At 62.2% G+C, this 115,343-nt stretch carries 104 protein-coding genes (2 of these 104 only partly in view); 29 read left to right on the top strand and 75 right to left on the bottom strand.

Annotation, left to right across the window (positions count from 1 at the left end):
* The 8 genes from VGD45_RS18790 to VGD45_RS18825 all read right to left on the bottom strand — a co-directional run.
* On the bottom strand, positions 1–129 hold the 5' portion of the coding sequence (locus VGD45_RS18790) for a deoxyguanosinetriphosphate triphosphohydrolase (RefSeq protein ID WP_331156877.1). It extends 1,035 nt beyond the left edge of the window; 129 of the gene's 1,164 nt are visible here — the first part of the coding sequence; the start codon lies at positions 127–129; the stop codon falls past the left edge of the window.
* Positions 126–1,229 (bottom strand): 3-dehydroquinate synthase, encoded by a 1,104-nt coding sequence (gene aroB, locus VGD45_RS18795; protein ID WP_331156878.1) that lies wholly within the window; start codon positions 1,227–1,229, stop codon positions 126–128. The genes VGD45_RS18790 and aroB overlap by 4 nt, the downstream gene beginning before the upstream one ends.
* Complete coding sequence (aroK, locus tag VGD45_RS18800; protein ID WP_331156879.1) at positions 1,226–1,774, bottom strand: shikimate kinase AroK; 549 nt, start codon at positions 1,772–1,774, stop codon at positions 1,226–1,228. Before aroK ends, aroB begins: the two co-directional genes overlap by 4 nt.
* 170 nt (positions 1,775–1,944) lie before the next feature.
* The gene (gene pilQ, locus VGD45_RS18805; protein ID WP_331156880.1) at positions 1,945–4,164 is read right to left on the bottom strand and encodes a type IV pilus secretin PilQ; all 2,220 of its coding nucleotides are present in this window, start codon (positions 4,162–4,164) and stop codon (positions 1,945–1,947) included.
* Positions 4,165–4,184: 20 nt separating this feature from the next.
* A complete protein-coding gene (locus tag VGD45_RS18810; RefSeq protein WP_331156881.1) occupies positions 4,185–4,706 on the bottom strand; it encodes a pilus assembly protein PilP in 522 nt (173 codons plus the stop codon).
* A gap of 37 nt (positions 4,707–4,743) precedes the next feature.
* A complete protein-coding gene (locus tag VGD45_RS18815) occupies positions 4,744–5,418 on the bottom strand; it encodes a type 4a pilus biogenesis protein PilO (protein ID WP_331156882.1) in 675 nt (224 codons plus the stop codon).
* Positions 5,415–6,053, bottom strand: coding sequence for a PilN domain-containing protein (locus tag VGD45_RS18820; RefSeq protein WP_331156883.1), 639 nt, complete (start codon positions 6,051–6,053; stop codon positions 5,415–5,417). The genes VGD45_RS18815 and VGD45_RS18820 overlap by 4 nt, the downstream gene beginning before the upstream one ends.
* Position 6,054: 1 nt before the next feature.
* The gene (locus tag VGD45_RS18825) at positions 6,055–7,116 is read right to left on the bottom strand and encodes a pilus assembly protein PilM (RefSeq protein ID WP_331156884.1); all 1,062 of its coding nucleotides are present in this window, start codon (positions 7,114–7,116) and stop codon (positions 6,055–6,057) included.
* A gap of 412 nt (positions 7,117–7,528) precedes the next feature.
* Between VGD45_RS18825 and VGD45_RS18830 the strand changes: the two genes are divergently transcribed.
* Positions 7,529–10,006: a penicillin-binding protein 1A gene (locus VGD45_RS18830; protein WP_331156885.1), complete on the top strand. Its 2,478-nt coding sequence runs from the start codon at positions 7,529–7,531 to the stop codon at positions 10,004–10,006.
* Positions 10,007–10,038: 32 nt separating this feature from the next.
* Positions 10,039–10,659: a hypothetical protein gene (locus VGD45_RS18835; RefSeq protein WP_331156886.1), complete on the top strand. Its 621-nt coding sequence runs from the start codon at positions 10,039–10,041 to the stop codon at positions 10,657–10,659.
* 40 nt (positions 10,660–10,699) lie between these two features.
* On the opposite strand, the gene VGD45_RS18840 is transcribed toward VGD45_RS18835, so the two are convergent.
* From VGD45_RS18840 to VGD45_RS18870, 7 genes are all read right to left on the bottom strand, one after another.
* A complete protein-coding gene (locus VGD45_RS18840) occupies positions 10,700–11,995 on the bottom strand; it encodes a citrate synthase (protein WP_331156887.1) in 1,296 nt (431 codons plus the stop codon).
* Positions 11,996–12,367: 372 nt separating this feature from the next.
* Complete coding sequence (locus tag VGD45_RS18845; protein WP_331156888.1) at positions 12,368–13,858, bottom strand: M48 family metalloprotease; 1,491 nt, start codon at positions 13,856–13,858, stop codon at positions 12,368–12,370.
* A gap of 218 nt (positions 13,859–14,076) precedes the next feature.
* Positions 14,077–14,277 (bottom strand): 50S ribosomal protein L31, encoded by a 201-nt coding sequence (rpmE, locus tag VGD45_RS18850; protein ID WP_129641557.1) that lies wholly within the window; start codon positions 14,275–14,277, stop codon positions 14,077–14,079.
* Positions 14,278–14,731: 454 nt separating this feature from the next.
* Positions 14,732–15,907: a radical SAM family heme chaperone HemW gene (gene hemW, locus VGD45_RS18855; protein ID WP_331156889.1), complete on the bottom strand. Its 1,176-nt coding sequence runs from the start codon at positions 15,905–15,907 to the stop codon at positions 14,732–14,734.
* Positions 15,908–15,917: 10 nt separating this feature from the next.
* Positions 15,918–16,526: an RdgB/HAM1 family non-canonical purine NTP pyrophosphatase gene (gene rdgB / locus VGD45_RS18860; protein ID WP_349263307.1), complete on the bottom strand. Its 609-nt coding sequence runs from the start codon at positions 16,524–16,526 to the stop codon at positions 15,918–15,920.
* Positions 16,523–17,248 carry a ribonuclease PH gene (gene rph, locus VGD45_RS18865; protein ID WP_331156891.1) on the bottom strand — a complete coding sequence of 242 codons (726 nt, stop codon included), beginning with the start codon at positions 17,246–17,248 and terminating at the stop codon, positions 16,523–16,525. Before rph ends, rdgB begins: the two co-directional genes overlap by 4 nt.
* Before the next feature lie 135 nt (positions 17,249–17,383).
* Positions 17,384–18,127, bottom strand: coding sequence for a PP2C family protein-serine/threonine phosphatase (locus tag VGD45_RS18870; protein WP_331156892.1), 744 nt, complete (start codon positions 18,125–18,127; stop codon positions 17,384–17,386).
* Positions 18,128–18,266: 139 nt separating this feature from the next.
* Between VGD45_RS18870 and VGD45_RS18875 the strand changes: the two genes are divergently transcribed.
* From VGD45_RS18875 to VGD45_RS18890, 4 genes are all read left to right on the top strand, one after another.
* Positions 18,267–19,121: a YicC/YloC family endoribonuclease gene (locus VGD45_RS18875; protein ID WP_331156893.1), complete on the top strand. Its 855-nt coding sequence runs from the start codon at positions 18,267–18,269 to the stop codon at positions 19,119–19,121.
* 11 nt (positions 19,122–19,132) lie between these two features.
* Positions 19,133–19,747, top strand: a complete 615-nt coding sequence (gene gmk / locus VGD45_RS18880) for a guanylate kinase (RefSeq protein ID WP_349263308.1) — start codon at positions 19,133–19,135, stop codon at positions 19,745–19,747.
* A 109-nt stretch (positions 19,748–19,856) separates the two neighbouring features.
* Entirely contained in the window at positions 19,857–20,603 is a 747-nt protein-coding gene (locus VGD45_RS18885) for an SIMPL domain-containing protein (protein ID WP_331156895.1), read from the top strand.
* A 27-nt stretch (positions 20,604–20,630) separates the two neighbouring features.
* Positions 20,631–21,785: a hypothetical protein gene (locus VGD45_RS18890; RefSeq protein ID WP_331156896.1), complete on the top strand. Its 1,155-nt coding sequence runs from the start codon at positions 20,631–20,633 to the stop codon at positions 21,783–21,785.
* Here the strand turns inward: VGD45_RS18890 and VGD45_RS18895 are convergent.
* The 6 genes from VGD45_RS18895 to VGD45_RS18920 form a co-directional block, all read right to left on the bottom strand.
* Complete coding sequence (locus VGD45_RS18895) at positions 21,782–22,069, bottom strand: NfeD family protein (protein ID WP_331156897.1); 288 nt, start codon at positions 22,067–22,069, stop codon at positions 21,782–21,784. The two genes, VGD45_RS18890 and VGD45_RS18895, sit on opposite strands and share 4 nt — an antisense overlap.
* Before the next feature lie 127 nt (positions 22,070–22,196).
* Entirely contained in the window at positions 22,197–24,122 is a 1,926-nt protein-coding gene (mnmG, locus tag VGD45_RS18900; RefSeq protein ID WP_331156898.1) for a tRNA uridine-5-carboxymethylaminomethyl(34) synthesis enzyme MnmG, read from the bottom strand.
* A gap of 50 nt (positions 24,123–24,172) precedes the next feature.
* Positions 24,173–25,537, bottom strand: a complete 1,365-nt coding sequence (locus VGD45_RS18905) for a DUF3999 family protein (RefSeq protein WP_331156899.1) — start codon at positions 25,535–25,537, stop codon at positions 24,173–24,175.
* Positions 25,538–25,569: 32 nt separating this feature from the next.
* Positions 25,570–28,341: a DUF2339 domain-containing protein gene (locus tag VGD45_RS18910; RefSeq protein WP_331156900.1), complete on the bottom strand. Its 2,772-nt coding sequence runs from the start codon at positions 28,339–28,341 to the stop codon at positions 25,570–25,572.
* A gap of 75 nt (positions 28,342–28,416) precedes the next feature.
* A complete protein-coding gene (locus VGD45_RS18915) occupies positions 28,417–29,496 on the bottom strand; it encodes a hypothetical protein (protein ID WP_331156901.1) in 1,080 nt (359 codons plus the stop codon).
* Positions 29,497–29,517: 21 nt separating this feature from the next.
* Positions 29,518–29,682 (bottom strand): hypothetical protein, encoded by a 165-nt coding sequence (locus tag VGD45_RS18920; RefSeq protein WP_331156902.1) that lies wholly within the window; start codon positions 29,680–29,682, stop codon positions 29,518–29,520.
* A 176-nt stretch (positions 29,683–29,858) separates the two neighbouring features.
* Between VGD45_RS18920 and VGD45_RS18925 the strand changes: the two genes are divergently transcribed.
* Positions 29,859–31,886: a S9 family peptidase gene (locus tag VGD45_RS18925; RefSeq protein ID WP_331156903.1), complete on the top strand. Its 2,028-nt coding sequence runs from the start codon at positions 29,859–29,861 to the stop codon at positions 31,884–31,886.
* On the opposite strand, the gene VGD45_RS18930 is transcribed toward VGD45_RS18925, so the two are convergent.
* Positions 31,873–32,769 (bottom strand): hypothetical protein, encoded by an 897-nt coding sequence (locus VGD45_RS18930; protein WP_331156904.1) that lies wholly within the window; start codon positions 32,767–32,769, stop codon positions 31,873–31,875. The genes VGD45_RS18925 and VGD45_RS18930 overlap by 14 nt on opposite strands.
* The gene (locus VGD45_RS18935; RefSeq protein ID WP_331156905.1) at positions 32,766–34,157 is read right to left on the bottom strand and encodes a hypothetical protein; all 1,392 of its coding nucleotides are present in this window, start codon (positions 34,155–34,157) and stop codon (positions 32,766–32,768) included. The genes VGD45_RS18930 and VGD45_RS18935 overlap by 4 nt, the downstream gene beginning before the upstream one ends.
* Before the next feature lie 85 nt (positions 34,158–34,242).
* Here VGD45_RS18935 and VGD45_RS18940 point away from each other — a divergent pair, with 85 nt between their 5' ends.
* The gene (locus VGD45_RS18940; RefSeq protein ID WP_331156906.1) at positions 34,243–36,360 is read left to right on the top strand and encodes an ATP-dependent helicase; all 2,118 of its coding nucleotides are present in this window, start codon (positions 34,243–34,245) and stop codon (positions 36,358–36,360) included.
* Between the two features lie 34 nt (positions 36,361–36,394).
* The gene (locus tag VGD45_RS18945; protein WP_331156907.1) at positions 36,395–38,395 is read left to right on the top strand and encodes a C1 family peptidase; all 2,001 of its coding nucleotides are present in this window, start codon (positions 36,395–36,397) and stop codon (positions 38,393–38,395) included.
* On the opposite strand, the gene VGD45_RS18950 is transcribed toward VGD45_RS18945, so the two are convergent.
* The 15 genes from VGD45_RS18950 to VGD45_RS19020 all read right to left on the bottom strand — a co-directional run bounded on the left by VGD45_RS18950 (position 38,325) and on the right by VGD45_RS19020 (position 51,296).
* Entirely contained in the window at positions 38,325–38,873 is a 549-nt protein-coding gene (locus tag VGD45_RS18950) for a DUF192 domain-containing protein (RefSeq protein ID WP_331156908.1), read from the bottom strand. The two genes, VGD45_RS18945 and VGD45_RS18950, sit on opposite strands and share 71 nt — an antisense overlap.
* A gap of 22 nt (positions 38,874–38,895) precedes the next feature.
* Entirely contained in the window at positions 38,896–39,789 is an 894-nt protein-coding gene (locus VGD45_RS18955) for a type II secretion system F family protein (RefSeq protein WP_331156909.1), read from the bottom strand.
* A gap of 12 nt (positions 39,790–39,801) precedes the next feature.
* Positions 39,802–40,650, bottom strand: coding sequence for a type II secretion system F family protein (locus VGD45_RS18960; RefSeq protein WP_331156910.1), 849 nt, complete (start codon positions 40,648–40,650; stop codon positions 39,802–39,804).
* Positions 40,651–40,655: 5 nt separating this feature from the next.
* Entirely contained in the window at positions 40,656–41,960 is a 1,305-nt protein-coding gene (locus VGD45_RS18965) for a CpaF family protein (protein WP_331156911.1), read from the bottom strand.
* Between the two features lie 20 nt (positions 41,961–41,980).
* On the bottom strand, positions 41,981–42,529 hold the full coding sequence (locus VGD45_RS18970) for a hypothetical protein (protein WP_331156912.1): 549 nt from the start codon (positions 42,527–42,529) through the stop codon (positions 41,981–41,983).
* Positions 42,526–42,729 (bottom strand): hypothetical protein, encoded by a 204-nt coding sequence (locus VGD45_RS18975; protein WP_331156913.1) that lies wholly within the window; start codon positions 42,727–42,729, stop codon positions 42,526–42,528. Before VGD45_RS18975 ends, VGD45_RS18970 begins: the two co-directional genes overlap by 4 nt.
* A 93-nt stretch (positions 42,730–42,822) precedes the next feature.
* Positions 42,823–43,992, bottom strand: a complete 1,170-nt coding sequence (locus VGD45_RS18980; RefSeq protein WP_331156914.1) for a hypothetical protein — start codon at positions 43,990–43,992, stop codon at positions 42,823–42,825.
* 12 nt (positions 43,993–44,004) lie between these two features.
* Positions 44,005–46,248, bottom strand: coding sequence for a TadE/TadG family type IV pilus assembly protein (locus tag VGD45_RS18985; RefSeq protein ID WP_331156915.1), 2,244 nt, complete (start codon positions 46,246–46,248; stop codon positions 44,005–44,007).
* Positions 46,249–46,279: 31 nt separating this feature from the next.
* On the bottom strand, positions 46,280–47,335 hold the full coding sequence (locus VGD45_RS18990; RefSeq protein WP_331156916.1) for a type II and III secretion system protein family protein: 1,056 nt from the start codon (positions 47,333–47,335) through the stop codon (positions 46,280–46,282).
* Positions 47,336–47,338: 3 nt separating this feature from the next.
* Complete coding sequence (gene cpaB, locus VGD45_RS18995; protein WP_331156917.1) at positions 47,339–48,136, bottom strand: Flp pilus assembly protein CpaB; 798 nt, start codon at positions 48,134–48,136, stop codon at positions 47,339–47,341.
* A 40-nt stretch (positions 48,137–48,176) separates the two neighbouring features.
* Positions 48,177–48,305 (bottom strand): hypothetical protein, encoded by a 129-nt coding sequence (locus VGD45_RS19000; protein ID WP_331156918.1) that lies wholly within the window; start codon positions 48,303–48,305, stop codon positions 48,177–48,179.
* The gene (locus VGD45_RS19005; protein WP_331156919.1) at positions 48,302–48,859 is read right to left on the bottom strand and encodes a hypothetical protein; all 558 of its coding nucleotides are present in this window, start codon (positions 48,857–48,859) and stop codon (positions 48,302–48,304) included. Before VGD45_RS19005 ends, VGD45_RS19000 begins: the two co-directional genes overlap by 4 nt.
* Before the next feature lie 139 nt (positions 48,860–48,998).
* Positions 48,999–49,799, bottom strand: a complete 801-nt coding sequence (locus VGD45_RS19010; protein WP_331156920.1) for a hypothetical protein — start codon at positions 49,797–49,799, stop codon at positions 48,999–49,001.
* A 2-nt stretch (positions 49,800–49,801) separates the two neighbouring features.
* Positions 49,802–51,016, bottom strand: coding sequence for a pilus assembly protein TadG-related protein (locus VGD45_RS19015; RefSeq protein ID WP_331156921.1), 1,215 nt, complete (start codon positions 51,014–51,016; stop codon positions 49,802–49,804).
* Entirely contained in the window at positions 51,003–51,296 is a 294-nt protein-coding gene (locus VGD45_RS19020) for a hypothetical protein (RefSeq protein WP_331156922.1), read from the bottom strand. The genes VGD45_RS19015 and VGD45_RS19020 overlap by 14 nt, the downstream gene beginning before the upstream one ends.
* Before the next feature lie 151 nt (positions 51,297–51,447).
* On the opposite strand from VGD45_RS19020, the gene VGD45_RS19025 reads away from it, so the two are divergent.
* Positions 51,448–52,737, top strand: coding sequence for a metal-dependent hydrolase family protein (locus tag VGD45_RS19025; RefSeq protein ID WP_331156923.1), 1,290 nt, complete (start codon positions 51,448–51,450; stop codon positions 52,735–52,737).
* A gap of 36 nt (positions 52,738–52,773) precedes the next feature.
* Here VGD45_RS19025 and VGD45_RS19030 read toward each other — a convergent pair whose 3' ends face one another.
* Together VGD45_RS19030 and ada are read right to left on the bottom strand one after the other, a co-directional pair.
* Positions 52,774–53,622: a dienelactone hydrolase family protein gene (locus VGD45_RS19030; protein WP_331156924.1), complete on the bottom strand. Its 849-nt coding sequence runs from the start codon at positions 53,620–53,622 to the stop codon at positions 52,774–52,776.
* Between the two features lie 124 nt (positions 53,623–53,746).
* Positions 53,747–54,823 (bottom strand): bifunctional DNA-binding transcriptional regulator/O6-methylguanine-DNA methyltransferase Ada, encoded by a 1,077-nt coding sequence (gene ada / locus VGD45_RS19035; RefSeq protein ID WP_331156925.1) that lies wholly within the window; start codon positions 54,821–54,823, stop codon positions 53,747–53,749.
* A 231-nt stretch (positions 54,824–55,054) separates the two neighbouring features.
* On the opposite strand from ada, the gene VGD45_RS19040 reads away from it, so the two are divergent.
* A complete protein-coding gene (locus VGD45_RS19040) occupies positions 55,055–55,954 on the top strand; it encodes a c-type cytochrome (protein WP_331156926.1) in 900 nt (299 codons plus the stop codon).
* A 2-nt stretch (positions 55,955–55,956) separates the two neighbouring features.
* On the opposite strand, the gene VGD45_RS19045 is transcribed toward VGD45_RS19040, so the two are convergent.
* The 8 genes from VGD45_RS19045 to rpmH form a co-directional block, all read right to left on the bottom strand.
* On the bottom strand, positions 55,957–57,045 hold the full coding sequence (locus VGD45_RS19045) for a hypothetical protein (RefSeq protein WP_331156927.1): 1,089 nt from the start codon (positions 57,043–57,045) through the stop codon (positions 55,957–55,959).
* Positions 57,046–57,099: 54 nt separating this feature from the next.
* Positions 57,100–57,534: an eCIS core domain-containing protein gene (locus tag VGD45_RS19050; protein WP_331156928.1), complete on the bottom strand. Its 435-nt coding sequence runs from the start codon at positions 57,532–57,534 to the stop codon at positions 57,100–57,102.
* Positions 57,535–57,687: 153 nt separating this feature from the next.
* Positions 57,688–58,692: a hypothetical protein gene (locus VGD45_RS19055; RefSeq protein WP_331156929.1), complete on the bottom strand. Its 1,005-nt coding sequence runs from the start codon at positions 58,690–58,692 to the stop codon at positions 57,688–57,690.
* Between the two features lie 58 nt (positions 58,693–58,750).
* Positions 58,751–60,112 carry a tRNA uridine-5-carboxymethylaminomethyl(34) synthesis GTPase MnmE gene (gene mnmE / locus VGD45_RS19060; protein ID WP_331156930.1) on the bottom strand — a complete coding sequence of 454 codons (1,362 nt, stop codon included), beginning with the start codon at positions 60,110–60,112 and terminating at the stop codon, positions 58,751–58,753.
* A gap of 4 nt (positions 60,113–60,116) precedes the next feature.
* Complete coding sequence (gene yidC, locus VGD45_RS19065) at positions 60,117–61,808, bottom strand: membrane protein insertase YidC (protein WP_331156931.1); 1,692 nt, start codon at positions 61,806–61,808, stop codon at positions 60,117–60,119.
* Positions 61,801–62,052: a membrane protein insertion efficiency factor YidD gene (yidD, locus tag VGD45_RS19070; protein WP_331156932.1), complete on the bottom strand. Its 252-nt coding sequence runs from the start codon at positions 62,050–62,052 to the stop codon at positions 61,801–61,803. The genes yidC and yidD overlap by 8 nt, the downstream gene beginning before the upstream one ends.
* Positions 62,037–62,402, bottom strand: a complete 366-nt coding sequence (gene rnpA / locus VGD45_RS34390; protein ID WP_331156933.1) for a ribonuclease P protein component — start codon at positions 62,400–62,402, stop codon at positions 62,037–62,039. The genes yidD and rnpA overlap by 16 nt, the downstream gene beginning before the upstream one ends.
* Positions 62,403–62,445: 43 nt before the next feature.
* On the bottom strand, positions 62,446–62,580 hold the full coding sequence (gene rpmH, locus VGD45_RS19080; protein ID WP_116811218.1) for a 50S ribosomal protein L34: 135 nt from the start codon (positions 62,578–62,580) through the stop codon (positions 62,446–62,448).
* Positions 62,581–62,818: 238 nt separating this feature from the next.
* Here rpmH and dnaA point away from each other — a divergent pair, with 238 nt between their 5' ends.
* The 4 genes from dnaA to gyrB all read left to right on the top strand — a co-directional run bounded on the left by dnaA (position 62,819) and on the right by gyrB (position 69,045).
* Positions 62,819–64,201: a chromosomal replication initiator protein DnaA gene (dnaA, locus tag VGD45_RS19085; RefSeq protein WP_349263304.1), complete on the top strand. Its 1,383-nt coding sequence runs from the start codon at positions 62,819–62,821 to the stop codon at positions 64,199–64,201.
* 219 nt (positions 64,202–64,420) lie between these two features.
* Complete coding sequence (gene dnaN, locus VGD45_RS19090) at positions 64,421–65,518, top strand: DNA polymerase III subunit beta (RefSeq protein ID WP_331156935.1); 1,098 nt, start codon at positions 64,421–64,423, stop codon at positions 65,516–65,518.
* A gap of 19 nt (positions 65,519–65,537) precedes the next feature.
* The gene (gene recF / locus VGD45_RS19095) at positions 65,538–66,602 is read left to right on the top strand and encodes a DNA replication/repair protein RecF (RefSeq protein ID WP_331156936.1); all 1,065 of its coding nucleotides are present in this window, start codon (positions 65,538–65,540) and stop codon (positions 66,600–66,602) included.
* A gap of 28 nt (positions 66,603–66,630) precedes the next feature.
* Entirely contained in the window at positions 66,631–69,045 is a 2,415-nt protein-coding gene (gene gyrB / locus VGD45_RS19100) for a DNA topoisomerase (ATP-hydrolyzing) subunit B (RefSeq protein WP_331156937.1), read from the top strand.
* A 60-nt stretch (positions 69,046–69,105) separates the two neighbouring features.
* Here gyrB and VGD45_RS19105 read toward each other — a convergent pair whose 3' ends face one another.
* The 3 genes from VGD45_RS19105 to glyQ are packed head-to-tail and all read right to left on the bottom strand — an operon-like array spanning position 69,106 to position 72,897.
* Positions 69,106–69,870: a lysophospholipid acyltransferase family protein gene (locus VGD45_RS19105; protein WP_331156938.1), complete on the bottom strand. Its 765-nt coding sequence runs from the start codon at positions 69,868–69,870 to the stop codon at positions 69,106–69,108.
* 14 nt (positions 69,871–69,884) lie between these two features.
* A complete protein-coding gene (gene glyS, locus VGD45_RS19110; RefSeq protein WP_331156939.1) occupies positions 69,885–71,966 on the bottom strand; it encodes a glycine--tRNA ligase subunit beta in 2,082 nt (693 codons plus the stop codon).
* 4 nt (positions 71,967–71,970) lie between these two features.
* The gene (gene glyQ, locus VGD45_RS19115; RefSeq protein WP_331156940.1) at positions 71,971–72,897 is read right to left on the bottom strand and encodes a glycine--tRNA ligase subunit alpha; all 927 of its coding nucleotides are present in this window, start codon (positions 72,895–72,897) and stop codon (positions 71,971–71,973) included.
* A gap of 359 nt (positions 72,898–73,256) precedes the next feature.
* Between glyQ and glnA the strand changes: the two genes are divergently transcribed.
* The 5 genes from glnA (at position 73,257) to VGD45_RS19140 (ending at position 78,714) form a co-directional block, all read left to right on the top strand.
* On the top strand, positions 73,257–74,669 hold the full coding sequence (gene glnA, locus VGD45_RS19120) for a glutamate--ammonia ligase (RefSeq protein WP_331156941.1): 1,413 nt from the start codon (positions 73,257–73,259) through the stop codon (positions 74,667–74,669).
* A gap of 178 nt (positions 74,670–74,847) precedes the next feature.
* Positions 74,848–75,594 (top strand): DUF4124 domain-containing protein, encoded by a 747-nt coding sequence (locus VGD45_RS19125; RefSeq protein ID WP_331156942.1) that lies wholly within the window; start codon positions 74,848–74,850, stop codon positions 75,592–75,594.
* 119 nt (positions 75,595–75,713) lie between these two features.
* Positions 75,714–76,820 (top strand): nitrogen regulation protein NR(II), encoded by a 1,107-nt coding sequence (glnL, locus tag VGD45_RS19130; RefSeq protein WP_331156943.1) that lies wholly within the window; start codon positions 75,714–75,716, stop codon positions 76,818–76,820.
* On the top strand, positions 76,807–78,204 hold the full coding sequence (ntrC, locus tag VGD45_RS19135; RefSeq protein ID WP_331156944.1) for a nitrogen regulation protein NR(I): 1,398 nt from the start codon (positions 76,807–76,809) through the stop codon (positions 78,202–78,204). The genes glnL and ntrC overlap by 14 nt, the downstream gene beginning before the upstream one ends.
* 48 nt (positions 78,205–78,252) lie before the next feature.
* Entirely contained in the window at positions 78,253–78,714 is a 462-nt protein-coding gene (locus VGD45_RS19140; RefSeq protein WP_331156945.1) for a tRNA (cytidine(34)-2'-O)-methyltransferase, read from the top strand.
* Between the two features lie 21 nt (positions 78,715–78,735).
* Here VGD45_RS19140 and gpsA read toward each other — a convergent pair whose 3' ends face one another.
* The 4 genes from gpsA to VGD45_RS19160 are packed head-to-tail and all read right to left on the bottom strand — an operon-like array spanning position 78,736 to position 81,024.
* Positions 78,736–79,767 (bottom strand): NAD(P)H-dependent glycerol-3-phosphate dehydrogenase, encoded by a 1,032-nt coding sequence (gene gpsA, locus VGD45_RS19145; protein WP_331156946.1) that lies wholly within the window; start codon positions 79,765–79,767, stop codon positions 78,736–78,738.
* 7 nt (positions 79,768–79,774) lie between these two features.
* Positions 79,775–80,272: a protein-export chaperone SecB gene (gene secB / locus VGD45_RS19150; RefSeq protein ID WP_331156947.1), complete on the bottom strand. Its 498-nt coding sequence runs from the start codon at positions 80,270–80,272 to the stop codon at positions 79,775–79,777.
* A gap of 21 nt (positions 80,273–80,293) precedes the next feature.
* Positions 80,294–80,578 (bottom strand): glutaredoxin 3, encoded by a 285-nt coding sequence (grxC, locus tag VGD45_RS19155; RefSeq protein WP_331156948.1) that lies wholly within the window; start codon positions 80,576–80,578, stop codon positions 80,294–80,296.
* Positions 80,575–81,024, bottom strand: coding sequence for a rhodanese-like domain-containing protein (locus tag VGD45_RS19160; protein WP_331156949.1), 450 nt, complete (start codon positions 81,022–81,024; stop codon positions 80,575–80,577). Before VGD45_RS19160 ends, grxC begins: the two co-directional genes overlap by 4 nt.
* A gap of 90 nt (positions 81,025–81,114) precedes the next feature.
* On the opposite strand from VGD45_RS19160, the gene VGD45_RS19165 reads away from it, so the two are divergent.
* The 4 genes from VGD45_RS19165 to VGD45_RS19180 all read left to right on the top strand — a co-directional run bounded on the left by VGD45_RS19165 (position 81,115) and on the right by VGD45_RS19180 (position 87,238).
* Entirely contained in the window at positions 81,115–82,278 is a 1,164-nt protein-coding gene (locus tag VGD45_RS19165) for a murein hydrolase activator EnvC family protein (protein ID WP_331156950.1), read from the top strand.
* 139 nt (positions 82,279–82,417) lie between these two features.
* Complete coding sequence (locus VGD45_RS19170; RefSeq protein ID WP_331156951.1) at positions 82,418–84,682, top strand: bifunctional diguanylate cyclase/phosphodiesterase; 2,265 nt, start codon at positions 82,418–82,420, stop codon at positions 84,680–84,682.
* A gap of 243 nt (positions 84,683–84,925) precedes the next feature.
* Positions 84,926–86,200, top strand: a complete 1,275-nt coding sequence (locus tag VGD45_RS19175; protein ID WP_331156952.1) for a S41 family peptidase — start codon at positions 84,926–84,928, stop codon at positions 86,198–86,200.
* Between the two features lie 6 nt (positions 86,201–86,206).
* Positions 86,207–87,238 (top strand): GGDEF domain-containing protein, encoded by a 1,032-nt coding sequence (locus tag VGD45_RS19180; RefSeq protein ID WP_331156953.1) that lies wholly within the window; start codon positions 86,207–86,209, stop codon positions 87,236–87,238.
* 2 nt (positions 87,239–87,240) lie between these two features.
* Here VGD45_RS19180 and VGD45_RS19185 read toward each other — a convergent pair whose 3' ends face one another.
* The gene (locus tag VGD45_RS19185; protein WP_331156954.1) at positions 87,241–87,639 is read right to left on the bottom strand and encodes an MAPEG family protein; all 399 of its coding nucleotides are present in this window, start codon (positions 87,637–87,639) and stop codon (positions 87,241–87,243) included.
* 175 nt (positions 87,640–87,814) lie between these two features.
* Between VGD45_RS19185 and VGD45_RS19190 the strand changes: the two genes are divergently transcribed.
* Positions 87,815–88,189, top strand: a complete 375-nt coding sequence (locus VGD45_RS19190; RefSeq protein WP_331156955.1) for a phage holin family protein — start codon at positions 87,815–87,817, stop codon at positions 88,187–88,189.
* Between the two features lie 54 nt (positions 88,190–88,243).
* On the opposite strand, the gene VGD45_RS19195 is transcribed toward VGD45_RS19190, so the two are convergent.
* The 7 genes from VGD45_RS19195 to dtd form a co-directional block, all read right to left on the bottom strand.
* On the bottom strand, positions 88,244–90,202 hold the full coding sequence (locus VGD45_RS19195; RefSeq protein ID WP_331156956.1) for an OPT family oligopeptide transporter: 1,959 nt from the start codon (positions 90,200–90,202) through the stop codon (positions 88,244–88,246).
* A 4-nt stretch (positions 90,203–90,206) separates the two neighbouring features.
* On the bottom strand, positions 90,207–92,024 hold the full coding sequence (locus VGD45_RS19200; protein WP_331156957.1) for a M2 family metallopeptidase: 1,818 nt from the start codon (positions 92,022–92,024) through the stop codon (positions 90,207–90,209).
* 20 nt (positions 92,025–92,044) lie between these two features.
* A complete protein-coding gene (locus VGD45_RS19205) occupies positions 92,045–93,523 on the bottom strand; it encodes a peptide MFS transporter (RefSeq protein ID WP_331156958.1) in 1,479 nt (492 codons plus the stop codon).
* 211 nt (positions 93,524–93,734) lie between these two features.
* Entirely contained in the window at positions 93,735–94,496 is a 762-nt protein-coding gene (gene tatC / locus VGD45_RS19210) for a twin-arginine translocase subunit TatC (protein WP_331156959.1), read from the bottom strand.
* Positions 94,497–94,504: 8 nt separating this feature from the next.
* Positions 94,505–94,945, bottom strand: coding sequence for a Sec-independent protein translocase protein TatB (gene tatB, locus VGD45_RS19215; RefSeq protein ID WP_331156960.1), 441 nt, complete (start codon positions 94,943–94,945; stop codon positions 94,505–94,507).
* A gap of 21 nt (positions 94,946–94,966) precedes the next feature.
* Entirely contained in the window at positions 94,967–95,203 is a 237-nt protein-coding gene (gene tatA / locus VGD45_RS19220) for a twin-arginine translocase TatA/TatE family subunit (RefSeq protein WP_331156961.1), read from the bottom strand.
* 120 nt (positions 95,204–95,323) lie between these two features.
* On the bottom strand, positions 95,324–95,773 hold the full coding sequence (gene dtd, locus VGD45_RS19225) for a D-aminoacyl-tRNA deacylase (RefSeq protein ID WP_331156962.1): 450 nt from the start codon (positions 95,771–95,773) through the stop codon (positions 95,324–95,326).
* 299 nt (positions 95,774–96,072) lie between these two features.
* On the opposite strand from dtd, the gene VGD45_RS19230 reads away from it, so the two are divergent.
* Positions 96,073–96,888 carry a UDP-2,3-diacylglucosamine diphosphatase gene (locus VGD45_RS19230; RefSeq protein ID WP_331156963.1) on the top strand — a complete coding sequence of 272 codons (816 nt, stop codon included), beginning with the start codon at positions 96,073–96,075 and terminating at the stop codon, positions 96,886–96,888.
* Positions 96,885–97,922, top strand: coding sequence for a glycosyltransferase family 1 protein (locus VGD45_RS19235; RefSeq protein ID WP_331156964.1), 1,038 nt, complete (start codon positions 96,885–96,887; stop codon positions 97,920–97,922). The genes VGD45_RS19230 and VGD45_RS19235 overlap by 4 nt, the downstream gene beginning before the upstream one ends.
* Here VGD45_RS19235 and VGD45_RS19240 read toward each other — a convergent pair.
* Positions 97,919–98,272 carry a tetratricopeptide repeat protein gene (locus VGD45_RS19240; protein WP_331156965.1) on the bottom strand — a complete coding sequence of 118 codons (354 nt, stop codon included), beginning with the start codon at positions 98,270–98,272 and terminating at the stop codon, positions 97,919–97,921. The two genes, VGD45_RS19235 and VGD45_RS19240, sit on opposite strands and share 4 nt — an antisense overlap.
* Positions 98,273–98,524: 252 nt before the next feature.
* Positions 98,525–100,837 carry a penicillin-binding protein 1B gene (mrcB, locus tag VGD45_RS19245; protein WP_331156966.1) on the bottom strand — a complete coding sequence of 771 codons (2,313 nt, stop codon included), beginning with the start codon at positions 100,835–100,837 and terminating at the stop codon, positions 98,525–98,527.
* Between the two features lie 169 nt (positions 100,838–101,006).
* Here mrcB and VGD45_RS19250 point away from each other — a divergent pair, with 169 nt between their 5' ends.
* The gene (locus tag VGD45_RS19250; RefSeq protein ID WP_331156967.1) at positions 101,007–102,668 is read left to right on the top strand and encodes a cation:proton antiporter; all 1,662 of its coding nucleotides are present in this window, start codon (positions 101,007–101,009) and stop codon (positions 102,666–102,668) included.
* A gap of 3 nt (positions 102,669–102,671) precedes the next feature.
* Here VGD45_RS19250 and VGD45_RS19255 read toward each other — a convergent pair whose 3' ends face one another.
* From VGD45_RS19255 to uvrD, 3 genes are read right to left on the bottom strand one after another with little or no spacing between them, the layout of a single operon-like run.
* A complete protein-coding gene (locus VGD45_RS19255) occupies positions 102,672–104,120 on the bottom strand; it encodes a TrkH family potassium uptake protein (RefSeq protein WP_331156968.1) in 1,449 nt (482 codons plus the stop codon).
* A 10-nt stretch (positions 104,121–104,130) separates the two neighbouring features.
* Positions 104,131–105,519 carry a Trk system potassium transporter TrkA gene (gene trkA, locus VGD45_RS19260; protein WP_331156969.1) on the bottom strand — a complete coding sequence of 463 codons (1,389 nt, stop codon included), beginning with the start codon at positions 105,517–105,519 and terminating at the stop codon, positions 104,131–104,133.
* Positions 105,516–107,687 (bottom strand): DNA helicase II, encoded by a 2,172-nt coding sequence (uvrD, locus tag VGD45_RS19265; protein WP_349263309.1) that lies wholly within the window; start codon positions 107,685–107,687, stop codon positions 105,516–105,518. The genes trkA and uvrD overlap by 4 nt, the downstream gene beginning before the upstream one ends.
* Positions 107,688–107,912: 225 nt before the next feature.
* Here uvrD and VGD45_RS19270 point away from each other — a divergent pair, with 225 nt between their 5' ends.
* Positions 107,913–108,677, top strand: a complete 765-nt coding sequence (locus tag VGD45_RS19270; RefSeq protein ID WP_331156971.1) for a hypothetical protein — start codon at positions 107,913–107,915, stop codon at positions 108,675–108,677.
* Between the two features lie 11 nt (positions 108,678–108,688).
* Here VGD45_RS19270 and VGD45_RS19275 read toward each other — a convergent pair whose 3' ends face one another.
* The 7 genes from VGD45_RS19275 to VGD45_RS19305 form a co-directional block, all read right to left on the bottom strand.
* On the bottom strand, positions 108,689–109,909 hold the full coding sequence (locus VGD45_RS19275; protein ID WP_331156972.1) for a VanZ family protein: 1,221 nt from the start codon (positions 109,907–109,909) through the stop codon (positions 108,689–108,691).
* A 16-nt stretch (positions 109,910–109,925) separates the two neighbouring features.
* Positions 109,926–110,831, bottom strand: a complete 906-nt coding sequence (gene cyoE / locus VGD45_RS19280) for a heme o synthase (protein WP_331156973.1) — start codon at positions 110,829–110,831, stop codon at positions 109,926–109,928.
* Positions 110,832–110,899: 68 nt separating this feature from the next.
* Complete coding sequence (locus tag VGD45_RS19285) at positions 110,900–111,913, bottom strand: COX15/CtaA family protein (RefSeq protein ID WP_331156974.1); 1,014 nt, start codon at positions 111,911–111,913, stop codon at positions 110,900–110,902.
* Positions 111,914–112,078: 165 nt separating this feature from the next.
* Positions 112,079–112,456 (bottom strand): cytochrome C oxidase subunit IV family protein, encoded by a 378-nt coding sequence (locus VGD45_RS19290; protein WP_331156975.1) that lies wholly within the window; start codon positions 112,454–112,456, stop codon positions 112,079–112,081.
* A gap of 41 nt (positions 112,457–112,497) precedes the next feature.
* Positions 112,498–113,172, bottom strand: coding sequence for a heme-copper oxidase subunit III family protein (locus VGD45_RS19295; protein WP_331156976.1), 675 nt, complete (start codon positions 113,170–113,172; stop codon positions 112,498–112,500).
* Between the two features lie 14 nt (positions 113,173–113,186).
* Complete coding sequence (locus tag VGD45_RS19300) at positions 113,187–113,885, bottom strand: cytochrome c oxidase subunit 3 (protein ID WP_331156977.1); 699 nt, start codon at positions 113,883–113,885, stop codon at positions 113,187–113,189.
* Positions 113,882–115,343, bottom strand: the 3' portion of a protein-coding gene (locus VGD45_RS19305) for a cbb3-type cytochrome c oxidase subunit I (RefSeq protein WP_331156978.1). It continues 308 nt past the right edge of the window; the window shows 1,462 of its 1,770 coding nt (coding positions 309–1,770); the start codon falls outside the window, past its right edge; the stop codon is at positions 113,882–113,884. Before VGD45_RS19305 ends, VGD45_RS19300 begins: the two co-directional genes overlap by 4 nt.

Below are 115,343 nucleotides of genomic sequence, written 5' to 3' on the forward strand. Positions count from 1 at the left end.
ATGAACGATGCGATCTCGATCCCGCTGATACTCACTGCGATAACGCGGCGCATCCTCCGGATGCTGACGGCCCTTCGAGCGTGTGTCGCAGGAGGCGTACGGCGCGAGCGGCGAGATGACGGCGCTCATGCGGCAGCGTCGAAATGCGTCCGCATGGTGGCGGCGAACGCTTCGCCAGAATAGTCGCTGACGACGTCCGCCTTGCCGAGGCTGCGTAACAGCACCAGCCGCAACTTGCCGTCGAGCACTTTCTTGTCCAATCCCATCAGCTCGCGCGCACGTTCCGCGCCAATGCGTGGCGGCTCGACTGGGAGGTTGAATCGCCGAAGCAGGTTCACGGCGCGGTCTTTATCGGCGCTCGGCAACCAGCCGAGCCGCTCCGACAGATCCGCGGCCATCACCATACCGGCAGCAACCGCTTCACCATGCAACCACGTGCCGTAACCCGAGGCAGTTTCGATCGCGTGCCCGAACGTATGACCCAGATTGAGAATGGCGCGCAGACCCTGCTCGCGCTCGTCAGTGCCAACGACTTCGGCTTTGATCTCACAGGAGCGCCGGACCGCATGTATCACCGCGGTGTCGACGCGACCTGACAACGCTTCGACGTTTTCTTCCAACCAGGTAAAGAAAGCCGGGTCATAGATCAAACCGTACTTCACGATCTCCGCGATGCCGGCGCGATACTCACGCTCCGGCAACGTATGCAGCGTGGCGGTGTCGGCGATCACGCAGCGGGGCTGATGAAAGGCGCCGATCATGTTTTTGGCGCGCGGATGATTGACCGCAGTCTTGCCGCCGACCGACGAATCGACCTGCGCAAGCAAGGTCGTCGGCACTTGAATGTAATCGATGCCACGTTGATAGCAGGCCGCGGCGAACCCAGCCATGTCGCCGATGACGCCGCCGCCGAGCGCGATGACGGCCGCGTCTCGATTCATGCGCTCGCTCACCAGCGCATCGATGATCCGCGACATCGTGTCTAGCGTCTTGTATTGCTCGCCGTCCGGCAGCACCACCGAAGCAGTGCGATGCTGCTTCAAAGCGGTTTCCAGCGGCCGCAGATATAACGGCGCGATAGTCTCGTTGGTGACGATGAGCAGATTGCGCGCGGCGACGTGCTCCGCGAGCAGCGCGTCGTCCTCCAGCAGATGCGGCCCGATCAGAATGGGATAACTGCGTTCGCCCAGCGGGATATCGACGCGTTGATGAGGTTGATGGTGGCTCATGATGAGGACAGCTCCTGCAGTCGCTGCACGACTTCGTCCGCGACAGCGCGCACCTGCCGGCCGTCCGTGCACACCACGACGGCCGCGATGGACTCGTACAGGGGCGCGCGAAACGACATCAGCTCGCGCAGCTTGCGCTCGGGATCTTCGGTGTAAAGCAAAGGCCGCTGACGTCCGTGGCGGGTGCGCTCCAGCTGCTGCTCGACACCGGTCTGCAGATAAACCACCCGGCCGCGGCTGGCCAGGTGCTCACGATTCTGCGGTGACAGCACGGCGCCGCCGCCGGTCGCGATGATGACATCCTGCATCTGGGTGAGCGCGTCGATCACCTCGCGCTCGCGCTCGCGAAAGCCGGCCTCGCCTTCTTTCTCGAAGATATACGGAATGTCGACGCCGGTGCGGTGCTCGATTTCGGCGTCGCTGTCGTAGAACTGCAAATGCAGCAGGCGCGCCAGTTGTTTGCCCACGGCGGTCTTGCCCGAGCCCATGGGCCCGATCAGGAAGACGTTAGTGCCGCGTGCCGGCGAAGTCGGTTCGGAGGTCATGCGACGACGGACTATAAACGAAAGCGGCCGCCCGAAGGCGGCCGCGGCCGTTACGAGAACCGCCCCGGGTACAGGGATGTACCCCGCCGCCTTAGGCGGCGGCGAGCGGGCAAAAGTCGCGCCTTTTGCCCTGCTCGCACGAGGGTCGTGGCAGGATGCCCGATCCCGAGTTAATAAAGACTGGAGCCTTCACGCAGGATGCGCGGCGTCACGAAGATCAGCAGCTCATCCTTGAAGTCCGAGGTCGTGGTCTGCTTGAACAGGCGGCCCACCACCGGGATGTCGCCCAGGTAGGGCACCTTGTTCTCGGCGTCGCGACGCTCGGTTTCCAGGATGCCGCCGAGCACGACGGTCTGGCCGTCGTTCACGAGCACCTGGGTCACGATCTCGCGCGTGTCGATCGAGGGCACGAAGCCGCCGGTGGCGCTGGCGACCAGCTGACCGACGCTGTCCTTGGACACGGTGAGGTCGAGGATCACGCGGTTGTCCGGAGTGATCTGCGGGGTCACCTTCAGGCTCAGCACGGCCTTCTTGAACTGCGTGGTCGTAGCGCCGCTGGACGAAGATTCCTGGTAGGGAATTTCCACGCCCTGCTCGATGGTGGCTTCACGCTGGTTGGCGGTGATCAGGCGGGGCGAGGAGATGATCTCGCCACGGCCTTCGGCCTGCGCCGCGGACAGCTCGAGGTCGACCAGGTAGTCGGAGTCGAGCAGCGCCAGCGCCAGTCGGCCGGCCGGGTTGGCCGCCGGCAGGTTCACCAGGTAACGATCGTTCGCGTCCTCGGGCAGGCCGAATCCGCCCAGCTGGCCCTCGTCGCCGGTGGTCGGCGTACCGATCGCATTACCGTCGCCGTCGTCCACCGTCGGGTTCGGACTGATGCTGATCTGGTCTTCAGTATTCAGCGCGCGGCCGAGCAGACCCAGGCCGTCGCTGCCGCCCTGACTGAAGGCGACGTTGGCGCCGAAGCGCACGCCGAGGTCGCGGCTGTAATCGTCGCTGACGATCACGATGCGCGCTTCGATCATCACCTGCTTGACCGGAATATCCAGCGTCGAGACCAGGCGGCGAATGTCCGCGAGGCGCTCGGACGTATCCTGCAGCAGCAGGGTGTTGGTGCGTTCGTCGATCGCGACGCTGCCGCGCTCGGAGACGAGCGAGCCGGCGCCGGACTTGATGAGCGTCGCCAGGTCGGCGGCCTTGGCATAGTTCACCTGCAGGTACTCGGTGCGCAGGGGCGCGAGTTCCTGGGCTTCTTTACGCGCGCTCAGCAGTTCCTTCTCGCGAGCGGCGATTTCGCTGGCCGGCGCGATGAAGATCACGTTGCCTTCCTGACGCGAGTCGAGACCCTTGGTGCGCATCACCACGTCGAGCGCCTGATCCCAGGGAACGCTCTGCAGGCGCAGGGTCACGTTGCCGGACACGGAGTCGCTGATGACCATGTTCTGGCCGCTGGTGTCGGCCAGCAGCTGCAACACGGCCCGGGTCTCGATGTCCTGGAAGTTCAGGGTCAAACGCTCGCCGACGTATTCCTTCTTGTCGCGCAGCTCGGGCGGCAGCTTCACCACCGGCTTCACTTCGATGGTGTAGACGTTGTCGGACTGATAAGCGAGCTGCTCGTAGTCGCCGGAAGCGGCGATCACCAGGCGGGCGCCGTCACCGACGCGGACCGCGTCGACAGTGCTCACCGGCGTGGCGAAGTCGACCACGTCCAGACGCTGCAGCAGATTTTCGGGGATGGCGGTTTTGGCGAAGTTCACCACGATCTTGCCGCCTTCCTGGCGCAGGTCCGCCGGCACCTTGGAGTCGGTCAGCTCGACGATGATGCGAGCCGAGCCGTCGCCGCCGCGGCGGAAGTCGATGTTGTTGACGCTGCGGACGCCGGACACGTTCGCGGCCGCTGCCGGACGCTGGGTGGCGGCGGCCAAGCCGCTCGGCGCGGCGCTCGACTGCAGCGAGCGGCCCGTGCCGGGGGAGGACAGGGACACGATGATGGTGTTGCCCTGAACCCGGGTTTCGTAAGGAACCAGTGCGTCGACGTTCAGCACGACGCGGGTGCGGCCGTTCGCTTCAGCGACGTTGACCGTGTCGAGCACGCCCTGTTTCACATCGACGCGACGCGAAGTCATCGCTACCGACGTCGCGGGCAGGTCGAGCGCGATGCGCGCGGGATTGTCGACCGTGAAGGTCAGCGGCGTCGGGGCGGTTTCCGCCAGGCGCAGCGTCAGCTCCACCTTGTCGCCCGCCGTGGCCTGCGCCTGGATGCTTTCCAGTCGGTTGGTGGATTGCGCCCACGCAACCTGGCCACCGAGCCCGGCCCAGGCGGCCAGCGTCAGGAGTAGGCCTAAAGCACGACTGGAGCGTGCGGGCGTGGCTGAGCTTGAGAACAACATTCTGTGTTTCTCCCTGAGAATCATTCGTTCAGCGCCAGCGCCGCTGGCCGCTCGATGTACCCGCCGAGACCGTCCGGGACGATCTCGATGATGGAAATACGCGTGGGCGTGATGCTGACGACGCGGCCGTCGTTCTGTCCCATGAAGCTACCCGGCAGCACACGATGAACCAGTCCGTCCTTACCCTGTACCAAGCCAAAATTACGACCCTGCAGCTGCAAGGTGCCGACCATCTGCATGGTGTCGAGCGGAAACTGTTCGAGGAACTCGCGCGTGCGCTTGGTATCCGGGCGCACCGAGCTCGCCACGTCGTTGCGCGCGGGCGCGCTCGGCACGAACGGCGAGCGCATGCTCGACGCGTTGTATATGAAGCTTTCGTAAGCCTTGATCTGCGGCAGCGGCTCGATGCGCTCGCCGGGACGGCTCTTGATTTCGGCGACCTGCGCCTGCAGCTTGTCCATGTCGCTCGAGCAGCCGCTCAGCCACAACAGGGCGAGCGAGGCGGTCGCGAGGGTTCGAAGTTGAGTGCTGTGTACCGTCATAAATGACTGCCTTTGACGTTATCCAGTGCTGGCCCGATCACTTCGCGTTCGGCGGCTTGCGCGGGGTCTTGCCCTTGCCTTTGCCGGCCTGTTGCGGTTGCTGGGCTGCCTGTTCCTCGGCGTCGAGATAACGATAGGTCTTGGCGGTGACGCTCAACTGCAACTGATCGTTGCCACTCTCCTTCGATACCGGCTGGATGTCCACGTCATGCAAGGTCACGATGCGAGGCAGGGCGGCAATGCCGCTGACGAATGCGCCGATCGAGTGATAGCTGCCGGTGAGTTTCATCTTGATCGGCAATTCGGCGTAAAAGTCCTTGTTGATCTGCGCCTCGGGCTGGAACAGCTTCTGATCCAGGCCGGCGCCCGATCCCTGCTGCGAAATGTCGGTGAGCAGGTTCGGCACCTCGGTCTTGTTGGGCAACTTGCGCAACATGGCGCCGAACGACTGCTCCATTTCGGCCAGCTGGGCTTTGTAGGCATCCAGATTCGCGGCCTTGCGGGCTTTCTGTTCGAGCGTTTGCAGCAGCTGGATTTCCTGATTGCGCGCCGAGTCGAGCTCGGGCTTCTTCGGCTTCCACGCCAGGAAATACGACATAAAACCGGCGGCGAACACGAAGATCAGCGCAATCGCGCCGAGCCGGAACGCCAGCGGCCAGCGGCTCGGATCGTTCGGATCCAGGTCGCGCAGTTGTTCGACGAACGTGCTCACCGGGCACCTCCCGTTTTGCCGCCCGCCTTGCCGGCTTTACCGGCCTTGCCGGCTGGCTTGCTGGGCGACTGCTCCTCGGGCGCGGCGGCCGCCAGCTGCGGATTCTCCTGGTTCGCGCTCAGCGTGAACTGCGAGCCCGCGTCGGTGTTGCCCTTGGTCTCGAGAATCTGCAGCGCAGGGTCGGTCAACCATTCGGAGCTGTCGATGTTGCGCATATAAGAAGCCACGCGCGTGCTCGACTGCGCGAAGCCCTTCAGCTCGATTCTACGGTTGGTCTGTTTCACTGACGTGAGATAGATGCCATCGGGCGTGGTGCGCACCAGCTGGTCGAACACGTGCACGATTTCCGGCCGGCTCAGCTCGAGCTGTTCGATCACGGTGATGCGTTCCTGCAAACGTTTCTTCTGCTCTTCCAAGTCCAGGATCTCGGCGATCTGCTTGTCGAGCTCGGAAATCTCCTGGTTCAGATACGAGTTGCGCGCCTGCTGCTCGTCGATGGCCGACTGCATCTGCCAGTTGACCGCGAAATACACCACGGCGGCCAGGATGAGCGCGGCTACCGCGCCAACGCCGAACTCCTGACGCTTGCGCTTGCGTTCCGCTTCCCGCCAGGGAAGTAGGTTGATTCTTGGCATGTCAGTCGAAGCTCCGTAAAGCGAGGCCGCACGCTGTCAATAATGCGGTCGCATCCTTCTTTACCGCCTGGGCCTTGGCCTTCTGACTTACCTTCATCTGACCGAGTGGATCGCCACGTTGAGATTCGATGCCGACGCGACTTTGGATCATTTCCGCCGCGCCGGGGATGTTGGCGCACCCTCCGCAGATCAAGATCTGTTCAGGCTGCTCGCGGCCGGCGCCCGAAGCGAGGAAGAACTGCAGCGATCGGCTCACCTGCTGGCACATGTCGTCGATGAAGGGCCCGAGCACTTCGGTTTCGTAGTTGCCGGGCAGGCCACCTTCTTTCTTGGCGCGCCCGGCTTCTTCCATGCTGAGGCCGTAGGTGCGCATCACTTCTTCTGTCAACTGCTGCCCGCCGAACGCGAAGTCGCGGGTGTAAATGACCTTGAGATCGCGCAGCACGCTGAACGTGGTGGAGCTCGCGCCGAAGTCGACCACGGCGATCACTCGCCCGAGGCCGCCGTCCGGCATCTGGTGAGTCAGCAACCGGCACGCATTCTCGAGTGCAAACGCTTCGACATCGACGATGCGCGCGGTGAGGCCGGCCGCGGCGCACGCAGCGAGGCGCTGTTCGACGTTCTCGGAGCGAGTCGCGACCAGCAGCACGTCGAGCATGTCGGGATCCTTCTCGGAAGGTCCGATCACTTCGAAATCGAAACTGACTTCTTCCATGGGGAAGGGGATGTACTGGTCGGCCTGCAGCTCGACCTGACCTTCCAGCTCGTTCTCACCCAGGGTGCGCGGCATCTGAATGACTTTGGTGATCGCGGCGTCGCCGCTGATCGCCACCGCCGCTTCCTTGGCGCGCGCGCCTGAACGCTTTACAGCGCGCTTGATGGCTTCACCGACGGCGTTGGCGTCGACGATGGCCTTTTCGTTGATGGAGTTGGGCGGCGTCGCTTCCGCTGCATAGGATTCCACGCGGTATTGACCGCCGCTCATGCTCAGTTCGATGAGCTTGACCGACGAGGTAGTGATGTCCAGGCCCAGGAGAGGTCTGGATTTTGCGGTTAACAGCACGCTGGTTCCCTTTCTTGATCAGACACTTAGGTGACGATCGTAGAGCGGACGCGAAACACGGGCGGCAACTATATAAGTCGTGACTTAAGTTGAATGTGAGGAGCCTCACGAAATACCATCGCGGTATTCCCGCAGCAAAAGTGCTTTTTTTACAGTATTAAGCGCGCTTCATCGCGTTCATGCGCTTCGAGCCAAAGCAGATCAGCGTCTTATGGCTCGAGCTCGGGCGAACCCCGAATCCTGGGAGGAGCCCACAGACGAACCCAGAGCCAGGCACTACAGTCTCATCCCCTGTGCCGACCGTACCGCGACGCTCCACATCGTCGTCCGGGATTATGTATAACGGCTAATATTGCCTAGCGCTTTTTGATATAGCAACTGGCAAAGCAAGGACTTAGGATTTTTTATTGCCATGCGACGTTACCTCAAATCTCCCCTCCGGCTGATCCTCGCGGGACTGCTGGGCGTGACCGGCGCAGGGGTGCTCGGACTGCTCGGGGCGTATCAATATCTCCGGCCCAGCCTGCCCGATGTCAGCACCATCAAGGACATCCGGCTGCAGGTGCCGCTGCGGGTGTTCAGTCGCGACGGGCGCTTGATCGCGCAGTTCGGCGAGCAGCGGCGTATTCCGCTGTCGTTCGAGGACATCCCCGGCCAGATGATCAACGCCGTGCTCGCGGCCGAAGACGATCGTTTCTTCCAGCACGGCGGCGTCGACTATCCCGGCCTGCTCCGCGCCGTGGTCCGACACCTGTTGTCGGGTAACAAGGCGGAAGGCGGCAGCACCATCACCATGCAGCTGGCGCGCGGCGTGTTCCTCAGCCCGGAGAAGAGCTATCGGCGCAAGATGGTGGAAATCTTCACCACGCTGCGCATCGAGCAGGAGCTCACCAAGCAGGAAATTCTGGCGCTCTACCTGAACAAGAGTTTTCTGGGTCAGCGCGCTTACGGCATCGGAGCCGCGGCCGAAGTTTATTTCGGTAAGACGGTCGAGCAGCTTTCGTTGCCCGAGATCGCGTTGATCGCCGGCACGTTCCGGCTGCCTTCGCGTGACAATCCCGTGGCAAATGCCGAGCTGGCGCGGCAGCGACGCGCGTATGTCTTGCGCCGTATGCGCGAGAAAGAGTTCATCACTCAGCAAGAATACGACGCTGCGTTGAATTCGCCGGTGGAATCGAAGCTGCACGGTCCGGCGGTCGAAGTGGAAGCGCCCTATATCGCCGAGATGGTGCGAGCCGATTTGTTCAATCGTCTCGGCCCGGAGGCTTACACCGCCGGCTACGAAGTTATAACGACGGTCGACAGCCGCTTGCAGCACGCCGCGGTCAAAGCGCTGCGGGGCGCGTTGCTGGATTACGATCAACGGCATGGCTATCGCGGCCCCGCGGGGCGCGCGACGTTGCCGTCGGGCGCGCGGGAAAAAGAGTGGTCGCAAGCGCTCGAAGAATATGCAGTGCGCGGCGGCCTGGAGCCGGCCGTCGTCATCGCGACCGAAGACAAAAGCGCCGTCGCCTATTCACGCAACGCCGGCCGTATCAACCTGGGTTGGAACGGCATCAGCTGGGCGCGCAATCCATTACCGGACGGCAGCGTCGGCCCGCAGCTGCAACGCGCGGGCGATGTGCTCGCGGTCGGCGACATCATCTATATCGCCCAGGAAGTTTCGGGTAACTGGCGCATGGTGCAGGTGCCGGAAGCGCAGGGCGCGTTCGTCGCGCTCGATCCGCAGGACGGCGGCATCGCCGCGCTCACCGGCGGCTTCGATTATTTCGCCAGTAACTACAATCGCGCCGTGCAGGCCAAGCGCCAGCCGGGCTCGTCGTTCAAACCGTTCTTGTACTCAGCGGCGCTCGATCAAGGCTTCACGCCGGCGAGCATCGTGAACGATGCACCGCTGGTGATCGAAGACGCCATGCTCGAAGGCAGCTGGCGTCCGCAAAACAACACTCGCGAGTTCCGCGGTCCGATGCGACTGCGCGAAGCGCTGGTGCGTTCTCGTAACCTGGTGTCGATTCGTGTGATGAACTCGCTCGGCCCGGCGTACGCGACGCAATTCATCGAACGTTTCGGTTTTCCAGAGAACAGCCTGCCGCGCAATCTTTCACTGGCGCTGGGCACGGCGCAGGTGTCGCCGCTGGAAATGGCGAGCGCGTATGCCGTGTTTGCTAACGGCGGCTTCCGCGTCGAGCCTTATTTCATTCAGCGCATCGTCGCCGCGGACGGCAAGGTCGAATACGAAGCGCAGCCGAAATTCGCCTGCGTCGACTGCGTGCAGCCGAACACCGAAACCGAAGGCGGCGCGACCAATCTGCTCGACGCGCCGATCAGCGCCAATGTCACCGACGAAACGCGCTGGGGCGGCCGCACCTATCTGCAAGAAAAGGCGCTGGCGCCCCAAGTGATCTCGCCGCAGAACAATTACTTGATGACCGACATGATGATGGACGTGGTGAAGCGCGGCACCGCCGTGCGCGCCCTGCAGTTGAAGCGCAGCGACCTGGCCGGCAAGACCGGCACGACCAACGATCGGCGCGACGCCTGGTTCTGCGGTTACAACAGCGCGCTGGTCGGCACGGCCTGGGTGGGCTTCGACCAGGAGCGTTCGCTGGGTCCGGGCGAAGAAGGCAGCCGCACGGCGCTGCCGATGTGGATCTACTTCATGTCCGAAGCGTTGAAAGGAGTACCGGAACAGCGTCGCACGCCGCCGCCCGGACTGGTTTCCATGCGCATCTCGGCGGATTCCGGCCTCGCGGCGCGTCCCGGCGATCCGGACGCGATTTTCGAGACGTTCATGGCGGGTCATCTGCCGCCGCAGGCCGAGGTCGACACGGCCCTGCCCACCGGCGACAGCGACGAAGAGAACAAGGAAAGCGACGACTCGCTGTTCTGAGGCGTCGGGCTGTTCTGAGTACGGGAACGAAGATGAGCAAACGAAGCAACCCACGTGCCGAGCAGCTACGCATGGCCCTGGCGCAGGAAGCCGCACGTATCATGTCCGAACAGGGCATCGACGATTACGGCCTCGCCAAGCGCAAGGCGGCCGAGCGGCTCGGCGCGACCGACATCGCGGTGCTGCCCAAGAACACCGAGATCGAAGCGGCGCTGGAAGCGCATCACCGCCTGTTCGACGGTCACAAACATTCCACGGCGCTGAGCGCGTTACGTCGCACGGCGCTGCAGGCGATGCGGCTGCTGGATAATTTTCAGCCGCGCCTGGTCGGCCCCGTGCTGAGCGGCACGGCCTCGGCGCACTCCGAAGTGAATCTGCACCTGTTCGCGGACAGTCCGGAGCGGGTGACGCTGCATCTGATGGACAAGAATATTCCGCATCACCTGGCCGAGCGGCGGCTGCGGTACGAGCCCAATCGCCTGGTCTCGTATCCGGTGGTGCAGTTCGTCGCGGGAGATCGTGAGATCGACGCCGTCGTGTTTCCTATCGACGGCATTCGTCAGTCGCCGGCCAGTCCGGTGGACGGCAGGCCGATGCGTCGCGCGGATGCGGCGGAATTGGAATCTTTGTTAGAGGCAGCAGACAACGACTGATGCGCCGTTGTCTGCTCTCGTTATCTGCTCTGGGCAGCTTTTAACGCTTCTCGATCTCGACGTACTCGCGCTTCGCCGGACCCGTGTACAGCTGACGCGGACGGCTGATCTTCATCGCCGGGTCGGCGATCATTTCCTGCCAGTGAGCCACCCAGCCCACCGTGCGGGCGATCGCGAACATCACCGTGAACATCGACTGCGGAATGCCGATCGCGCTGTAAATGATGCCGGAATAGAAATCCACGTTCGGATACAGCTTGCGCTCGACGAAGTACTCGTCCTTGAGCGCGATCTCTTCGAGCTTCAGCGCCAGCTCGAACAGCGGATTGTCGGACTTGCCGAGCTTCGCCAGCACCTTGTGGCACATGGCGCGGATGATGGTCGCGCGCGGATCGAAGTTCTTGTAGACGCGGTGGCCGAAGCCCATCAGACGGAAGTTGTCGTTCTTGTCCTTGGCCTTGGCGAGGTACTTCGGCACGTTCTCGACGGTGCCGATCTGCTCCAGCATCGCCAGCACCGCTTCGTTGGCGCCGCCGTGAGCCGGGCCCCACAGGGCCGAGATGCCCGAAGAAATCGCCGCGTACGGATTCGTGCCCGTGCTGCCGGCGAGGCGGACCGTGGACGTGCTCGCGTTCTGCTCGTGATCCGCATGCAGAATGAACAGCAGATCCAACGCCTGCGCCTGCACCGGATCGACGTTGTACTGCTCGCACGGCACCGAGAAAAACATGTGCAGCAGGTTCGAGCAGTAATCGAGATCGTTGCGCGGGTACATGAACGGCTGACCGAGCGCGTGCTTGTAAGCGGCGGCCGCGATCGTCGGAATCTTCGCGATGATGCGATGGGCGAAAATCTCGCGATGGCGCGGGTTATGGATGTCCATCGAGTCGTGATAGAACGCCGCCATCGAGGCCACCACGCCCGACAGCATCGCCATCGGATGCGCGTTGTACTGGAAGCCGTTGAAGAATCGCAGCAGCGATTCGTTGATCATGGTGTGGTACTGGATGGCATGCGTGAATTCGGCCTGCTGCTCGGTGGTCGGCAGCTCGCCGTTGATCAGCAGGTACGCCACTTCGAGAAAGTTGCTCTTCTCGGCCAGCTGCTCGATCGGGATGCCACGGTGCAGGAGCACGCCCTCGTCACCGTCGATGAAAGTAATTTTACTTTCGCAGGACGCCGTGGCCATGAAGCCCGGGTCGAAAGTAAACATGCCGTGGTCCTTGGCGAGGCTGGCGATGTTGAGCACATCGGGCCCGAGCGTGCCGCTCTTCACTTCGGCGAGAGATTTCTTGCCGGTCGAGAGATTGGTCAGTTCAAACTTCTTCTCGGTCATGACGATAACCTGGGAGCTAATTCCGCAGACAGATGCCACAGGGGAGCCTGACCGGGCGCTTCGGTGAGGGAGCATCTGGCCAAGCCGTGGAAACGACCGTGCCCGTCCGTAGGCGACGCTCGTAGCGGCTTTTTGCAAGCGCAAAAATCGGAGGCGCAGACTTACACGTCGTCGCCAGCGAATCAAGCATGGTAGCCGATCGCGGACATTAGTTACGTGCATCGCTAATGCAGCGACGCTATAGCCAAATCTGCAATCCGAGCCGTGCCTGCAAAAGTCCGCCGCTGTCTATTAGGCGGACTTATCTTCCGTTCGGCGAGATTAATTTCTCGACTCTTCGGCGAGACTAACGTCTCGACGCGATCGCGACCGTCATTCGACGACTTTGATCAACTGGCCGGGCTGCGGCTCCTTGTTCGGGTACAGGTCGTTGAGCAGGCGCAGCTGCTGCTCGGCGTATTCCGGCAAAGGTGAATTTTTCGCAAGGTCCGCGATGCGCGTGGTTTCGGTGGCCCGGATCGTCTTGATCTTGTACGGCTCGGCCAGCGCGAACTCGTTCTGCTTCAAGCGGCGGAAGGTTTTGACCGTCGACATGAACAGCGCATCGGACTTGGGCGTGCCGGTGGACCCCTTGCTGGCGCCGGCAAAAATGTAAGCGAGATTGTTGTGATAGATGACGACGTAGCGCGTCGGCATCATTCCAAACGGCGTGTTCGCCGAGCGCACCACCGCGGTGTAGCCCTGCAGACCGTTGACCTCGATGGGCTCGGATTGGCTGGCGCTGGAGCGAGCCAGCAGACGTGACAGGAATTCGCGCGGACCGGTGTTCGGCGGCGGCGCCTGTGTCTGCATCTGCAGGACGCTGTCCTTCTGCGGTGAAACCGCGATGAGGCGATCCGCCTGGTTCTCCACGTTCCAACCGCTCGGGAACACGACCGTCAAACCCAGATCGGCATGATAGAAGCGATTGCCTTTGAGCACGCCTTGCGAGCGGCTCGGGCCCATCGGCAGGCCTTCGATGACCTTCAGATATTTTTCCCGGCCGGGATCCAGATTGTCGGTCGGACCGCCCTTGAGCTTGTCCGCCGCCTTGACGACTTCGGTGAGACGCTGATCGTTGTCCGGGTGAGTGGCGAACACGCCGTGATACACGCGCGGTTCGCGCTTCTCCTCGCGAGCCCGGGCGATCTCGAACATTTCCTGGTTCTTCAGCAGCCGGACCACGTCGATCATGCTCTCGGAGGAGTAGCCGGTTTTGGTCAGGTATTCGGCGCCCAGGCGATCGGCCTCGAGCTCCTGATCGCGTCCGTAGCCGCTGACCAGCGCCGCGCCGGCGTAGTTGGCGAGCCCGGCCAGATCGGCGCTGCCCGTGAAAATGCCGACTGCGGCCGCGCCGATGTTCGACAGCGTGGATTTGCTCTGCTGCCGCACCGGATGGCGCGCGGTGACGTGGCCGATCTCGTGCCCCAGCACGGCGGCCAGCTCGGCCTCCGAGTTGAGGTAATTCATGATGCCGCGGGTGATGTAGACGTAACCGCCGCCAGTGGTGAAGGCGTTGATGTCCTCGCTGTCGAGGACCATGAAGTGGTACTCGAGCTCGGGCCGATGGCTGGCCTTGGCGGCGCGCTGGCCGACTTCGTTCACATATGCCTGCAGCTGCTGGTCCTCATAGGGACCGCCGAACTGCTGCACGATCATCGGGTGAACTTCCTTGGATTTTTTGACCTCGCCCGCCTCGCTCTGGAACACGAGGTCCGGACTTCCGGTCACGGGATTGGAAGCGCACCCGCCGAGGATTGCGGCCGAGCCGCCGGCGGTGAGGGCCATTAACAATGCGGCGCGAAGGGTCTTGTTCAGCGGCATGGCGGCGTCCGTCTCGGCAACGGCAGGGACGCCATTGCACTCTATAGCTCTATGTCGATGCAAATCGCCGCGAGTTCCCTCGCGGATTCCCCCAGGCCATCATTCAGATAAATGACAAAGGGGCGCCCCGGCAAACCGGAGCGCCCCTTTCGTGTAGAGCCCTGCTGCTGAACCCGTGCTTAACGCCGGGCCGTTCAGCCGGCCAGAAGCCGCTCGCCTTAGCGGGCGTACTTCTTGCGGAACTTGTCCACGCGACCGCCGGTATCGACGATCTTCTGCTTGCCCGTGTAGAACGGATGGCAGTTGGAGCAGACTTCGATCTGCAGGTCATGACCCAGCGTGGAGCGGGTAACAAAGGAGTTACCGCAGCTGCAGACCACGTTGATCTCTTTGTACTCGGGATGGATGCCGTCTTTCATGGGACTGTATCTATGGGCGGGCCGGGCGGAAAAAAGGGGCGCAGTGTAGCGGCCGATCACCGCCCTCGCAAGAAAAAAACTTTCGCGGATCGGGGGCTCAATGGATTCGTAGGTACTTGACTGCGGTTATCCACAAAGCCTGTGGATAAGTGTGTGGATGACTGGCCGTCATGGCAAGCCCGAAGCTTGCAGAAATATGACGCTGTCAAATTGCTCAATTTTTCACCAGGCCATTTCTACCTGCGCTATCAATGAGTTACGAGCCGGTCCTGATATATCGCATGTAATTTTGTCATCAACGTGGGAACGAACCAACAGCGCTTCAGGTGTGTGCATAACCCCGGCGGCGAGCGGCCTAAGGATTCGGTTTTCAAAGAAAATTTTGTGTGACAGATCACGCTGCCGGCACACCCCGAACAGAGTGTTTCGGCGTCTCGCCACGGTCGGATTCAGCCTACGCCGGGGTCGGTTCCGGGTCGGGCAGAAACATCTCCTGCAGGTCGTTCAGGAAACGTTGGCCCGTCGGCGTCGCTCGCCAGCGATGAGGCGCGTGGAGTTCGAACAATCCTTTGCGCTGAGCTTCCGCGACGATCCGGCTCAACGTCGAAAACGGCAAACCGGTGCGTGACTCGAACTGCTGCTCGTCGAAGCCATCGATGAGCCGCAGGCTGTTCAGCATGAACTCGAAGGGCATATCCACAGCTGGCACGACCCGCCGTTCGCTCATGCGCTGATCTGCGGCGCGGGACATGTACTCGCGAGGCTGCTTGTAGCGAGTCGTGCGCACGATGACCTCGCCTTCGTCGAGCCGGGTCAACTTGCCGTGAGCGCCAGCGCCGATGCCGATGTAGTCGCCGAACTGCCAGTAGTTGAGATTGTGGCGGCTGCGGCGGCCGGACCTCGCGTAAGCCGACACTTCGTACTGCTCGTAGCCGCGCGCCGCGAGCAGCTCCTGACTCTCGATCTGCATCTGCCAGCAATCGTCGGGATCGGGGAGCGGCGGAGGGCGGTGATAGAACACCGTCCCTGGCTCCAGAGTGAGCTGGTATTGCGAGATGTGGGTCGGCTGCAGGGCGAGGGCAGCCCCCACGTCTCGCAACGCCTGTGCGACGTTCTGCGCGGGCAGGCCGTACATCAGGTCGAGATTGAAATTGTCGATGCCCGCTTGCCGCAGTTCCTCAACCGCGCGCTCGATGTCACGAGCGCCGTGAATGCGCCCAAGCAGACGCAGCTGCTCTTCGTTGAACGTTTGCGCGCCGAGCGACACGCGATTCACGCCCGCGTCGCGGTAACCCGAGAAGCGGCCGTGTTCGATGGTGCCGGGGTTCGCTTCCAGCGTGATTTCGATTTCGGAGTCGAAGGGAATTTGCTGGCGGACGGCTTCGAGCAAACGGCCGATCTGCTCGGGGCCGAACAGGCTGGGCGTGCCGCCGCCGAAAAAAATCGAGGTGAGCGCGCGGCCCTGCACCGCCGGCACGTCGTTCTGTAAATCCTCCAGCAACGCATCGATGTACTGCGCCTGCGGAATCAGCTCGGGCGCGGCGTGCGAGTTGAAATCGCAGTACGGACACTTGCGCACGCACCAGGGCATGTGCACGTACAACGAGAGCGGTGGCAGAACCAGGGACACGATGGGCTCGCTACGATCCGAGCGGGTAAATCTCGCGCAACTGTGCGACCAGGCCCCGCAGCGCTTTGCCGCGATGGCTCAGTAGATTCTTCTCGGCGGCAGGCAGCTCCGCAATGGTTACCGCGCGATCGGCCAATTCGAAAATGGGGTCGTAGCCGAAGCCACCCGTGCCGCGACGTTCGGTGGTGATGCGACCTTCCCAACTCGCCTGACAGATGAGCGGCGAAGGATCGTGCGACGAGCGCATGAACGCCAGCGCGCATTGATAGCGAGCCGTCCGTTGCGCAGGCGATTTGCCGTCGAGGGCAGCGAGCAGCTTGAGCAGGTTGTCCTCGTCGCTCGCGTCCTCGCCGGCGTAGCGCGCCGAATAAATGCCGGGAGCGCCGTCGAGCGCGTCTACTTCCAGTCCCGAATCGTCGGCGATGGCAGGCAAGCCCGAGGCCGCGGCCGCGTGCCGCGCCTTCAAAATCGCGTTCTCGACGAAGCTCAGGCCAGTCTCCTCGACGCTCACCGTCGTGAACTGCGACTGCGGCAGAACTTCGAACCCGGGCGGCGGCAGCAGCTCGCGCAGCTCCTTCAATTTGCCGGCATTGCCGGTGGCGATCACCAGACGCATCAGTCCGCGCTCAGTGCTTCGAGCTGACGTGCGAGCAGCTGGCCGCAGCCGTTCGCCGCGAGATTCAACAGCTCGTCGAGCTCGTTGCGCCGGAAAGCGTGACCCTCGGCCGTGCCTTGCACTTCGATGAAGCCGCCGCCGTTGTTCATCACGATGTTCATATCGGTCTCGGCCTCGGAATCTTCGGCATAGTCGAGATCCAGCACGGGCACGCCCGACCAGATGCCCACGGAGACTGCGGCCACTTGGCCGTGCACTGGGCTGTCACGTAGCGCGCCTTTGCGTACGAGCGAATTCACTGCGTCCACCATGGCGACATAGCCGCCCGTAATGGAGGCGGTTCGCGTGCCGCCATCGGCCTGCAGGACGTCGCAATCGACCGTGATCGTGCGCTCGCCCAATGCTTTGAGATCGATCACGGCGCGCAGGGCCCGGCCGATGAGCCGCTGGATTTCCAGCGTGCGGCCGCCTTGCTTGCCCGTCGCAGCTTCACGCTTGTTACGCGTGTGAGTGGCGCGTGGGAGCATGCCGTACTCGGCAGTAACCCATCCCTTGCCTTGATTACGCAGGAACGACGGGACCGTCTCTTCAACGCTCGCGGTACAAAGCACGCGCGTCTCGCCGAACTCGATCAGCACGGAGCCTTCGGCGTGGCGCGTAAAACGGCGTGTAATGCGGATCGGCCGCAGCTCGTCGGGAGCGCGGCCACTGGGTCTGGATTTCATGGCAGTACCTACGTTGATACGTCTGCAGCGTATCTCAAGCAGCCGTCCCTGGAGCCTCGGCCCGCCGATACATCCGTGTACCGGCGTTCGCGCGGTTCGAGGCGACGTTAAGTCGCCTCGAAAAGGCATCCGCGCTCACCCCAGGTACCGCATGACGGCGGCGGTAGAATTATCGCTGAAAGGCGACGACGCCTGCACCGCGCGCCGGCCCAGGGCTTCCAGCCAGGCCCGCAGCTGCTGCGTGTCGTCGCGGAAAAACGCGGCGATGTCCATGTCCCGCAAATTGGCCCAGATGCCGTCGGTACACAACAGGATCACGTCGCCCGCCTGCAACGCGTGGCGGCCGCTGATGGTCATCTCCGGAATGGCCGGATCTCCGCCCAGGCAGCACTCGACGAAATTGCGCATGGGGTGATTGGGCAATTCTTCCTCGGTGATCTTGCCCTCGCGCAACAGCAGCTCGACATGGCTGTGATCGCGCGTCCGCGCAAGCATCTTGCCGTGGCGGATGTGATAGATGCGGCTGTCGCCGACGTGCGCCCAATAAGCCGCGCCTTCCTGCACCAGGCACACGGCGATGGTCGCGCGCGGCCGCGCGTCGATGCTCTGACCGTTGCCGAGGCGCGCCACATCGTCATGCGCGCGGCTCAACGCCATATGCAGGAAGCCGATGGGATCGAACATCGGCAAGGGCGTTTGCTGGAAGGAATCGAGCAGGCTTTTCAGCGCCGTGTCCGCGGCGCGGCTGCCATCGGAATGGCCGCCCATGCCATCGATGACCACGAGCAGCGCCGCCTTGTCGGTGGCTGCCACGGTCACACGGTCCTGGTTGTCCTCACGATCACCGATCAGACTTAAATCTGCATGCTCGATCCGCAAGCGCGGGCTCCGGCCGGACGGCTCTTCAGCTGATACACTTGCCCCTTTCAAGGCGACGCTTTATAGCACCGCGTCACTCAGCGTGTAAGACAGCGTTTGCCTTAATCTTCTTCTACGGCACGAAATAATGATCCGCAGCATGACAGGTTTCGCCCGGCGCGAGCGCCAGGGCCCATGGGGTACGCTGGTGTGCGAGGTGCGCACCGTGAACCATCGCTACCTCGAAACCTCGCTGCGCCTGCCGGACGAGCTGAAGGCGCTGGACAACGACGTGCGCCAGGCGATTGCGGCCGCACTGCGCCGGGGCAAGGTAGACGCCAACCTGTACTTGAAGTCCGCGGCCGGCACGCAGCGCTCGCTGGAGCTGGACCCGCAGCTGCTCGAAGAATTGATTGCGCGCGTCGATCAGGTGCGCGGCCAGTTGAAGTATCCCGCACCTGTCAGCCCCGTCGACCTGCTGCGCTGGCCCGGTGTTGTGCGCGAGGCGGAAGTGGACGTGAAGCCCGTGCTGGCCGCCGCGCTGGAGCTCGTGCAGGAAGCGCTGAACGAGTTGAACGAGACTCGCCTGCGCGAAGGGCAACGCATTCGTGAACTGTTGCTGACGCGCTGTACAACGATGCGCACGCAAGTTCAAGCCGTGCGCGCGCGCCTGCCTGAAGTCTCGCGACGCATGCGCGATCGCATCGTCGAGCGCATCGCGCAGCTCGGCGCGACACCGGATCCGGAGCGTCTCGAACAGGAACTGGTGCTGTACGCTCACAAGATGGACGTGGACGAAGAGTTGGACCGGCTCGGCGCGCACCTTGAAGAAGTCACCTCGGTGTTGAGCTCCGCCGAGCCTGCCGGACGCCGGCTCGACTTTCTGATGCAGGAGCTGAACCGCGAAGCCAACACACTGTCGTCGAAGTCGCAGGACAGCGAGACCACTCGCGCCGCGGTGGACATGAAAGTCGCGATCGAGCAGATGCGCGAGCAAGTACAGAACGTGGAATGAGCGAAGCGTCGGTGCAAAGAGGCAAGTTGTTCGTAATCGCCGCGCCGTCGGGCGCGGGCAAGACGACGCTGGTGCGTGCGTTGATGACGCGCGTTGCGTCGCTGCGCTTCTCGATCTCTTATACGACACGCAAGCCGCGGCCCAATGAGCAGCACGGGCGCGATTACTTCTTCGTCGATCACGCCGAGTTCGAGCGCATGGCTGCGGCCGGCGAGTTTCTCGAGCACGCGCGCGTGTTCGACAATTATTACGGCACGTCGAAACCGCAGGTGGAAGGCATGCTTCGCAGCGGCGACAACGTGCTGCTCGAAATCGATTGGCAGGGCGCGCAGCAGATCCGCCGCGCGATGCCGGAATGTCAGTCGATCTTCATTCTGCCGCCGTCGCGTGAAGCCCTCGAACAGCGTCTGCGCGGCCGGCAAACCGACAATGACGAAGTCATCGCGCGTCGACTGCGCGACTCCATCGCCGACATGTCACATTGGAACGAGTTCGACTTCGTCGTGGTCAACGACGAGTTCGAGCGCGCCACCGGCGACCTCGAAACCATCGTCGCCGGGCTTGGCGACGCGCTCAGACGCGACCGCCCCGAGCTACAAACGTTGATCCGTCGCCTGTTGGGTTGAGCTCCCAATATTTTTTTTCGGCGCCCTCCAGTGCTGAACTTGCCATCGTCGCCACGGACAAAGCTTCTGACCTGCCGCGGATGAGCGGCTCGTAATCAAGGACATTCATATGCGATTCAGAACTCTTCAGCTCAGCACTGTCGCCGCCACCACCGCGCTGTGCGCGTTCCTGGTGTCCGCCGGCGCTTCCGGCGCGGAAGCCGAGCGTCCCCGCACAATCAGCGTCTCCGGGCAAGGTGAGATTCAGGCCGAGCCGGATCGCGCGTTGGTGACCCTGGGCGTGGAAGCGCGTAAGCCGAAGATGGAAGACGCGCGCGCCGAAGTCTCCAAGACCGTCGACGCCGTGCTGAAGCTGACGCGCGATTTGAAGATCGATCAAAAATACGTGCGCACCACGCGCGTGAACATTCAGCCCGAGTACAACTGGGACAACAACGCTCGTGAACGCAACCTGATCGGCTACTACGTCTCTCGCCAGATCGAAATCGAACTGCGCGATCTCGACAAGCTCGGCCAGCTGATGGAGAAGTCGTTCGATCTCGGCGTGAACCAGGTCGGCGATCCGCGCCTGGATTCCAGCAAGCGTCGTGACCTGGAGCGCGAAGCTCTGGCGAAGGCTGTGGCTGACGCCAAGCTGAATGCCGAAGCCGTGGCCAAGGCCGCCGGCGCCCGCCTGGGCCCGCCGCGCACGATTTCCGCCAGCTCGGGCTTCGTGCCGCCTCCGATGCCGATGATGAAGACGCAGATGATGCGCGCCGAAGCGGCGTCCGACGCCGCGGGCTCGTATCAAAGCGGCCAGATGGGATTCAACGGCACGGTCCAGGTCGAGTACGATTTGATTCCGAACACGCCGTAATCGAGCCCGTCTCGGAGGGCTATTCACATGAATCGCCGCTCTCACGGAACGAAACGCAGCGCTGCCTTAGCGGCAGCGCTGCTTCTAATTCAAGGCGCCAGTCAGGCCATCGAAGCGCCGAAACAGACCCCACCACCTGAGCCTCCGGCTGAAGCTCCCGCCGTCACCGTCGCGCCCACCGATGAAACCCAGTTCCAGCAGGTGTTGCAGCGGGTGACGATGTTCCGAACCATGAAGGGCCTGAACGTCAGCGATCAGGTCATCGATCAGCTTTCACGCGGCGAGGCCGATCAGGCCGTCGCGGCATTGAGTACTCTCGCGGCTCAAGGGAATCGGCAAGCAGACATAGCGCTCGTGCGCATTCAACACTGGTGCAACAGTGTGTCCTCGTCGCGTGCGCCCGATTGGAAATCGCAGCTTCCTGAAGTCGGCAAACAATTCCCGCCCGACCGCGCGCCTCGCATTGCTGGTGTGTTGAAGGCCGAGGCGGAGTTCAAACCGCGCGCCATGGCCGGCTGCGGCAAAGCGCGATTCGACTTCGGCGCGATCGAAGCGCGGCTGCGCGCCGCCGCGGATGCCGGCGATCCTGCAAGCGCCACTGAATTAGCGCCCTTCCTTCGCGATGCCGCCAAGCGCGAAGCGCTGATCCAGCAGGCAATCAGTAAAAATTACGCGCCTGCGATGCATGCCGCCGCCAGCAATCTGCTCGTCGCGGTTCAACGCGGGCAGACCACCGAGAACGTCAGCAAGATTCGCGAGTATCTCAAGACCGCGGGCCGTTACATCCCCAAAGCCAAGGTCGATCTGGCGAACTGCATGTCCCTGGGTTGCGATGGCCATCCGGCCGATACGCGTACGGCTTCAGTGTTCGGCCTGGACGCCGCGCGCGACGGTGAGCCGACGGCGTTCTTGTCCATGATGCGCATGCCCTGGGGCCGGCAGATACCGCGCGCCCAGCTGCTGGCGTGGCAGTACTTCGGCAATCGGCTCAACGAAGCCGGCTGCATGGGCGATCAGTACATCGTCACGGCGCTGGGCTTCTCCCAAAGCATTCCGGCGCTGGTGAAGAGCGCGCCCCCGCAGATGCAGGACGCGGCGATCGAACAGGCCGACGCCTTATGGAAAGAGAACGCCGAGCGCGCGAAGAAAGAACTTGGATGCCCGGCTGCCGCCGGTAATTAAGCAGCGACGCGATCGACCAGCAGCACGGTGCCGTCGACGCCAGTGACGCGGGCCTTCGCGCCCGGCGGTAGATTGGGCCCACGAATCGGCCAGTCACGATTGCCGAGGCGGATGCGGCCCGCACCGTTCTGCAATCCCTGCTCCAGCACCACCACCTGGCCAATGTGACTGTGGCCCGAGCGATGGCTGGCGAGCGGACTGTTCAACTCACGCTGTCTCTGGACGTACTGCCGCCAGAAGTACAGAGCGAACACCGTGCTGGCAAAAAGAGCGAACCAGATCATGGACGTAAAAAAAGGGTGAAGTGGGACATCTCGGGCATCGACCGCCCGCGCGCAGACTTTACGGAAGGGTCGGGCCGGCCGCCACGCGCGTTCGGCAAGTTGTGAAACAACTTCGAATTCCGGCGAATCAGCCGGCGCGCTGTGAGGGAATGCCTTGGCGCCGCTTGAGATGGACCAGCAAAAGTGAAATAGCCGCCGGAGTAACTCCCGGCACGCGCGCGGCGCGGCCGACCGTGTCAGGCCGGGCTTCCTGCAGGCGCTGCCGCACTTCCATCGACAGACCGCGCACCTGCGCATAGTCGATGTTCTCGGGCAGCCGCGTGTCTTCGTGGCGCCGCTGCCGCTCGATCTCGTCCTGCTGGCGATCGATGTAGCCGGTGTACTTGGCCTGCACTTCGACCTGCAACTGAACCTGCTCGGCCAGCCGTTCATCGACGTCGGCGGCATTCATCCAGTCGGCCTTACCGACCTGCTCGATGGACGCGAGCGCCGCGTACGAAACTTCGGGCCGACGCAACAGATCGAAGCCGTGCGCTTCACGCGCCAACGTCGTGCCCAGCAATTCGATCGAGCGTTCTTCGGACAGGTGATGCGGACGAACGATCGCGCGATCCAAGCGCTCGACTTCTGCATCGATGGCCTCACGCTTCGCGTTGAAGAATGCCCAACGCTCGTCGTTGACCAGCCCGAGCTCGCGGCCCTTGGTCGTGAGACGCAGATCGGCATTGTCTTCCCGCAGCAGCAATCGATATTCGGCGCGGCTGGTGAACATGCGATAGGGCTCGCTCGTCCCGCGAGTGATCAAATCGTCGACCAGCACACCGATGTAAGCTTCGTCGCGACGAGGCGTCCACGCCTCACGCTCCTGAGTCAGCAACGCGGCGTTCAATCCGGCGAGCAAACCTTGGGCCGCGGCTTCTTCATAACCAGTGGTGCCGTTGATCTGTCCGGCGAAGAACAGACCGCCAATGAACTTCGTTTCCAGGCTGTAACGCAGGTCGCGGGGATCGAAGTAGTCGTACTCGATCGCATATCCGGGCCGCGTGATGTGCGCGTTCTCGAACCCTTTGATCGAGCGCACCAGGTCCAACTGCACGTCGAAGGGCAGGCTGGTGGAAATGCCGTTGGGATAGATCTCGTGCGTCGTGAGCCCCTCGGGCTCGATGAAAATCTGATGCGAGGTCTTGTCGGCGAAGCGGTGGATCTTGTCTTCGACTGAAGGGCAATAACGCGGGCCCACGCCTTCGATAACGCCCGTGTACATGGGCGAACGATCGCAGCCAGCGCGAATGATCTCGTGCGTGCGCTCGTTCGTCGCGGTGATATAGCAATTCACCTGGCGCGGATGATCGCTCCGACGGCCCAGATAGGAGAACACCGGCGCAGGTTCATCGCCCGGCTGCTCGAGCAGCCCTTCATAGTTGATGGTGCGGCCGTCGATTCGCGGCGGCGTGCCTGTCTTCAAGCGACCGACTCGGAAAGGCAGCGCGCGCAATCGCTCAGCCAAACGATTCGACGGCGGATCGCCAGCGCGCCCACCCTGATAATTGGTGAGACCCACGTGAATCTTGCCGGCGAGGAAGGTGCCGACGGTGAGCACGACCGCGCGAGCGCGAAACTCGATACCGGTCTGGGTGATGACCCCGTGCACGCGATCCTGCTCGACGACCAGATCGGCCACTTCCTGCTGGAACAGCGTCAGGTTCGGCTGATTCTCCAGCGTGGCGCGGATCGCCTGTTTGTAGAGCACGCGATCGGCCTGCGCCCGGGTGGCTCGCACCGCGGGGCCCTTGCTGGCGTTCAGAGTACGGAACTGAATGCCGCCGCGGTCGGCGGCCTGCGCCATCGCGCCGCCCAGGGCATCGATTTCCTTGACCAGGTGGCCTTTGCCGATGCCGCCGATGGCGGGATTGCAGCTCATTTGGCCCAGGGTTTCGATGCTCTGGGTGAGCAACAGCGTGCGCACGCCCATCCGGGCCGAGGCCAGGGCGGCCTCGGTGCCGGCGTGACCGCCGCCCACCACGATGACATCGAAATCTTGCGGAAAACGCATGGGAGTAGGGCCCAAAAGGGCCGCCATTCTAGTGGAACCGGCGGCTTAGTTCATGGCTGCCGAACGCGTTTCAAGAGCGACAGGGCCATGCCCACCAAAAGCGCCACCCCGACCACCAGCACTACCCATAAAACCACTACTTTGACGGGCGTCTCCTTGGGCAGGGGCTTGAGTGCGGCGGGACCGCCCAGATCGACGACCGGTCCGGTATAGCCATGTTCGATCATGCGCTCCCGGTCGGCGGCGCTCACGTCGGCGAGCAACCCATCGCACACCGTCGGCTTCGCCACCTCGGCGCGGCGGCTGCCGAATGCCAGGGTGAACGGGCCCTCCCCTTGGGCCAGGAAGCGCACCCTGGCCGGGCGATAGCCCAACTCCAGGCTGCTGTCCCGATAAACCTGCGCGTCCTTCAGAATCTGCACGCGCCAATAGCGGTCATGAACCGCCTGGAATCGCGCCGGCGGACTTTCCCGGCGCACAGTGTCCGAGACGATGACATAACTTTCGCCCGTCCATCGGGTCTGCCACGGCGATTGTTCGTCGGGACGGCTCTGCAGGACCACGCTTGCCGTGCTGTTTGTTTGCTGGAGGCGCACGCGAGCGAAGGTCACGGGCGCGACGTGCTCGGCATCGAACATCAACGCCTCTGTTTGCTCGGAAGAGGTCACACGGGTCGCAGTGAACCACAGTGGCTCGGATTCACGGGTCTCCGACACTTCCTCGGCCAGGACGGAATTGACGATCAACGGCGGGCCGCTATCGACGCGCTGCACGCGCAGATACTCATATTCACGCAACGGCAGGTTGATGCGTTCACGGCGCAACTCGCGGCCGCCCTGCTGCGCGAGTAACAACGTGCTCTCCGGCACGACGGTCTGCCATCGATCCAGATCGTCGCTGGCCTCGATACGCACCTTCACTTCGGAGACGCCGTCCGGGCTGCTCCAATCGAAACGAATGGCCCGCAACGGGTGAGTGTCACGCGCGTCGATGATATGAATCAATCCGCTCACCACTTGAGGCTGGGGCGGTGAGGACTCCTCGACATCCACTCGGGTGCCCGACGGCGTTTGTACATTCACGCGCGAGCTCTCGGTGTAAACCTGGTCGCGACCCCGCAGTATGAAGACTGACAATGACTGCTCGGTCACTTGCGTTTCGGTGGTCTGCGGAACCGAACAGATGGCATGCGGCACCGGCGCGCCATCGGCGTTGAACACTCGCAGATCGCCGAGGTCCTGGCGTGTGACCTCGCGATACACAATATCGGGCAACTCTGTTTCGATCAGAGGCTGAGTGTAACCCGCTTGCACGGACATGCCTTTGACGTAGTCGTTCTTGGTCGGCCCCGCGGCGCTGACGCTGCCGGCAAGCAGGCAGCCCAAGGAAACAAACAGCGACAAGCGCACAGCCATAGGCGATTCCAGATTCCTGTTGCTCGATCTCATCAGTCCGCCACCTGCTCGCTGATTTTTTTCGGTGGCAATGGCGCGAGGTAACCCGTCACCAGCAGCAACGCGCCGACTGTGAGGAACGAGGTGATCCGCGCGAGCGTGCCGATGTTGGACAGGTCGACGAGCAGCAGTTTCGCGACCACGACGATCATCAGCGCCATGCCGACGACCCATACATATCGCCAGCGCTGCCGCGCGGCCAGGGTCATCGCAGTGAAGCCCAGCACAGCCCAGAAGATGGAGAGCGACGCTTGCACGAGCGTCGAGTTCGACAGACCGTGCAGCGTGATCGGCGCGCTGAAATTGTGATGCAGCGTGCGAATGAGCGCGGCGTTCAGCCAGATGAACACCATGCCGGCCACCGCTGCAATCAGCGCACGAGGATCGAATTGCCAGGCGGTGGCGCGCTGCTGTTCGTTCAGTGCGCTCCACCACATCGCGAGCGCCGCGAAACACAGCGCGACGCTGATATCGAGCGGATTCAACAAGGGCAGGTAGGGCAGCCAGGTCGAGTCGCCCGTGCTGGTCAGATTGATGTAAACTACCCACAGACCCACCGCGAGGCCCAATGGAATCGCCGCGTACAATCGATACGCATTCTCGCGCGCTGCCAAGGGCCAACGCGGACTCAGTTGCTGACGGCCGAGCCATGCGACCGCAAGCGCCGGCACAACACCCCACGGCAACTGCGCCCACACACCGGTGGTGCGCTCACCGACCTTGAAGCTGAGTTCCCACGCCGCGATCAACGTGAGCACCCAGCTCGCACCGATGTGAAACCAGTCGAGCCCCTGCATAGCTCGCGACTCGCCCAGGCGCAGCAACCAGAAATGAGCGATGAACAGCAACAGCCAACCGAGCGCGCCCCATTGCCCGAACGGATGCGCAAAGTTGATCGCGGCGGTCAACGCGAAGAAGGCCGACACTGCCGGCAAGTAAGTCGCGACGATCAGTGGCAGTCGCCATTCACGCTTCAAGCTCAATACCGCGAGCAAGGCGGCAGTGAGCGCCACGAAACTAAGCGACGCGCCATACGCGGCCGTTGGAAGGAATCGATCGATCTCGCGCAGGCCGCCCACCATCCACCAGAGGACGCCCCACAGCGTGAATACGACGTCCGCGCCAGTTTCATATTGGGCCCGCAGCGCCTGGTTACGAAACAACCAGTAGCCAGTGCAAATGCCGGAAATGCTGAGCATGAGCGTGCCGAGATAGGCGCTGTTCAAAATGGGCAGGTCGCTCTGATGACCGTACAGGCCCATCAAACATCCGATGCCCGCGCCGATCTGCAGCAGCGCGCCGAACGCGCGAGCGAGCTTTCGTTGCTGCCTCACGCCGAGCCACAACAGACCTGCGCCTTCGACCGCCCACATCGCCGCGGTGGTGCGGGTGTCGAACGCCAGCGGAATCGCGAGGCTGCCGAAGATCACGCCTAACGCAGCGAAGGCTTCCACCAGCAATCGGAAGTTCTCGCGGCCGGTTCGATACAGCACCGCGCCGAGCGCCAGATAGAAAGCGCCCAACGCCAACGCGCTCCATGCCATCGCGTATTCGATGCGCGCGACCATCGTCGCGTGCAAGGTGAACGCGACGACGGGCAGACCGAACACCAGCGATCCCGAGAGATATCCCTTCAAGTCGGGCGGCTGGCGGACGCAATTGAGAATGGAGACGGCGACATACAAGAGGAAGAACAGAATCAGAAACGCGTCTGCCGCGAACAGGTCGGCGCTTTCATAGCTGGTGGCCCGCCACAATCCCGTGATGGTGAAAGTGAATAGGAAGCCCAGCACATTCAGCACTCGCCAGGTGCGGAACCAGGCCACTGCGAACACGCCGAGGTTGAGCACGGCGTAGTAAGTGAACAGCGCGACGTAGTTGCCGCTGCCGGTCGACACCATGATGGGTGCAAGGAAGCCGCCCGCCGTACCGATGACGGCGAGGGACAGTGCGTTCTGTCCCACTGCGAGGATGGCCGCGGCCAGCGCGACGATGACGAGCAAGCCAAAGGCGAGCCCGTTCGGCAGCAGATCGAATCGAGTCGCGGCGTACACCGTTAGATACAGTCCGGCAATACCGCCGCCTTGCAGGAGTTGCGCATAGACCGCGCGTTTCTCCCTCAAGCGCCAGCCGACGATGAGCAGGCCGAATGCGCCCAGAGCGATAGCGACGAAGCGCAGCTCGATGGGAAACATACTGTTATCGGCGGCGTATTTGGCGAGGAACGTCGCGCCGAAGAACAGGATCACGATACCGATGCGCGCCAGCGGATTGCCGCGCTTGAGCCAGCTCGTGAACTCGCCGATGAGACGGTCGATCGCTGTCGGCTCAGCCGGCCGTGAAGTTCGCGGCGGCAGTGAAGCAGCGGCGATACGCGCCCGCGTCTCTGCCGCTATGGCTGCAGCACGATCTTCTCTCGACGGTTGCGGTGCGGGTTGTGCAACTGTCGGCTGCGGTGTTGGCGCTGCCGGCGCGGGTTCTGAAATCGTGGGCTGTGGCGGTGGCGCTGTTGCAGGTGGCGGCGTTTGAGCCTTGCGCTCGCCCAGGTCGTGCGAGAGCTGCAACCTATGCAATTGCTCGTGCAACGATTGAACACGGCCGCGCAGGTGAAACACCTGAGCGAACAAAAAGCCGAACAGGGCTCCGAGCAGGAACCCTTCGCCGTCCTGGCCCATCGAGCCGCCCATCACGGCGAACAGCAAAGTGAGACCGATCGTCAGTCCCTTGGACGATGCTTGGAACGAGGTTTGTTTTCCGGGCTCCATGCGCGCACCGATTGAGTGCCGGGCCACGTCCCGGCGCGCGCATCTTGATGGAGAGGCGCTGGAAGCGCAAACCAGCTATTTAACAATCGCGCGCTGCTGGCCTTTGAGGAGGGCCAAGGCCGCCTGTTCCATTTGGCGGGGCGACATGGAAGTGCGGGGCACTCGTTTCTCGACGATACCGGCTTTCCACGCCTCGAACACGACCGGATTGATATAAGACTTGCGGCACACGGCCGGCGTGTTGCCTAGCGCTTCGGCAACTTTGCGGGCAGTGGCCACGACGCAGCCATTGAACGCACGTTGACTCATCGGCTCCTTGCGCGCCTGGCACGAAAGGAAGGCAATGGCGCGCACCGTCCCGCCCCAGGTGCGGAAGTCCTTGGCGGTGAAATCGTTGGCGCCGCCCATGGCTTCGCGGAGGTATTCGTTCACCATGCCCGAATCCACTGGCTGATGCTGACCATCGTCGTCCACATATTGAAAGAGCGCTTGTCCTGGCAACTGTTGGATGTGCCGGATGAGGCGCGCCAGCCTGCGATCGTCCAGCACCACATCGTGCTGCCGACCGCTCTTGCCGCGAAAGTTGAACGACGCGCGACCGTCTCGCAGGAACTTCACATGTTTGTTTCGCAGCGTCGTCAGCCCATACGAGCGATTCGTGCGCGCATATTCCTCGTTGCCGACGCGAATCAAAGTTTCGGCGAGCAATGTGACGATGACCGCGAGCACCTTGTTCTTGGGCAAGCCTGGCAGCGCCAAGTCCTGCTTCAGCCGTCGACGCAGCTTCGGCAACTGCCGGCCGAACTCGATCATCTTGGAGAACTTGCCGTTGTCACGGGTGATCCGCCACTCGGGGTGGTAACGGTATTGCTTGCGACGACGCGCATCGCGACCTGTGGCCTGCAGGTGGCCACGTTCCTTGGTGCATATCCAGACTTCGGTATACGCCGGCGGAATGGCCAGCTTGCGAATGCGTGCGAGGACGCGTTCTTCGGTGATGCGCTTGTGATCCGGCCCGAGATAGTAGAAACCTTTGCCGCGCTTGTGACGCTCGATACCCGGCTCGGCGTCGGAAACATAGATCAGGCCGTTCTCGCGTGCGTGCAGGTGAGCCTGCACCACTGACTCGGGCAGGTCTGGCGGCAGTTCACGCATCGCCTGAGTTGCCCATGGACATCACGACGGGTGGTTGGCCCGCCCCCGTTGCAGCAGCCCCCAGCCGATCATCGCCACGCCGATCAACAGCAGCAGATGGACCGCGAACACGGCCATCTTGATGCCCAGCCAGAGCACGGCCCAGGCCACCACCAATCCGATTCCCAACCACACCAATGGTTTCATGACGCTCGCCTCTCGCGCCGATGCGCGGCTGCCGTGTGGAAACGTTCCATCCGAGCCTTGGTTCCGAACGCCTTCCGGACGCCATCATTTGATAGTCGATTTGACGCGGCATGGGAGCTGCGACACTCTGCTGTCCCCCGCTTTCCGACAACTCTTGCTCACGGAGCGATGTGCCAATGTTGAAGGCCACTCTGTTCCTCGCCCTGGCGACCTGCCAGTTTGTGCCCTCCCTGGCGGCCGCGGCTGCCGAGCGCCGATTGCTCTCTGCCGAGGACATCAACGCCGTGCGCGACGTGAGCGACCCGCAGCTGTCGCCGGACGGGCAGTGGGTCGCCTATGTGGTTCGCACCGCCGACCCGGTGAAGGACAAGAGCAATAGTCACATCTGGATGTCGAGCTGGGACGGCAAGCAGAGCGTGCAGCTCACCTACTCCGAAGACAGCGAGCACTCGCCACGCTGGAGCCCGGATGGCAAGTATCTCGGTTTCCTTACGGCGCGCGGCGAAGAAGAGCCGCCCGAACAGGTGTGGTTATTGGATCGCCAGGGCGGCGAAGCCAAGCCGTTGACGGGTTTCAATGGCGAGGTTGTCGACTTTAGCTGGTCGCCCGACGGCAAGAAGCTCGCGTTGATCGTGAGCGATGAAGATCCGCGCAAACAAAGCGGCGCGGACAAGGACAAGACCCCGCCGCCAATCGTTATCGATCGCTACTACTTCAAGGAAGACGGCAGCGGCTATCTGGGCACGCAGCGGCGGCATTTGTATGTATTCGATATGGCCACTCGCAAGGCGGAGAATCTCACGCCGGACCCTTTCGATGAAAGCATGCCGAGCTGGTCGCCCGACGGCAACCGCATCGCGTTCTATAGCAATCGCAGCAACGATCCGGATCGCAACAACGAGTTCGGTGTATACACCATCGAACCGCGCGCGGGCGTCACGCCACAGCTGATCACCAAGTTCCAAGGCGATGCCGGCGATTCGTCCTGGATGAGCCCGCCGACGTGGCGACCCGACGGCCGCGAGCTCGCGTTCGTGACGGCGGGCGATCCCAAGCTCATTTATTACTCCGTCCACAATCTCGCCATCGTGTCCGCGAGCGGCGGCGCTGCACGCATCGTCACGAAGAGTCTGGACCGCAATGTAATCGAGCCCCAATGGTCGGCCGATGGCGCGTCGATTTATTTCCTGCTGGAAGACGATCGCAATCAAGTGCTGGCGCGGATGAACGTTCGCAACGACAAGATCGAGCGCGTCCTCGATGGGCGACGCGAGTCGGCGGATTACGATCTGGGGAGCAAGGGTCGGATCGCCCTGCTCGATAGCACGGTCGATACACCGGACGCTGTTTACGCTCTCGAGGGCAAGCAGCTGCGTGCGCTGTCACATCACAATGACGAGTGGCTTGCGAGCGTGAATCTGGGCACGACCGAAGAAATTTCGTTTCCGTCCAAGGACGGCACTCGCATCGGCGGCTTCGTCGTTAAACCCCCGGGCTACGTCGCGGGCCGACGTTATCCGACGTTGCTTTGGATTCACGGCGGGCCAGTGTCACAGTACGCGAACTCATTCTCTTTGACGTGGCAGATCTTCGCTTCGCAGGGTTATGTGATCGTAGCTGCGAATCCACGTGGCAGCTCGGGGCGCGGTGAGGCATTCACGACCGCCATCTACAAGGACTGGGGCGGGAAGGATTCGGAAGACGTGCTCGCCGCGGTCGATCACGTCGTCCAGCAAGGCATCGCCGATCCGAATCGCCTTGGCGTAGGCGGCTGGAGCTACGGCGGCATTCTCACCAATGTCGTGATCGCCAAGGACACGCGCTTCAAATCCGCCACCAGCGGCGCGTCGATTTCCAACGTGCTGGCGGGTTACGGCACGGATATGTATATCCGCGAGTACGAGATGGAGCTGGGCTTGCCGTGGAAGGATCTCGACACCTACCTGCACAACTCATACGCGTTCCTGCACGCCGATCGCATCAAGACGCCGACGCTGTTCCTGTGCGGCGAACAGGACTTCAACGTGCCGCTGCTGAACTCGGAGCAGATGTATCAAGCCCTGCGCAGCCTGGGCGTGCCGACACAGCTGATCATCTATCCTGGGGAACATCACGGCATTCGCAAGCCGTCGTATCTGAAGGATCGAATGCAGCGATACCTCGACTGGCACGGCAAGTATCTGCACACGCCTATTTCTTCTTAGTGGGCGCGCGGCGCTTACTCGTCGATCGGGGCTGCGGCGACTCGGTGTCGCCGCGGCGGCGCAGACTTTCGATCAACGCATCGCCACGCGTCGTGCGCACGATTTGATCGCCTTGCACGTCGTCGCGAATGCCCGCTGCCGCAGCGGCGGGCTGTCGAATCAGATACGCACCTCGCGGAGTAAATTTCGAAGATGATGGCTCGACCGGGTCGTACGCCTTGTACCACCAGCGCGCCGCCTGCCAGATCGCCTCGGGACAACTCGATGCCGACGGCAATCCCGGACTGAGATCGATGCCCGCCAGACCGTGCGCTCGTTCCAGCAGCGTCGCGGACGGAATGCCGTGCCCCTGCATCAGCGGATTGCCGCTACCACCCACGGCCCAGCAATAGCCGAGCCACGCGACCACCTGCGCCAGCAGATCGACGATGTTACGTTCCTGACCGATGCGCGCGACGTGATCTTTGATGGTCGCGTGATCGTCGGTGAATTGCAGGATCGCGATGTTTGGATAGAACGTCGGATTCCCGTAGCGAGACTCCGCATCAAGCGCCACAGCTTCCAAGCCGTTGCGCTCCACTCGCGCGCTGCTATCGCTGATGGCATCGACGCGGGCCGTCATCATCATCTTGCCGTCGATCAGCAAACCGCAGGTGGACCAGAAGCTCGGCAGCAAATCCTGCCGCAGCTCCGACTGCGCCACGCGCATTCGGAAGTCGACGATGGAAGTGCCTCCGAGCAACAGGACACCGTCGCGGTAACCGGTCGATTCCAGCCACGTGAAATTGGACAGTTCGCCATCGGCCGCGGCCTCGGCGGGAGTCTCGGTCAGCAAAGGATTGCCGATGGCAACATCGGAGCGACGCAGTCCGGAAAGATTCATGTGCTGATCCCTAAGAAATATTCCTTACGGAAACTGGCGCGAGCGACATCGAGATCGTCCAGCCGCCAATGCGAGACGGTGCAGAACACGCGCTGCCCGCGCCGATAGAACTCCAGTAACACCGTGCCCTCGGCGGAGGAGCGCAACGCCTCGTCGGTGTGCATGGAAGCACCATTGAACGCATGGCGAGCCGGCAGACTCGTTTTCTCCGGCGCCGGCGACCAGGCGCCCAACAGTGACAATAGGCGACCGCCGGCAACCATGGCCAGAGGCGAGCTGATCATTTCAGTGACCCGGCGCTCCACATTGCCGGGCCGGGACGACCACGCGACGCGGCTGAAATGCAAATCTCCCGTGAGCACGGTCGTGCTGCGAGCCGAGCGACCGAGTAGATCCATCAGGGCGGTATAGTCGTCTTCGTAGTCCGCAAGACGATAGTCCGCGAAAGCGCCCGTGCGCTTGCTGGCGTTCTCGAACAGAGGTTGTCCCACGACCAAAACGCCGAGGCCGTGAGGTTCTGCCGCCCAAGCTCGCACTTGTTTCCACTGTGCGTCTGAAAACAAACGCCCACAGCATTCAGCGCGGTTCACTCTGGAATCGAGCACCAGAAAATCCAGGGGCGGCACGCTGAATCGCTGAGCAGTTCCGGTGTCGCCTTGGAATGTCCGTCCAAGCTCGCGGGCCATGGCCAACCAAGCTTCACGCTTGGCGCGTTTGCGTGTGTCCCAGGCGACAGCGCTGGGATTTGGCGCGTTATTCCAAAGCTCGTGGTCGTCCGTGCAAAACACGTTCGCTCCGGTCGGAAAGATAGCAGCCAGGCCTTGGTCGGCGAACCACGTTCGGGCGTACGTGGCCGAATGCAGACGCTCCAGCTCCGGCACGCCATGAGACTTGATCGCGAATTCGTACCACGGCGCATCCAGATACACCTGATCGCCCGCCCAAACGCGCAAGTGGGGCCGCAATCCATTTCGATCCAGCTGCGACAAGAGCGACGACGCAAGGCGCGAGCGCTTGTTTCCGGTGAAGTAACACGACGACAGCAACACTCGCAGCGGCGTGGTCTCATCGCCAAGCTGTTCAGGCAGAGTCACGAAGCTCGCATGCGCCCGTTCCTCGCCATTGAGATCGGCGCAGGCTTGATACGCGCGATCTGGTGTGAGGTTGGGCTTATCGATGAACTGATATTGCAATGGCATGACACCGGCGGGTTGCCACTGCGCGCCTGCACCGGATGGAAACCGCTGCCAGTCTTTCGCCCGCACCGGGATATCGATGCCGTTAACTCGCAACGAAATCGAATTCAGCAGGGCTTCATCGAGATCTCGCGCGCACAGCCAGAGCCGGGCGCTGCGCTGAGTGACCAGATGCGGCACGAGATGAAGCATGGCGCGAAATTCTGCCGGTCGGCGCATGACAGCCGCAAGCAAACGCCTCTGTCGTTATATACAGTTTTGCGCCATCATAGCCGCGATGAGTATCGCCGCCAGTACCGCCCTCGAATCCCCGTCCGTCCCGGCCTTCGGAGAAGGACTCAATGCCGCTCAACGACGCGCGGCTCTCTATGGGGCGCGCTCTGCGGACGGCTTTACCGCAGGCCCATTGCTGATCATCGCCGGCGCCGGCACAGGTAAAACCAACACGCTCGCTCACCGAGTCGCACACTTGTTGCTGGAAGGCGTACCGCCTGAGCGCATCCTGCTGCTGACCTTTACACGCCGTGCGGCTCAGGAAATGCTTCGTCGGGCGGAACGCATCGCCACTCAAGCGCTGAGCAGCTCGCCCAAGGCCGGTGCGATCCACCTCAACGCCGCGCGCCTGCTCTGGTCCGGCACATATCACTCCATCGGCAATCGGCTGATTCGCGAGTACGCGCACGTCGTCGGGCTGGAGCCGTCGTTTTCGGTGCTGGATCGTGGCGATGCCGCCGATCTGCTGGACGTCGTACGCCAGGAGCTGGGGTTCTCCAAGAAAGAGAAGCGCTTTCCGCGCAAGGACACCTGTCTGGCGATTTATTCGCACAAGGTCAACAGCCGGGCGCCGCTGGGGCAGACCCTGCAAGACGTTTTCCCCTGGTGCGCCGAGTGGGGCGACGATCTCGGCAAGCTGTTTCGCCGCTACGTGGAGATCAAACACTCGCAACAGCTGCTCGACTACGACGATCTGCTGCTCTACTGGCACCTGCTCGTCCAGGAACGGCAGCTCGCTCAAGACATCGGCGCGCGCTTTTCGCACGTGTTGATCGACGAGTATCAGGACACGAACACCCTGCAAGCAGAAATCGTGATGGCCATGAAGCCGCATGGCGCGGGCGTATGCGTGGTCGGCGACGATGCGCAGGCCATTTACTCGTTTCGTGCCGCGACCATCGAGAACATCCTGGAATTCCCGGGGCGTTTCTCGCCGGCCGCGGAAGTCATCAAACTGGAGCACAACTATCGCTCGGTGCAGCCGATTCTCGACGCCGCCAATGTGTTGATGAGCGACAGCCCGCGCCAGTATCAAAAGGAGTTGCGCTCAGGCCGCGCAGCGTCGAAGCGTCCCGCTTATGTGTCCGTACAGGACGATAAGGCTCAATCGCTGTACATCGTGGAACAGATCCTGGCCGCGCGAGAGCAAGGCGTGCCGCTGCGTCGGCAAGCGGTGTTGATGCGCAATTCACATCACGGCGACGTGCTCGAGCTGGAGCTGATCCGACGCAATATTCCCTATACCAAATACGGCGGCCTGAAATTCCTCGAAGCCGCGCACGTCAAGGACGTGCTGGCGCTGCTGCGCTGGGCGGACAATCCGAAGCACCGAATTGCCGGGTTCCGCGTGTTGCAGTTGTTGACGGGCGTCGGCCCCGCAGTCGCGGAACGTTGCTTGAAGGTTTTCGAAGCGAGCGGCTTTGCCTGGCCGACGCTCGCCTCGTATCGCATGCCGGCGGCGGCCGAGAAGGATTGGGCCGGATTGGTGGAGCTGGTGAACGACCTCTCGCAGGCGCGCGAGTGGATCGGCCAGCTCAGCCGCTTGCGCAAATGGTATGAGCCGCAGCTCGAGCGCATTTACGATGCGGCTCGCGTGCGCATGGGTGACATCGAGCAACTGGAACGGCTCGCAGGCCAATATGCATCGCGCGAGCAGTTCATCACCGAGTTGACGCTGGATCCGCCGCAGGTTAGCGGCGATCTGGCCGGCGATCCGGCACGGGACGAGGACTATCTGATCCTGTCCACCATTCATTCGGCGAAGGGCCAGGAATGGGACTCGGTGTATGTATTGAATGTGGCCGACGGCAACTTCCCGAATGAGCATGCCACCGGCAAGCCCGAACTGATCGAGGAAGAACGGCGTCTGCTGTACGTGGCGATGACGCGAGCAAAACAAGACCTGCATCTGGTCGCGCCGCTGAAATACTACATCACTCAGCAAAGCCGCACTGGGGACGCGCATGTCTACGGCGCTCGCAGCCGGTTCATGACCGATCGACTCATGCAATGTTTCGAACAAAAAGCCTGGCCGGCCACGCCCAATGTTCCCTCCAGTCCCGCCTCTGAGACCAAAGTACGAATTGACGCAGCAGCAGCCCTGCGCGCAATGTGGGACTGAACCCGTTTCATAACAAATCGCACGGACCCAACCCATGGCGAAGCGCAAGACCCGCGCCGCGACGGCGACTCGCGGTCGTAAACGTGTGTTCGACGTTCGGCGTGACACGTTGGACTTTCGGGACAAGATGTATGTCCCTACGTTGATCGAGGTGCCGACCGAGCGGGAGTTGCAGCGCTATCGCGAGCATCGCATTCCGATTCTCAATCAGGGCTATGAAGGCGCGTGCACGGGTTACGGGCTCGCTACGGTGGTCAATTACTTACTCACCACTCGCAAAGTGGTGAGCGATTGCAACCCCGTGAGCCCACGCATGTTGTACGAGCTGGCCAAGCGCTACGACGAATGGCCGGGCGAAGGCTATTCAGGTTCGAGCGCGCGCGGCGCGATGAAGGGCTGGCACAAACACGGTGTGTGCTCGGAAGAGCTTTGGCCGTCGGTGCCCAGCAAAAGTAACAAGGGGCAGCTGATTACTGGCCTGAATGACGCGCGCACCGGCGATGCCCTGCGCCGTCCACTCGGCGCTTACTACCGTGTGAATCACAAAGATCTGGTCGCCATGCACACGGCCATCGCCGAAGTGGGCGTCCTGTTCGCCACGTCCAACGTGCATCAGGGCTGGAGCCAGCCGGGCGACGATGGTTTGATCGAGCACTCGGAGACGCTGCTCGGCGCGCATGCGTTCGCCATCGTCGGTTACGACAGGCGCGGGCTCTGGATCCAGAACTCCTGGGGCGAGGAGTGGGGCTACGAAGGATTCGCTTGCATCAGTTATGACGACTGGCTGCAGAACGCCACCGACGTGTGGGTCGCCCGCCTGGGGGCGCCCATCGAGCTGAAGAAGAGCAGTTCGACCGCCGTGGCGCACTCTGCGTCAGCGGGGCAGTCGGCCGCGTATTCCTATCCAGATTTGCGACCTCACATCATCAGCCTCGGCAATGAAGGAGAGTTCAAGGCCGGCGGCAACTACGGCACCTCGGCCGAGGAAGTGGCCGAGCTGTTCAGGAATGAACTGCCCAAGGCCATCGAGAGCTCGGGCTACAAACACATTCTTCTATATGCGCACGGCGGCTTGGTCAGCGAGACCTCGGCCGTGCAGCGGCTTGCGGACTATCGGCCCGCCATGTTGTCGGCCGGCATCTATCCCCTCACTTTCATCTGGCACAGCGATTACTGGACCACGGTCAAAAACATTTTGAACGACGCGTTCCAGCGCCGGCGGCCGGAAGGTCCGCTCGACGCCGCCAAGGATTTCATGCTCGACCGGCTCGACGACGCGCTGGAGCCGCTGGCGCGAGTGCTGTCGGGCAAGGCAGCCTGGGATGAAATGAAGGAAAATGCACTCGCGGCCACCCAGAACACAAAGGGTGGAGCGCGCGCCGTCGTCGGTCATCTGAAACGGCTGCTGGACAAATTACCGAAGCAGCAGGCGCCGAAGATTCACGTCGTGGGTCACAGTGCCGGCAGCATTTTCCACGCGCCATTGATCACTGCGCTCAATGAGGCGGGTATCGACGTGGAGACCTGCACACTATGGGCGCCCGCATGCACGACCGAGCTGTTCAAGCAACACTATGTTCCGGCGATCAAAAGGAAGCGCATCAAGCAATTCTCGCTGTTTGCGCTGTCGGACAAAGCGGAGCAGGACGACCACTGCGCCAACGTCTATCACAAGTCGTTGCTCTATCTGGTGTCGCACTCGTTCGAGGATCAACCGCGAATTCCGCTGTTCCGCGAGGGTGTGCCCATCCTCGGCATGGAGAAGTTCCTGCGCAAGGATGCGGAGCTGATGGCGTTGTTCAAGAACGGCAATGCCGATCTGGTGATTTCGCCGAACAACAAGCCGCTCAATGCCATAGATGCGTCGACAGCGTTACACCACGGCGATTTCGACAACGATGGCGCAACCGTGCGCGCGACCCTGCGCCGGATGCTCGGTGACGGCGCTCCGAAGAGCGGCGCCCTCAATTTCCAACGCTCGGCCTCGTCTCTGCGTGAGCGTCGAGTGCGCGCAGATAAGGCGGCGGGCTTCTGAGAATTCTCGCACGGGCGCTGCATTGAGGTTGGATCGAGCCGGTGCAGCGCCGGTCGACGGGTAGTCGCAACGAGAACTGAATGGGCGAGCGCTGGCAAGCTTTGGGGCGCTCGCCTGCGTTGGTGGTGAGTGCCTCGACCATCAGATAGGTCCCCACTGTGAGTCTAGTGGCCGCGATCTTGCCGCCGGCGAGCTCCAGCACTCGTCTCGTGCCGCGCGGGGCAATCACCACTCGCCATGGCGGCACTTGTTCTACTAACTCCAGAACGCGCATCTGTCGGTTCAGAAACACCACGTCGATATTGAAGCGCATTCCTATCGTGTGAATGCTTCCTCCAGGGACAAGCAATAGCCCTTCTTCCTCGGGAATGTCCGCGCGATTGAGCAGGCCAAGGCAACGTGAGCGAAACGAACAAGCCATGTACACGTGACGTGCGATGCACCGCCCATCGGCGGTGTGTAACTCCAGGGTCTTCATGAGGCATCCTTGCACTCTCGAGTTAGAACAAGCTGAGCACTCCCGCTTCCAGCAGCTGGATCACGATCGGAAAGCCGATGATGATGAAGGTGGTGGGAAACAGCAGCGCGATCAGCGGAAACAACATTTTGACGGGAGCCTGATTGGCCAGCTTCTCGGCGCGCAGAAATCTTTCCTGTCGTCGCTGTCGTGCCTGATCAGCCAGCACTTCGCCCAACGAGCCACCGGTCTGCTCGGCTTGCGCGACCGCCGCCACGAAGTTTGTCACTGCGGGGAGCGACACTCGCGCTGCCAGGCGATCCATCGCCGTTCGCCTCGCAAGGCCGGCGCGCGATTCACGCAGATATCGCGAGAATTCTTGTTGCACGGGGCCGTTGCGTAGCGAAGTGACTGCTTGTTCGAGCGCGGCCGTGAAGTTCAGGCCGGCTTTCATTGCGAGCACCAGCACGTCTAGAAAGAAAGGGAATTCTTTTTCGAAACGGGTCTGACGTTGCTTGGTGACTTCCCGAACCCTTAGATCTGGATATAGGAAGGACAGCGGGGCGACGGCTGCTGCGATCGATATGTGCAGCGGGTCTCGCAATTCGAACAGCAGGATCGCGGTGACGGCGATCGCTATGCCGAGCACCGCTACGACACGTCGGATGATCAGGAATTCCGCCGGGCTGATCATGTATGCGGCGCCGGCGGCGTCTAGTTGCGCTTGCAAGAGTTCGCGGCGTTCCGACGTTAGCGACGACTCCACGGTAGCGCTGTACCAGCGCATGGCAGGGCGCACCGCTCGGAGAAACCACGGCAGGTGGTCGCGCCAATCTTCATCGCGGCTCGGCGACGCCTGCGTGCTGGTGCGCAGAGCGAGCGGCAGCAGCAGGATCAGGCAGGTGCTCAAACACGCCAACATCATTGCTATGTACATGCTCATCATCGGCTACACGTCGATGCGAACGATCTTGCGGATCAACCAGGCCGCCAGCGCCATCATTCCTGCGACGATGGCCAGCACGACCCAGCCATACCACTGCGTGAACAGCAAACTCATGCGCTCTGGCTGCTGCTGATACAGAACCAAGCCAATGAAGATGGGCAGCAGTCCCACGACCCAGCCTTGCGCGCGGCCCATCGACGTCAGGGCATCGATCTTTCCTTCGACATGCGCTTTTTCCTGCAACGTTCGCGCGAGCGATTCGAGTGTATCGGCTAAATTGCCACCGACTCGACGAGAAACATTCATGGCCGTGTTCATCAGGTCTAGCTCAGGCGCACCGACACGTCGACGCAGGTCATGGAGCGATTCCGCCAGCGGTCTGCCGATTCGCTGCTCGGCCAGCACGATGCTGAATTCCTGGCACAGTGGCGCCGGCTGACGTGATGCCATGAGTTCCAAGCCCCGCATGAGCGTGCAGCCTGCACGTAAGGCCGAGCTCAGCGCGAGCAGTGCGTCTGGCAGTTGGTACACGAACTGTTTGCGCCGCTTGTCTGCGATGCGTTTGGCGAGCAGCCAGGGGGCAGCGAGACTCGCGGCTGTTGCGCCGGCCAGCGCGACGGGACCTGCCGCGGCGTAAGCTAAAGAGCCTGCGACCATCGTCAGCGCGATGCTCCAGAGAAACATCGAGCGCGGATTCGTCAGCACGAAGCTCTGCTTGAGACTGGCGCCGACGGCTGTGATGACTGAGCGGCGGTAGCTCTGAATTGCGCGTGCGCCGATTGCGGCCAGCATCGCAGCGGCAAACGCCGTACATGCGATGGGCGCGAGTATGGTTTGTGAAAGCTGATCCATACGCGTCAACTCGTGCGCTCCGGCGCATCGGAGAAGATGGCTCGATCCAAGTGCACACCTGCTTCGTCCAATGCTTCGTAGAAGGCCGGTGGCTGACCGCATCCGTGGTAGCTGCCAATGACGATGCCGCGCGCTCCGACGCCCTTCTGTCGGAAGTTGAACAATGGCTGCGTGAGGATCACGTCGGCCTCCAGCCCCTCGATGGCGACGATGGCGGTCACCCGGCGACGGCCATCGCTGAACCGGGACAACTGCACAATGATGTCGACCGCCGACGCGATCTGCTCGCGGATTGCCCGCACTGGCAGCTCCATGCCGGCCATCAGCACCATCACTTCGAGTCGCGATAGCAGGTCGCGCGGTGAGTTCGCATGTGCTGAAGTGAGCGAGCCGTCGTGCCCGGTGTTCATCGCTTGCAGCATGTCGAGCGCTTCGCCACCGCGGCACTCGCCGACGATGATCCTATCCGGTCGCATGCGAAGCGCGTTGCGGACCAGATCGCGAATGGTGACTTCGCCTCGACCTTCCACATTGGGCGGCCGAGCTTCGAGTGACAGCACGTGCGGCTGCGCGAGCCGCAACTCGGCGGCGTCTTCGATGGTGACGATGCGCTCGCTGCTGGAGATGTATTCCGAGAGCGCGTTGAGAAATGTGGTCTTGCCGGTCCCCGTGCCGCCGGACACGATGATGTTCTTGCGATATTGCACGCACACTTTCAGGAACTCAGCCATCGATTCCGTCAGCGCCCCGATGTCCACGAGCCGCGCCATTGAATAGCGCTGACCGCCGAAGCGTCGGATGGTCAGCACGGGGCCGATCAACGACAGCGGCGGGATGATCGCGTTCACTCGCGATCCATCGGGCAATCGGCCATCCACCATGGGCACGCCTTCGTCGATGCGACGACCGATCGGCGCGACGATGCGTTCGATCACGCGCATCAGCGAGTCGGCACTGATGAATTTCGCGGCGACGGGAGCAAGCAAGCCATCTCGCTCGACGTAGATCTGATTGGGTCCGTTAACCATCACTTCGCTGACGGTGTCGTCGCTGAGGTACGGCTCGATCGGGCCGTAGCCCATGATCTCCGCCGTCACTTCCTTCACGAAGGAGGCAGCGTCGATGCTGTCGGGAAGTCGCACCGCGCCCGAGGCCAGAATCGTTTCGATGGCCTGCTTCGCCTCGGCTCGAAGATCCACGCTTCCTAGGTTGTTGAGCGCGGTTCGCCGAAACAAATCCAGCTCACGCAGTACCAGCGGCTGCAGTTGTTCCTTCAGCGCTGCCGACAGTTCGGCGTGCGAGGTGCTCATCGTAGGGTCCTTCGCGGTGTTCAATCGAGATAGCGGACATTCGTCCATGAGCGGCGGATCTGCTCCGACAGGTGCGGCAGCCTGTCTTTCAGAGTGACTACCTGCATGACGACAATCGGACGGCCCTCGCGATGACCGCAGAAGAGCAGCACGTCGCTGGGTGTCCCATCTGGTGCGACGTCGAGAGTTGCTTCGAAGCCCGTCAGGTCGCCGTAGCTGCGTGGCCTGATTTCTTTGGGTGGGTTGGTGCGATAGTTCATCGCCACCTGATAAAGCACGCCGCGCGCGGCATCTTCGAGCTGGTGCTGGCGCAGCTTGAGCTCCTTCATCACCGTCCAGCTCATATACGCCGGCGGGTACGTCAGCGCCGGTGTCTCGGCGATGAACGTGTTTACGCCCGCGAAATCACCCAAGTGCGTTTCCCACTCCGGGTCTTGCTCGGTCCAGATTTCCAGGTTCAGTTCGGGCAGGCGATGGATGATCATGGGGCGGCCTGTTCTTGCGCCGGCGGCGGCGATGGTCGAGGTGAGGGCGCAGAGGCATGCGATCAGTAATGTCGTGCTCTTCATGGGGCGCCTCCGTTCGTTTGGGTCGCTATGAGGCCGATCAGGAAGGTGGTCGTGATTGCGATCACGCCGCTCCAGTGATGCGTACGTCGGAATGCGTCACGCCAGTTGAGTCGCGCCAGCATCAGCCACATGACTAGCCAGATGAGGGCGTATGAGAGAACGAGACGGCCAAGGAGATTGCCGAGGAGATAGGCGCTCATGCGATTGGCCTCGTCGCATGAGGCGTGTTTTCGAGTGTTCGTTTCATTGGCGTCCTTGCCTCTGTGGTCCTGCTTAGCTCGCGCGTCGCCCGGTTACGGCGGCGGCGAGCGGTTGAGTGCTTCTTCCAGCGGTGTGTAGATCACTCGTAGCTGCTGCTCGGTGATGGTTGTGTAGTCGGCCAGGAGTTGGCGAACCTGGTGCGCTGGTTCCTTCAGGCCGATGTGCCATTCGATCGGTACACCGCCCGCTTTCGCCGCCGCCCGCACCTGGCGCTTCGCCTCGTTCAGCACTGGACCGTCCCAGCCTCTGAGGCCCCATTCCTTCGGGTGCCTCTTCAGACGTCGGAACAGCTTGGCGTACAAGAGCACTTTGCGATCGCTGTCGTAGCCGTCGAAGTTGATGCAGTGGACGGTGTATTTGCGATTCGCTGGCGCGCCGCTGATGAATTGCTCGTAGATTGTTTCTTCTTGATCTGGTGGCCAGCCTTCGATTGCGTACGTCGCGTCGTTCACTAAGCCAAACTCATCCAGCACGTCACGGACCCTTATGCCGGCTTCTATGTCGGCTGGGTTGTTGGCGTCGGGCATGTGAGGGGTTGTTTGGATCAGGATGCCGTTGGCGAAGGGCTCGTGGTGGATGTCGGGTGGGAGGCACTTGGATAGGTGGGGGAAGGGGAGGTAGTAGAGCCATTGGCCGGCGTAGGACGCGAGATTCCGTGGCTTGATGGCTGCCTGATAACCCGCAAGAGAGACTCCGCCGAGATTGCACTGCCATATCTCAACGATAGTGTTCAGTAACCTGACTATCGACGCGCGCGAATGAAGTATCGCAACCTCGTTGCTTGGCAATTTCAATCCGACGTTTGCGGCCGTCTCCGGATCGGCAGCCGCCCCTCGCACGCTGAGGGCGATACCGCCCTCTGCAGGTGAGAGTATGGATGGCGAGTCTTGCCCCGGTGTGCAGTACGTTAATGAAAAACCAATGCGACTTAGAGAATTGGTCCCTACTCGACCGTCCGATAAGGTTTCCAGGTAGTCGTCTGGTGTACCTCGTGAGAGAACATGTGCCTCGATGATTTCACCAAGCGTGTGAAGATCGGCTGGTATCGCATCGGCGCGAGCGGCACCAATAGCGGTGAGGTTCAGAAACGAACTACTTACTGCACGAAGTGCAATGAGAAGTCGGCGAGTTTCGTTTTGGTACGTCGCGAGCGTATCGGGACGACGGTATAAAGAGCTACCCCAAATCGTAATTTGATCCATCTTACGTCACCGCTATCTGTTAATGATGTCTGCGGGCGGCGTATAGATAACTTGGATTCTTGCCCTATCGGCGGAGTTACCTATCCCATCATCCAAAATCGCCGCGATTCGTAACGCCATCTCTTCATCAACAACGCGCCATTCGATTGCGGTTCGTGTCGTCCTGGTTGCGCGGAGCTGACGAAGTGCTTCGTCGACCAATTTGTCCGTGAGCGCTTGTTTTAGCGGTTCCCACCGACACTTATCTCCGAGCGGACATTCCTGCGTCCAATGTTTCGCGTCGAGGAGAACATCGCGGTTCGCGTCGTAGCCGTCGAAGTTGACGCCGTTGACATTGTACTCAACGCCGCGAGGTGCGCCGGTGATGCGTTCCTGGTAGCGGAAGGCATCGTTGTCAGGGCGGGTGATGGAGGACCAGGCGCCGGGGCCGCCGTCGGTGGCGCCGATGGCGAAGTTGCTGGGGCTGCGCGGAACATAGTACGGGACGCGGACGGTGCAGGTGGCGTTGTGCGCCCACACTCGATCGTCGCCGACGAAGTAACTCGCATCGTCCGCGACGGTGAGATTGAAAACCTGCAGCGCCGCATCGACGCGCCGGTTCGCGAGCACGAGCGTGTCGCCGGCAGCCGTGGCGATCGGCGCGCCGACGGCGATGTCACGGACGGGGGTCCAGCCACGACCCTGCACCCAGAACGGGTGCTCCTCCGTAACAGCAAGCCGCGACCCTTCCGTCTCGACAACGTGATGCGAAGAGACGCGACGCTCGAAAACCCGAGTAACAGCTCGCGAGCTATCGAGATAAGTGCGATCGCTCCGCGCATCGACCCACTCGCCCGGCTCGAGGGACTGAATAGAAACAGGCCGTCCGCCAGCCCACACCGGAGTGTCAGCAGCGAAACTCGCGCAGCCGAGCTCATGTCGGGTCGCATCCGCAGCAGCATCAAGATTGGCGCGACCGAAGCGAGCGAGCTTCGTCGCGAGCTTGAGCATGAACGCCGGGCTGACATAGCTGCCCAGCACGCGACCGCGATCGAAGGCATCGCATTCGACCAGTTGACTGAGGTCGTGACCCAGCGCTGCGCCGATGGTGCGCGCGGTGCCGGCCGGATCTTCCATGAAGGCCATCGCCAGCTCGTACACACCGCGAGCCGTCTCAATGGGATCGGTGATCGCAGCGACGAGATCGCCGATCTGCTGCTGCAGGCCTTCCCAGAAACCGCGAACGAACTCGTAAGCGTCAGCCGCAAGACTGCGTAGCTCGTTCCAAACGCGACCTAGAGTGCTGCGATCCTCCACAGCGACCGGCGGATCGGCGGCCGTTGCAGAGCAAAGCGGAGTGTCAGCACCCAGGCCGGTGCTATCGCCACCTTCGCTATCGTCTTCACCGCCGCCTTCATCGTCAGAATCTTCCTCCGCGCCATCTGAAGGTTCCGCGGACCCAAAACCGAAGAACCCTTCGCCGAGATGGCCGCCGCCTTCCGAGCCAGGGGAGCTTTGCGCGTCGCCGGTTTCTTGTTCGTTGTTGTGACTTTCGCCGCCGCCGCTGTTCGATCCAGCATCAACGGGAACTCGCGCAACTTGAGGGAGATCGGAGCGTGAGACCAGCAGCTCACTGAACCGAAGCGGGCTCTGCATCCGCACCGTTGCCGTCGACGTGATCGGCAACCGATTCCGACGCAGCAGCTGCTGATGAAACGAATCGCTCTCGCCGGGCGGCGTCAACAATCGAGAGAGCAGGCCGCTGACGAGCGGAACCTTCAGCTCGTATCCATACGTGATTTCGACGCGAAACAAATTCGCGTCCTGAATGTTGAGTCCGCCGCTGGATCCTGCCCGCGTATCGCGAGCGTGCAGCCGATCGTTCGGCAGCTCGCGAACGCCATCGACCTCGACGGCGAAATCATCGAAGGCTTCACGCGTGGGATTGAGGATGCGAATCCGCGCATCGGTGAGCAGCTCGCCTTCGATACGCGCAACAGCTTCTGCAACGCCGGACAGCGAACTGTCCGGCGAACGAAGCGGCGCCAGGCCCTGCGCGAGCCCACGTCGAATTGCCTGCGGAGTCGCATTGGAAACGGCGCCGGCGCGCGCAGCCTGCAAGGCCGCGTGATTCAGTGTCGCCTTCGCCTGATAAACGAAGCCGAATTGAATCGCCGCCAGAATCACGACGATCAGCAGCGGCAATGCAATCGTCGCTTCGACGATTGCAGCACCCCACTGCCGCCGCGCGCGGCCTGTCGCTCCAGTCACATCCATGTGACGCTCGCTTCTTTGCGCTAATCAGTCATTAGTCTTTGAGCCGTGGCTTCAACGCTGCACCCGACTCGCGCTCGAGCCGGTCGAAGCGCTGCACGCCTTCAGTGACGGCATTCGAATCGATGATCTGCGGAGTCACCAACACCACGAGCTCTGTCTCGCCGCGCCGAAACTGTCGCGACTTGAACAGCTCTCCAAGAATGGGAATGGCGCCGAGGCCAGGAATCTTTGCCACCGTCTTCGCATCGTCCGCGCTGAACAAGCCGGCGACGACCATCGGCTCGCCGGACTGCACGTTCATTTCTGTATTTGTTTTGCGAGTCGCGAAGCCGGGAATGCCCAGCACGGTGTTGGCCTTGTCGACGCTGCTGACCTCGACGCCCACCTTGGTGCGGATGAGGCCCGCATCGTTGGCCTGCGGCTCGACGTTCAACAGGATGCCGAATTGCTTGAACACGACGTTGAGCGCGCCATCCTGGTTTTGCACGGGAATGGGCACTTCGCCGCCCACGACGAAATCCGCTCGACCTCCGTTGATACAAGTCAGCGTAGGCTCGGCCAGCAAACGCGCGTCGCCGCGATTCATCAGCAGATGGATCACGGAATCGAGAGTACTAGTCATATCCAAGCCGCCCGGGGTGCTGAGCGATGGACCCGCAGCGACATCCGCCCAATCGACGCCGATATCGCGCAGCGCCGATTTGCGAACCTCGATCAGCTTTGCCTTGATGAGAATCGTGGACTCAGCTTCCAGAGAAGGCGCCGGCGTCGCGATCGGATCGACGATGCCCAGCACTTGCACGAGATACGCGACACTCGATCCATCGCGAGACCAGATGCGCAAATCGGTCGTGCCCGCTTTTCTGCCGAGCACTAGAATCTCCTGCGTGTCGTCGAGCACCTTGATGTCGATGGTGGCCCCATCACCCGCGGAAACACGCTTCACACCTGGCGTGCGAATCACCAAGCTCTGACCTTCCGGTACCGAGAGCACGGCGACCGGCGATTGACTGACCGTTTGAGGATCCGCGTTGTTGAGCATCACCGCGGTGAACAGCCAGGTGGCAGCGTGGACCATTACGCTCATGGCTCACACCCCGCCAAGAATGACTTGAACGCGCGTCCGCGACCGCGCTGGCGCAAGGGGTGCTTCACCTCTCAGCAGACTGCTCTTGGTGACGCGCTCGATTTGAGCAAGTGTCTGGTCGCTGGGCTGGCGAAGCGCCACCGTGATTCTTCCCGCTTCCTGAGCGAGCGTGATCTTGGCGGCGTCGCTCGGCGAAACAGCGACAGTGATGTTTCGAAACGGAGCGGACTGCAACCGCTCCGGCAGCGAGTTTGCGTTGGCTTCAGTGCGCAGGCCCGTTGCAATGACTGGCACCGCAAACAGCAGCGGCACAGTCACACTCTCATTCGCCGCCGCCGTGGTGAACAGCAGATCGATGCGATCGCCAGGTGCGAGCATTCCAGAGATCGAGGCTTCTTCATCGACCGGGAATGTCAGCGCGCGCATGCCGTCAGTCAGCTGAGCCGAGAATCCAGCCGCCACTCCTTGAGCGAGATGCGAGTAGAGAATGGTCTCGCCGCTTCTGACGCCACGTGACAAGACCCGGCCCGCCATATCCGCCCACTGCTCTGAGCGCACGGCGTCAGCATGCAAGAAGGTCTGAGGCACCTCGCGTAACGCGACGGTTTGATTGGACAGCACTGAGCCCGCAGCGAGGTCTGCTTTCGCGACGACGACATTCACGAGTCGGTACTGGCGATGGAGCTGCTCGCGCTCGGCTCGCATTTCGTTGTCGATATAGCCTTTGGCGAAGTAGGCCGCGCCGCCGCCAGCCGCGAGCGCGCCGCCGATCATGAGGGTCGTGATCCAGATGCCTTTCATTGCTCGTTCCTTGAGCGACTCAGCAATCAGAAGGGTGCGATCAGAAGGGAATCATCAGCGCCCACGTGAATTCGTCGTGATGCTCGGCGAGCAGTTCAAGCAGTGCCCGCGAGCCTCGCCACAACACCATCAGCCCAGCCAGGATCGCGACGTACTCGGCAGAGCTCATGATTTCTTCCACGTGATGACGATGGCAGTGTTCGAAGGGCGGGCCGCGTCGGGAATGATGACCAGCAGCGCTTGCTCGGCCTCACGCTGCGCTTCCAAGACAAAGCCACGATGAGTCTCTTGTGTGGGCCGCGTCTCGATCATCGTCCAGCCGTCGCGGATCAAGAGCTGCGAGAAGGCCTGCGCTTCGACCAGTGGACTTCGATCGCTCGATAAGCCGATGTGCTCAGACGCCATGCCCGCATCGTCGTACTGCTGCAGATTTGCGATGCGTGTGGTGGGTGGGTGCGGAAAGTTGGTGCTCAGATGAAGCGGAGCAGAATCCAGCGCGGGGCTGACGAGAATCGTGCCTTCGCTGCCAGCACTGACGGCGCGCGCATGCACAGTGATGAGATGGTCGCGCGATGTCACCGTAAGCACTTGCCAGGGAGACCTCGTGTGCCGCCGCGCTTCGTGACTGCTCGAGGTCTTCAACGAGGATTCGTAGTGACTCAGGACTGCGTCAGGTGACAGTCGCGACTCGAAAGCCTTCAGCTTCATTGGGAGCCCGTTCATCCGCATGCTCCGAGCTATCCACTGCGCAGTACCTTGAGGAGGTGCGGCCAGGTCGGGCAATGCAAGGCGCCCAGCCTGGGCGGGACATGCCATCGCAATGACCAGGAGCGCAACGATTCGAAGCGACGCCGTACACATGTCACTCACCTTCCCGCTCGACGACGTACGCGGAGGGCAGAGCGTTGGATCGCGGTCGCAATTCGGGATCCCAACCGTATTGGCCTTCGCCATACAGCGGCCCGCCTTTGCTCAAGGCCTGCATGCCGATGGGGCGCCCGGGTTGCTCGAGCGTTTCGATGAGCTCGTTGGCGGTGATGCGATCGACTCGGCGGCCAAAGTCGCTTTCGTCGCGAGGCGACCATGCATCGCTGAGCAAAGCGCCGGTCGCACGTTGAATGATCGGCCCACGATCATCGCCGGCGAGGAGCGGCTCGATGTTTGCTGAAACGGTCGCGCTCGCGAATGAGCGGCGGTTCAAGCCAAGGTCGTCCATTTGCAGCGCCGTCGCGGCCGCGCCGACTGGGCCGGTGCCATGCGCCAACCCAGGCATCAAAACATAGCCAGGTTCGACAGGTGACGCACCGTCACTCAGGTGTGACGAGATCGCACTCGTCGATGGCAACAGAAGCTGCCGACGGTGTTGCCAGAACGGGTTCTGCGACACACCCTCGGTGCGCAGCGACTCAATGGGCACTATCCCAGCGTGTGGATCGCCAAAGGAACGATCGAGCGCTTCCGTCGCAATATCCGAATCGGATTTGTCACTTCCACTCCAGACGCTGCGTTCCCACACGGAATATCTAAGCGCATCCAAACTCTTGTGCTTCACATCGAGCTGCTTACCGAGTAGGGCGATGCCGCCGAGAAAGGGCAGCAACGCAACCAAAGCCATGAGGGTCTCGACCAAGGCGTTGCCGTTATGCGCGGATCTTGGGTGCATGTTCACAAGCTCCACGCTATGGGTGCGAGCTTCGCTTCCCAGAATGGATTGAACAGATTGGCGTACTCATGCCGGCGCTCGCCCAACGATGCGAATGCTGAGCCGCGTGGCCGACGGAACTCCACGCGTGCGAGGGCGGTCACCGCCAATGGATGGTCGGAAGCCGACATTCCCAACAGATCTGCCGTCGCAACCCGCGTTTGCGCTTTGGTTGCTATCGCCGCGATACGCAGCGACATATCGCCAGGCTGTCCGGAGACGTTGTAGAGTGCAGGGACGCCGGCATAGTCCGAAGCGAACTCTCGTGCACTGGCTGTGCTGACTCGATCGCCGATGCGTCGCCAGCTGTGCCACCCGAACAAGCCGCGAGTTCGATATTGCAGTTGATCTGCGGCACCCCAGTCTGCGCCGTTCGCAGTTTGGCTGTGCGCCGTCGTTCCTCGTTTGCGCAGCTGGACAGCGAGCAGGTTTTCTCGCCAGCCGCGCTCACCCGCAATCCAGCGCTGCAAATCAGCGTTGCCGCGCACGCTCGCGTTGACCAGCTGTTGCAAGGCCTCCCCGTCGCGGCCAGCGCTATAGCGCTGAATGAATGCAGGCACCGCCGCTGACTGCGTCAGCAACTGCGCTTCGAGGAGCGCCCGCAATTCTTCCGGCATTCGGGAGAGCGCATCTCTATCGTTGATCAGAATGTGCGGATCGTAGGCAAGACCTGTCTGAGACATCAGGCTCTGCAGATTGCGAAACGCGAGTGAAGCGTGGGCCTCGGCCTGCGCAGCGCGAATGTTGGCATTCCACGCATCGATGGCAGGGATGGCGATCTCCGCCGACTGCTCCGTCACATCGCGAACTTGCGCGGAGATCTGCTCGGCCATATCGACATACTGGCCGACGTATGGAATCCACTGCGTAACCCGATCGATCGCCGCCAAAGAGTCGTTGAGGTAACGAACCCAGCTGACGTACGAGACAAAGTGTCCGACCGCGAGATGATTGGCGATCATGGCCCGATTTCCGTAGGCGATGAAGTTGAGATGGCGCGCAGTCCACACGGCGCCGCTGTACGCCGCGGCGTCCGCAGCGTTGGCGACGTGGGATCGCTCCGTAACTTTCTGCCCGGTGTTGAACATCACCACCAGCACGGCGCTGCTGATGAGCACTCCGAACAGCGCAACGGGGGCGATCTGCCCCCGAGGGCGAAGGCGCTTACTGAGCAGCATTGGTCTGCTGGTTGTAGGTGGAGAGGCTGTCGGCCTGCGCGGCGCGGTTCTGCGCCGTCGTTGCCGAGGCTTGCGCGTCGCTGATGTCTTGCGTGGCCGACTGGCCGGCCATCTCTCGGCTCATGCCGGCCATCTGGTTCTGAAGCACATCGCCGAATGCGGCGAACAAGCCGATGCCGGCCACCGCGACGAGCGCGGTGATGATGATGTACTCGCTCATGCCTTGGCCCCGCTGCCCAGTGCGCGGCCGCGCCAACGAAATCACGTTCCTGGTGCTCATCGCAGTCTCCTTTGAGTCGACGGCGACACAGTAATGGCGCGGAGCTGGCCAAAAACGCCAAATAATTGCGCTTTCATCGAGAAATGCGCGCCCTGTTTTCCTTTGAAACGTGAACGGGTATCGTGCCGCACCACCACAGACGGAGGTCACGATGCGTTTAGCAGTGAAGTTGGCGTTGGGATTGATTGCCGCGGTCGGCTCGGCACAAGCGGCCGAGACGCCTCAGCCCATCGTGCTGAAGGCGGCGTATCTGTTCGACGCCAAGTCGGGCCAGCTCACCAACGGCGGCGCCATCCTCGTTGAAGGAAACAAGATCAAAGCGCTCGGCGCGCAAGCGACGCCATCGAACGCGAAAGTCATCGACCTGGGCGACGCGACGCTGCTGCCCGGATTCATCGACGCACACACGCACATTACCAGCGAGATGCACGATGACTTCTACAAGGGCTTCCACACCGACATGTATCGGTTCCCCGCCGAGCAGGCGCTGCATGCCGCGGTCTGGGCGAAGCGCACTCTTGAAGCGGGTTTCACGACCATCAGGAACGTGGGCGCGGGTGAGTTCGTCGATGTCGGTCTGCGCAACGCCATCAATACCAATGTGACCGAAGGCCCGACGATTCTCACGGCCGTTCATTCCATCGGCTCCACCGGTGGTCACTGCGATCAAGGGCCCTTCCCGCCCGATCGCATCGAGCCGCTCGGCATCATGGACGGTGTATGCAATGGCGCGGACGAATGCCGCGCGGCCGTGCGCTATCAGCTGAAGTGGGGCGCGGACGTGATCAAGATCTGTTCGTCGGGTGGCGTGCTGTCCGAAGCGGATCCGGTCGATGTTCCGCAACTCACACCGGACGAGCTGAATGCCATCGTGTCCGAGTCTCATGCGTGGAAGAGGAAAGTGGCGGCGCATAGCCATGGCGATCTCGCCGCGCGCCAGGCGGTCGAGGCCGGCGTGGATTCGATCGAACACGGCAGCTTCCTCAGCGACGAAACGCTGAAGCTGATGAAGACCAAAGGCACGTACCTGGTGCCGACGCGACTCGCGGTGTACTGGGTGAATCAGATGGCCGCGAAGTATCCGCCGGCAATCGCAGCCAAGGCGCGCGCGACGTTGACCGAGCACGAGCAGGTGTTTCGCAAGGCCGTGAAGATGGGTGTGCCGATCGCGTTTGGTACGGACTCGGGCGTGTCACCGCACGGCATGAACGCGAAGGAGTTCGCGTTGCTGGTCGAGATTGGCATGCAGCCGGCGGCGGCGTTGGTTTCCGGCACGCGTGAATCGGCCAAGCTGCTCGGCATCAGTCAGGAAGTCGGCACGCTCGAGGCGGGCAAGTTCGCCGATATCGTGGCCGTGAAGGGCAACGTCCTGAACAACATCTCGGCGACCGAGAAGCCGGTGTTCGTGATGAAGCGCGGCCAGGTGGTAGTGCAGCCGTAACCAAGCTCATCGACCCTCCGGCGCCCGCCGGAGGGTCTAGCTGAAGCGTCGGGCGAGAAATTCCTGCCAGCGCCTTTTCGCCAGCACCTGATAGCCCTGGTCGTAATGTTGCGACGAGGGCATGTAGAAGGCCGGACCGGCGCCTCCATATAAAAAGAGCTCGCGACGATCGGGCTCCACCGCCACGAACCGTCCCAGCCAGTTCATCTGTTCCCGAGTAATCGCCGGATCGGCCGTGCCCGCATGGAATTGCACCGGCACATTCAGGCGCGCCAGCAAGGTAATCAGGTCCGGCCTGGGATCCGTGTTGGATTTGACCGGCGTTTCGATCGGCGTGTACATCGCGATCACGCCGACGATGCCGAGTGGATCGTTCAGCGCCATGCGTAAAGCCGTGTAGCCCGCGCCACCGAAGGCGAAGATCACGACGGGATTGGCGTTCGGCTGACTGCCGTTCAATGTCACGATGCCGGCGCGCACGTCGCTTTGAACGTCGCGGCTGAACGCTTCGCTCAGCAAAGCATCCGGATGCGTCGAGATCTTGGCCGTGCCGCGTTGGGCGCAATCGATCACAAGCGAGACATATCCCGTGCGCGCCACATCGCGGGCAAGGTCCTGCAATTCTTTGGTGATTCCGGGGCTGTCGTGAAGAATCACGACGGTGGTGCGGTTGGATGCGCCCATCGGCACTGCCGTGTAGGCAGGCAGCAAGGTACCGGCGTTATCGATGGTGAGCCCGCGGCCTTCAATATCCCACACTCGGGCAGCGGCGTCGGCAACCGCCGTCGTGCCAAGCGCGGACGCGGCGGTCAACTGCAAAGCCGCGGCAAGAAATTCCCGCCGCGTCGGTGGTGAGTCGCTGTCGTCGATACAACCCAGGCACATACCGCCTCCCACAGCATGCTCAACGCATGCGCGCTCATTATCGGCACGAGCGCGTGGGGCGCAAGAAAACGAGGCGAAGATGTGAACTGCGCACATTCCGGAGCGGGGGAATGTGCGCCGAGAGTCATCGCTTGCTGGCGGCACGCTCCGTGTCGAGCAACACACGCTTCCGCTGCACGCCCCAACGATAACCGCCGAGCTCACCTGTGCCGCGCACGACGCGGTGGCAGGGAATCAACAAAGCGACCGAGTTGGTCGAGCAGGCCCTTGCTACTGCCCTAGCCGCGCTGGGTTTGCCGATCGCTTCCGCCACTTCGGCATACGATCGGACCTCGCCGTACGGCACCTTCTGCAGATAGCGCCACACGATCAATTGAAAAGCCGTACCTCGCACATCCAGCGGCAGGTCCAGACGCGGCTCGAGCCCGCGCAGATGCCGATTCAGCGCAGCCATCCAGGACTCGAACTCGCCGCGCGAGCTGTCCGGCATGGGCTGAACCGTCGCTGCCGGAAATTGCAACTCGAGGTCGCTCAGCAGCGCTCGGTCGGTATCGCCGAACTGCAGGAAACAGATGCCGCGATCGGTGGCGCCGATCATCATCAATCCCAGCGGCGTCTGCCCGCTGGCGTATGAAATGGTCAGTCCTTTGCCGCCGCTACGATACTCGCTCGGCGTCATGCCGAGCTGGCCATCGGCCTTCTCGTAGACGCGACTGCCGGAACCGAAGCCGGCTTGATAGATCGCATCGGCCACCGGTGCTTCATTGCGTAGTTCTTTTTTGAGCGTGCGTACGCGCGCTGCGGTCTGATATTCCTTCGGGCTGCTGCCGATGATGGCTTTGAAACTGCGCTGTAGATGAAACGGGCTGTAGCCGGCGCGTTTGGCCAGTTGCTCGAGGCTGAACTTGCGCTCCGGTTCAGCGTCGATCTGTCGCGCCAGCTCGTGCACGACTTGATTCAAAACATTCGCCGACGCGCCCGTGGGTTTGCATCGCTTGCATGGACGCAGGCCTGCTCGCTCCGCGTCCGCGGTGCTCGCGAAGAACCGAACGTTTTTGCGCAAGGCGCGGCGCGAATTGCAGGAAGGGCGGCAGTACACGCCGGTGGTCATGACGCCGTAGAAAAACTCGCCGTCACGGCTGGCGTCACGGGCCTGCACGGCGTTCCACAAGTCCTCTTCGCTCAAGCTCGGGGTCGACATGGCGGTTCTCCTCTTTGCCGAGGTCGCAGTTTTGCCTGCGACGCGCGCGGAGGATTCCCGGCTCTTGCTATGCAATTTTGTGCGCTGAGGTTTGGACATGGCGGGCGGAACGCGAGGCCTTCAGTGTAGCCGCCCCCTGCCCAAAGTCAGTAGCGCACGGCCCTCTCGGGCGGGTGCTCGATGCCCGTTGGTACGCTGTATTCGAGGCGTCGATATGCAGAATACGCCGCCATGAACAAACTCATCAAAATTGTCGGGGGCTCGCTGGTGGTCCTGGCCGTGGGTGCCGGTATCACAGCTGGCGCGGCGATGGTCCTCAGCGAACGCAAGATGAATCGAGTGGTCGATGTGAGGGTCGCCCGGTTCGATCTCGGTGCGTTCCAGCCGAACCTGGAACGCGGTGAATATCTTTTTCTGACGCGTGGCTGTTCGGAGTGCCATGGGGTTCAGGGCGAAGGTCGCGTGATGATCGACGATCAGAGCAGCGGCTTCTACATCCACACGCCTAATATCACTCGGGGTGGTGGCGCAGCGGCGACCTACAGCGACACCGATTGGATCGCACTGCTGCGACATGGCCTGAAGCCCGCGCGCACGCCAGTGTTCGTCATGCCAAGCGAAGACTACGCACAGATGGCCGACGAGGATGTGGCGGCGCTGGTTGCTTACATTCGCGCCTTGCCGGCCGCGCCGGAAAAGAAAGCCGAGATGCGGATTCCGCTGATGTTGAAGGCCATGTATGCCTTCGGCGTCGCGACCGACGCGTCCGAGAAGATCGATCACACCAAACCTGCGCCGGCTCGCGTGCCGAACGACTTGCACGCGCAAGGAGAGTACATCGCCAAGACTTGCGCCGGTTGTCATGGCGCAGGTCTCGCCGGTGGCAAGATCCCGGGCGCGCCACCGAGTTGGCCTGCAGCCGCGAACCTCACATCCGCAGCCGACAGCGTTATGAACCGCTATGCCTCAGCTGAGCAGTTTCGTCAGATGATGCGCAGTGGTAAGCGCGCAGACGGCACCACCATTGCGGTGATGCCGTTCGAAAGCCTGCGTGCGATGAGCGATGCGGAGTTGGATGCGGTGTTCGGCTTCCTCAAGACGCTGCAACCCAAGGCGTCCGGCACGCGCTGATTTCAATCGCCGGGGGCTACTTTCTTGTAGCCCGCCGGCACTTCGAACGCTTGCGGATCCACCGCCTTGTTGTTCACCGAAACCAGTTCGGTGCTCATCCCCATGAGAGACATGAGCCCACCAGGCAACTGCGCCGGCGGCATCGCCGCGGCTTCCGGTTGAGGCTGCTTTTTCTTTCCAAACATTCCGCCCAGCGCACCACCGAGCGCCTCGCCCAGACTTGCCGGTGACGCGGGTCGATTGCCCCCTGCAGCCTGCATTTCTTGGGTGCTTTGACATTGTGGACCTCCGACACCGAGGCCGAAGCTCAGCCTCACGGGATAGCCTTTGACATCGCGCATCTTGGTCGCGATCTCTCTCCACATCCCTTCATAGCCGCCGAACATGGATTCCGCGCGCTCAGCAAAATCGCGCGAACCCGCAGCGCCCAGTCCTAATTTCTCGGCGAATGCGAGCTGATATGCCTGCGCTTCAGCAGACGCGGTGAAATCGGGTGCGACCCACTGATCGAGCACCAGCCCGAAATCACAAACTTGTCCGGTGCTCTTGTCCTTGCACGACTGCGTGGCGAGTACTGTGACGCGCTCAGCCTGGTGGCCCGCGATGGTGGCCTTTTCGCCCGTACGTTGCACCTCGGACTTCGGCTCCGACCATTCGCACTGAGAGTCATCCACACCGGAAGTAGCACGTCTTTGCGAGGCTTGTGCTTCGCGCATTTGGCCCGTCACTTTTTCCATTTGCGCCCGCGTTTCGGCGAATGTGGTCTCGGTATAGGTTTTCTTCTTGTTGTTGACCGAGTACATCTTGTCTTCATCGAGCCGCACGATCTCGGTCGACTCGCCCAAGCCGCGCGCGAAGGTCCGCATCAAGCCCGAATGGAACTGTAGGTTGCTGTCGGTGCGCGCACGGTGACCGGAAATGGTGGTGGTCGTGGTGCCGCTCATGTTCGCCATGGACATCAGCCCCGCGCCATTGATGGACATCCGTTCTTCGATGGTCACATCCGCTTGCGCAGCGCAGCTGAGAATCGCGGCGATCGCGCCTGCCAGAAGGGCGCGTGTAGGAATAGTTCTGGTCGTTCGCGTTTGCATCGTAACCTCCACATCCAGGGCCAGCCGGCTGAAGTTACTAACGCAATCCTCCGCTCATTCCTGCCACTTTTGCAATCGCCGGCTCAGCGCCCGCCAGTGCGCTGCCGCAAACGCGCGTGCTTCGATTTCGTAGCTGTTATGCCAGTAGCCGTTCCTCGCCGACTCCTTCAAGTACTTCCAAATCGTCAACCTCCTCGGCTGCCACTGTCGCACCACATGGAAGTATTCGTGCAGCACCAGCTCCGGATCGTTCCAAAAATCCGCCGCCGATCCTCGGAGCAAGATCCGTCCTCTTCGCGTCGTCGCTCGCGCGCCTAAGTGCAGGCGTGCATAGAAGGAATGTTCGATCACTCGGATGTGATCTACGGATGCGCCGAAGATCTCGCGAAGCGCGATGGCGAGGTCAGAAGGAATAGTGGAGCGATGACCGAGCATGGCTTGCGGTATGGGGGCGCTTTTTTTGACAGAATCAAGCTGATTCAGGCGCACACGCCCATATACCCCACTATCGATGGACCGAAAGGGCTACTCCGAGCGTGACCAGGTCGCTTTTCGGGCGTTTGGCCCTTGCACCCACCTTGGGGAATGCCCATTATTGAGTTCCGAAGGAGCAGACTGTATGAACGCCATTCCTCCCCGCACCTAAGCCGATTCCGCCTGTTTGGCCGATGCCTCCATGGCATGCCTGACAGCATCCGCAATCATCTCCTTGATGTGAGCCTGCCTCTCCGGCCTCAGCTCGGTGCCCACCAGATCGGCGTAGATGTTCTTACGGCGCCAATCATTGAAGTCTGGCTCATCCAGGGCGTCCATGCTAAGCGTGTTACCCGTTTTCGCGTCCTGAGCTAGGGCTCTGCGTAAGCTCTCCGCGCCCTTGTCATCCTGACCCGCCCGGCAACAGTAACAGGCCATGTTGTAGTCGAGGCTTGCGTCATCGCGTTTGTAACAGTTGATGGATTTCTCCAGGGTTGCAATCGCGACATCCAACTCTCCGAGATCCGCGCGGCAAAGCGCCTCGAAGCTGTACGACCAAGCCTCGTGACGAGTGTCGCTGAGTTGTTTCGCGGCCTCACGGACCTTGCCTGCAGCCTTGATGGCATCCTGCAAGTACGCCTTCCTGGATTCCGCATAGTTGCTCCAGTCAGCCAAATTGTAGTGACGACATGCGGTCGCGGTCTCGAGCATCAACATCTTTGCATGATCCGCCGTGACTCGAGTCTGCTCCGTCAGTTCCGCGATCTGCTTCTTCAATGCCTCGACGATTCCGTTGACCGACGCGTGGGCCTGCTTTTCCGCCGTCGCTACCAGCGATTTCATATTGGTGATTCCGACAAAGGTAAGCGCAACTCCAAAGATGCCTACCACGGCGAGCGCAAGCTCGTAGACGAGCTTGGTGTGTTCGGCGCTCCTGTTCGCGGCTTCGATGGATGACTGAGCCAAGGCCGAGATCACCTCTACGTGATCTTGCGAGGCAGACTGCGGAACCGAGGATGGGGCTGGCATGGGCGCCGCCTGAGCCTGAACGGTAGCTGGCTGACGATCTGCCGGCGGATCCGAACGTGACGCCGAAGTTGCGTTGAGCAACAGTACAACCACGACAAGAATCAGCACCGAGCCAAACATGTGTGCTTTCGCCGAGGCGTTCATGACTTCTCCCTGCCAGTTTTAGTCGAACGTTCGCAAAATTCAGTCAAACTGTCGCTTGTTACTTCCCGATACAGAACGTCGTGAAGATCCGCCCCAACAAGTCATCCGGCGTGAACTCGCCAGTGATCTCACCGAGACATTGCTGAGCCTGGCGCAGCTCTTCGGCCATCAGCTCGCCGGCGCGTTTTTCCGTGAGCTGGCGCTGGGCTTCATTTAAATGAGTCGAGGCGCGGTTCAGGGCGTCGAGGTGGCGGCGGCGCGCGGAGATGGTGCTGGAGCCGGCGCCTTGGAAGCCCATGCATTCTTTTAAGTGTTCGCGAAGCAGATCCATGCCCTCGCCGGTCGTGGCGGATACGTGCAAGCGCGGGGGCTGCGACTGTTCGTAACGCGATCGGGCTTGTGCGATGTCGATTTTGTTCAGCACCACGCTGACCGGAATATCCGCCGGCAACCCGGCAAGTTCGGCGTGCATGCTTTCGTCGTCTAATGCCCGAGTGGCGTCGATCACATAAAGAATGCGATCGGCGCGATTCATCTCATTGCGGGCGCGGCGGATGCCTTCGGCTTCGACGACATCGGCGTCGTCGCGAAGGCCGGCGGTGTCGGCGACGTGGAGGGGCATGCCGTCGATGTGAATGCGTTCGCGCAGGACATCGCGCGTTGTGCCGGGAATGTCGGTCACGATGGCCGCTTCGTAGCCGGCGAGGCGATTCAGCAAGCTTGATTTGCCGGCGTTAGGACGACCGGCGATAACGACCGTCATTCCTTCGCGTAACAACGCGCCCTGCTGCGCCTTGGCAGTAATCTGTTCGCAAAGCTCGATGCAGCCAGCGATGCGCTCATGCAGAACAGTGTCGCCGAGGAAATCGACTTCCTCTTCGGGAAAGTCGATAGCGGCTTCGACGTGCATGCGAGTTTCCGTCACTGCTTCAGTGAGCGAATGTACGGCAACCGAGAATTCACCTTGCAGCGAGCGCAACGCCGCTCGCGCTGCCTGACTCGAGCCGCTGTCGATGAGATCGGCAATGGCTTCGGCTTGAGTCAGATCGATCTTGTCATTCAGGAAAGCGCGTTGAGTGAATTCACCTGGCTGCGCGACGCGCGCGCCGAGGCTGAGCACGCGAGCGAGCAACATATCCATGACGACGGGACCGCCATGGCCATGCAGCTCTAAAACATCTTCGCCAGTGAATGAATTCGGGCCAGGGAAATATAGGGCGAGGCCGCCATCGAGCATCTCGCCGTCGCCATCTCGAAAAATTCGTAACGCTGCGTGCCGAGGCTCGGGGACATCCCCGAGCACTTCGGTGGCGATGGTCGGTGCGAGGCTGCCCGAGACTCGCACCATCCCGACGCCACCGCGACCCGGCGGCGTCGCGATCGCCGCGATGGTGTCGGTGTCGCCGGGCCGGGTTGTCATCCGTTCAGCCCTTGTTCTTTGTATCTTCCGCCGCGACCAGCTTGTTGATGCGCCACTGCTGCGCGATCGACAGCAAGGTGTTGGTCAGCCAGTACAGCACCAGGCCCGCCGGGAACCAGGCCATGGTCACCGACATGATGATGGGCATGAACATGAAGATCTTGGCCTGCATCGGATCCGTGCTCGGCATCGGCTGCAGCTTGAACTGCGCGAACATCGCGCCGCCCATCAGGATCGGCAGGATGAAGAACGGATCGCGCGAAGACAGATCGGTGATCCAGCCGAGGAACGGCGCCTGCCGCATCTCGACGCTCTCCAGCAGCACCCAGTAGAAGGCGAGGAAGAACGGGATCTGGATCAGGATGGGCAAGCAACCGGCGAGCGGATTGATCTTCTCGCGCTTGTAGATTTCCATCATCTGCCGGCCGAGCTGCTCGCGGTCGTCCTTGTAACGTTCCTGAATGGCTTTGATGCGCGGGCCGAGGTTGCGCATCTTGGCCATCGAGCGGCCGCTGGCCGCGGTCAGCTTGTAGAAGGCGAGCTTGATCAGGAAGGTGACGATGATGATTGCCCAGCCCCAGTTGGCGACGACGCCGTACACCAGTTCGAGCAGCATGAACAGCGGCTGCGCGATGAAGGTCAACTTGCCGTAGTCGGCCACCAGTTGCAGTTTGGGGCCGGTGTTCTCCAACTGCTCCTGCAGCTTCGGACCGACGAACAAGGTCTCTTTAAATGTGTGCTTGCCGCCGGCGGGAGCCACTTCGAGCGGCCCGCGATAGGACAGCACGTAGTCGTTGTCGGAATCGAGATTGAGCTGGTAGTCGTAGGCCGCGCCAACTGGAGGCACCGCGGCAGCGACAAAGTGATGCTGAAGCGCCGCCATCCAGCCACCGGTGATGCTGGATTTGAAGGCGCGATCTTCTTCGTCTTCGATGTTCAGCTTGCGGTAGGCCTTGCCGTCGTAAATGGCCGGGCCGCGATAGGCGTAAGTCTCGACCTTGAAATATGAACGCTCGACGTGCTCGTAATGACGCACGATCTGCACATACGACGCCGCTTTGTAGTCAGTGCTCGACGTGTTCACTACGTCGTAGCTGAGATCGATGCGATAGCTGCCCGGCGTGAACTTATAGGTCTTCACGACGGTGACGCCCTGATCGTCGGTCCAGGTCAGCGGCACCAGCAGTTCTTTTTGACCCGCCGCCAACGTGTACTCGTTCGCGGCCGATTGGAAGATCGCCTGATGAGTCGGCTCGGCGCGCCCATCAGCAGCTCGCAAACCTGAACGGGCCACATACAGCGGCGGCTGCGGATTGAACAAGCGCACCGGAACATCGGGGCGATTCTTCTGGAGGGGATACTTCAGCAAGTCGGCGCGAATCAGTTCGCCGCCGCGGGTGCTGATGTCCAGCGACAGCACATCGGTCTGCACGCGAATGACGGCCGCATTGCCAGCAGCTGGTTCGCTATTCGCGGAAGGCGCTGACGTCGGAGGGGACGGAGCATCGGTTGTGGCCGATGGCAGATCCGGCAATGTTTCATTGGCGGGCGGCGCGGTGCTGCCGTTCGCCGACTGCGTTTGCGCCGTCGGAGCGGGGGCCACTGGCGCAGGAGCGTAGTCCTTCTGCCAGGTAATAAAGTTGAGGTACAGGACCAGCGCAAGCGCGGCCCATATGAATACGCGTTGGTTATCCATGAGGAACCGGCTTGGTGTTCTCTGTCGGTGGCACCGGATCGTAGCCGCCTTCATGCCACGGGTGACAACGCATCAAGCGTCGCACCGTGAGATACGTCCCGCGAACCGCACCGTGTTGTTGCAAGGCTTGTTCGGCGTAGCAGGAACAGCTCGGGTAGAAGCGGCAGGTCGGCCCGAGCATGGGGCTGATTAAATAGCGATAAGCGCGAATCGCGGCGGTCAGCGTGGTTACTGTGGCGCGCATTGCTTCACGACCGTACGCCAATGCTTTTCCAGGCTGCGAACGAGGACAGCATTGTCCGCATCGCGAGCGCCGGAGCGCGCATTGACGACGATGTCCACCGCGGGCAGTTCATGCTGATGCTGACGAAACGATTCCCGAATCAGACGCTTGATGCGGTTTCTCCGCACAGCGTTCCCGATAGTGCGTGCGGCTATCGATAATCCAAGTCTTGGAATCGAGCCGCCGCTGTTACGAGTGAGGATCGCGAAGCAGGCGTCGGTGGAGCGGCGCGAGTCCCGGTAGACGCGATCGAATTCGGATTTATGCCGGAGACGTTGCGCCGGTTGAAACGGTCGAGCCGGGACTGGCAAGTCGAGAGTCGGACAGCTGCGAGCGCCGCTGTAAAGCCGACGCTCAGACCGTGAGGCGCTTGCGACCCTTGGCGCGACGACGGGCCAGCACCTGGCGGCCGGCGCGGGTAGCCATGCGCGCGCGGAAACCGTGAGTGCGCTGACGGTGAACTTTGCTCGGTTGATAAGTACGCTTCATGCGGGCATCTCGACGGTGTCTTTAACTTCGGCCTGGGCCGGAATTCGCGCTAAAACAAGTACATGCTGGCGCGCACAGAGGGGCGGCAAGACTACGCACCACCCCCTGCAGTGTCAAGCTCAACCTTGCGTTCCCGCGCACAAAATTCGCGGCCGCTGCCTGTGGATAACTGCCTGTCCAACGGTATAGACTCGCCGCCTCTCGCGTTGACCTGGCGCAGAACAATTCTTTCTTTTTGATGATCGTAGGGGACGAAACCGTGCAGGGTTCGTTGTGGCGCCGCTGTCTCGCGCAATTGGAAGTGGAATTGCCGGAGCAGCAGTTCAATACGTGGATCCGGCCTTTGCAGGCCGTCGAGGACGGACGCACGTTGCGCCTGCTGGCGCCGAACCGATTCGTCGTGGACTGGGTGAACGAGAATGTCGCCGGTCGGATTTCCGAGCTGGTCGATGCCGTGGGCGAGGAGCCCACGCCTGCCGTGGTGCTCGAGGTCGGTTCGCGGCCGGTCGCACCGGCCATGACGATCAATAATCACCAGCCGGCGTCAGCGCGTGCCGTTGCTTCGTCGCCCGCTCCAGTCCGCGATATCCCGACAGTTCTCGGCAGTCGGCTGAATCCTGATTTCACCTTCGCGAATTTCGTCGAGGGCAAGAGTAACCAGCTCGGCCGCGCCGCGGCTTTTCAGGTCGCCGAGAATCCCGGCCGTGCCTACAACCCGCTATTCATCTACGGCGGCGTGGGTCTGGGCAAGACTCACCTCATGCATGCCGTTGGCAACATGATCAAGGCTCGCAACGAGCGCGCCCGGGTTGCTTATGTGCACTCGGAACGGTTCGTCGGCGACATGGTGAAGGCGCTCCAGCACAACACCATCAACGACTTCAAAACGGCGTACCGCTCGCTCGACGCCCTGCTGATCGACGACATCCAGTTTTTCGCCGGCAAGGACCGCTCGCAGGAAGAGTTCTTCCACACCTTCAACGCGCTGTTCGAAGGCCAGCAGCAGATCATCCTGACCTGCGATCGCTATCCCAAGGAAGTCGACGGCCTGGAAGAGCGCCTCAAGTCGCGCTTCGGCTGGGGCCTGACGGTGGCCATCGAGCCGCCCGAGCTGGAAACCTGCGTGGCCATTCTGATGAGTAAGGCCGCTCAGACCCGCGTCGATCTGCCGGATGAAGTCGCGTTCTTCATCGCCAAGCGCATCCGCTCCAATGTCCGCGAGCTCGAGGGAGCTCTACGTCGCGTGGTCGCGAACTCGCAGTTCACCGGTCGCGCCATCACCATGGATTTCGCCAAAGAGGCGCTGCGCGATCTGCTGGCTCTGCAGGATCGCCTGGTCACCATCGAGAACATTCAGAAGACCGTCGCGGAATACTTCAAAATCCGCGTGGCTGATTTGCTGTCGAAGCGGCGCAGTCGCTCGATCGCCCGGCCGCGGCAAGTCGCGATGGCCCTGGCGAAGGAGCTGACCAGTCATAGCTTGCCGGAGATCGGCGATGCGTTCGGCGGTCGTGACCACACGACGGTGCTGCACGCGTGCCGGGTGATCAAAGAGTTGCGGGAGTCGAACACGCGGACCAGCGAGGACTACTCAAACCTGTTGAGAACCCTGGCTGGATGACTGTGGATAATTTGTGGTTTGTGCGTGGGCTTTATTTATCCACAACTACCGCACAGTTTCGATACAAGCTCCGTTTTAGTTCACAGATGAGTTTTGCTGGGCGTAAGCTGCTGATGAAACACCGGAAAAACGGGTTATACACAGACGACGCGGCCCTTCATAATCATCATAAATTCTTTAAATACTTAATCTCTAATTAAGATTGGTAAGGTGACCACGATGAAGTTCAGTGCTGAGCGGGAAAGCATCCTCGCGCCACTGCAGGCGGTAATCGGCGTTGTGGAACGCCGGCAGACCATGCCGATCCTGGCAAACGTCCTGATCGCGGGTCGCGGCGAGCAACTGTCCATCACGGCCACGGATCTGGAAGTGGAGCTCGTGGCCAAGGCCAACGTCACTCTGCAAACGCCGGGTGAGATCACGCTGCCAGGTCGCAAGCTGCTGGACATCATCAAGGCGCTGCCGGACAAGGCTCAGGTCACCATCTCGATCGAGGGCGAGCGCGCCACGGTCCGTTCGGGTAAGAGTCGCTTCACTCTGGCGACGCTGCCGGCCAGCGACTTCCCGACCGTGGAAGACATCCGGGCGCAAAAGGCGCTGCTGATCTCTCAATCGGCGCTGCGTCGCTTGCTCGACAAAACGCATTTCTCGATGGCTCAGCAGGACGTTCGTTACTACCTGAACGGCATGCTGCTCGAAGCTGACGGCAAGATCCTGCGAACGGTCGCGACCGACGGTCATCGGCTCTCCTATTGCGAAACCACGCTCGAGCACGAAGCTGGCGCGACCCAGCAGGTCATCGTGCCGCGCAAGGGCGTCCTGGAGCTGCAGCGCTTGCTGGCCGGCGAGGGGAATGTCGAGCTGGCAATTGGGACCAATCACGTTCGCGCCCAGATCGGCGACATTCGCTTCACGTCGAAGCTAATTGACGGTCGGTTCCCGGAATATGGTCGCGTGATCCCGAGCAATCCGACCAAGCGGATCAATGCCAATCGCGACGTCCTGCGCTCAGCGCTGCAACGCGCTGCCATTCTTTCGAATGAAAAGTACCGCGGGATACGCCTCGCGGTTCGCCCGGGGGTTTTGCTCCTGCAGTCCCACAACCCTGAGCAGGAAGAGGCCGAAGAGGAATTGGAGATCGACTACTCCGGCGACGAGCTGGAGATCGGCTTCAACGTGAATTACCTGCTGGATGCTCTGGCTGCAGTGGACGGCGGCGATGTCGTGCTCGGCCTCACCGACGCGAACAACAGCTGTCTGCTGAGCTCGGACGGGGCGCCGCAGGCCAAATACGTCGTCATGCCGATGAGGCTGTGACGATGACGAGCGGGCGCCGGTGCTGACTGCCATCACAGTCGACAACTTCCGTTGCATCGAACACGCCAGCCTCGACTTCGATTCGCGCTCGACCGGCATCATCGGTGACAACGCCTCCGGCAAGACCAGCTTGCTGGAGGCGATTTACTTTCTGGGCCATGGGCGCTCTTTCCGTAGCGCCCAGGCGGACAAGCTCAAACGGACCGGCACCCCCTTCTTTCGCGTTGTCGGTCGGCTGGCCACTCATCGCGGCATCCTGACCGCGGGACTCGAACACACCCAAGGCCGAACCCAAGGCCACCTCGCCGGACAAGGCATCTCGGGCATCGCCGACATCGCTGAAGTCCTCCCGCTGCAAATCATCGATCCCGGCGTACACCGATTGGTGGAAGAGGGGTCGGCTCGAAGACGGCGGCTGATGGACTGGGGAGTGTTTCACGTGAAACGTGAGTTCCTCGGTCATTGGCGCCGCTACCAGCGTGCACTGTCTCAACGCAACGCGGCACTCCGCACCTCGCACGGCGAGGAGCTGATCCATGCCTGGGAGCAAGACTTCGTGGCAGCCGGGATCGAGGTCGACCGGTTGCGAGCTTTCTATGTGGACGAGCTCCGGCCGCACTTCGAAGCGCTGGCGGCTCGCCTGGTTGGGCCGGGAACGGCGCTTACTTATAGAAGAGGCTGGCCCGCCGAGCTCGACTTGAGAGAGGCCCTTCGCGACTCCATCTCTAGGGACCTGCGCCTCAAGACCACGCATGTCGGTCCCCACCGCGCCGATCTAGGTTTCTCGATTGATGGGATCCCCGCCCGGGACCGTGTGTCCCGCGGTCAGCAGAAGATGCTGGCGGCGGCTTTCATCCTGTCTCAGCTCCAGTGCCACACCGCACTCGGGGCCACTCCGACGACCCTCATGTTGGACGATCCGGCGGCCGAGCTGGATGTGGATAACTTGGGGAAACTTCTTCTGGCGATCGCCGAGATACCGAGTCAGCTGATCGTCACCTCAGTGCACGAGCGCGGGCTGAGGGGCATCGAAATTGGCCGTAGGTTTCACGTGAAACAAGGCCATTTCGAGCCGATGGTATAATCCCGCAGCTCATTTTTCAGGCCGGACCATGACAGATAAAGACGTCTACGATTCAAGCAAAATCAAAGTCTTGAAGGGCCTCGACGCGGTCAGAAAGCGTCCCGGAATGTACATCGGTGACACCGATGACGGCACCGGTCTACATCACATGGTATTCGAGGTCGTGGACAACTCCGTCGACGAAGCTTTGGCGGGACATTGCTCACAAGTGATCGTCACCATCCATGCCGATCAGTCGGTCACCGTGTCCGATGACGGCCGTGGAATACCTGTGGATATCCATCCGGAGGAGGGTGTTTCGGCGGCGGAAGTCATCATGACCATCCTGCACGCCGGCGGTAAGTTCGACGATTCCTCCTACAAGGTTTCTGGCGGACTGCACGGCGTGGGTGTGTCGGTAGTGAACGCCCTATCCGAGTACCTGCTGCTCACGATTCACAAGGAAGGCCGCCTGTACCAACAGGAGTACCGCCTGGGCGAGCCCCAAGCGCCGCTGGCCGAGATCGGCACCACGCAGAAGCGCGGCACGATCATTCGCTTCAAACCCAGCGCCGGCACCTTCACCAACATCGAGTTCGACTACAGCATTCTGGCCAAGCGCCTGCGGGAGCTGTCGTTCCTCAACTCCGGTGTCCGTATCGAGCTGATCGACGAGCGCGACGACAAGCACGAGGTCTTCCATCACGAGGGTGGCATCAAGGAGTTCGTCCGCTACTTGAACCGCAATGCTCAGGCCATCCACGACACCATCATCTGGTTCCGCACCCAGGAAGGCCCTATCACGGTGGAGTTGGGCCTGCAGTGGAACGACTCCTACCAGGAGAGCATGAGCTGCTACACCAACAACATTCCTCAGAAGGACGGCGGCACGCATCTGGCCGGCTTCCGTAGCGCGTTGACCCGAACCCTCAATGCCTACATCGACAAGGAGTTCTCGGCCAAGGACAAGGTGGCCATGTCCGGCGACGACGCCCGCGAAGGTCTGACCGCGATCCTGTCCGTGAAGATGCCGGACCCGAAGTTCTCCTCGCAGACCAAGGACAAGCTGGTCTCGTCCGAGATCAAAGGCATCGTCGAGTCGGCGGTGGGTGCGAAGCTGGAAGAGTTCTTGATGGAACACCCCCCGCAGGCCAAAGCCGTCGCGAACAAGGTGCTGGAAGCAGCCCGTGCTCGCGAGGCGGCCCGCAAGGCCCGCGAAATGACTCGTCGCAAAGGTGCTCTGGATCTGGCCGGCCTGCCCGGCAAGCTGGCGGACTGCCAGGAGAAGGATCCGGCGCTTTCCGAGATGTTCCTGGTCGAGGGTGACTCCGCCGGTGGCTCGGCGAAGCAGGGCAGAGATCGGCGCACTCAGGCCATCCTGCCGTTGAAGGGCAAGATCCTTAACGTCGAGAAGGCGCGCTTCGACAAGATGCTGTCGTCGGCGGAGGTCGGCACGCTGATCACCGCGCTGGGCTGCGGAATCGGCGCGGACGACTTCGACGTCAACAAGCTCCGTTACCATCGCATCATCGTCATGACCGACGCGGACGTGGACGGCTCGCACATCCGCACCCTGCTGCTCACCTTCTTCTACCGGCAGATGCCACAGCTGATCGAGCGAGGGCACATCTATATCGCCCAGCCGCCGCTGTTCAAACTGAAGAAGGGCAAGTCCGAGCACTACGTGAAGGACGAGGCCGAGCTCGATTCGATGCTGCTGACCCACGCTCTCGAGGATGCGCAGCTGTACGCCGATCCCGCGCAGCCGCCGATGACCGGCTCCGCACTGGAGACTCTGGCTCGCCGCTGGATGGAAGTGTCCGCGATCATCAAGCGGTCTTCGCGCCGCTACGATCAGCGCGTGCTGGAGCAGCTGCTCTACATGCCCGAAGTTACTCCAGCGAACCACGACCAGCTCGACTGGTTGACTCAGTGGGGCCGCACCTTCGAGACCCAGCTGAACTCCCACGACGATGCCGCTCGCAAGTACCGCGTGCGGGTGATGGCTGCCGTCGATGGTGGAACGCCGCGACTGCTAGTTGCCCGAACCGAGCACGGCATTACTCAGGAGAAGCACATCCACCGCGAGTTCTTCGAGTCGGCCGAGTATCGGAGCATCGCGGATCTGGCGGCGACTCTGGGCGGCTTGCTCAAGCCGGGCGCCTACATTGCGAAGAATGACAGCAAGCAGGAGATCAGCAGCCTCAAGCAGGCGATCAACTGGTTGATGGAGTCCGGGCGCAAAGGGCAGACGATCCAGCGCTACAAAGGTCTGGGCGAGATGAACCCGGAGCAGTTGTGGGACACGACCATCAATCCGGAGACGCGCCGCTTGATCCAGGTTCGAATCGAGGACGCGCTGGCCGCGAACGACATCTTCGCCACCCTGATGGGCGACCAGGTCGAGCCCCGGCGTGAGTTCATCGAGAAGAACGCGTTGGCGGTGGCCAACCTCGACGTTTAGTTTTATCTAACGATAGGCGGCGGAACAGCGCGGTTCCGCCGCCTGATTTTCAACCGAAGATCAATGATTAGCCGGCCGGAGCGGTGCTCCGGAGGGCTCTGACACGCCGTTACCGTTGGTCGGCGTCAGCGTCGCGAGCTTTTTCTCGATCCAAGCCCGCACTTCTTCATTCAATTCCCGCGGATCCCGGCCAACGGCATCGATGGGTGGCCCGATGACGACCCGAATGGTGCCCGGCTTTTTCACCCAGCCGCGGCGAGGCCAGAAGTAACCAGCATTGTGAGCGACGGGAATGATCTTGCAGCCCGCCTTCGATGCCAGCAGTGAGCCGCTCACGCCGTACTTGCGAGTCTCACCGACGGCGACGCGCGTACCCTCGGGGAATATCAGAACCCACAGTCCTTCCTGCAGACGTTGTTTGCCTTGCTCGACCACTTGGGTCACGGCAGTCGCGCCGGCCTTGCGATTGATGGCGATGGGCTTGAGACATTTCACCGCCCAGCCGACCAGCGGAATCCACATCAGCTCGCGTTTCAGCACCCAGGCTTGCGGCGGGAAAACGGCGGCCTGCGCGATGGTTTCCCACGCCGAGGAATGTTTCCACATCGACACGTGCGCGCCGGGCGGAATGTTTTCTGCGCCCTCGACCGTATAAGTGAGATTGCACAGCTTCGCGAGCAACCACATGTTCACGCGGCCCCAGCTGCGCGCGATGCCGTACAGCTTCAGGCTGGGTAACCAGCCAAACGCCAGCACCACCACTGCGTACAGCAATGTCCCAGCAAACAGCGCAGTGGTGAATATAACCGACCTCAACAGCTGCATTTAGACGTCCCGTTCTAGCCCGGCAGTCGCGACAGATCTGCCACCTGCAAGAACAATCCCCGCAGGCGCACCAGCAAGCCTAATCGATTGGCCCGGACATCCGGATCGTCGGCCATGACCATCACCGAATCGAAAAAGCGATCCACATCGTCCTTCAAGGTCGCGAGCTGAGTCAGGGCGCCGGTGTACTCACGCCGTGAGAACAGCGGGTTGACCGCGCGCTCCATGGAAACAACGTGATCGAACAGCTGGCGTTCCGCCGGCTCCTGCAATCGTCCCGTTTCCACGGCCCCGGACAGATCGCCGGTCGCCTTGCGGAGAATGTTGGCGATGCGCTTGTTCGCAGCCGCCAGGCTGGCAGCTTCAGGCAGCGCGAGAAATCCTTCCAACGCCTGCAGGCGGACGTCGATGTCGATAGGCGAACTCGGCTTGCTGCCGAGCACGGCATCGAACATCTCCGTGGTCACCGCGCGAGCGGCGGTCTCTTCCAGATAAGAAGAGCGCAGTCGTTCCATGAGATAGCCCCAGATTTCCTCGCCCACCGTATCCGCGGCCGCGACCGGTTGCAGCGAGACGGCGCCATCCACCAGGCGACGCAGATCCAGATCCAGCTTGTGCTCGATGATCGTGCGCAGGATGCCGAGCGCCGCGCGACGCAGGCCGTACGGGTCCTTCGTCCCCGAAGGCTTCTGCCCGATGCTGAAGATGCCCGCGATGGTGTCGAGTTTGTCCGCGATCGACAGTGCGATGCCGGTCTTCGTGGCTGGCAGCTTGTCGCCGGCGAATCGCGGCCAGTACTGTTCCTCGAGGGCGGTGGCGACTTCCGCATCCTCGCCATCGTGTTGGGCGTAGTACTTGCCCATGAGGCCCTGAAGCTCGGGAAACTCGCCGACCATGGCCGACAGCAAGTCACATTTGCTGAGCTTGGAAGCGCGACCGGCGAGATCGGCGTTGCCGCCGATGGTTTCAGCAATCCGCTGCGCCAGCGACGCCACGCGATTGCTCTTATCCGCAAGCGATCCCAGTTTGGCCTGGAACGTAACTGACTTGAGCGCAGCGTAACGGGCTTCGAGCCGTTCCTTTCTATCCGTGTCCCAGAAGAAGGATGCATCAGCCAGGCGCGGTCGAACCACGCGCTCATTGCCGTCGCGCACGCGATCCGGCTCGCGGCTCGCGATATTCGCGACAGTGATGAAATAGTTCATCAGCTTGCCGTCAGCCGAGCGCACCGGAAAGTAACGTTGGTTGTCCTGCATGGTCGCGATCGGCACTTCCTGCGGCAGACGCAGGAACTCTTCATCGAAGCGCCCCGACAACGGGACCGGCCATTCGACCAGCGCCGTGACTTCGTCGAGCAACCATTCTTCGATGACCGCCTGGCCGTTCAGCGAGTCGGCGATCGCGTTCACTTCCGCACGGATGCGCTCACGACGGGCCTGTACATCGGCAACGACGTGCGCCTTCTCTAACAACAGCTGCGCGTACTTGGCCGGGTTGGTGATGGCCAGCTGCTTCGGACCATGAAAGCGATGGCCCTGGGTATTTTTGCCGGCGGGGATGCCGAGAATCTCTGCCTCCACGACATTCGAACCGAACAGCATTACCACCCAATGAACGGGGCGGACGAACTCCTGCGCGCCCGCACCCCAACGCATGCGCCGCGCGATCGGCAGAGCATCGAGCGAACCCGTGACGATGGCGGGCAGGAGCGCAGTCGTCGCTTCTCCTTTCTTGGAGCCTTCGAACTGCAGCACCTTGCCTTTGGGGCCGTCGACCTGCAGCAGCTGATCGACGGTTACGCCGCACGACGCCGCGAATCCCAGCGCAGCCTTGGTGGGCTGACCATCGGGACCGAAGGCATTGGCGACGGCCGGGCCCTGACGTTTGATCTGTTGATCCGGCTGCTGATCCGCCACGCCCGCCACGTACACGGCGAGGCGACGCGGGGTCGCAAACCATTTCACTTCCCCGTGCGTGACGGCGGCCGCGTCGAGGCCCTTGGTCACGCCGTCTGCAAATGCGGCGGCCAGAGTGAACAAAGATTTCGGCGGCAGCTCTTCGGTGCCGATCTCGACCAGAAAGTCACGTTTGCTCATGAGCTCAAGCTTCCGCGGCCACGCGATTCAGCATCGGGAATCCCAAAGCTTCGCGCGTCTTGTAATAGGTTTCGGCAACTTCTTTGGCGAGCGCGCGCACGCGCAGGATGAAGCGCTGGCGTTCAGTCACTGAAATCGCCTTGCGCGCATCCAGCAAATTGAACGTGTGCGACGTCTTCAGCATCTGCTCATACGCAGGCAGCGCCAGTCCGCTCTCGAGCAACTTCTTGCACGCAGCTTCGTGATCGTCGAAGTGCCGGAACAGCAGCGCGGTGTCGGCGAGCTCGAAGTTATATTTGGACTGCTCCACTTCGTTTTGGTGATAAACGTCGCCGTAGGTCACGCGACCCAGCGGCCCATCGGCCCACAACAGGTCGTAAACGCTCTGCACGCCTTGCAGATACATCGCGAGGCGTTCCAGACCGTAAGTGATCTCGCCCATCACCGGCTTGCAGTCCAGTCCGCCCACTTGCTGGAAATAAGTGAACTGCGTGACTTCCATGCCGTTCAACCAGATTTCCCAGCCCAGGCCCCAGGCGCCGAGAGTCGGCGATTCCCAGTTGTCTTCCACCAGCCGGATGTCGTGGGTGAGCGGGTCGAAGCCCAACGCGGCCAGCGAGCCGAGATACAGATCCACGATGTTCGAAGGCGACGGCTTCAACACTACTTGGAACTGGTAGTAGTGCTGCAGGCGGAACGGATTCTCGCCATAACGACCATCGGTCGGCCGGCGCGACGGCTGCACATAGGCCGCGCTCCACGGTTCCGGGCCGACGGCTCGTAGCAGCGTCCCGGTATGAAAAGTACCCGCGCCCATTTCCATGTCGTAGGGCTGCAGGATCACGCAACCCTGCTGCGACCAGTACGACTGGAGGGCGAAAATCAGGTCTTGAAAAGTCCGCGGTGGGACGACGGCTTTCGGTGCGGCCATCTCGAGTCCGGTTTGGTTAGTTGGGCGGGCGGAAAAGCGCGCGAGTATACCGTGCGGGTCCGCACCAGCGCCGATTGCCACACTTTGGGGCCCACTGCCGTATGCGTATGCACGCCTATGGTGCGCTCCATGTGCTATGTGCTCCAATTTGGGGCGCGGTTTTGTAGTGCTTTCGTGGCATTGCGATCAAAACCAAGCGTTTGCGCCATGACGGTGCGCTGGCATGCTTCCTGCAATTTCGGATCCTGCATTTTCAAGGCCTGAGCACGAATCATCTCAGCGGCCTCAACAACCTCCTGGCGTCGTAGCGGCGAGCGGCCCGGGACACCCCAATCTCGCTGTCTACCGGAGGAGAACTCATGACGACCCCCGCTGAAGTCCTCAGCACGATTAAAGAGAAGGAGGTCAAGTTCGTTGATCTGCGCTTCACGGACACTCGCGGCAAAGAGCAGCACGTGACCGTGCCTGCGCACACTGTCGACCAAAGCTTCTTCGATGACGGCAAGATGTTCGACGGCTCGTCCATCGCCGGCTGGAAAGGCATCAACGAGTCCGACATGGTGCTCATGCCCGATGTCAGCACCGCGATCCTGGATCCCTTCTTCGAAGAGACCACGCTGATCATCCGTTGCGACGTGCTCGAGCCCTCCACCATGCAGGGTTACGAGCGCGATCCGCGCTCGATCGCCAAGCGCGCCGAGGCGTACCTGAAGTCGACCGGCATCGGCGACAAGGCGCTGTTCGGCCCGGAAAACGAATTCTTTATTTTCGACGACGTGAAGTACGGCACCAACATGCAGGGGTCGTTCTTCGAGATCAATTCCGTCGAAGCGGCCTGGTCTTCGGGCAAGTCGTTCGAAGGCGGCAACATGGCGCACCGTCCGGGCGTGAAGGGCGGCTACTTCCCCGTGCCCCCGGTCGACGCCTTCCAGGACATCCGTTCGGCCATGTGTATGGCGCTCGAAGAGCTGGGCATGAAGGTCGAAGTGCACCACCACGAAGTGGCGACGGCCGGCCAGTGCGAGATCGGCGTGAACGCCAACACGCTGGTGCGCAAGGCTGACGAAGTGCAGATGCTGAAGTACGCGATCCACAACGTCGCGCACGCTTACGGCAAGACCGTGACTTTCATGCCGAAGCCGATCGTAGGCGACAACGGCAGCGGCATGCACGTGCACCAGTCGATTTCGAAGGACGGCAAGCCGCTGTTTGCGGGCGACAAGTACGCGGGACTGTCGGATCTCGCTCTTTATTACATCGGCGGCGTCATCAAGCACGCCAAGGCCATCAACGCGTTCACGAACGCGAGCACCAACAGCTACAAGCGCCTGGTGCCGCACTTCGAAGCGCCCGTGATGCTGGCGTACTCCGCCCGTAACCGTTCCGCCTCCATCCGTATTCCCTGGGTGGCGAACCCGAAGGGTCGTCGCATCGAAGTGCGCTTCCCGGACTCGACCGCGAATCCGTATCTCGCGTTCGCGGCCATGATGATGGCCGGCCTCGACGGCATTCAGAACAAGATCCATCCGGGCGAAGCCGCGGACAAGGATCTGTACGACCTGCCGCCGGAAGAAGCGAAGAACATTCCGGAAGTCTGCTACTCGCTGGAACAGGCGCTGCAGGCTCTGGACGCGGACCGCGGCTTCTTGAAGGCCGGTGGCGTGTTCACGGACGACGTGATCGACGCTTACATCGCGCTGAAGATGCAGGAAGTGACCAAGGTTCGTATGTCGACGCATCCGCTGGAGTTCGAGCTGTATTACAGCGTGTAACTACAGCAGTCAGCGGCGGTTAAGGTTTGGACGCCGGGTCTCGCGGCCCGGCGTTCAGCTCCCGACCAGCAAATTCGGGGACCTTGCGCCGATGAGTCTTTGCCAATGGTGACGGCGGTCACAAATGCGCCGTCGCCGCTTTTGTCAGGTCGAGGCGGAGCGGCTATGCTCATTACATATGCGTACGGCGCTTTATGTTCTCCTCGCACTGGCGGCACCGGCCTTCGCCGGCCAGACCGTTTACAAGTGGGTGGACGAAAAAGGCGTCACTCATTTCTCGGATCAGCCTGTAAGCGGGGCCGAGAAGGTCGAGCTCAGCGGTGGCGCGAATCGCTCCGCGGATTCCGCGCCTTCTTACACTCCGCCACCCCCGCCAGAGCCGGTGAAAAAGGGTCCGGCGTATTCGCGCTTCGTGGTCGAGAGCCCGCAGCAGGACGAAACATTCGTCAACACGGCTGGCGTCGTGAGTGTTCGGCTGGCTTCCTCGCCGCCGCTCGACGGCAATCATCTGGTTTCGTTGTATCTCGATGGCGCGCCGGTGAAGGACTTTCCTTCGCAGGGCACGAGCTACGAGTTTTCCGGCCTGTCGCGCGGTTCACATACCGTGAAGGCCGTCGTGTCCACGCTTCAGGGCATGAAGGTGCAGGAAACGCCGGCGGTTACGTTCCATGTGCGGCAAGAATCCGGGGCGCAACCTCCCGTGGGTCCGAACATGCGGCCAAACAAGCCGAAGCGCACCGCGGGCAACAAGCTGCCGACCGAACAGCCCACCTATGCCGCGCTGAACGGCAGCATGCCGAAGATCGATCCGCGCACCAATCGGCCGGTGAAATCCAAGCCGCAGACTCTGCCTGCCGGTCCCAAGGATACCGTCGGATCCAAGGATCCGAAGGACTCGACGCCTCCGCCGAACGCCGGCAAGTAACGTTTCTTCGCGCTCCCGCGCCGCCCGCCCGAGCGGTCGCGCCGTTCCTTCCATTGTGTCCCCGGGCACGGTGAAGGACGCTCATGGCCGCACAGCCCTCGCATCTAGTGGCAAGCGTCATGGCTGATCCCGGGCGAATTCTCGACAGCCTCAGCACCAGCGTGCTGATCGTGGATCGCGATCGCTCGCTGCTGTATCTGAATGTTTCCGCCGAAACGTTATTTGGCGTGAGCCGCAATCAGGTGCGCGGCCGGCCTCTGGCGGAATTGTTAGAAGATTCGGCCGTGCTCGATTCAGTGATCGATCGCGCGGCAACGACGTCGCGACCGTTCTCACGTCGTGAGCTGGCTCTGCGTCCTATTTATGGCGATGGCGAGCTCATCGTCGACTGTACCGTTGCGCCCTATGAAGAAATCGGCGCGCCGGGCGCAGTGCTGATCGAGATCAGCGACGCAACTCAACATCAGCGCATCACACGTGAGACCGCCCTGCTGACACAGATCGGCGGCAGCCGGTTGATGATTCGTCAGCTCGCGCACGAGATAAAAAATCCCCTCGGTGGATTGCGTGGCGCCGCTCAACTCCTGGCTCGCCAGCTCGATGACGCTTCGATGCGCGAGTACACGACCGTCATCATCAGCGAGGCCGATCGCCTCGTGACACTGGTCGATACATTGCTCGGCCCGGGCCACGCGCCGCGTAAGGAATCGATCAATATTCACGAGCTGTTACAGCACGTGGGTCATTTGCTCGCGGCTGACGCGCCCGCGGGCGTGGTGATCGACCGCGACTACGATCCGAGCCTGCCGCCGCTCTATCTGGATCGCAATCTCATCATTCAGGCCATGCTGAATCTGGGCAAGAACGCCATGCAGGCGATTGCACAGGGCATGACCAAAAACTTTTATCAAAACGGCGGTCGCGGCGGGCGGCTGGTGTTGCGCACTCGTGCGCTCACCAACGTCAACATCGGCGCTCGCCGTCATCGTTTAGTTGCTAGCGTGCAGTTCGAAGACAACGGGCCAGGCGTGCCCGAGCATCTGCGCGACACCTTGTTTTATCCGCTCGTCACGGGGCGAGCCGACGGTACTGGACTTGGTCTGGCAGTGGCGCAAGACCTGGTGAGTCGTCACGACGGCCTGATCGAATTCGAGAGCAGGCCAGGTCAAACCATCTTTACTGTTTTGTTGCCATTCCATGTTACAGACACCAGTGAAAACTCTTAACGTCTGGCTCGTCGACGACGATGCCTCCATCCGCTGGGTTCTGGAGCGCGCGCTGCGCCAGGGCGGCATGGCGCCTACGGCCTTCGATCACGCGGACACGGCGCTCGCCGCGCTCCGGCGCGATCGGCCCGATGTGCTCATTACTGATATTCGAATGCCCGGCCGCAGCGGCCTCGAGCTGCTGACGGAGATTCGTGATAGCCAGCCGGAGCTGCCGGTCATCGTCATGACGGCGCATTCGGATCTCGACAGCGCGGTGGCTGCTTATCAAGGCGGCGCATTCGAATATCTTCCGAAGCCTTTCGATATCGATCAGGCGGTCGATCTCGTGCGGCGCGCCGCACAGCAGCGCATCCGCGTCGAAGAGGCGACGACCGAAGCGCGGCGCATTCCTGAAATGCTCGGCCAGGCGCCGGCGATGCAGGAAGTGTTTCGTGCGATCGGCCGCTTGTCGCGATCGAGCATGACGGTGTTGATCACGGGCGAGTCCGGCACCGGTAAGGAATTGGTTGCTCGCGCTCTGCATCGTCACAGCCCGCGCGCGAACAAGGCGTTCATCGCTTTGAATACATCGGCGTTCACGGCCGACTTGCTCGAGTCCGAATTGTTCGGTCACGAGAAAGGTTCGTTCACCGGCGCCGATGCGCAGCGTCGCGGCCGGTTCGAGCAGGCGGACGGCGGCACGCTGTTCCTCGATGAGATTGGTGACATGTCGCCGCAGCTGCAGACGCGATTGCTTCGTGTGCTGGCCGAAGGTGAGTTCTATCGAGTTGGCGGTCAGGTGCCGGTGCGTGTCGATGTGCGAGTGATCGCGGCGACTCACCAGGATCTTGCGGAGCGCGTGAAGCAGAATCTGTTCCGCGAAGATTTGTTGCATCGGTTGAATGTCATTCGAATCGAAGTGCCGCCGTTGCGTCAGCGCCGCGAGGACATTCCCGAGCTGCTGATGCATTACTTGACTGACGCGGCTGTGGAGCTTGGCGTCGAGCCGAAGACGCTGACGCCGGAAGCGGCGGCCGCGTTGTCCAACTTCGATTGGCCTGGCAACGTGCGTCAGCTCGTCAATGCGTGCCGTCGTCTGACGGTGACTGCGCCGGGTCGTGAGATCAAAGCCGAAGACATTCCGAGCGACCTCGGCGGTGTGCCGGGGCCGGCGAAGTTGCAGGACGAATGGACCCGTCAGCTCACCAACTGGGCCGAGAAGCGCCTCGCCGCCGGCGAAACCCCGCTACTCGACGACGCCATGCCCGAGTTCGAACGTACCCTGATCCGCGCCGCTCTGCGCAAAGCCGAAGGCGGCCGCCAGGAAGCCGCCAAGCTGCTCGGCTGGGGCCGAAACACACTGACGCGCAAGCTCAAAGAACTGGCGATGGACGACGAGTAACGCCGGGCCTGCTACTCTGCCGCCGGCAACGGTGGCAGAAGGCCCGCAGTGTTTCACGTCATTCTTTATCAGCCGGAGATTCCGCCCAACACGGGCAACATCATTCGCCTCTGCGCGAACACCGGCTCGTCGTTACATCTGATTCGGCCACTCGGCTTCGACATCAGCGAGAAGGCGGTGCGCCGCGCGGGGATGGATTACGCCGACCTGGCGAATGTTCGAGCGTGGGATTCGTTGGAGGAATGTTTCAACGCGCTGCCCGTGCAGCGCTGGTTCGCGATCTCCACCCGCGGCAAGACCCGCTACGATCAACCTCGCTTCGTCCCAGGCGACGCATTCGTGTTCGGCCCGGAAACTCGCGGCTTGCCCCAAGACCTGCTGGAAACCTGCCCCGCCGAACACCGCCTGACAATCCCCATGCGCCCCGGCAACCGCAGTCTCAATCTCTCCAACGCCGCCGCCGTCATCGTCTTCGAAGCCTGGCGCCAACTCCACTTCGCCACGGGGTAGGGGTGGGTCTTCAGGCTCAAACTAGGAGTCTTGCTCAGGCTTGAGCGCCCGACTCATCAATTCCTTCACGGCGTCCTTGGGTGCGACACCTTCGTACACCACGCGATACACCTGCTCGCAAATTGGCATTTCAACGCCGGCGTTACGCGCGACCTCGCGCACAGCCTTGGCGGCAAGCACGCCTTCGACAACTTGCCCGATGGTCTTCTGAGCAGCGGCAACGTTCTCGCCCGAGGCCAGGGCCAGGCCGAAGCGCCGGTTACGCGATTGATTGTCCGTGCACGTCAGCACGAGATCCCCCAGCCCCGCGAGCCCCATGAATGTTTCTTTGCGGGCTCCGAGCGCCACGCCCAGGCGAGTCATCTCAACCAGACCTCGGGCAATCAAGGCAATGCGAGTGTTCGCACCGAATCCGAGGCCATCGGAAATACCAGCGCCAATCGCCATGACATTCTTGATCGCGCCGCCAACTTCCACGCCGATGACATCCGTCGACGTATAAGCCCGGAAGTGCTCGCCCGAAAACCGCTGCGCGAGCTCGGCCGCATAGTTCGGATCGGACGCCGCAATGGTCATGGCCGTCGGCAACCCGGCGCCGACTTCGCGAGCAAACGTCGGCCCGGAAATCACCGCCGTCGGTACACGCTCGCCGAGAACTTCGCGCGCAACCTGGTGCGGAAGCAAGCCCGTGGAAAGCTCGAATCCCTTCGTAGCCCAAGCAACGCGAGCACTCGCCTGAAGATGAGGAGCGATCTCCTGCAGCATCCCGCGCAGAGCATGACTCGGCACAGCCACGATGACGTCGCGACTGGCCTGTAACGCAGCCTTCAGATCGGGCTCGATGCGCAGATGCTGAGGAAACGGAGCATCCGGCAAATAGCGCGTGTTACGCCGATCGCTCTGAAGCTCGGCGAGATGCTTCGCGTCGCGTCCCCACAGCAGAGTAGGGAGCGCGACGCGAGCTAACTGGATCGCGAGCGCCGTGCCCCAGGAGCCGGCGCCCAGCACCACCGATGTCGAGCGTTCGGGCGCCGGGGTGGCAGCCTCGGACATGGCGGGATCAGTTGACGGAAGCGGCGCCCGGGGCGTCCGGCTGCTGTTGAGCGCGAGCAGCGGCCTGCGCATAAAGCGCGTCGAAATTCACAGGCGGCAGCAGGAACGGCGGGAAGCCGCCCTTCATCAGCAGATCGGAAATGACCTGGCGCGCATAAGGCAGCAGATAGTTCGGACAGAAGATGCCCAGCAGTCGCCCCATGTCCGCCGGCGGCACGTTGCGAATGCCGAACGCGCCGGCCTGCTGCAGCTCGACCAGCCACAGCGTCTTGTCGGCGGCCTGCGCTTCGACGCGCACGGTCAGCACGACTTCCTTCATGTCACCGCCGATTTCGTTCACGGCGGTGTTGAGGTCCAGCTTGATGGTCGGATTCGTGTTCGGATTGACGCGCGGGCCGTTCGGCGCTTCGAAGGACACGTCTTTCAAATACACCGCCTGCGGCGCGAACTGCGGCGCATTGGGATCGGCGGTCTGGCCGTTGGCCGCAGGTACTTCGTCAACCATGATGTCGAATCCTAATAATGACTATCGGGGCAATTGGGCGAGCAGTTTATCCAATTCGCCGGCACGGTCGAGCGCCGCGAGGTCGTCGTAGCCGCCGACGTGACGGTCGCCGATGAAGATCTGCGGCACGGTACGGCGACCGCTCCGCTGCATCATCACTTCACGTTCCTTCGTGTCCTCGTCGATCTTGATCTCGCGATACGACGCGCCCTTGCGCTCGAGCAGATTGCGGGCGCGCTGGCAGTAGCCGCACCACGCCGTGGAATACATGACGATTTCGCTGCCGTTCTGTTCCGCTGCGCTCATGAATGCTTACCGTCCTTCTTGGCGGCGCCCTTCACCAGCGGCAGGTTTTCCTGTCGCCAGCTGTTCAGGCCGCCACTCAAAGTGACTACTTTGTTGAACCCGGAAGCGCGCAGCTGTCGCGCGGCTCCGGCCGAGGTAAAGCCGGCATCGCAATAGACGATGACCGGCTTCTCCTTGAATTTCTTCAAGGAATCCGCCCGGCTGGCAATTTCAGCCGCGGGGATGTGGCGCGCCTCGATGATGTGTCCAGCCTCGTAGTCCTTGCCGTCTCGAACATCGACCAGCAGAGCACCGCTATTCTGGAGCCGGATCGCGTCCGCCGTGCCGATGCTACTCGCGCCCCGAGCGCGATGACGCATCTCGATCACGACGGCAAGAACGGCGAGAATCGCCGCAGCGGCGACCAGGTACGGATGGTTGATGGTGTATTCAAAAAATCGATTCATTGCAGCAGGTCGGGATCTGACCCGGAAGGCTGGCAAAAGGGCGCGAAGTATAACAGCCGGGCCAGTCCGCCAAGTTCCTCAGGTTTAGCAATGTCAAATCTGCGTCTCACCGCGGTCCTGGCGGCCCTGTTGTGCTCAATTGGGTGGGGGACCGGCGCTTTTCAAGCCCGGGCCGCCGCGCCCACGCCGGCCGCCAAAGAAGCCGAGCTCAAGCAGGTTCGCAACCGGATCGACTCCATTCGGCGCTCCATTCAGGCCGAGGCCGAACGGCGCGACGCCCTGGCCGGCCAGGTGCGGGAAGCCGAGCTGAAGATTCAGTCGGCGCGTGAGCGCCTTTCCGACGTCCGGGCCCGCCGGATCGCCTCGGAAAACCGCCTGTCCGACCTTAAGGCCGAACAGCAGACCACCGCCAAGCGGATCGATGACGAACGCGAGGCGCTCGGCGCCGAAGTGCGGGTGGCCTACATGAATGGCCGACAGGAACAGCTCAAGCTGCTGCTCAACCAGCAGGACCCGGCGCAACTCGGCCGGATGATGGCGTACTACGGTTACTTCGGCCGCGCGCGCGCCGAACGCATTACTTCGATCAGCGAGCATCTGGCGCATCTGGAGCTGCTGTCCGAAAGCATCGCCAAGGAAACGGATCAGTTGCGCGCGCTCGAAGAAGATCAGGCGCGCGATGTGAAAACACTGGCCGGCGCGCGCGATCAACGCGCCCGGACGCTGGCTCAAGTGCAGTCCAAAATAAAAAATCGCAACGACGAGCTGGCCAAGCTGCAACGTGAAGCGCAGGCGTTGGAGAAGCTGGTCGAGGAACTGCGACGTGCCATCGAAGAATTCCCCGAGCTCGCCGAGCAGCCGTTCCAACGCGTGAAAGGCAAGTTGCCGTGGCCGGTGAAAGGCTCGGTGCTGGCGCGCTTCGGACAATTGCGCGCGGGCGGACCTTTGAAATGGCAGGGCATGGTGATCGGCGCCGACAGAGGTACTCAGGTGCGCGCGCCTTACTACGGTCGCGTGGTGTACTCCGACTGGTTGCCCGGGCTAGGGTTGTTGATCGTGTTGGATCACGGCGGCGGCTACATGAGCCTGTATGGTCACAACGAACAGGTGTATCGGCGCGTCGGCGATCGCGTGTCGCCTGGCGATCCACTGGCCGTGGTCGGCGAGGCTGCGGGCATCGGCAAGCCCGGTTTGTACTTCGAGATTCGCAAAGGTCGCACCGCACTCGATCCCGCAACGTGGCTCGCGAAGTAACGACTGCGTTTGGGAATTGTTCTTAGGGGCTCGATGCTGCGGAAAAACTGCGGCCGACTTCAAGGAAGCGCGGGGACGCGCCCCGGATGATCCGTCACACATTTCATTCTCGTGACGGGCCCACGACGGGCTCAGGACCATGGCGACCAGCGCGGCGGACGACGACACTGTAGAGACGACGGCTTTTTCCACCAGCCTCGATCCGTATGGTCAGTTGATCCGCGTGCTCATGCCGCGGGCCACCTACATCGCGATCTTCGATCGTCTCAGCACGCCGCTGTGGTTGTCCGACGGTTACGACGGCACGGACTTGTTACATCTGGTGGAAGAATCGCTGAACGCCGTGCGTCAGCACGGTGTCGCGCATGACGATCATCGCTATGGCTTCTGCCGCAGCTGGGAAGGCGATACCGCGTACGTCTTCCTTCTTTGCGATGGTCCCATTTTGCTGGGTGCGCTCGCGGTCTCCTGCCAGGACGGCAGCAACGGCGCTCGCAGCTCTGCATTCGTGCATGGAATGTTGCGACCGGCGCTTCAGGTGCTGGCGCGCGAGCTCGCTCATCAAAACAGCCTTGGCGATCTGCGCAAGAATCTGACCTCGCGCGACGGCGATCTCGCCGTGCTTCTCGAGGCTAGCGGCGCAGCCAATGATACAGATCAGGACGATCTCGAACGACTGCTCAAGAACTGCGTTTCGAATCTGGACTGCTCGGTCGGAGCGCTGCTGATTCCCGATCGCAAGATCGCATTGTCATGCGCCGCCGAAGGCGCGCTTCGCAACGCCGACTCCGAGACCCTGGAGAAAACTCAGAAGCATTTGCTGGCATGGGTGCAGGTGCAACGGCGCACGCTGGTGTTGAACAAGCCACCCGCGAACAGTCCGCTGGGCGCAATGCCGTACAAAATATTGGCATGCCCGATCCGCCACGGCGTGCAGGACGTCGCGGGCGTGTTGATTCTTTTCAAGCGCGGGAGTCATGCCGACTTCGACGCGCGTCAGGTCCGCATCGTCGAGTTGCTCAGCCGGCGCGTTGCTTACGTCGTGCAAAGCGTGTTCGATCCGGCGACGGGTTTGCTCACTCGCGCAGCCTTCGAACAACGCGTGCTCAGTCTGCTCGGGGCCGCGCCGGCCGATGCACAACATTGCGTGGTGTATGCGGACGTCGATCGTCTGCACGTGGTGAACGAAAACCACGGCATGCATGTAGGCGACGAAGTCATCGTCAGGATCGCCGCCGCTATCCGGGAGAATCTTGGCGCGAATGTCAGCGCCTCGCGCATCTCCGGCGATCGCTTCGCGCTGTTCTTTCTCGACGATCACAGCGACACCGTGCTGCCGGCGGTCGAGCGTATGTGCGGCGCCATCAGACAATTGGATTTCAGCCACGACGGTCGACCGGTCCCGATGTCGATGAGTTTCGGGCTGGCCGCCGTGCCGAACACTCGCTATCCGTTATCGCATGCGCTGGCGGCTGCCGAAGTTGCGTGTAAAGCCGCGAAAGACCGGGGCCGCGGCCGCGTCGAGAGCTATCACGAAGCCGATCGCAGCATCGTGCGCCGCTATGAAGATGTGACCATCCTCGGCTCACTGCGTGAAGCCATCGTCAACGATCGGTTCCGGATGGATGCGCAGCCCATCGTGCACATCGGCGATTACACAAATCTCGGGGGCCAACCGCGCCGCTTCGAGCTGCTGTTGCGAATGATCGACGGCAGCGGCGAACGCATCACGCCGGACAAATTCCTGTCGGCCGCCGAGCGCTATCAGCTGGCCACCGATATCGATCGCTGGGTCGTGCAATATGCGCTGGACGTGCTGTCCTCGGCGGCGCCGGCGCTGCTGCGCCTGGACGCGCACTTCGCCATCAATATTTCCGGACAATCGTTATGTGACCAGGATTTCACGAGATTTCTGGAACGACGCCTGCAAGACTATGCGTTGCCGCCGCAGTTGCTGTCGTTCGAGATCACGGAGACCGCGGCGGTGGCCAACATCGTGCAAGCGGAGCTGCTGATTCGTCGCCTGCAGGACCTCGGGCACGCCATCGCGCTGGACGATTTCGGCCGCGGCTTGTCGTCGCTCACTTATTTGAAGTCTTTGCCGGTGTCACATTTGAAGATCGACGGCGGACTGGTGCGCGATCTGGTCGGCAATCAGCGCTCGCAAGCGATGGTCACGGCCATCGTGCAGTTGGCGCGCGCCATGAACCTGAAGACCACGGCGGAATGCGTCGAGAACGAAGCCATCCTCGCCTCGGTCGGCCAGCTCGGCGTCGATTTTGGGCAGGGCTTTGCAATCGGAAAGCCGCGGCCGGTCGAACAGGTTCTGCAGGAGCTGCTGCGCGGCTCGGCGGGCGTGGTCCGCCAGCTGGTCCCTGTGCGTCAGAGCCGCATGGTCAGCTGATTCAGCAGTGAACTGATTGCCGCCCATGGCATCGGACTGACAGCCTTGCTCGGGTCGCTTTGACCCCGGTCACAGTTCGAGGACGGCAGTCGGGCGGGGCGGGCGCTCTTTGGGCATTCTTTGAACGGCGTCCGGATTTCGCGGCGGCGTGGGCCGCATTGTCGCCGTCGCTTGGACGTGTACTATGTTTAAAGGCCCTCCACCTTGAAGTCTCATCCCCTTAGCGTCATGTCACGGGTAGTTATGCCGGTTCGCTTCGCGCTGATCCTTGGCTTCGGCGTGGTCATGGGCTTCGGCCTGTCGGTGGGGCGCACAGTCCAGGCCCAGCGTGAGATCGAGCCGCCAGTGACCGCCAGCGCGGACGCTGACAATGACGAGAGGGCGGTGCCCTGGCAGGACGCGCGCCTGCTCGCCGAAGTGCTCGAGCACGTCCGCAAGGAATATGTTGAAAACATTTCCGATGAGGAGCTGATCGAAGCCGCCATCCGCGGCATGATCGCCGACCTCGACGCGCACTCCGCGTTCCTCGACCCGCAGGAGTTCGACGAGATTCGCATCAGCACCACGGGCGAATACTCCGGCGTGGGCATCGAAGTCGCGCTCGAGAACGGCGTGGTCAAAGTCGTGAATCCCATCGAAGGCACACCGGCGGAGAAGGCGGGCGTGCTGGCCGGCGACACCATCCTGGCGGTCGACGATGTGCCGGTGAGCGTCGACAACCTCAACGACACCATCGATCGCATGCGCGGCAAGGCCGGCACGGCGGTGAAGATCAGCATCGCGCGCGCCGATAAGAAAGATCCGCTCGAATTCACTCTGGCTCGCGCGCCTGTCCAGGTTCACAGCGTGCGTGACAAGTTGCTCGACGACGGCGTCGGCTATGTCCGCATTTCGCACTTCAGCGAAACCACCGCGCCCGATCTGGAGCGCTCGCTCGCCAACCTGAAGAAAAAGAACGGGGCGGCATTGAAGGGCCTCGTGCTCGATCTACGGAACAATCCCGGCGGCGTGCTCGAAGCCGCGGTCGGCGTTTCGGACGTGTTCCTCGACGACGGTGTCATCGTGACGGCCAATGGCCGCGCAGCCGATGCCCGCTTCGAAATGGATGCTCGTCCCGGCGATGCCTTGGACGGTGCTCCGATGGTGCTGCTCGTCAACGGTGGCTCCGCCTCCGCGTCCGAGATCGTCGCGGGCGCCCTGCAAGACCATCGCCGCGCCACGCTGGTTGGCAGCCAGACTTACGGCAAAGGCTCGGTGCAGACGGTGGTGCCGTTGTCAGATGGCCATGCCATCAAGCTCACCACTTCCAAGTACTTCACGCCCTCGGGTGCGTCGATCCACGAGAAAGGCATCAAGCCGGACGTGCTCGTCAACGAGAAGGACCTGCCTCCCAAGAAGGAAGGCGCCGACGTTACGGAAAGCTACGGCAACCCCAAGGACGACTATGAGCTGCAGGCGGCGATCGTCACGCTGCAGCAGAAGACGGGCGGCGCCATTCGGCAGAGTCGTGCCCCATAATACTGCATGCGTTCCGCTCAGCCTGCAGCGGCCCAAACGCAGGGTTTTGCGGCCAGGTCATTGCTATGCCTGGAGCTGCTGACCCTCGCCATCGGCGCGTTGCAGTTCTCTTTCGTTCCCAACTCGGTGAGCCGGCCCATGCTGGCGGTCGCTGCTTTGGGGCTGCTCACCGTCAGTATGTTATTCGCGCGTGTCGTGCCGGCTCTGCAGCGGCCGCTCGCTCGTCAGCATTGCGTCGATCTCGCCGCGCTGGTCGTTTGCATCACTTTGTTTGCTATCGCGACGGGCGCGGCTCACAGCTTCATCGTGCCGCTCTATCTGATTCCGCTGGTCGGCGCGGCTCTCGCATTCGGACGTTGGTGGGTAGTGCTGTTGCTGGCGACCGTGATTGCGGCGGTCGGCTTTTTGCTGGGCGCGCTCACGCCTGAAGTCGCGATCGGCGGCCCCGAATTCGGCATCCAGTTGTTGAGTGTGTTGGCGCCGGGCGCGGCCGTGGCGCTGATCATCGCGGCGTTGATCGAACAGATGCACAGCGCCGTGCAGAGGATCAGCGATCTGGCGTCGACGGATTCGCTCACCGGCTTGTTGAACCTGCGCTCCTTCGAAGAAATCCTGCAGCAGGAGCATCGCAAAGCTGAACGCTTCGGTCGGCCTTACACCATCGTCGTGGTCGACGTGGACAATCTCGCGCACATCAACGAAACGATGGGGCACGAAGCAGGCAGTCAGATTCTGGGTGCGGTCGCCGCGGCCATCACGCGGTCCATTCGCACTTCGGACGTTGCGGCTCGCCTCGGCGGCGACGAGTTCGTGGTGTTGCTGGTCGAAGCGGACTCGGCCATGGGCGGAGCCATCGCCACGCGCATTCGTAACAATGTTTACGCCGGCACGGTGTCGGTGGCGAACCGGCTGATCCGCGCCAATGTGAATGTGGGGACGGCGAACTTCCCCGAGGATCATCTGTATCCCAAGGAGCTGATGATCCTCGCCGATCAGAACATGCAGCAGGATCGCGCCCTGCGCCGTCAGCCGGAGTGAGCTCAGGCGGCGGCGCCGACCAGAATCGCCCGGATCCCCCAGATCACGATGCCGATGAGCATGGCCAGCGTCGGAAAGGCCGTGAGCGCGAAGCCGAGGGCGCGGCTCTTCGGATCCTTCACGTAGGAAATCGCATAAATCGCGCGGCCCAGCAGAAACACTACACCCAGGGCCGCCGCCCACAGCGGACTGATGTAGAGGGCGAAGATCCACAGCGCCGGCAGAAACATCACCAACTGTTCCAGGGTGTTCATCTGCACCCGGAAGTGGCGTTCGAACACTTCATGACCGCTGGTGGCCGGCGCCGCAACGCCATACCGGCTGCGCGCCCTGGCGACGCCCAAGCCGAAAAAGAAAAACTGAATCAAGGCCAGGGCGGTGACGATGGCGACAAAAGGCATTGCGCTCCCTCATTGATGATTTTATGGGCCGGTCCTGTGCATCCCTGCACCCCCGGCATTCGGGCATCCTGCCCAGCACTGGCGAAATATTGGACGTATCATGGCGCGAGCCGGGCGACAGCTGACACTTGGAACTAGCTTACCCGCACCGCAGTTGCGCCACGAGGACCTCATCATGACCGGATTCTTTTTGCGCGCCGCCATCGTCGCCCTCGGGCTGTGGCTGGCCACTCAGATCTTCGACGGGCTGATGTTCGACAGCCCCTTCACCCTGCTCGCGGCGGCCGTGCTCCTGGGCATCGTCAACGCCATCGTCCGCCCCATCGCGGTGATCCTCACCCTGCCACTCACGCTGTTGTCGCTGGGCCTGTTCTTGCTGGTGATCAACGCCGGCATGCTCGGCCTGGTCGCGCTGCTCTTGAGCGGCTTCACTATCAGCAGCTTCTGGACCGCCCTCGGCGCCTCCCTGCTCGTCAGCATCACCTCCTGGCTCGCCTCCGGCATGATCGCCAACAGCGGCCGCGTCGAAGTGATCACGATGAAAAAGTGATGGCGCGCGATGCCCCTCTCCCATTGGGAGAGGGGCAGGGGGTGAGGGTCTTCTTTAGCTCGACGGGTTCAACGCACCGCGAAGAGCGACTCGATACAAAATCCACCCCATCGCAGCGAATAGCGCCAGGCCAAACCATTCAATCAGGCTCGGCCCAAAGCGCACAAAATCTGGCAGCGCCAGCACATCGGACTTCCCGGTGGAAACGATCGGGATCGCGATCAGAATTCCCATCAGCGCCTCACCCGTGATCAAGCCCGCCGAGAACAACACACCCTTGCGGTGAACGCGCTCCGCCGCCGCGGGATCGTTGTGAACTCCCGCCGCGCGCTCGACCAGATGCGCCAGCAAGCCGCCGAGGAAGATCGGCACGGTGAGATCCAGCGGCAAATAAATACCGACCGCCGCCGCGAGCACAGGCGTCCGAAAGTTGGCGCCACGCTTCTTCAGGATCTCATCGCACACGATGATGGCCGCGCCAATTGCCACGCCGATCCAGATCAGATCCCACGGCAGCTCACCACCAAACAAACCTTTCGCCACCGACGCCATCAACGTCGCCTGCGGCGCCAGCAAAGGCTCGGGATGCTCCGGCGTCGGCACACCGATGCCATAAGCCTTGGCCAGCAAGTTCAGCACCGGCGCCATGACAACCGCGCACGACATTGCGCCGATGGCCAACATCACCTGTTGCCGCCAGGGCGTCGCGCCGATCATGTAACCGCATTTGAGATCCTGCAGGTTGTCGCCCGCGACGGCCGCCGCACAACAAACCACCGCACCGATCACGATGGCGGCGACCGGACCCAGTGGCGCATTGCTGCCCATCAGCACTGCCAGCACCAGCGATGCAAACAAAATCGTGCCGATGGTGATGCCGGACACCGGATTGTTCGATGAGCCCACCAGACCCGCCATGTATGCTGACACCGAGCTGAACAGGAAGCCCGCGACGATCATGATGATGGTCATCGGCACCGACACGCTGAGGTCTTGCACGATGGCGTGATACAGCCCCGCCAGCGGCAGCGTGAAGGCGATCAAACCGACCAGCACCGCCTTCATCGGCAGATCTCTTTCGGTCTCGGCGACGACCTTCGCCGCCCCGGCGCGCGCCGCTTCCAACCCGCTGCGAACGCCAGACATCAGCGACTTGCGTAGGGAAATCAGCGTCCAGATGCCACCGACCAGCATCGCGCCGACACCGAGATAACGAATCTGTGCACTCCAGATCGCGCCGGCTGCGTCCTCGGCGCTGGCGCCAGCGAGACGGGCGGCCAGTTCAGGATTGCCGTCGAGAAAGAACGCGCTGTAGATCGGGATGGCGATGTTCCAGGACAGAATGCCGCCGCCCACGACCACGATGCCGATGTTCAGGCCGACGATGTAACCCACGCCGAGCAGCGCCGGCGACAGGTTCGTGCCCATGTACGCGATGCCCTTGCCGACGAAGCTGCCGAACGCCGCCGAGTCCGGCACCAGTCGCAAGCCGCTTGCCGCGATCAACTTGCCGAGACCTCCGAGAGCGGATGCAGCCGCGAGCACACGAATGCCGCTCGCCGGGTTCTCGCCGGCCTTGAGCACTTCGGCCGCGGCTTTACCTTCCGGAAAAGCGAGCTGCTGATCGACGATCAGCGAACGACGCAGCGGCACCGAGAACAACACGCCGAGCACGCCACCGAGGCCCGCGATCGCCAGCACCCACCAATATTTGAAATCGGTCCAGTGTCCGAGGATCACCAACGCCGGCACCGTGAAGATCACGCCAGCCGCGATGGACGAGCCGGCCGAAGCGCCGGTCTGCACGATGTTGTTTTCGAGGATGTGCCCACCACCGAGCACACGCAGTACCGCCATCGACACCACTGCCGCAGGAATCGCGGTGGCGATGGTGAGGCCCGCGAACAGGCCCAGATACGTGTTGGCGGCCGCAAGAATCATTGCGAGCACGACCGACAAGATGATGGCGCGCGCCGTGAGTTGCGGCGCCGCTTGAGTCGCAGGTGTGTTCATAAAATCACCAGCCGCAGCTTTGGCCCTTGTTCTGTTCTTCCAGCCAGGCGAGCAGCGGCGCGAAATATTCGGTAATCGCCGATGCGTCCATTTCGCGAGTGCCCGTCAGTTTTTCCAATGTGTCCTGCCACGGCTGACTCTGGCCCAAGGCCAGCATGTCGCGGAAGCGTTGGCCGGCTTCCTTGTTGTCGAAGATCGAACATTCGTGCAGCGGTCCCTGGAAGCCGGCCGCCTGGCACAGTGCGCGATGGAACTGGAACTGCAGGATGTATGACAGGAAGTAACGCGTGTACGGCGTGTTGGCCGGAATGTGATATTTCGCGCCCGGATCGAAATCTTCTTCGGTGCGCGGCACCGGCGCGGCCACGCCCTGGTAAATCTCTCGCAGTTTCCACCAGGCCGCGTTGTAGTCCTCTGGCTTGATCTCGCCCGCGAACACTTTCCAGCGCCATTCGTCGATCAGCTTGCCAAAGGGCAGGAACGCCAGCTTGTCGAGCGCCAGGCGCATCTGCTGATTGATCGTCGCCTCTTTACTCGGCTTCATCGGGCCGGCCAGACCGATCTGGTGCAGATATGCCGGCGTCATGGACAGGTTCACCGTGTCGCCGATGGCTTCGTGGAAACCGTCGTGCGCGCCGCTCTGGAACAGGTACGGCTGATCTTTGTACGAGAGGTAATAAAACACGTGCCCCAGCTCGTGATACACCGTCATCAGGTGTTCCTGAGTGGGCTCGATGCATTGTTTGATACGGACGTCTTCCTTGCCGTCCATGTGCCACGCGCTAGCGTGACATTGCACGTCCCGATCGCGCGGTTTCGCCAGCAGCGAACGTTCCCAGAACGTCTGCGGCAGCTTGGGAAACCCGAGCGAGACGTAGAAGTTCTCCGCCGATTGCGTGATGCGGACTGGATCGTACTTCTGTTTCTCGAGCGCGGCAGTGACGTTCAAATCCGTCGCGCCGGGATAAGGCTCGACCAGCGGATAAATCTCGCCCCACTGTTGCGCCCACATATTGCCGAGCAGCTGCGCCGGAATCGGTTTGCCCGCGGGCACATGATCCGCGCCATAAGTCTTCTGCAGCTTGCCGCGTACATAACAGTGCAACGAGCCGTATAGCGGCTTCACTTGGTCCCACAGCCGCGACGCTTCTTTGGTGAAGTCGTCCGGCGCCATGTCGTAATTGGAACGCCACATCGCACCGAGATCGGCAAAACCCAATTCGCGCGCGCCTTCGTTCGCAAGCTCGACGAAGCGCACGTAGTCCTTACGAATGGGACGCGCCGTCGAATGCCAGCCGGTCCAGGCTTCGGTGAGCTCGTCGTAATTGCGGCTCTTCGCCATGATCTCGGTGAGCTGCGTCTGATCCTTGCAGGAGTCCGGCCCCTTGGGACAGTACTTCGCCGCGCCGTACATGCCTTCCATTTTCGAAGTGACCGCAGCCAGTTCGGCGCGCTTGGCCGGATCGGCGGGGGCGGGCGCGGCCACGCCGAGCTTGAGCAGCTGTAGAGAACGCGCCGCGGTCGGGCTCAGCTGCTCCGGTTTATAGGCTTTCGCTTGCTCGACCGCGCCGCTGAAATATTCCAGCAGGCGCTCGTTGGCCTTGGCGTTCAGAAACTCGGTGTCGACGTTGATGAAAGTGGCATAGGCCCAGCCGGCGGCGCCGGCCTCGCGAGAGCGCTCCAACAGCTCGCGATTGACGCGTTCCACGAACGCATCGCCGCTCTCGGCCGGAGCGGACGCCTGCTCTGGTTTGCGCTCGCAGCCAGCTACCGCAAGCACGGCCGCAACCGCCGCCGTCAGTCGCACGCAAAGTGCGGTCATGCTTTTCTCCACTGCGCCGCCTACTTCACGCCTGCCATCAGCTTGCGAATGAACGGCGTCAGCACCAGCAGCACCACGCCGGCGACGAAGCCCCACCAGAACAGATACAGGAACTGGCCGGGCATGCCGGGCAGATTGTTCGGATCGATCTCGCCCGCGAACTGACCGGCCAGGTTGTTGCCCAGCGCGGTGGCCAGGAACCACAGGCCCATCACCTGGCCGACGAAGCGCGCCGGCGCCAGCTTGGTCATCGAGCTCAAGCCCACCGGGCTCAGGCATAGCTCGCCGAATGTATGCAACAGATAAGTGAGGATCAGCCAGGTGGGCAGCACCGACTCGCCGGCGACGACGTAGCGCGCGGCCACGAACATCACGAGGAAGCCGAAGCCCATCAGGATCAGACCGACCGCGAACTTCGCGGGCGCGGAAGGATCGAGATTGCGGCGGCCGAGATTCACCCACAGCGCGGCGAACACCGGCGCGAACAGGATGATGAACAGCGGGTTCACCGCTTGCAGCGTGCCCGCCGGCAGTTCCCATCCGAACATGTTGCGATCGGTGTGACGTTCGGCGAACAGGTTGAACGACGCGCCCGCCTGCTCGAAGCCGGCCCAGAACATGGCGCAGGCGATGAACAGCGCAATCATCGCGACCACGCGTTTACGCTCGGCGAGGTTGAGTCCGGCGAAGAACAGCAGATAAGCGAAAAAGCCGGCGGCCAGCACCACCAACGCCCAGTTGAGCGATTTCGAAACCACGACGGGATCGAGCTGAACCATGCCGAGCAGCACGGCCGCCATGAGCGCGACCACCACGACCACGAAGCCGATGATGGGCGTCCAGCTCGCGGGTTCGCCCATCGGCACGACGCCCGATGTGCCGAGATAATGCTTGGTGGCTTGGAACTGCACGAGGCCGATCAGCATGCCGATGGCTGGCAGCGCGAAGCCGGCATTCCAACCGAAAGCGCTGGCGGCCATCGGCACGAACAGCGAGCCCAGCGTCGCGCCGACGTTGATGCCCATGTAAAAGATGGAGAAGCCGGCGTCGCGACGCGAGCCGCCTTCGGGATAGAGCTGCGCGACGATGGCGCTGATGTTGGGCTTCAACAGGCCGACGCCGAGCACGATCACCAGCAGGCCGATGAAGAACAGCTGCGTGTTGCCCGTGGCGAGGCAGCCGTTGCCGAGCATGATCATCACGCCGCCCCAGAACACCGCGCGCTGCTGACCGATCAGACGGTCCGCGATCCAGCCGCCGAGCAGCGACAACAAATACGTGCCGGAAATGTACAGCCCGTAAATGGCGCTGGCGGTGCGATCGTCCAGGCCCAGACCGCCGTCGGCGATGGCCGCGGTCATGAACAGGATCAAGATGGCCCGCATGCCGTAGTAGGTGAATCGTTCGAACGCTTCGGTGCCGAACAGCGTCATCAGTCCACGCGGATGACCGAAGATTTGCGGCCCATGCGTGGAATCGCGTTCGATGCTTTCATTCATACGGGAAGAACCCCTGATGCGGCTCGGGATGTGAGCGGCTGTTGTTATGGATGCCCCGCCGGCCGCCCCGGATGCAGGGACGGACGAAACAGGCGCGGGCTGTCAGACATGACAAACGTCATGGAGGCGCAGTCTCACCGAAGAATGCGCCGCGGGGCAAGCCGGCAAGCTCAAAGGAGCTCGGTGTATACCGAGATCGGCGGCTGGAGGCTCAAGCCGCGGTCGTCTCGGCGTTTTTGCGCTGCCTGAGCAACAAGCGCGAGCCCAGGATGCCGATTTCATACAGCAGATACATCGGCACGGCCATGGCCGATTGCGAGATCGCGTCCGGCGGCGTCAGAAACGCGGCCACCACGAAAATGCCCAACAATACATAACCGCGGTTCTTGCCCATGGCTTCCACGCTCACCAGGCCGGTGGCGGCGAGCAGCACGGTCGCGACCGGGATCTCGAACGCCACGCCGAACGCGAAGAACAGCAGCAACACGAAATCGAGATAGTTCTGCATGTCCGTCATCATCTGCACGCCCGCCGGCGCGGTGGTGGTGAGGATGCCGAACATCAGCGGGAACACGACGAAATAAGCGAAGGCCACGCCGCAATAAAAGAGCACGATGCTCGACAGCAGCAGCGGCACGGCGAAGCGCTTCTCATGTCTGTACAAACCGGGCGCGACGAAGGCCCACGCCTGGTACAACACGTACGGCATCGCTATGAACAGCGCCACGAACAACGACAGCTTCAGCGGCGCGAGGAATGGCGATACGAGGCTGGTGGCGATCATCGAAGTGCCCTTCGGCATCTTCTGGATCAAGGGCGTGGCCACGAGCGTGAAAAGATCGTTCGCAAAAAACGCGCACGGAACAAAGATCACGCCGATCGCGATCACGGCACGCAGCAGCCGGTCGCGTAGTTCGACCAGGTGCGAGATCAGAGAGCCTTCGGCTAATTCTTCGCGCTCGTCAGCACTCATGCGCGAGCTCACTGGACGGCTTTGCTGTTGGGCGTCTCGGCAGCCGATTGCGGCGGCTCCAACCCGGAAACCATGGTCTGCAGATCGAGTCCGGAAGCATTGTGACCAGAAATATGATGAGCAGTGTCGCTAACGGCTGGCGGCTCGCTCGCGGCAGGAGCCGTATAGGGATCGGCCTGAGCGGGCGTCGGCTCGGGCTCGGCCGGCGTGGCGGCAGCGGTTTCGTTCGTGTACGGCGGTGGCGGTGGCGCCTGCATGGGCCGCGACTTGGTCATTTCATCGAGCGAGACTTCCTGCTCCAGCTGCGTGCGCAGCTGGCGGGCCATGGCTCGTGCGCGGCCAGTCCAGCGGCCGACCTTCTCGGCGAGACCGGGCAGCTTCTCGGGACCCAGCACCAGCAGCGCCAGGCCCAGGATCAGCACGATCTCGGTGAAACCGACTTCGAACATCGCGACGCTCGGCTCAGAGCATCAAGCGTTGGACGACTTGCTGCCCGTCTTGTCCGAGGCCGGCGTCGAGTTGAAATCGGCGTCCTTCTGGGGCGAGTTGAGCTGCTGCGTCTCCTTCTCGTCTTCAGTGTCCATGGCTTTCCGGAAGCCTTTGACGGCGCCACCCAGATCCGAGCCGATCGTCTTCAGCCGCTTGGCGCCGAAGATCAGCAGCGCAATGGCGAGGATGATCAGAAGTTCTTTGAAACCGATGCCCATTCGACTCTCCCGCTTCGCAAAGCCGCCGGATGATACGCCAAAAGCATGTAACGACGTGGCGGCGGAACTCGAAAACTCTAGCCCGATCCTGCTAAAACCGCTTGACGCTAGGTGCGCCCATCACTGACCCGGCGGCACCTGCAACCAGAAAGTCACCGGGCCGTCGTTGGTCAGGCTGACCTGCATGTTCGCGCCAAACTCTCCAGTTTGGACCGCGCCCAGCCGCGCGCGTGCCCGCTCGACCAGATAATCGAACAGTCGCCGGCCTTCCTCGGGGGCGGCGGCCGGGCTGAAGCCGGGCCGGGTGCCGCTGCGCGTGTCGGCGGCCAGTGTGAATTGCGAGACGAGCAATAGCTGTCCGCCAATGTCCTGCAGGCTGCGATTCATGCGGCCTTCCGCATCGGGAAAAACGCGGTAGGTGCACAGCCGTTCCAGCAATCGGTCCGCCTGCGCCTCGCTGTCACCCCGCTCGACGCCGACCAATACCAACAATCCCGTCTCGATGGCGCCGACCTGACGGCCGGATACACGAACTTCGGCGTGAGTGACGCGCTGGAGCAGGCCGATCATGAGGGACTGTCGGTGAGGTTGGTGCGGCAGGATAGCGGAGGCTGGAGAAGGGTGGATGAAGTTTGCGTAACGGCGAGGAATCTCCACTCAGGCGCACGAAACGCCAGAATAATCGGCGTGATTCTCCACTTTCCTTCTTCCATGACACCGGTCGAGTTATGACAGCTCCTTAGCTGTCATGGAGCTTCGCTCGTCCAAGCTGCTGAACCGTCAAACAAACTTCCCGCCATTGTCATCCACCGGTCACGTTCCGAGCCGAGTCTGCGCGCAACCCGAACTTCGCCGACGGGAGGTGAGCCATGAGCCCGACTCCGAGCCGACCGGTTTTCCGCTTCCGCAGCATCTTCATTTCCGACGTCCACCTGGGCTTCCGCGGCTGCAGCGCGGACTACCTGCTGGACTTCCTGCACTCGGTCGAGACCGACACCCTCTACCTGGTCGGCGACATCATCGACCTGTGGAGCCTGAAGCGCTCGTTCTTCTGGCCGCAGGAACACAACAACGTCATCCGCACCATCCTGGGCAAAGCCAAGGCCGGCACGCGCGTCATCTACATTCCCGGCAATCACGACAGCGTGTTTCGCGACTACGCCGGCATGGTGTTCGGCAATGTCGAAATCCATCGCGAAATCGTGCACGAGAACGCCGATGGCCGCCGTTTCCTGGTCCTGCACGGCGACGAATTCGACAGCGTGATCAAAGCGAGCCCGCTGCTCGAAGCGCTGGGCAATCGCGCGTACGCCTTCATTCTTCGGCTGAATCGCTATGTGAATTTCTTCCGTCGCCGGTTTGGTTTCCCATACTGGTCGATCGCTGCGTTCCTCAAGCACAAAGTGAAGAACGCGGTGAACTACATCTCCAACTTCGAGCGCGCACTCGCCGATGAGGCCAAGCGTCGCAATCTCGACGGCATTATCTGCGGCCACATCCACCGCGCCGAGATCACCGATATCGGCGGCATCACCTATTGCAACGACGGCGATTGGGTCGAGAGCTGCACGGTGCTGACCGAAGACGACGCAGGCCGCATGTCGCTGCTGCGCTGGACCGAGCAGAAACAAGTGGTGGCGCACACTGGCATGGTCGCTACGTTGCCGATCGGACAGGCGGCGTGAAGATCGCGATCGTCACGGATGCCTGGCGGCCCCAGACCAATGGTGTCGTCAAAACATTGAGCACGACGGCGGACGGGTTACGCGCGCTCGGCCACGTCGTGCACATCATCGAGCCGAATCAGTTCAAAACGTTTCCTTGCCCGACGTATCCGGAGATTCGCCTTGCGTGGCTGCCGTACGGGCGGCTGTCCCAGCTGCTTGAAGAGTTCGGTCCCGACGCGATTCATATCGCTACGGAAGGAACATTGGGAGCGGCTGCGAGGAAGTGGTGTTTGCGGCGAGGATTTCCTTTCACCACGTCGTATCACACGCAGTTCCCCGAATATGTTCGTGCTCGCGTGCCCATTCCTTTGTCGGTGAGCTACGCGCATCTGCGCCGGTTTCATTCGGCTGCGGCGCGGACCATGGTCGCTACGCCGGCCATGCAGCGGCTGCTCGAATCGCGTGGGTTCAAGAATATTGTGCGGTGGACGCGGGGCGTAGATGTTTCGTTGTTCAAGCCGCGTGACAAGAGCTTTCTCGACTTTCCTCGGCCCATTGCGATGTATGTGGGCCGCGTTGCCGTGGAGAAAAACATCGAGGCTTTCCTGAAGCTGGACTTGCCCGGCACGAAAGTCGTCGTCGGCGACGGCCCCGCACGCGCCGAGCTGGAAGCGAAATATCCGGCTACGAAGTTCGTCGGCTACAAATTCGGCGAGCAACTCGCCTCACATGTCGCCGCTGCGGATGTATTCGTGTTTCCGAGCCGCACCGATACATTTGGGTTGGTGTTGCTCGAAGCGATGGCCTGCGGGGTGCCCGTCGCCGCTTATCCAGTGACCGGCCCCATCGACGTCGTCGCCCAAGGGGTGACAGGCGAGCTCAACGAAGACCTTCGCGCGGCCGCTTTAGCTGCCCTGAAGCTCGATCCCAATCAATGTCGCGCGTACGCGCTCGCCAATACATGGGAAACGGCCACGCGCCAATTCCTCTCCCATCTCGCGCCACGCACGGTCACGGAAAGCGCAGCGGAGTCGGCACTCGACTCCGCCTAACGAACGCCCTGCGCTCGCAGCTGAGCTTCGCGAGCCTCGACATTCTTCCCCCGAGCACGCAGAGACTCAGCAATCAACGTCCAGGCGGCGGAATTTGCTCGCGGGGCGTTAACAGACATGGACGCCGCTTTCCGCGCCATGTTCTCAGCCTGTACGTAATTCCCTTCCGCCTGACGCACCTTACCCAGCTCGATCCACAGCAGCGGGTTGCTCGGCTCGATGCGTAGTGCGCGTTCGATGGACGAGGCGGCGACAGGATAGTTCTTCGACTGCAGTTGGATCTGCGCCTGATTCACCAACGCGCGTGACGCCGGGCTCAACGTCGGTTCGCGAATGACCGGTGCCGGCACGGGCTCCGGTATTTCCGTCGGCTGTTCGGGCGGCGGCGCCGGTTGTGTTTCGACCGGAGGCTCTTGCTGCGTGGGAGGAACCGGAGCCGGAGGCGCCGGGGCTCGATACGGCGGCGGGACCGTGCACGCCGATACGGCGACGACAGTCACGAGCCAGGGAAGTTTTCGCTGCCAGGTAGTCACAAGAGTTATAGACCGTCACTCATCGAAAAAGTGTTCGCCGCCTGCCGCTGAACCGATTCAGGTCACCGTTCATTGACGGGTGACGCCGCGCCACCACTCCTTGGCCCGCTCGCCGAACTCGCCGAACACGTTGGTTCCGCAAGCAGGCTGCATCGGGAGCTCCGTTCCCTTGGGAACGGCAATGGCAATCGGCTCCTCGCCGCAGTCCGGCCGGGCGCCCAGGCCCGTAGGGAATTCTATCCAGGTTTCCTCCAGGCTTTCCGGCAACGGTGCGCTCCAGGAAGTTGTTCCCAGGTTGGCCATCAGCCTCGACCACACCGCCAGCGACCCCGACGAGCCCGTGAGCCCGGTCGGCGTGTTGTCATCATGACCGATCCACACGACGGCGAGATGCTGCCCGGAGAACCCCGCGAACCAGCTGTCACGATAATCCGAAGAAGTGCCCGATTTACCAGCAACCATCACATCCGGCGGAAGCGTCGCCCGCGCCCCGCGGCCGCTGCCGTGTTCGATGACTTCGACCATCATTCGATTCACCTGATAAACCGCGTCCGGGCTCGCGACCGGCGTCACTTCGAGCGCGAAAGATTTCAGCGGTTCGCCTTTCGCATCCACCACCGAGCGCACAGCTCGCAGTGGCGTGCTGAATCCGCCGTTGGCGAACGCGTTGTACAACTGCGCCACTTCCAGCGGAGAAACATCGAGGGAGCCCAGCAGTACCGACGGCAATTGCGGCGGCTCTTTCTCCAAACCGAGCGCCACGAACTCTCGCGTCACCTTCGGCAGTCCGACGGACAGGCCGAGATTCACGGTAGCGAGATTCATCGACTGCGCCAGCGCACGCACCAACGGCACCGGCCCGTAGTACTGCTCGGAAATATTCTTCGGCTCCCAAACCTGCCCATTCTGCAGCTTCACCGAGACCGGGCCGTCCTCGATCACGGATGCAGCGTTGAACCCGCCAGACTCGATCGCGGCCAGATAGATCACCGGTTTGACCAGCGAGCCGATGGAGCGCTTGGCGTCCAACGCACGATTGAACCCGGCAAAGCCGGCCTGACGACCGCCGACCATGGCGATCACTTCGCCATTCTGAGGCGCGGTGACCACGACGACGCCTTCGAGCGGGGTCTTGGATTTTGTTTTACGGGTCTTGTCGAGCCGATCCAGCTCTTGCGTCAGCGCCTTCTCGGCCTGCGACTGCACCATGGGATCGAGCGTCGAGAAAATGCGCAGGCCCTCTTCGGTGAGGTCCTCTTCGCGATAGTCACGTCGCAACGTCCGACGCACCAGATCGAGGAACGCCGGGTAATAGCCGCCGCCCGCCTGCGTGCCGGAGCTGACGATGCCGAGCGGACGCTTCGCCGCCTTTTGCGCCATCGCAGGATCGATGACGCCGTGCTCGCCCATCAGCTTCAACACCAGATCGCGGCGCTCACGTGCACGTTTCGGATGACGCCGCGGGTCGTAATAAGAAGGGCCGCGCACGATCGCCACCAGCAGTGCGACTTCATGCAGCTGCAGCTCAGCCAGAGGCTTGCCGAAATAAAACTGGCTGGCGAGCCCGAAGCCGTGAATTGCGCGCCGGCCATCCTGGCCGAGATAAATCTCGTTGATATACGCGTTCATCAGGTCCTGCTTGCTGAAGTGCACTTCCAGCAGCATGGCCATGATGGCCTCTTCGACCTTGCGGCTCAGCGTGCGCCGGTTGTCGAGGAAATAACTCTTCACCAGCTGTTGTGTGAGCGTCGAGCCGCCTTGCTCGATCTGACCGGCGCGCAGATTCACGAACAACGCACGCATGATGGCCGTGGGATTCACGCCCATGTGCGTATCGAATTTGCGATCCTCGACCACCTTCAGTGCCGCGGGTAGCAGAGTCGAGACTTCCTCGGGAGTGACTACGACGCGGTCTTCGCCGTGAATGGGAAAGATGCTGCCGATCAGCAGCGGGTCGAGACGAAAGATCGGCACTTCCTCATTGCGGCCATTGCGCATGTCCTCGATGGCGTTGCCCCCGGTGCTGATGGTCAGCAGCTGCGGTTCCTGCAGCGCATCCCAGAACTGGAAGCGACGATTGATCAGATCGATGCGCGTACCGCGACGGCTGTAGCTGCCCGCATGCTGCGGTTTGTCGACGCGCTGATAGCCGAGCCGCTTCAGCTCCTGCTCGAGCGTGTCGGCGCTGAACGTCTGACCAACGTACAGCTCGGTCGGCTGGGCATAAACCTGCGCGGGCAACGTCCAGCGCCGGCCCTCGAACTGGCTGGTGATCTTGCGATCGAGCGTGAATACCCAGACGGTGAACACGATCGCCACGACGCCCAAGGCGAGGGCGACGCCCGCGAAAATCTGCTTCCGGTATTTTTTCAGTGCTCTCATCTCGGCTTTGTGTCATCCACTGCGACGGCTGCCGCCAGCTTGCGGCAGGATTCGGGCAAAACGGTGGCAACTTGCGGCTGGCATCGGATCCGCCCGTCGGGCGACGCATGCTACATTGCCAGCGGCTCTCACGCCGGAGTGCCGCCAGCCCGTCCGCCACGACTCATGCATGAATCATGAAATACCCCTGGTTCTGAACGTCGCGATCGCACTGGGCATCGCCGTGGCCGGCGGCTTCCTCGCCAGCTGGCTGCGCCAGTCGCCGATCTTCGGCTACCTGCTGGCCGGCGTAGCCATTGGACCGTTCACACCCGGATTCGTTGGCAATCGCGAACAGATTGCGCTGCTGGCGGATGTAGGCGTGATCTTTCTGATGTTCGGCCTGGGCGTGGCGTTTTCGCTCAAGGACCTGGCGCGCGTCCGCGCCACTGCCACCATCGGCACCACCGTTCAGGTGGCGTTGACCATCGTCGGCGGCACCCTGGCCGGCCTGGCGATGGGTTGGGGCGCGCTGGCCGGCACCGTGTTCGGCGTCGCCCTGGCGGCCAGTAGCTCCATGGTGATTCTGAAAACGCTGCTCGACCGCGGCGAGATCGCCTCCAGTCACGGCCGCTTGCTGCTGTCCATGGCGATCGTGCAGGACCTGATCATCGTGGTGTTGATCGTCGTGCTGCCAAAGTTGGTTTCGGTGCACGCCGACGCCTCGCCGATGGACGTCGCCATCGAGGTCGGCATCACGATTCTGAAGGCGACGGTGTTCATCGGCGTGTCGCTGGCCATCGGCCTGCGCGCGGTGCCCTGGGTGATGGGCCACGTTTCCAGAATGCGCTCGTCGGAATTGTTCATCGTCACCGCCGCCGTGCTGGCGCTGGGGGCGGCCAGTGTCAGTACGTTGCTCGGCCTGTCGCCAGCGCTCGGCGCCTTCGTGGCCGGCCTGCTGCTGTCCGAAAGCGAGTTCGATCATCGCGTGATTTCCGAAGTCGTGCCGGTGCGCGATTTGTTCGCGACCTTGTTCTTCGTTTCGGTGGGCATGCTGATCGATCTCAATTTCATCGTTGCAAACTGGCCAGCCGTGCTGGCGGTCGCGGCGTTCACGTTGCTGCTCAAGTTCGCGGCCACGGCGGCCGGCATCGTGCCTTTCCGCCTGACGGCCCGTACCGCGGCGTTCACGGCGCTGGGCATGATCCCCGTCGGCGAGCTCAATTTCGTGCTGGCGCAAATCGGTCTGCAGACCCAGGCCCTTTCGCCGCAGCTCTACAATCTGATTCTGACCTCGGCGCTGGTCACCATCGTGCTCACGCCCTCGGCGTTCGCCATCGCGCCCAAGCTGGGCGAATTCATGTTGCACAATCGGTGGCTGCGGCGCTGGTTCGACACCGGCACCGGCGCCAGCGGTGAAGGCGCCCAGCTGGAAGCGCATGCCATCGTCATCGGCTATGGCCGGGTGGGCCAGAGTGTCGCCCGCGGGCTGCGCGAGGCGGGCATCAGCGTGGCCGTCATCGACTCGCGCCTGTCACGAGTGCGCGACGGTGTCGCGGACGGCTTGCCGGCGATTTATGGCAACGCATTCTCGCCTACCGTGCTGGAAGCTGCTCATGTCGCCAATGCCCGACTGGCCGTGGTCGCCCTGCCGGACTTCGCGCCGGCCCGGGCGGCGATCAACCAACTACGGCACCTCAATCCGGGAGTTGTGATCGCAGCGCGCGCCGAGCAGTCGATCAACGAGCCGGCCCTACGTGCCGCCGGCGCCCATCTGGTCATCGTTCCCGAGTTGGCGGGTGCAACTGCGTTGTTGCACGGGGCGCTCGATATGTTGGGCGCCGCTCGCTGAGAGTCAGCGACGCCAGAACGAAGGCGTGGCGATGACCAGCAGCGGGAAGATTTCCAAGCGTCCCAGCAGCATCGCGATCACGCACAACCACTTGCCAGGTTCGGAGATGGCGCGGAAGTTCGAAGACACTTCGCCCAGACCCACACCGTAATTGTTGATGGATGCCGCGATCGCCGAAAAGGCGGTCACATGGTCCGCGCCGGCGATCATCATCAGCACCATCAGCAGTGCGAACAGAATCATGTAAGCCGCGAAGAAGCCCCACACCGAATCGATGATCCGCCAGTCCACCGGTTTCGCGCCGATGCGCACCGGAATTTCCGCGCTGGGATGGATCAAGCGCTGCACTTCACGCTGGCCCTGTTTCCAGATCAGCAACCAGCGGATCACTTTCATGCCGCCCGAGGTGGAGCCGGCCGAGCCGCTGATGAACGTCGCGAGCAGCAGGATCACGGGGATCGCGCCCGGCCACAGCGAATAGTCGGTGGTGAAAAAGCCCGTGCCGGTCTGCGCCGAGATCGCAGTGAATGCCGCGGTTCGCATGGCGACGTCGGCGCTGTAAACCTGTTTGACGATCAGCATGCCGACCGTCAGTGCGAACAAGCACGTGACCAGGATCAGGAAGGCGCGGAACTCGGGATCTCGGAAATAATCCTGCACGCGTCGATATCGCAGCACGAAGAAGTGCAGCGCGAAGTTCACGCTGCCGAGGAGCATGAATAGCGACGCTACGATCTCGACCGCGGCGTTGTCGAAGTAGCCGAGGCTCTTATCGTGCGTCGAATGTCCACCGGTCGAGACGGTAGAGAACGCATGCGCGATGGCATCGAACGGCGTCATGCCCGCCATCCAGTAACAGGCCGCGCACAGCGCGGTGAGCGTCACGTAAATCACCCACAACGCTTTGGCCGTCTCGGTGATGCGGGGCGTGAGCCGCACGTCTTTCGCCGGCCGGGGGCTTTCTGCTTTGAGCAATTGCATGCCGCCGACGCCCAGCATGGGCAGCAGCGCGACCGCCAGCACGACAATACCGATGCCGCCCAGCCATTGAATCTGCTGGCGGAAATACAAAATGGAAATCGGCAGGTCTTCCAGACCGACGATGACCGTGGCGCCGGTCGTGGTGAAGCCGGAGACGGCTTCGAACACCGCATCGGTCGGCGTCAGGTCGGGCTGGTCGGAGATCAACAACGGCACCGCGCCGGCCAGGCCGAGCACGATCCAGAACATCGAAACGATCAAGAAGCCGTCGCGTACGCGCAGCTCGCGAATCGCTTTGCGCGCGGGCCACCACACGATCGCGCCGACGATCAGCAGCGCGATGAACGAATCGAGAAACGGTTGCCAATGACCGTCGCCGTAATACAGCGCCACGCCGACAGGCGGCAGCATGGTCACGCTGAAGATCATCAGCAACAGACCCAGGATGCGCTGGACGGTGAGGAAGTTCATTCGAGAGCGCTTATCTGGCGTGCCGGCGCGGCACGTCGAACAGGCGCTCGACGGCTTCGACATGACGGCGATCGGTGAGGAACAGAATCACGTGATCGTCGCGCTGAATCATGGTGTCGTGGTGCGCGATCAAAACCTGATCGCCACGCGCGATGGCCGCGATGGTCGTGCCCTCGGGCAGAGGAATGTTTTCGATTCGTTTGCCGATGACTCGGCCTTCGCCTTGCACGCCGTGCACGATGACCTCGAGCGCTTCAGCCGCGCCGCGCCTCAACGAGTGCACGCGAACGACGTCGCCACGACGCACGTGCGCAAGCAACGAGCCGATGGTCACCTGCTGCGGCGACAGAGCGATGTCGATGGAGCCGCTCTGCATGAGCTCTGCATAAGCGGGCCGGTTGATCAGCGCCATCACCTTGTGACAGCCCAGCCGCTTGGCCAGCATGGCCGAGAGAATGTTGGCTTCTTCGGCGTTGGTCACGGCGACGAACACGTCGGCGCTGTCGATATTCTCTTCCAGCAGCAGTTCTTCGTCCGCGGCGTCGCCTGTGAGCACGATGGTGTTGCTCAGTTGCTCGGACACGCGGCGGGAGCGCCGCGGATCCCGCTCGATGAGCTTGACCTGATGCTCGCCTTCCAACCGCTGCGCGAGGCGGAACCCGATGTTGCCGCCACCAGCGATGACCACGCGGCGCACCGGATCTTCCAGCTTCTGCATCTCATTCATTACCAGACGAATGTCTTCGCGCGCGGCGATGAAGAACACTTCGTCGCCGTGCTCGATGACGGTCTCGCCTTCAGGCTTGATGCTTTGGCCGCCGCGATAAATGGCCGCGACGCGTGCATCGCGACCCTGGATATGCGTCGGCAATTGTTTTAGCTGCTGACCCACCAGCGCGCCGCCCTGCAAGGCTTTCACGCCGACCAGCCGGATCCGGCCATCGGCGAAGTCGAGCACTTGCAGCGCGCCCGGATAATGAATGAGATGGACGACGTGCTCCGTCACCAGTTGCTCGGGGCTGATCGGCACATCGACGGCGAAAGCGCGGTCTTCCTGCGAGAACAGCTTGGTGTGTTTGGTGAAATCGGCGGAGCGAATGCGCGCGATGCGCGTCGCGTCCTTGTTGAACAGACTCCAGGAAATCTGGCACGCGACCATGTTCACTTCGTCGCTGTTGGTCAGCGCGATGAAAATGTCCGCGTCGCGCGCGCCGGCGGCTTCGAGCACGCTCGGTTGCGTGCCGCTGCCGACCAGCGTGCGAATGTCGAGACGATCCTGCAGATCGCGCAGCAGTTCGTCATTCACATCGACGACCGTGACTTCGTTGGCTGCTTCGCGCGCCAGGTGATAGGCGGCAGTCCGGCCCACCTGTCCGGCGCCGAGAATGATTATTTTCATACCGGTTCCAGGTTCGCGTAGGCCAGCATCAGCCACTTCGGGCCCTGCCGCTCGAAATTCACTTGAACTCTCGCGTGATTGCCGTCGCCTTCGAGCTCGAGGATGGTGCCCTCGCCATATTTGTTATGACGCACGCGCTGGCCGAGACGCACGCCGCCGACGGTGGAGGCGTCTTCGCGCAATTGATTGCCCATTCCGCTGCGACGCGGCGCGTACATCGGTCTCGAAATCTGAATGCGCGGCCGGATCTCTTCCAGCAGTTCGGAAGGAATTTCCCGGATGAAACGCGATGGCGTGCCGTAGCTGTCGACGCCGTGCAAGCGACGCTGCTCGGCATAAGTGAGATACAGCTGTTTCATGGCGCGGGTCGTGCCCACATAGCAAAGGCGTCGTTCTTCTTCGAGCCCGTCGACATCGCTGATCGAGCGCTGGTGGGGAAACAAACCGTCTTCCATGCCGGCCAGGAACACGACCGGGAATTCGAGACCTTTGGCGGAGTGCAGGGTCATCATCTGCACCGCATCTTCGCCGGCGCCGGCTTGCTCTTCGCCCGATTCCAGAACAGCGTGCGACAGGAAGTTGGCCAGCGGCGAACCCTCGACGTCGCCGTCCGGCTCGTAACCGCGCGCCGCCGACACCAGTTCGTTCAAGTTGTCGACGCGAGCTTCGCCGCGGTCGCCTTTTTCCTGCTGATAGTGCGCCATCAGGCCGCTGGTGTGGATCACATGGTCCACCTGCTCGTGCAGCGGCAGCGTGCGCGTCTGCTGATCCAGCTGTTCGATCAGCAGCATGAACGAATGCAACGCCTGCCCGCCGCGCGGGCCGACCTCTTTGATGCTGGCGCCGGCGGCTTCCCACAACGAGCACGCATTCGCGCGTGCGTAGTTGCGGACGATGTCCAGAGTCTTGTTGCCGATGCCGCGCGCGGGCAAGTTCACTACGCGCTCGAACGACGCATCGTCGGTGCGATTGAACATCAAGCGCAAATAGCCCAGCGCGTCTTTGATTTCGGCGCGCTCGAAGAACCGCAGGCCGCCGTACACGCGATAGGGAATCCGATAATTCAGCAGCGCTTCTTCGAACGTTCGCGATTGCGCGTTGGAGCGATACAGGATCGCGCACTCGCTGCGCAGCCCGCCCTTGTTCACGTAGTCGCGAATGCGATTGATCACGAAGTCCGCTTCGTCGCGCTCGTTGAACGCGGCGTAGAGTTTGACCGCGTCGCCTTGCTCGCCGCTGGTCCACAGATTCTTGCCGAGCCGGCCGCTGTTGTTGGCGATCAGCGCGTTGGCGGCGGCGAGGATGTTGCCCGTCGAGCGGTAGTTCTGCTCCAGACGGAACATTTGCACGTTGGGATAATCGCGGCGGTACTGCTGCAGGTTTTCCACCCGCGCGCCGCGCCAGCGATAAATGGACTGGTCATCGTCGCCGACCGCGAACGGCAAGCCGTCGGGGCCCGCGAGCAGTTTCAGCCACAGATACTGAATCGTGTTGGTGTCCTGAAACTCGTCGATCAGCACATGGCGGAAGCGCTGGCGGTAGTGCGCCAGCAGCTCTTTGTTGTCGCGAAACAGCTCATACGCGCGCAACAGCAGCTCGGCGAAATCGACCACGCCGGCGCGGTCGCACGTCTCCTGGTACAACTCGTACAGCTTGATGAATTGCCGGCGCGTCGGATCGCCGTCGTCCTTGCACTGCTTGGCGCGCAGACCTTCGTCCTTGCGCGCGTTGATGAACCACATGATCTCTTTCGGGACCCAGCGCTCCTCGTCGAGGTTCTGCGCCTTCAGCAGCCGCCGGATGGCGCGCAGCTGATCGTCGGAGTCCATGATCTGAAAGCTTTGCGGCAGGTTGGTGTCGCGCCAATGGATCCGCAGCAAGCGGTGCGCGATACCGTGAAAGGTGCCAATCCACAGGGGAGCGCTGGGCACGCCCAGCATGGACTCGATGCGCGCGCGCATCTCGCCGGCGGCCTTGTTGGTGAAGGTCACGGCCATGATGCCGTGGGGCGACGAGCCTTCGACTTGCACTAGCCAGGCGACGCGATGGGTGAGCACGCGCGTTTTGCCGGAGCCGGCGCCTGCCAGGACCAGCGTCGGGGCGAGGGGAGCTGCGACGGCAGCCCGCTGCGCGTCGTTAAGTCCTTCAAGTAGGTAGGAAACGTCCAGGGTCAATCCTCAACAGGCAACTGTCGCGGCTAGGGCCACCACAGGCACAGGGATGTGCCCGCCGCCGTAGGCGGCGAGCGCAGGGGGAAAAGTCGCGCCTTTTCCCCGCTGCGCCCCAGCGCGAGTGGCAGGATGCCCGAGTCGCTGTATAAATCAGGCGGCGCATTCTAGCAGGACGGGCGTTTCTATATGCTGTGCGGCCAGGATCGGTGCCGGGAGGCGTGCATGCGTGGTTGGCGCGGGATGTTACTTTCCCCTTGCGCGGTATTGCTGACGTTGGCGGGATGCTCAAAAGCACCGGAACCGGCTGCTCCGGCGGCCCCAGACGCGGCATCGCCAGCGCCCACCGCCGTACCGGCGGAAGCGCCCGCCGCGGCGGAGCCACCCGCGGAGTCGGGCCTCTCGATCAAGCGCGGCATCCTTACGCTGGCTCCGGCGCGTGGCACCTTCCGCCCGTGCGGCGAACAAGGCGATTTGCTGCTGGTCGATCAAACGGACGGCGTACTCGCGCGCACCTTCGCGGGTGAAAAGGACGCCAACGGCGCGGATCAACCGCTCAAGCTGTATATCGAAGCCTATGGCGAGCGCGCCACGGATCAGCCTGCCCCGGCCGGTTTCGCGGGCACATTCCTGCTCGAAGAGGCGCTGTACGCCGCGCCGGACGGGCAGACCAAAGGCTGCGATACACCCGCCCAGGATTACATCGTCGCGGCCCGCGGCAGCGAGCCGTTCTGGAGCGTGGAGGTCACCGATGCGGCGCTGTTGTGGCGTCAGCCGGAGGAGCCGAAAGAAATCTCCATCGCCGCGCCTCAGACTCAGGATGCCGAGGGCGCCGTGAGCTATGTCGCCAACAACGACCAGCACAAGATCGAAGTGCTGATCGAAGCCCAAGCCTGTCAGGACGATATGTCGGGCGAGTACTTCGCATATGCCGCTCGCGCCACGCTGGATGGCAAGCAGTTCACCGGATGCGCGCGCGTCGGTAAATAACCGCTGCCGGTCTACCGTTCCCGCAAGGAAAGGTCACCCGCCGTGCCCGCGAATCGGCGCGGGCGCTGGTGTCGATACAGCGAACGAAAGATCAACCCGACGATCAGCGCCAGCAGCGGATCGGTAATGGACGCATGTTCGGCGGGCAGCCAGATCTGCAGCACTTCGACGACTGTGGCGACGGTCAGCATCACGCCAAAAGAAAAGTCCGTGGACGCGCCCCACTCGCGCACCACCCATAGCAGCGCGCCATAAAGAAAAAATTTGCCGAACAGCTGCACCCAGTCGACCGCGGCCAGATCCCAGCCGTTCTCGACGAAAGCCAGGAACGGCCAGAAATCGAAGTGGGCGACTTGATGCGAGAAATCGAACGGCGCCAGTTCTTCGATGATCAACAATGAGACCACGGCCAAGACCAGGCTCGCGCGGCGCGGTCGCGGACGGAGCCGATGCATGAGCACGACCATCGGCAGCAGCAACAACAACGCCAGTAGTTCAGCCGGCACGAAGGTCTGACTCGCGACCACCAGCCGTCCGATCAGCACCGCGGCCATCAGCAGCAGCAATGTTTCCAAACGCCGCGGGCGACTCACCAGCGCGGCCACCGCCTGATTCACCACCAGCCAGCAGGTGAGAAAGATCAGCACGGTGATGAAGTCGAACGTGGGATCGAACAGCGGCCGCAACGCCGCCTTCAACTTGCCCAGATCGAACTGCGGTACGAACGGCGCGAAGCGCCACGCGAGCCACAGGCCGATCAGCAGCGCTGCGCCGGGATCGCGAGTTTGTTTCTCGGCGCGCGCCGGTAGATGCATCAAATAACTCAGGGCGGCCCAACCCATGCCGCCCACCGCGCCAAGCAAAGTGCCTCCCGAGTTCAGCGCAAGATCGGTCAGACTGGGGACGCGCTTCGACACGTACACCTGCGCCACTTCGATCGCGAGCGACAGCAACGTGCCGAGCACAGTCGCGATGGCCACGGCAGGGCCGCGCCGCAGGCGTTCGTTCAGCCAGAGATACAAACAAAAGCCGAGCGGCAGATACAGCAGGACGTTGGAGATCCGATCGCCGCGGCCCGCCCGAGCCCACGACAGCTGGCTCAGCGCCGCGAGCAAGCCATCCTGCGCGTCGGGTTTGAAGTTGAAGGGATACAGCGAGCCGTAGGCGATCAGCGCGATCACCGCGGCCGTCAGCCAGGGAATCGAGCTTCGTGGTGTGCGCGCCGGAGCCACGATGAAACGTGCGTTCCTACGTCAGCCGTATGATCAGGTAGTGATCGATCAGCAACGCAGCGAACAACAATGCCAGGTACGTGATCGAGAATCCGAAGGTCCGCATTGGCAGACGCGCATCCTGGCGCACCTTGAGCTGCAGAGCGCGGAACAGGAACACGCCGCCGAGGATCACGGCCGCAGCGAGATAGATCAGGCCGCTCATGCCGGTGAGGTAGGGCAGCAAGGTCACGATCACCAGCAGGATCGTGTACAGCAGGATATGCAGACGCGTGAAATCGCTGCTGTAGGCGACCGGCAGCATGGGAATTCCGGCCTTCGCGTATTCGTCACGTCGTGCGATGGCCAGCGCCCAGAAGTGCGGCGGCGTCCAGGTGAAGATGATCAGGAACAGTAGCAATGAATGCGGATCGACCGAACCCGTCACGGCTGTCCAGCCGAGTACCGGCGGAGCCGCGCCAGCCGCGCCGCCGATGACGATGTTCTGCGGAGTCGCATGCTTCAGCCACACCGTGTAGATCACGGCGTAGCCGATCAGCGAGCAGAAAGTGAGCACGGCTGTCAGCGCATTCACACAGCCCCACAACAACACCATCGACACCACACCCAGCACGAGGGCATAGCCGAGCGCCTGCCGCTCGGTGACATGGCCGGTGGGCAATGGACGATTGCGTGTGCGCGCCATCTGCTCGTCGAAACGCCGGTCCAACACATGATTGATCGCCGCCGCGGAGGAGGCGGCGAGGGCAATGCCCAGCGTGCCGAAAATCAGCGCATTCAGCGGCGGCAGGTCGGGCGCGGCCAGGAACATGCCGGCAATGGCCGTGAACATGATCAGCATTACCACGCGGGGCTTGCCCAACTCGTAGTAATCGCGCCAGGAGGCGGCAGGCTGAAATGAAGAAGTTTCCACGGCGGACATAGGCGAGGCGGCGGTGACCAGTCGCGAATTCTACAGGCAACGGCTGGGCTGAGGGCCGTTATCCGCCCTCAGCGTAACAATCTGTTCATTCGTACCGTCGCTAGCAGGAGCAGAGCCGCGACGCCGTTATGTGCAGTGGCCAGCGACAGCGGCAACGCGCGCATGACCATGACCGGGCCGAGAATCAGCTGCGCGATGAGCACCAGGCCAAGTAACGCGCCCGCGGTCCGTATCGTCGGCGTGGCGCCTCGTCGCCATGCCATCACGCTCAGCACTCCGAGGATGATGGCCGCGGCAATCGCGCCGAGCCGGTGAACGAAATGGATCGCGACGCGTGCGGGATGGTCGAGCACGCCGCCTTCGTAGTCGATGCCCAGTCCACGCCACAGCACGAACGCGTCCTTCACATCCATCTCCGGCCAGTAGCTGTTCTGGCAGGTCGGGAAATCCGGGCATGCCAGCGCGGCGTAATTACTGCTGGTCCAGCCGCCCAGCATGATTTGCAGGGCGAGCACGGCCAGGCCCACCGCGGCCAGTTTCCGCAGCCCGTCCTGCGTACCCGCTCGCGACTTCTCGACCTCGGACTCCGATCGCTGATCGGCAGGTCGCATGGCCAGCCACGCGAGCAGCGACAGCGTCGACAGCCCGCCGATCAGATGCAAAACCACGATCAGCGGCTTGAGCAGCAACGTCACCGTCCACATGCCCAGCAGACCCTGAAAGATGACCAGAGCCACCAATGCGATCGGCAGCGCCACGGGCTGCTTCGGATCTTCGCGATTACGGATGGCCAGCCCCGCCAGCACCAGGATCAGCAGGCCCAGGCTCGAGGCGAAGTATCGATGCACCATCTCCTTGATGGCCTTGTGATACTCGAACGGCCGATGCGGGAACGCCTCGTTCACGGCGTCCACGTTCTCGGCCGCGCTGCCGGCGGTCAGGTGGCCATAGCAGCCCGGCCAGTCCGGGCAGCCCAGACCCGCGGCGCTCAGGCGCACCCATGCGCCCAACACGACGACCACCAGCGCGAGCAGCACGCCGGCGAGCGCCAGGCGGCGGAATAGAACCAAACTTGGAGTCATGAAATCAGCGCAGACCCGGCGGTTTTAAGCGGGGCGACATGATAGGTGAGCGCGGATGCCTTTTCGAGGCGACTTAACGTCGCCTCGAACCGCGCGAACGACGGTACACGGAAGTACCGGCTGTGCCCACGCTCCAGGGACGGCTGCTTGAGATGACCGTTAAAACTATTTCACAAACGACGCCAGCCGAGTAAGGAACGTGTAATCGCCCTCGATGGCCATCAGCAGGATCAGCACCAGCAGTGTCAGCGGCGGCACCAGGATGGCCAGCTTCAGCGCCAGTCGCTCCCAGGCCATGTGCATGAACACGGCGACGATGAAGCTCGCCTTGAGGAACATGAAGATCAGGATCAGCGTCCAGCGCAGCGGGCCCTGCAACTGGAAGTAATCGACCATGTACGAGAACGCGCTGAACACGAACAGCAGCAGCCAGATCCACAGATAGAGCTTGATCGGATGCTGTACACCTTCACCATGCCCGTGCGCGGAGTGCTCCGCGTCCGCGTGTTCCGGAACGGACTCCTGACGTACCGCCTGGTCCATGATCTCTCCCGAAGGATGCGTGGTTACACTTGCCACAACGCTCACCACAAATAAAAGAACGCGAAAATGAATACCCACACCAGGTCGACGAAGTGCCAGTACAGGCCGGCGATTTCGACCGTCTCGTAGGTGCCCTTGCGATCGTAGAAGCCGCTCAGCACGCGATATGCCACCACGCTGAGATAAACCACGCCGCCGCTCACGTGCAGACCATGGAAGCCGGTGATCATGAAAAACGCCGAGCCGAACTGCGCCGCGCCCATCGGGTTACCCCAGGGCCGCACGCCTTCGTCGACGATCAGCTTGGTCCACTCGAACGCCTGCATGCCGACGAACGTCAGACCCAGCGCGGCGGTTGCAAACATCAGCGCGGCCGTGCGTTTGCGATCGCGTCGATAGCCGAAGTTCACAGCCATCGCCATGGTGCCGCTGCTCGTGATGAGCACCATGGTCATGATGGCGATCAGCAGCAGCGGAATGTGGTGACCCCACACCGTCAGCGCGAACACTTCGCTCGGGTTGGGCCACGTGTCCAGCGTCGACATGCGCACGTTCATGTACGACGTGAGGAAACAAGTGAAGATGAAGGTGTCCGAGAGCAGGAAGATCCACATCATCGCCTTGCCCCACGGCACCGGAAACGCCTGTTTGTCGGCGGACCAGTCCGCGGTCACGCCGCGCAGGCCAGGTTCCAATGTCGTCGGGTTATTGCTCATGTCTTGATCCCGTATCACGTCGATAACAGAACAGCGAACAAACCCAGCCACACCAGCAGCAGGTAATGCCAATAGACCGAGGTGAGCTCGACGCTCAATCGCACGTCGATCAGCTCCACGTCTTTACGCAGCGATCGCGCCAGCGTGCGCGCCCAAACAACCAGGCCGCCCAACAGATGCAGGCCATGCACCGCCGTGAGCACATAGAAGAATGCGACGGCAGGATTGAGCGGCGAGAACAGCTCCGAATAGCGTAGCTCGCGCCATGCGAACCACTGCCCGATGAGGAACGCGATGGTCAGCAATCCAGCAGCAAACAAACGAACGCGCGTCTGCTCCACCTGGCTGCGAGCTACCGAGGAGCGCGCCGACTGCATCGCGACGCTGCCGAAGATCAGCAGCACCGTGTTGAACCAAAGAATGGACGGATCGCGAATCGCCGCCCAATCGCCCAGTCCGCCAGTGGGCATACCATGCCCGGCGTGCTGCCCCATGCGCATGTAGTACGCGGACAGGAACAAACAAAACAGCGAAGTGACCACCGCGAGAAAAATCCATAGCCCGATCCGCTTCGGAGAAACGGTTGGAATGTCCGTTCCCTCCGGCGTGGCCGCGATCTGTTTCTCCCACGGTTTCGCGCGCAGTTTGGTGACGAGCACCGCCCAGACGATGATGCCCGTCGCCAGCGCCGCATAAGCAACGGTCAAGCTCATGTCGGCACTCCGTGCTCCCGGCCCGCGGGCGTTTGTTCAGAGTGCGGCACGTTCTGCGGGATGAAGTCCTGTGGGGCCCCGGGCACGCTGTAGTCGTAAGCCCAGCGATGCACTTCGGGCAGGTCCTTGCCCCAATTGCCGTGCTTCGGCGGCGTCTGCGGCGTTTGCCATTCCAGCGTGGTCGCGCGCCACGGATTACCGTCGGCGACGGGACCTCTGAAGTACGAATGGATCAAGTTGTACAGGAACACCAGCTGCGTGGCCGCCACGATCATGGCCGAGATCGAGATCCACTGGTTGGCCTCGTGGACCGAGGGCGGGATGAACTGGATGGCGTCGCTGTATCCGTAATAGCGACGCGGCACGCCGAGGATGCCCAGGTAATGCATGGGCAGGAAAATGCAGTAGGCGCCGACGAACGTCAGCCAGAAGTGCAGCTTGCCGAGCCGCTCGTCGAACATGCGTCCGGTGATCTTGGGATACCAGTGATAGATCGCGCCGAACACCACCATGATGGGCGACAGTCCCATCACCATGTGGAAGTGCGCGACCACGAAGTAGGTGCCCGACAGCGGCACGTCGACCGTCACGTTGCCGAGAAACAGTCCGGTCAGGCCGCCGTTGATGAACGTGAATATGAAACCGATCGCGAACAGCATCGGCACGGTGAGATGCACGTCGCCGCGCCAGACGGTGAGCACCCAGTTGTAGACCTTGATGGCGGTGGGCACGGCGATGATCAGCGTGGTGGTGGCGAAGAAAAAGCCGAAGTACGGATTCATGCCGCTGACGTACATGTGGTGCGCCCACACGACGAAGCTCAGGCAGCCGATCGCCAGGATGGCCCACACCATCATGCGATAACCGAAGATGTTGCGGCGGGCGTGGGTGCTGAGCAGATCGGACACGATGCCGAACGCCGGCAGCGCGACGATATAAACCTCGGGGTGCCCGAAGAACCAGAACAGATGCTGGAACAGCAGCGGGCTGCCGCCGCTGTACTTGGTGGTCTCGCCCATCGAGGAGATCGCCGGCATGAAGAAGCTGGTGCCGACCACCGCATCCAGCGCCATCATGATCGCGGACACGAACAACGCCGGGAAGGCGAGCAGGCCGAGAATGGTCGCCATGAAAATGCCCCAGATCGACAGCGGCATGCGCATGAACGTCATGCCCCGGCAGCGGGCCTGCAGGATCGTGGTCACATAGTTGAGGCCGCCCATGGTGAAGGCGACGATGAAGATCGCCAGCGACACGAGCATACAAATGATGCCCCAGCTCGCGCCGGGCGTGCCGGGCAACACGGCTTGCGGCGGATATAACGTCCAACCCGCACCGGTCGGCCCGCCTGGCACGAAGAACGAGGCCACCAGCACCAGCACCGCGAGCAGATATACCCAGAAGCTGAGCATGTTCAGGTACGGGAACACCATGTCCCGCGCGCCCAGCATCAGCGGA

The sequence above is a fragment of the Steroidobacter sp. genome (assembly GCF_036402275.1).
GTDB lineage: Bacteria > Pseudomonadota > Gammaproteobacteria > Steroidobacterales > Steroidobacteraceae > Steroidobacter.

Bases quoted from the DNA above. Each gene is read 5' to 3' on its own strand.
- aroB (WP_331156878.1), bottom strand. From the start codon at position 1,229: ATGAGCCACCATCAACCTCATCAACGCGTCGATATCCCGCTGGGCGAA.
- aroK (WP_331156879.1), bottom strand. From the start codon at position 1,774: ATGACCTCCGAACCGACTTCGCCGGCACGCGGCACTAACGTCTTCCTG.
- pilQ (WP_331156880.1), bottom strand. From the start codon at position 4,164: ATGTTGTTCTCAAGCTCAGCCACGCCCGCACGCTCCAGTCGTGCTTTA.
- VGD45_RS18810 (WP_331156881.1), bottom strand. From the start codon at position 4,706: ATGACGGTACACAGCACTCAACTTCGAACCCTCGCGACCGCCTCGCTC.
- VGD45_RS18820 (WP_331156883.1), bottom strand. From the start codon at position 6,053: ATGCCAAGAATCAACCTACTTCCCTGGCGGGAAGCGGAACGCAAGCGC.
- VGD45_RS18830 (WP_331156885.1), top strand. From the start codon at position 7,529: ATGCGACGTTACCTCAAATCTCCCCTCCGGCTGATCCTCGCGGGACTG.
- VGD45_RS18835 (WP_331156886.1), top strand. From the start codon at position 10,039: ATGAGCAAACGAAGCAACCCACGTGCCGAGCAGCTACGCATGGCCCTG.
- VGD45_RS18840 (WP_331156887.1), bottom strand. From the start codon at position 11,995: ATGACCGAGAAGAAGTTTGAACTGACCAATCTCTCGACCGGCAAGAAA.
- VGD45_RS18845 (WP_331156888.1), bottom strand. From the start codon at position 13,858: ATGCCGCTGAACAAGACCCTTCGCGCCGCATTGTTAATGGCCCTCACC.
- rpmE (WP_129641557.1), bottom strand. From the start codon at position 14,277: ATGAAAGACGGCATCCATCCCGAGTACAAAGAGATCAACGTGGTCTGC.
- rph (WP_331156891.1), bottom strand. From the start codon at position 17,248: ATGAAATCCAGACCCAGTGGCCGCGCTCCCGACGAGCTGCGGCCGATC.
- VGD45_RS18875 (WP_331156893.1), top strand. From the start codon at position 18,267: ATGACAGGTTTCGCCCGGCGCGAGCGCCAGGGCCCATGGGGTACGCTG.
- VGD45_RS18885 (WP_331156895.1), top strand. From the start codon at position 19,857: ATGCGATTCAGAACTCTTCAGCTCAGCACTGTCGCCGCCACCACCGCG.
- VGD45_RS18890 (WP_331156896.1), top strand. From the start codon at position 20,631: ATGAATCGCCGCTCTCACGGAACGAAACGCAGCGCTGCCTTAGCGGCA.
- VGD45_RS18895 (WP_331156897.1), bottom strand. From the start codon at position 22,069: ATGATCTGGTTCGCTCTTTTTGCCAGCACGGTGTTCGCTCTGTACTTC.
- mnmG (WP_331156898.1), bottom strand. From the start codon at position 24,122: ATGCGTTTTCCGCAAGATTTCGATGTCATCGTGGTGGGCGGCGGTCAC.
- VGD45_RS18905 (WP_331156899.1), bottom strand. From the start codon at position 25,537: ATGGCTGTGCGCTTGTCGCTGTTTGTTTCCTTGGGCTGCCTGCTTGCC.
- VGD45_RS18910 (WP_331156900.1), bottom strand. From the start codon at position 28,341: ATGGAGCCCGGAAAACAAACCTCGTTCCAAGCATCGTCCAAGGGACTG.
- VGD45_RS18915 (WP_331156901.1), bottom strand. From the start codon at position 29,496: ATGCGTGAACTGCCGCCAGACCTGCCCGAGTCAGTGGTGCAGGCTCAC.
- VGD45_RS18920 (WP_331156902.1), bottom strand. From the start codon at position 29,682: ATGAAACCATTGGTGTGGTTGGGAATCGGATTGGTGGTGGCCTGGGCC.
- VGD45_RS18925 (WP_331156903.1), top strand. From the start codon at position 29,859: ATGTTGAAGGCCACTCTGTTCCTCGCCCTGGCGACCTGCCAGTTTGTG.
- VGD45_RS18930 (WP_331156904.1), bottom strand. From the start codon at position 32,769: ATGAATCTTTCCGGACTGCGTCGCTCCGATGTTGCCATCGGCAATCCT.
- VGD45_RS18935 (WP_331156905.1), bottom strand. From the start codon at position 34,157: ATGCTTCATCTCGTGCCGCATCTGGTCACTCAGCGCAGCGCCCGGCTC.
- VGD45_RS18940 (WP_331156906.1), top strand. From the start codon at position 34,243: ATGAGTATCGCCGCCAGTACCGCCCTCGAATCCCCGTCCGTCCCGGCC.
- VGD45_RS18945 (WP_331156907.1), top strand. From the start codon at position 36,395: ATGGCGAAGCGCAAGACCCGCGCCGCGACGGCGACTCGCGGTCGTAAA.
- VGD45_RS18950 (WP_331156908.1), bottom strand. From the start codon at position 38,873: ATGAAGACCCTGGAGTTACACACCGCCGATGGGCGGTGCATCGCACGT.
- VGD45_RS18955 (WP_331156909.1), bottom strand. From the start codon at position 39,789: ATGTACATAGCAATGATGTTGGCGTGTTTGAGCACCTGCCTGATCCTG.
- VGD45_RS18960 (WP_331156910.1), bottom strand. From the start codon at position 40,650: ATGGATCAGCTTTCACAAACCATACTCGCGCCCATCGCATGTACGGCG.
- VGD45_RS18965 (WP_331156911.1), bottom strand. From the start codon at position 41,960: ATGAGCACCTCGCACGCCGAACTGTCGGCAGCGCTGAAGGAACAACTG.
- VGD45_RS18970 (WP_331156912.1), bottom strand. From the start codon at position 42,529: ATGAAGAGCACGACATTACTGATCGCATGCCTCTGCGCCCTCACCTCG.
- VGD45_RS18975 (WP_331156913.1), bottom strand. From the start codon at position 42,729: ATGAGCGCCTATCTCCTCGGCAATCTCCTTGGCCGTCTCGTTCTCTCA.
- VGD45_RS18980 (WP_331156914.1), bottom strand. From the start codon at position 43,992: ATGGATCAAATTACGATTTGGGGTAGCTCTTTATACCGTCGTCCCGAT.
- VGD45_RS18985 (WP_331156915.1), bottom strand. From the start codon at position 46,248: ATGGATGTGACTGGAGCGACAGGCCGCGCGCGGCGGCAGTGGGGTGCT.
- VGD45_RS18990 (WP_331156916.1), bottom strand. From the start codon at position 47,335: ATGAGCGTAATGGTCCACGCTGCCACCTGGCTGTTCACCGCGGTGATG.
- cpaB (WP_331156917.1), bottom strand. From the start codon at position 48,136: ATGAAAGGCATCTGGATCACGACCCTCATGATCGGCGGCGCGCTCGCG.
- VGD45_RS19000 (WP_331156918.1), bottom strand. From the start codon at position 48,305: ATGAGCTCTGCCGAGTACGTCGCGATCCTGGCTGGGCTGATGGTGTTG.
- VGD45_RS19005 (WP_331156919.1), bottom strand. From the start codon at position 48,859: ATGAACGGGCTCCCAATGAAGCTGAAGGCTTTCGAGTCGCGACTGTCA.
- VGD45_RS19010 (WP_331156920.1), bottom strand. From the start codon at position 49,799: ATGCACCCAAGATCCGCGCATAACGGCAACGCCTTGGTCGAGACCCTC.
- VGD45_RS19015 (WP_331156921.1), bottom strand. From the start codon at position 51,016: ATGCTGCTCAGTAAGCGCCTTCGCCCTCGGGGGCAGATCGCCCCCGTT.
- VGD45_RS19020 (WP_331156922.1), bottom strand. From the start codon at position 51,296: ATGAGCACCAGGAACGTGATTTCGTTGGCGCGGCCGCGCACTGGGCAG.
- VGD45_RS19025 (WP_331156923.1), top strand. From the start codon at position 51,448: ATGCGTTTAGCAGTGAAGTTGGCGTTGGGATTGATTGCCGCGGTCGGC.
- VGD45_RS19030 (WP_331156924.1), bottom strand. From the start codon at position 53,622: ATGTGCCTGGGTTGTATCGACGACAGCGACTCACCACCGACGCGGCGG.
- ada (WP_331156925.1), bottom strand. From the start codon at position 54,823: ATGTCGACCCCGAGCTTGAGCGAAGAGGACTTGTGGAACGCCGTGCAG.
- VGD45_RS19040 (WP_331156926.1), top strand. From the start codon at position 55,055: ATGAACAAACTCATCAAAATTGTCGGGGGCTCGCTGGTGGTCCTGGCC.
- VGD45_RS19045 (WP_331156927.1), bottom strand. From the start codon at position 57,045: ATGCAAACGCGAACGACCAGAACTATTCCTACACGCGCCCTTCTGGCA.
- VGD45_RS19055 (WP_331156929.1), bottom strand. From the start codon at position 58,692: ATGAACGCCTCGGCGAAAGCACACATGTTTGGCTCGGTGCTGATTCTT.
- mnmE (WP_331156930.1), bottom strand. From the start codon at position 60,112: ATGACAACCCGGCCCGGCGACACCGACACCATCGCGGCGATCGCGACG.
- yidC (WP_331156931.1), bottom strand. From the start codon at position 61,808: ATGGATAACCAACGCGTATTCATATGGGCCGCGCTTGCGCTGGTCCTG.
- yidD (WP_331156932.1), bottom strand. From the start codon at position 62,052: ATGCGCGCCACAGTAACCACGCTGACCGCCGCGATTCGCGCTTATCGC.
- rpmH (WP_116811218.1), bottom strand. From the start codon at position 62,580: ATGAAGCGTACTTATCAACCGAGCAAAGTTCACCGTCAGCGCACTCAC.
- dnaA (WP_349263304.1), top strand. From the start codon at position 62,819: ATGATCGTAGGGGACGAAACCGTGCAGGGTTCGTTGTGGCGCCGCTGT.
- dnaN (WP_331156935.1), top strand. From the start codon at position 64,421: ATGAAGTTCAGTGCTGAGCGGGAAAGCATCCTCGCGCCACTGCAGGCG.
- gyrB (WP_331156937.1), top strand. From the start codon at position 66,631: ATGACAGATAAAGACGTCTACGATTCAAGCAAAATCAAAGTCTTGAAG.
- VGD45_RS19105 (WP_331156938.1), bottom strand. From the start codon at position 69,870: ATGCAGCTGTTGAGGTCGGTTATATTCACCACTGCGCTGTTTGCTGGG.
- glyS (WP_331156939.1), bottom strand. From the start codon at position 71,966: ATGAGCAAACGTGACTTTCTGGTCGAGATCGGCACCGAAGAGCTGCCG.
- glyQ (WP_331156940.1), bottom strand. From the start codon at position 72,897: ATGGCCGCACCGAAAGCCGTCGTCCCACCGCGGACTTTTCAAGACCTG.
- glnA (WP_331156941.1), top strand. From the start codon at position 73,257: ATGACGACCCCCGCTGAAGTCCTCAGCACGATTAAAGAGAAGGAGGTC.
- VGD45_RS19125 (WP_331156942.1), top strand. From the start codon at position 74,848: ATGCGTACGGCGCTTTATGTTCTCCTCGCACTGGCGGCACCGGCCTTC.
- glnL (WP_331156943.1), top strand. From the start codon at position 75,714: ATGGCTGATCCCGGGCGAATTCTCGACAGCCTCAGCACCAGCGTGCTG.
- gpsA (WP_331156946.1), bottom strand. From the start codon at position 79,767: ATGTCCGAGGCTGCCACCCCGGCGCCCGAACGCTCGACATCGGTGGTG.
- secB (WP_331156947.1), bottom strand. From the start codon at position 80,272: ATGGTTGACGAAGTACCTGCGGCCAACGGCCAGACCGCCGATCCCAAT.
- grxC (WP_331156948.1), bottom strand. From the start codon at position 80,578: ATGAGCGCAGCGGAACAGAACGGCAGCGAAATCGTCATGTATTCCACG.
- VGD45_RS19160 (WP_331156949.1), bottom strand. From the start codon at position 81,024: ATGAATCGATTTTTTGAATACACCATCAACCATCCGTACCTGGTCGCC.
- VGD45_RS19165 (WP_331156950.1), top strand. From the start codon at position 81,115: ATGTCAAATCTGCGTCTCACCGCGGTCCTGGCGGCCCTGTTGTGCTCA.
- VGD45_RS19170 (WP_331156951.1), top strand. From the start codon at position 82,418: ATGGCGACCAGCGCGGCGGACGACGACACTGTAGAGACGACGGCTTTT.
- VGD45_RS19175 (WP_331156952.1), top strand. From the start codon at position 84,926: ATGCCGGTTCGCTTCGCGCTGATCCTTGGCTTCGGCGTGGTCATGGGC.
- VGD45_RS19180 (WP_331156953.1), top strand. From the start codon at position 86,207: ATGCGTTCCGCTCAGCCTGCAGCGGCCCAAACGCAGGGTTTTGCGGCC.
- VGD45_RS19185 (WP_331156954.1), bottom strand. From the start codon at position 87,639: ATGCCTTTTGTCGCCATCGTCACCGCCCTGGCCTTGATTCAGTTTTTC.
- VGD45_RS19190 (WP_331156955.1), top strand. From the start codon at position 87,815: ATGACCGGATTCTTTTTGCGCGCCGCCATCGTCGCCCTCGGGCTGTGG.
- VGD45_RS19195 (WP_331156956.1), bottom strand. From the start codon at position 90,202: ATGAACACACCTGCGACTCAAGCGGCGCCGCAACTCACGGCGCGCGCC.
- VGD45_RS19200 (WP_331156957.1), bottom strand. From the start codon at position 92,024: ATGACCGCACTTTGCGTGCGACTGACGGCGGCGGTTGCGGCCGTGCTT.
- VGD45_RS19205 (WP_331156958.1), bottom strand. From the start codon at position 93,523: ATGAATGAAAGCATCGAACGCGATTCCACGCATGGGCCGCAAATCTTC.
- tatC (WP_331156959.1), bottom strand. From the start codon at position 94,496: ATGAGTGCTGACGAGCGCGAAGAATTAGCCGAAGGCTCTCTGATCTCG.
- tatB (WP_331156960.1), bottom strand. From the start codon at position 94,945: ATGTTCGAAGTCGGTTTCACCGAGATCGTGCTGATCCTGGGCCTGGCG.
- tatA (WP_331156961.1), bottom strand. From the start codon at position 95,203: ATGGGCATCGGTTTCAAAGAACTTCTGATCATCCTCGCCATTGCGCTG.
- dtd (WP_331156962.1), bottom strand. From the start codon at position 95,773: ATGATCGGCCTGCTCCAGCGCGTCACTCACGCCGAAGTTCGTGTATCC.
- VGD45_RS19230 (WP_331156963.1), top strand. From the start codon at position 96,073: ATGAGCCCGACTCCGAGCCGACCGGTTTTCCGCTTCCGCAGCATCTTC.
- mrcB (WP_331156966.1), bottom strand. From the start codon at position 100,837: ATGAGAGCACTGAAAAAATACCGGAAGCAGATTTTCGCGGGCGTCGCC.
- VGD45_RS19250 (WP_331156967.1), top strand. From the start codon at position 101,007: ATGAATCATGAAATACCCCTGGTTCTGAACGTCGCGATCGCACTGGGC.
- VGD45_RS19255 (WP_331156968.1), bottom strand. From the start codon at position 104,120: ATGAACTTCCTCACCGTCCAGCGCATCCTGGGTCTGTTGCTGATGATC.
- trkA (WP_331156969.1), bottom strand. From the start codon at position 105,519: ATGAAAATAATCATTCTCGGCGCCGGACAGGTGGGCCGGACTGCCGCC.
- VGD45_RS19270 (WP_331156971.1), top strand. From the start codon at position 107,913: ATGCGTGGTTGGCGCGGGATGTTACTTTCCCCTTGCGCGGTATTGCTG.
- cyoE (WP_331156973.1), bottom strand. From the start codon at position 110,831: ATGTCCGCCGTGGAAACTTCTTCATTTCAGCCTGCCGCCTCCTGGCGC.
- VGD45_RS19285 (WP_331156974.1), bottom strand. From the start codon at position 111,913: ATGACTCCAAGTTTGGTTCTATTCCGCCGCCTGGCGCTCGCCGGCGTG.
- VGD45_RS19290 (WP_331156975.1), bottom strand. From the start codon at position 112,456: ATGGACCAGGCGGTACGTCAGGAGTCCGTTCCGGAACACGCGGACGCG.
- VGD45_RS19295 (WP_331156976.1), bottom strand. From the start codon at position 113,172: ATGAGCAATAACCCGACGACATTGGAACCTGGCCTGCGCGGCGTGACC.
- VGD45_RS19300 (WP_331156977.1), bottom strand. From the start codon at position 113,885: ATGAGCTTGACCGTTGCTTATGCGGCGCTGGCGACGGGCATCATCGTC.